General features: G+C 63.6%; 94 protein-coding genes and 4 pseudogenes (1 of these 98 cut by a window edge). 72 read left to right on the top strand and 26 right to left on the bottom strand.

Going from position 1 to position 115,343, the window contains the following annotated elements; genetic code table 11:
• The 3 genes from ACFFJ7_RS07010 to ACFFJ7_RS07000 all read left to right on the top strand — a co-directional run.
• Positions 1-2,229 carry the end of an apolipoprotein A-IV repeat region-like domain-containing protein gene (locus tag ACFFJ7_RS07010; protein WP_377591431.1) on the top strand. Its footprint begins 4,611 nt before the window's first position, so the window shows 2,229 of its 6,840 coding nt (coding positions 4,612-6,840); its start codon lies beyond the left edge, outside the window; it ends in the stop codon at positions 2,227-2,229.
• Positions 2,230-2,587: 358 nt separating this feature from the next.
• Positions 2,588-2,998: an NADH:ubiquinone oxidoreductase subunit NDUFA12 gene (locus ACFFJ7_RS07005; RefSeq protein ID WP_166948307.1), complete on the top strand. Its 411-nt coding sequence runs from the start codon at positions 2,588-2,590 to the stop codon at positions 2,996-2,998.
• 14 nt (positions 2,999-3,012) lie between these two features.
• A complete protein-coding gene (locus ACFFJ7_RS07000; RefSeq protein ID WP_377591428.1) occupies positions 3,013-3,645 on the top strand; it encodes a DUF2155 domain-containing protein in 633 nt (210 codons plus the stop codon).
• 61 nt (positions 3,646-3,706) lie between these two features.
• Here the strand turns inward: ACFFJ7_RS07000 and aat are convergent, their stop codons facing one another.
• Together aat and ACFFJ7_RS06990 are read right to left on the bottom strand one after the other, a co-directional pair.
• Positions 3,707-4,399, bottom strand: coding sequence for a leucyl/phenylalanyl-tRNA--protein transferase (aat, locus tag ACFFJ7_RS06995; RefSeq protein WP_377591426.1), 693 nt, complete (start codon positions 4,397-4,399; stop codon positions 3,707-3,709).
• 171 nt (positions 4,400-4,570) lie between these two features.
• On the bottom strand, positions 4,571-5,575 hold the full coding sequence (locus ACFFJ7_RS06990) for a DMT family transporter (protein WP_377591424.1): 1,005 nt from the start codon (positions 5,573-5,575) through the stop codon (positions 4,571-4,573).
• Positions 5,576-5,942: 367 nt separating this feature from the next.
• On the opposite strand from ACFFJ7_RS06990, the gene ACFFJ7_RS06985 reads away from it, so the two are divergent.
• The 7 genes from ACFFJ7_RS06985 to msrB all read left to right on the top strand — a co-directional run bounded on the left by ACFFJ7_RS06985 (position 5,943) and on the right by msrB (position 12,309).
• Positions 5,943-6,887, top strand: a complete 945-nt coding sequence (locus tag ACFFJ7_RS06985; protein WP_377592103.1) for a UDP-2,3-diacylglucosamine diphosphatase — start codon at positions 5,943-5,945, stop codon at positions 6,885-6,887.
• Complete coding sequence (locus tag ACFFJ7_RS06980; RefSeq protein ID WP_166948299.1) at positions 6,887-7,912, top strand: glycosyltransferase; 1,026 nt, start codon at positions 6,887-6,889, stop codon at positions 7,910-7,912. Before ACFFJ7_RS06985 ends, ACFFJ7_RS06980 begins: the two co-directional genes overlap by 1 nt.
• Positions 7,913-8,030: 118 nt before the next feature.
• On the top strand, positions 8,031-9,176 hold the full coding sequence (locus tag ACFFJ7_RS06975; RefSeq protein ID WP_166948297.1) for an MlaE family ABC transporter permease: 1,146 nt from the start codon (positions 8,031-8,033) through the stop codon (positions 9,174-9,176).
• Positions 9,177-9,312: 136 nt separating this feature from the next.
• Complete coding sequence (locus ACFFJ7_RS06970; RefSeq protein ID WP_377592102.1) at positions 9,313-10,038, top strand: ABC transporter ATP-binding protein; 726 nt, start codon at positions 9,313-9,315, stop codon at positions 10,036-10,038.
• A 48-nt stretch (positions 10,039-10,086) separates the two neighbouring features.
• Positions 10,087-11,202 (top strand): MlaD family protein, encoded by a 1,116-nt coding sequence (locus tag ACFFJ7_RS06965; protein WP_166948293.1) that lies wholly within the window; start codon positions 10,087-10,089, stop codon positions 11,200-11,202.
• A gap of 62 nt (positions 11,203-11,264) precedes the next feature.
• Entirely contained in the window at positions 11,265-11,831 is a 567-nt protein-coding gene (locus tag ACFFJ7_RS06960; protein ID WP_377591420.1) for an ABC-type transport auxiliary lipoprotein family protein, read from the top strand.
• 76 nt (positions 11,832-11,907) lie between these two features.
• Positions 11,908-12,309 (top strand): peptide-methionine (R)-S-oxide reductase MsrB, encoded by a 402-nt coding sequence (msrB, locus tag ACFFJ7_RS06955; protein WP_166948289.1) that lies wholly within the window; start codon positions 11,908-11,910, stop codon positions 12,307-12,309.
• On the opposite strand, the gene ACFFJ7_RS06950 is transcribed toward msrB, so the two are convergent.
• Positions 12,275-12,763 (bottom strand): DUF1284 domain-containing protein, encoded by a 489-nt coding sequence (locus tag ACFFJ7_RS06950; protein WP_377591417.1) that lies wholly within the window; start codon positions 12,761-12,763, stop codon positions 12,275-12,277. The two genes, msrB and ACFFJ7_RS06950, sit on opposite strands and share 35 nt — an antisense overlap.
• Positions 12,760-13,356, bottom strand: a complete 597-nt coding sequence (locus tag ACFFJ7_RS06945; protein WP_166948284.1) for a biotin transporter BioY — start codon at positions 13,354-13,356, stop codon at positions 12,760-12,762. Before ACFFJ7_RS06945 ends, ACFFJ7_RS06950 begins: the two co-directional genes overlap by 4 nt.
• 181 nt (positions 13,357-13,537) lie before the next feature.
• On the opposite strand from ACFFJ7_RS06945, the gene ACFFJ7_RS06940 reads away from it, so the two are divergent.
• A complete protein-coding gene (locus ACFFJ7_RS06940; protein ID WP_166948282.1) occupies positions 13,538-13,861 on the top strand; it encodes a YnfA family protein in 324 nt (107 codons plus the stop codon).
• A 12-nt stretch (positions 13,862-13,873) separates the two neighbouring features.
• Here ACFFJ7_RS06940 and argE read toward each other — a convergent pair whose 3' ends face one another.
• Positions 13,874-15,034 (bottom strand): acetylornithine deacetylase, encoded by a 1,161-nt coding sequence (gene argE, locus ACFFJ7_RS06935; protein ID WP_377591414.1) that lies wholly within the window; start codon positions 15,032-15,034, stop codon positions 13,874-13,876.
• A gap of 266 nt (positions 15,035-15,300) precedes the next feature.
• On the opposite strand from argE, the gene ACFFJ7_RS06930 reads away from it, so the two are divergent.
• Positions 15,301-16,410: a 2'-deoxycytidine 5'-triphosphate deaminase gene (locus ACFFJ7_RS06930; RefSeq protein WP_166948278.1), complete on the top strand. Its 1,110-nt coding sequence runs from the start codon at positions 15,301-15,303 to the stop codon at positions 16,408-16,410.
• Positions 16,411-16,549: 139 nt separating this feature from the next.
• Entirely contained in the window at positions 16,550-17,563 is a 1,014-nt protein-coding gene (cysP, locus tag ACFFJ7_RS06925; RefSeq protein ID WP_377591412.1) for a thiosulfate ABC transporter substrate-binding protein CysP, read from the top strand.
• Between the two features lie 121 nt (positions 17,564-17,684).
• Here cysP and ACFFJ7_RS06920 read toward each other — a convergent pair whose 3' ends face one another.
• Together ACFFJ7_RS06920 and ACFFJ7_RS06915 are read right to left on the bottom strand one after the other, a co-directional pair.
• On the bottom strand, positions 17,685-19,145 hold the full coding sequence (locus ACFFJ7_RS06920) for a hypothetical protein (RefSeq protein WP_377591410.1): 1,461 nt from the start codon (positions 19,143-19,145) through the stop codon (positions 17,685-17,687).
• A gap of 142 nt (positions 19,146-19,287) precedes the next feature.
• Positions 19,288-20,706: a DEAD/DEAH box helicase gene (locus ACFFJ7_RS06915; RefSeq protein WP_166948929.1), complete on the bottom strand. Its 1,419-nt coding sequence runs from the start codon at positions 20,704-20,706 to the stop codon at positions 19,288-19,290.
• Positions 20,707-21,085: 379 nt separating this feature from the next.
• On the opposite strand from ACFFJ7_RS06915, the gene ACFFJ7_RS06910 reads away from it, so the two are divergent.
• Positions 21,086-21,676 carry an HdeD family acid-resistance protein gene (locus ACFFJ7_RS06910; protein WP_166948272.1) on the top strand — a complete coding sequence of 197 codons (591 nt, stop codon included), beginning with the start codon at positions 21,086-21,088 and terminating at the stop codon, positions 21,674-21,676.
• 3 nt (positions 21,677-21,679) lie between these two features.
• On the opposite strand, the gene ACFFJ7_RS06905 is transcribed toward ACFFJ7_RS06910, so the two are convergent.
• The 8 genes from ACFFJ7_RS06905 to ACFFJ7_RS06870 form a co-directional block, all read right to left on the bottom strand.
• Positions 21,680-22,843, bottom strand: coding sequence for an ABC transporter permease (locus tag ACFFJ7_RS06905; protein ID WP_166948270.1), 1,164 nt, complete (start codon positions 22,841-22,843; stop codon positions 21,680-21,682).
• A gap of 3 nt (positions 22,844-22,846) precedes the next feature.
• On the bottom strand, positions 22,847-23,866 hold the full coding sequence (locus ACFFJ7_RS06900; RefSeq protein ID WP_166948268.1) for an ABC transporter permease: 1,020 nt from the start codon (positions 23,864-23,866) through the stop codon (positions 22,847-22,849).
• Positions 23,863-25,767, bottom strand: a complete 1,905-nt coding sequence (locus tag ACFFJ7_RS06895) for an ABC transporter substrate-binding protein (protein WP_377591407.1) — start codon at positions 25,765-25,767, stop codon at positions 23,863-23,865. Before ACFFJ7_RS06895 ends, ACFFJ7_RS06900 begins: the two co-directional genes overlap by 4 nt.
• Positions 25,764-27,677 (bottom strand): ABC transporter ATP-binding protein, encoded by a 1,914-nt coding sequence (locus ACFFJ7_RS06890; protein ID WP_377591405.1) that lies wholly within the window; start codon positions 27,675-27,677, stop codon positions 25,764-25,766. The genes ACFFJ7_RS06895 and ACFFJ7_RS06890 overlap by 4 nt, the downstream gene beginning before the upstream one ends.
• 85 nt (positions 27,678-27,762) lie before the next feature.
• Positions 27,763-29,703: a glycosyltransferase gene (locus tag ACFFJ7_RS06885; RefSeq protein WP_377591403.1), complete on the bottom strand. Its 1,941-nt coding sequence runs from the start codon at positions 29,701-29,703 to the stop codon at positions 27,763-27,765.
• Positions 29,700-30,911: a glycosyltransferase family 4 protein gene (locus tag ACFFJ7_RS06880; protein WP_377591401.1), complete on the bottom strand. Its 1,212-nt coding sequence runs from the start codon at positions 30,909-30,911 to the stop codon at positions 29,700-29,702. The genes ACFFJ7_RS06885 and ACFFJ7_RS06880 overlap by 4 nt, the downstream gene beginning before the upstream one ends.
• Complete coding sequence (locus ACFFJ7_RS06875) at positions 30,908-32,218, bottom strand: glycosyltransferase family 4 protein (RefSeq protein ID WP_208394041.1); 1,311 nt, start codon at positions 32,216-32,218, stop codon at positions 30,908-30,910. The genes ACFFJ7_RS06880 and ACFFJ7_RS06875 overlap by 4 nt, the downstream gene beginning before the upstream one ends.
• The gene (locus ACFFJ7_RS06870) at positions 32,215-33,498 is read right to left on the bottom strand and encodes a glycosyltransferase family protein (RefSeq protein ID WP_246224979.1); all 1,284 of its coding nucleotides are present in this window, start codon (positions 33,496-33,498) and stop codon (positions 32,215-32,217) included. Before ACFFJ7_RS06870 ends, ACFFJ7_RS06875 begins: the two co-directional genes overlap by 4 nt.
• A gap of 275 nt (positions 33,499-33,773) precedes the next feature.
• On the opposite strand from ACFFJ7_RS06870, the gene ACFFJ7_RS06865 reads away from it, so the two are divergent.
• Both ACFFJ7_RS06865 and ACFFJ7_RS06860 read left to right on the top strand, forming a co-directional pair.
• Positions 33,774-36,491: an ABC transporter transmembrane domain-containing protein gene (locus ACFFJ7_RS06865; RefSeq protein ID WP_377591397.1), complete on the top strand. Its 2,718-nt coding sequence runs from the start codon at positions 33,774-33,776 to the stop codon at positions 36,489-36,491.
• A 124-nt stretch (positions 36,492-36,615) separates the two neighbouring features.
• Positions 36,616-37,086, top strand: a complete 471-nt coding sequence (locus tag ACFFJ7_RS06860; protein ID WP_166948258.1) for a cyclic nucleotide-binding domain-containing protein — start codon at positions 36,616-36,618, stop codon at positions 37,084-37,086.
• Positions 37,087-37,233: 147 nt separating this feature from the next.
• Here ACFFJ7_RS06860 and ACFFJ7_RS06855 read toward each other — a convergent pair whose 3' ends face one another.
• The 5 genes from ACFFJ7_RS06855 to ACFFJ7_RS06835 all read right to left on the bottom strand — a co-directional run bounded on the left by ACFFJ7_RS06855 (position 37,234) and on the right by ACFFJ7_RS06835 (position 43,551).
• Entirely contained in the window at positions 37,234-38,424 is a 1,191-nt protein-coding gene (locus ACFFJ7_RS06855; protein ID WP_446686872.1) for a porin, read from the bottom strand.
• Positions 38,425-39,007: 583 nt separating this feature from the next.
• The gene (locus tag ACFFJ7_RS06850) at positions 39,008-40,666 is read right to left on the bottom strand and encodes an arylsulfatase (protein ID WP_377591393.1); all 1,659 of its coding nucleotides are present in this window, start codon (positions 40,664-40,666) and stop codon (positions 39,008-39,010) included.
• A 41-nt stretch (positions 40,667-40,707) separates the two neighbouring features.
• The gene (locus tag ACFFJ7_RS06845; protein ID WP_377591391.1) at positions 40,708-41,697 is read right to left on the bottom strand and encodes a formylglycine-generating enzyme family protein; all 990 of its coding nucleotides are present in this window, start codon (positions 41,695-41,697) and stop codon (positions 40,708-40,710) included.
• Between the two features lie 681 nt (positions 41,698-42,378).
• Positions 42,379-43,356, bottom strand: a complete 978-nt coding sequence (locus tag ACFFJ7_RS06840; RefSeq protein ID WP_377591389.1) for a helix-turn-helix transcriptional regulator — start codon at positions 43,354-43,356, stop codon at positions 42,379-42,381.
• Positions 43,357-43,410: 54 nt separating this feature from the next.
• Positions 43,411-43,551: a hypothetical protein gene (locus ACFFJ7_RS06835; protein ID WP_166948250.1), complete on the bottom strand. Its 141-nt coding sequence runs from the start codon at positions 43,549-43,551 to the stop codon at positions 43,411-43,413.
• 341 nt (positions 43,552-43,892) lie between these two features.
• Here ACFFJ7_RS06835 and ACFFJ7_RS06830 point away from each other — a divergent pair, with 341 nt between their 5' ends.
• The 11 genes and pseudogenes from ACFFJ7_RS06830 to ACFFJ7_RS21005 all read left to right on the top strand — a co-directional run bounded on the left by ACFFJ7_RS06830 (position 43,893) and on the right by ACFFJ7_RS21005 (position 55,055).
• Positions 43,893-44,885 carry an oxidoreductase gene (locus ACFFJ7_RS06830; RefSeq protein WP_377591387.1) on the top strand — a complete coding sequence of 331 codons (993 nt, stop codon included), beginning with the start codon at positions 43,893-43,895 and terminating at the stop codon, positions 44,883-44,885.
• A gap of 42 nt (positions 44,886-44,927) precedes the next feature.
• Positions 44,928-45,743 carry a hydroxyethylthiazole kinase gene (thiM, locus tag ACFFJ7_RS06825; protein ID WP_166948246.1) on the top strand — a complete coding sequence of 272 codons (816 nt, stop codon included), beginning with the start codon at positions 44,928-44,930 and terminating at the stop codon, positions 45,741-45,743.
• Positions 45,730-46,620 (top strand): methyltransferase domain-containing protein, encoded by an 891-nt coding sequence (locus tag ACFFJ7_RS06820; RefSeq protein WP_208394038.1) that lies wholly within the window; start codon positions 45,730-45,732, stop codon positions 46,618-46,620. The genes thiM and ACFFJ7_RS06820 overlap by 14 nt, the downstream gene beginning before the upstream one ends.
• Positions 46,617-48,467, top strand: a complete 1,851-nt coding sequence (locus ACFFJ7_RS06815; RefSeq protein ID WP_377591384.1) for a TRAP transporter large permease — start codon at positions 46,617-46,619, stop codon at positions 48,465-48,467. The genes ACFFJ7_RS06820 and ACFFJ7_RS06815 overlap by 4 nt, the downstream gene beginning before the upstream one ends.
• Positions 48,468-48,502: 35 nt before the next feature.
• A complete protein-coding gene (locus tag ACFFJ7_RS06810; RefSeq protein WP_166948244.1) occupies positions 48,503-49,498 on the top strand; it encodes a TRAP transporter substrate-binding protein in 996 nt (331 codons plus the stop codon).
• Positions 49,499-50,002: 504 nt separating this feature from the next.
• Complete coding sequence (locus ACFFJ7_RS06805; RefSeq protein ID WP_377591381.1) at positions 50,003-50,812, top strand: ABC transporter permease; 810 nt, start codon at positions 50,003-50,005, stop codon at positions 50,810-50,812.
• Complete coding sequence (locus ACFFJ7_RS06800) at positions 50,809-51,585, top strand: ABC transporter ATP-binding protein (RefSeq protein ID WP_377591379.1); 777 nt, start codon at positions 50,809-50,811, stop codon at positions 51,583-51,585. The genes ACFFJ7_RS06805 and ACFFJ7_RS06800 overlap by 4 nt, the downstream gene beginning before the upstream one ends.
• A 13-nt stretch (positions 51,586-51,598) precedes the next feature.
• Positions 51,599-52,543, top strand: coding sequence for an ABC transporter substrate-binding protein (locus ACFFJ7_RS06795; protein WP_377591376.1), 945 nt, complete (start codon positions 51,599-51,601; stop codon positions 52,541-52,543).
• A 21-nt stretch (positions 52,544-52,564) separates the two neighbouring features.
• Positions 52,565-53,458 carry a sulfurtransferase gene (locus tag ACFFJ7_RS06790; RefSeq protein ID WP_377591374.1) on the top strand — a complete coding sequence of 298 codons (894 nt, stop codon included), beginning with the start codon at positions 52,565-52,567 and terminating at the stop codon, positions 53,456-53,458.
• A 1-nt stretch (position 53,459) separates the two neighbouring features.
• Positions 53,460-54,464, top strand: a pseudogene (locus ACFFJ7_RS21010) (FAD-dependent monooxygenase); the annotation flags it as partial.
• A gap of 12 nt (positions 54,465-54,476) precedes the next feature.
• Positions 54,477-55,055, top strand: a complete 579-nt coding sequence (locus ACFFJ7_RS21005; protein WP_512700667.1) for a hypothetical protein — start codon at positions 54,477-54,479, stop codon at positions 55,053-55,055.
• A gap of 169 nt (positions 55,056-55,224) precedes the next feature.
• Here the strand turns inward: ACFFJ7_RS21005 and ACFFJ7_RS06780 are convergent, their stop codons facing one another.
• On the bottom strand, positions 55,225-56,151 hold the full coding sequence (locus tag ACFFJ7_RS06780; RefSeq protein WP_377591370.1) for a LysR family transcriptional regulator: 927 nt from the start codon (positions 56,149-56,151) through the stop codon (positions 55,225-55,227).
• Positions 56,152-56,295: 144 nt separating this feature from the next.
• Between ACFFJ7_RS06780 and ACFFJ7_RS06775 the strand changes: the two genes are divergently transcribed.
• The 5 genes from ACFFJ7_RS06775 (at position 56,296) to ACFFJ7_RS06755 (ending at position 62,593) form a co-directional block, all read left to right on the top strand.
• On the top strand, positions 56,296-57,894 hold the full coding sequence (locus ACFFJ7_RS06775; protein WP_377591368.1) for a phytoene desaturase family protein: 1,599 nt from the start codon (positions 56,296-56,298) through the stop codon (positions 57,892-57,894).
• Positions 57,891-58,655, top strand: a complete 765-nt coding sequence (locus tag ACFFJ7_RS06770) for an SDR family NAD(P)-dependent oxidoreductase (RefSeq protein ID WP_377591366.1) — start codon at positions 57,891-57,893, stop codon at positions 58,653-58,655. The genes ACFFJ7_RS06775 and ACFFJ7_RS06770 overlap by 4 nt, the downstream gene beginning before the upstream one ends.
• 14 nt (positions 58,656-58,669) lie before the next feature.
• Complete coding sequence (locus tag ACFFJ7_RS06765) at positions 58,670-59,650, top strand: substrate-binding domain-containing protein (protein ID WP_377591364.1); 981 nt, start codon at positions 58,670-58,672, stop codon at positions 59,648-59,650.
• 107 nt (positions 59,651-59,757) lie between these two features.
• Complete coding sequence (locus ACFFJ7_RS06760; protein WP_377591362.1) at positions 59,758-60,951, top strand: ABC transporter substrate-binding protein; 1,194 nt, start codon at positions 59,758-59,760, stop codon at positions 60,949-60,951.
• A gap of 160 nt (positions 60,952-61,111) precedes the next feature.
• A complete protein-coding gene (locus ACFFJ7_RS06755; protein ID WP_377591360.1) occupies positions 61,112-62,593 on the top strand; it encodes an aldehyde dehydrogenase family protein in 1,482 nt (493 codons plus the stop codon).
• 188 nt (positions 62,594-62,781) lie between these two features.
• Here the strand turns inward: ACFFJ7_RS06755 and ACFFJ7_RS06750 are convergent, their stop codons facing one another.
• Positions 62,782-63,252 carry a MarR family winged helix-turn-helix transcriptional regulator gene (locus ACFFJ7_RS06750; RefSeq protein ID WP_166948220.1) on the bottom strand — a complete coding sequence of 157 codons (471 nt, stop codon included), beginning with the start codon at positions 63,250-63,252 and terminating at the stop codon, positions 62,782-62,784.
• 130 nt (positions 63,253-63,382) lie between these two features.
• Between ACFFJ7_RS06750 and ACFFJ7_RS06745 the strand changes: the two genes are divergently transcribed.
• The 23 genes and pseudogenes from ACFFJ7_RS06745 to ACFFJ7_RS06635 form a co-directional block, all read left to right on the top strand.
• Entirely contained in the window at positions 63,383-64,474 is a 1,092-nt protein-coding gene (locus ACFFJ7_RS06745; RefSeq protein WP_166948218.1) for a cupin domain-containing protein, read from the top strand.
• A 41-nt stretch (positions 64,475-64,515) separates the two neighbouring features.
• The gene (locus ACFFJ7_RS06740) at positions 64,516-65,094 is read left to right on the top strand and encodes a maleylpyruvate isomerase N-terminal domain-containing protein (RefSeq protein ID WP_377591357.1); all 579 of its coding nucleotides are present in this window, start codon (positions 64,516-64,518) and stop codon (positions 65,092-65,094) included.
• 3 nt (positions 65,095-65,097) lie between these two features.
• Positions 65,098-65,796, top strand: a complete 699-nt coding sequence (locus ACFFJ7_RS06735) for a fumarylacetoacetate hydrolase family protein (RefSeq protein WP_166948214.1) — start codon at positions 65,098-65,100, stop codon at positions 65,794-65,796.
• Positions 65,796-66,431, top strand: coding sequence for a maleylacetoacetate isomerase (maiA, locus tag ACFFJ7_RS06730; RefSeq protein ID WP_166948915.1), 636 nt, complete (start codon positions 65,796-65,798; stop codon positions 66,429-66,431). The genes ACFFJ7_RS06735 and maiA overlap by 1 nt, the downstream gene beginning before the upstream one ends.
• A 49-nt stretch (positions 66,432-66,480) precedes the next feature.
• Positions 66,481-67,170, top strand: a complete 690-nt coding sequence (locus ACFFJ7_RS06725) for a fumarylacetoacetate hydrolase family protein (RefSeq protein WP_377591355.1) — start codon at positions 66,481-66,483, stop codon at positions 67,168-67,170.
• A gap of 233 nt (positions 67,171-67,403) precedes the next feature.
• On the top strand, positions 67,404-68,630 hold the full coding sequence (locus ACFFJ7_RS06720; protein WP_377591353.1) for a 3-hydroxybenzoate 6-monooxygenase: 1,227 nt from the start codon (positions 67,404-67,406) through the stop codon (positions 68,628-68,630).
• 82 nt (positions 68,631-68,712) lie between these two features.
• Positions 68,713-69,879: an ABC transporter substrate-binding protein gene (locus ACFFJ7_RS06715; protein ID WP_166948208.1), complete on the top strand. Its 1,167-nt coding sequence runs from the start codon at positions 68,713-68,715 to the stop codon at positions 69,877-69,879.
• Positions 69,880-70,000: 121 nt separating this feature from the next.
• On the top strand, positions 70,001-70,873 hold the full coding sequence (locus ACFFJ7_RS06710) for a branched-chain amino acid ABC transporter permease (protein WP_377591351.1): 873 nt from the start codon (positions 70,001-70,003) through the stop codon (positions 70,871-70,873).
• A complete protein-coding gene (locus ACFFJ7_RS06705; RefSeq protein WP_377591349.1) occupies positions 70,866-71,921 on the top strand; it encodes a branched-chain amino acid ABC transporter permease in 1,056 nt (351 codons plus the stop codon). Before ACFFJ7_RS06710 ends, ACFFJ7_RS06705 begins: the two co-directional genes overlap by 8 nt.
• Positions 71,918-72,670: an ABC transporter ATP-binding protein gene (locus ACFFJ7_RS06700; RefSeq protein WP_166948201.1), complete on the top strand. Its 753-nt coding sequence runs from the start codon at positions 71,918-71,920 to the stop codon at positions 72,668-72,670. The genes ACFFJ7_RS06705 and ACFFJ7_RS06700 overlap by 4 nt, the downstream gene beginning before the upstream one ends.
• A gap of 20 nt (positions 72,671-72,690) precedes the next feature.
• Complete coding sequence (locus tag ACFFJ7_RS06695) at positions 72,691-73,392, top strand: ABC transporter ATP-binding protein (protein WP_166948199.1); 702 nt, start codon at positions 72,691-72,693, stop codon at positions 73,390-73,392.
• Between the two features lie 1,094 nt (positions 73,393-74,486).
• Entirely contained in the window at positions 74,487-76,646 is a 2,160-nt protein-coding gene (locus tag ACFFJ7_RS06690; RefSeq protein WP_377591346.1) for a DNA/RNA non-specific endonuclease, read from the top strand.
• A 48-nt stretch (positions 76,647-76,694) separates the two neighbouring features.
• Positions 76,695-77,843, top strand: a complete 1,149-nt coding sequence (locus ACFFJ7_RS06685) for a trypsin-like peptidase domain-containing protein (protein WP_377591344.1) — start codon at positions 76,695-76,697, stop codon at positions 77,841-77,843.
• Between the two features lie 32 nt (positions 77,844-77,875).
• Positions 77,876-79,201: a trypsin-like serine peptidase gene (locus ACFFJ7_RS06680; RefSeq protein ID WP_377591342.1), complete on the top strand. Its 1,326-nt coding sequence runs from the start codon at positions 77,876-77,878 to the stop codon at positions 79,199-79,201.
• Between the two features lie 93 nt (positions 79,202-79,294).
• Positions 79,295-80,371, top strand: a complete 1,077-nt coding sequence (locus ACFFJ7_RS06675) for a hypothetical protein (protein WP_377591340.1) — start codon at positions 79,295-79,297, stop codon at positions 80,369-80,371.
• The gene (locus tag ACFFJ7_RS06670) at positions 80,368-80,736 is read left to right on the top strand and encodes a hypothetical protein (RefSeq protein WP_377591338.1); all 369 of its coding nucleotides are present in this window, start codon (positions 80,368-80,370) and stop codon (positions 80,734-80,736) included. The genes ACFFJ7_RS06675 and ACFFJ7_RS06670 overlap by 4 nt, the downstream gene beginning before the upstream one ends.
• Positions 80,737-80,848: 112 nt before the next feature.
• The gene (locus ACFFJ7_RS06665; protein WP_377591336.1) at positions 80,849-81,310 is read left to right on the top strand and encodes a hypothetical protein; all 462 of its coding nucleotides are present in this window, start codon (positions 80,849-80,851) and stop codon (positions 81,308-81,310) included.
• A gap of 270 nt (positions 81,311-81,580) precedes the next feature.
• Positions 81,581-81,871: a hypothetical protein gene (locus ACFFJ7_RS06660; protein ID WP_377591334.1), complete on the top strand. Its 291-nt coding sequence runs from the start codon at positions 81,581-81,583 to the stop codon at positions 81,869-81,871.
• A gap of 24 nt (positions 81,872-81,895) precedes the next feature.
• Positions 81,896-82,706: pseudogene (locus tag ACFFJ7_RS06655) on the top strand (IS5 family transposase).
• A gap of 81 nt (positions 82,707-82,787) precedes the next feature.
• Positions 82,788-84,389 (top strand): exonuclease domain-containing protein, encoded by a 1,602-nt coding sequence (locus ACFFJ7_RS06650; RefSeq protein ID WP_377591332.1) that lies wholly within the window; start codon positions 82,788-82,790, stop codon positions 84,387-84,389.
• A 19-nt stretch (positions 84,390-84,408) separates the two neighbouring features.
• A pseudogene (locus ACFFJ7_RS06645) lies at positions 84,409-84,829 on the top strand (IS3 family transposase); the annotation flags it as partial.
• A gap of 154 nt (positions 84,830-84,983) precedes the next feature.
• Positions 84,984-90,938: an anti-phage protein ProA gene (gene proA, locus ACFFJ7_RS06640; protein ID WP_377591330.1), complete on the top strand. Its 5,955-nt coding sequence runs from the start codon at positions 84,984-84,986 to the stop codon at positions 90,936-90,938.
• A 209-nt stretch (positions 90,939-91,147) separates the two neighbouring features.
• Positions 91,148-91,282: pseudogene (locus ACFFJ7_RS06635) on the top strand (IS5/IS1182 family transposase); the annotation flags it as partial.
• On the opposite strand, the gene ACFFJ7_RS06630 reads toward ACFFJ7_RS06635, so the two are convergent.
• Entirely contained in the window at positions 91,279-93,852 is a 2,574-nt protein-coding gene (locus ACFFJ7_RS06630) for a S1C family serine protease (protein WP_377591328.1), read from the bottom strand. The pseudogene ACFFJ7_RS06635 and the gene ACFFJ7_RS06630 overlap by 4 nt on opposite strands.
• Before the next feature lie 298 nt (positions 93,853-94,150).
• Here ACFFJ7_RS06630 and ACFFJ7_RS06625 point away from each other — a divergent pair, with 298 nt between their 5' ends.
• The 4 genes from ACFFJ7_RS06625 to ACFFJ7_RS06610 all read left to right on the top strand — a co-directional run bounded on the left by ACFFJ7_RS06625 (position 94,151) and on the right by ACFFJ7_RS06610 (position 96,491).
• The gene (locus ACFFJ7_RS06625; protein ID WP_377591326.1) at positions 94,151-94,453 is read left to right on the top strand and encodes a type II toxin-antitoxin system Phd/YefM family antitoxin; all 303 of its coding nucleotides are present in this window, start codon (positions 94,151-94,153) and stop codon (positions 94,451-94,453) included.
• Positions 94,450-94,923, top strand: coding sequence for a type II toxin-antitoxin system VapC family toxin (locus ACFFJ7_RS06620; RefSeq protein WP_377591324.1), 474 nt, complete (start codon positions 94,450-94,452; stop codon positions 94,921-94,923). The genes ACFFJ7_RS06625 and ACFFJ7_RS06620 overlap by 4 nt, the downstream gene beginning before the upstream one ends.
• Before the next feature lie 29 nt (positions 94,924-94,952).
• The gene (locus ACFFJ7_RS06615) at positions 94,953-95,651 is read left to right on the top strand and encodes a hypothetical protein (RefSeq protein WP_377591322.1); all 699 of its coding nucleotides are present in this window, start codon (positions 94,953-94,955) and stop codon (positions 95,649-95,651) included.
• Between the two features lie 267 nt (positions 95,652-95,918).
• A complete protein-coding gene (locus ACFFJ7_RS06610) occupies positions 95,919-96,491 on the top strand; it encodes a hypothetical protein (RefSeq protein WP_377591320.1) in 573 nt (190 codons plus the stop codon).
• A 501-nt stretch (positions 96,492-96,992) separates the two neighbouring features.
• Here the strand turns inward: ACFFJ7_RS06610 and ACFFJ7_RS06605 are convergent.
• Entirely contained in the window at positions 96,993-97,880 is an 888-nt protein-coding gene (locus ACFFJ7_RS06605; RefSeq protein WP_377591318.1) for a hypothetical protein, read from the bottom strand.
• Between the two features lie 546 nt (positions 97,881-98,426).
• Here ACFFJ7_RS06605 and ACFFJ7_RS06600 point away from each other — a divergent pair.
• From ACFFJ7_RS06600 to terL, 4 genes are read left to right on the top strand one after another with little or no spacing between them, the layout of a single operon-like run.
• Positions 98,427-99,065: a hypothetical protein gene (locus ACFFJ7_RS06600; protein WP_377591316.1), complete on the top strand. Its 639-nt coding sequence runs from the start codon at positions 98,427-98,429 to the stop codon at positions 99,063-99,065.
• A gap of 16 nt (positions 99,066-99,081) precedes the next feature.
• Positions 99,082-100,494: a site-specific DNA-methyltransferase gene (locus tag ACFFJ7_RS06595; RefSeq protein ID WP_377591314.1), complete on the top strand. Its 1,413-nt coding sequence runs from the start codon at positions 99,082-99,084 to the stop codon at positions 100,492-100,494.
• Positions 100,487-100,939 (top strand): DUF5681 domain-containing protein, encoded by a 453-nt coding sequence (locus ACFFJ7_RS06590; protein ID WP_377591312.1) that lies wholly within the window; start codon positions 100,487-100,489, stop codon positions 100,937-100,939. Before ACFFJ7_RS06595 ends, ACFFJ7_RS06590 begins: the two co-directional genes overlap by 8 nt.
• 59 nt (positions 100,940-100,998) lie before the next feature.
• Positions 100,999-102,369 carry a phage terminase large subunit gene (gene terL, locus ACFFJ7_RS06585; RefSeq protein WP_377591310.1) on the top strand — a complete coding sequence of 457 codons (1,371 nt, stop codon included), beginning with the start codon at positions 100,999-101,001 and terminating at the stop codon, positions 102,367-102,369.
• A gap of 376 nt (positions 102,370-102,745) precedes the next feature.
• On the opposite strand, the gene ACFFJ7_RS06580 is transcribed toward terL, so the two are convergent.
• Both ACFFJ7_RS06580 and ACFFJ7_RS06575 read right to left on the bottom strand, forming a co-directional pair.
• A complete protein-coding gene (locus tag ACFFJ7_RS06580; RefSeq protein ID WP_377591308.1) occupies positions 102,746-103,411 on the bottom strand; it encodes a hypothetical protein in 666 nt (221 codons plus the stop codon).
• A 288-nt stretch (positions 103,412-103,699) separates the two neighbouring features.
• A complete protein-coding gene (locus ACFFJ7_RS06575) occupies positions 103,700-104,851 on the bottom strand; it encodes a hypothetical protein (RefSeq protein ID WP_377592101.1) in 1,152 nt (383 codons plus the stop codon).
• An 893-nt stretch (positions 104,852-105,744) separates the two neighbouring features.
• On the opposite strand from ACFFJ7_RS06575, the gene ACFFJ7_RS06570 reads away from it, so the two are divergent.
• The 9 genes from ACFFJ7_RS06570 (at position 105,745) to ACFFJ7_RS06530 (ending at position 114,741) form a co-directional block, all read left to right on the top strand.
• Positions 105,745-106,086, top strand: a complete 342-nt coding sequence (locus ACFFJ7_RS06570) for a hypothetical protein (protein ID WP_377591306.1) — start codon at positions 105,745-105,747, stop codon at positions 106,084-106,086.
• A 203-nt stretch (positions 106,087-106,289) separates the two neighbouring features.
• Complete coding sequence (gene lpxD / locus ACFFJ7_RS06565) at positions 106,290-107,357, top strand: UDP-3-O-(3-hydroxymyristoyl)glucosamine N-acyltransferase (protein WP_377591304.1); 1,068 nt, start codon at positions 106,290-106,292, stop codon at positions 107,355-107,357.
• 157 nt (positions 107,358-107,514) lie between these two features.
• Positions 107,515-108,261, top strand: coding sequence for a response regulator (locus ACFFJ7_RS06560; protein ID WP_377591302.1), 747 nt, complete (start codon positions 107,515-107,517; stop codon positions 108,259-108,261).
• Between the two features lie 713 nt (positions 108,262-108,974).
• Positions 108,975-109,892, top strand: coding sequence for a DUF3313 domain-containing protein (locus ACFFJ7_RS06555; protein WP_377591300.1), 918 nt, complete (start codon positions 108,975-108,977; stop codon positions 109,890-109,892).
• Positions 109,892-110,227, top strand: coding sequence for a hypothetical protein (locus ACFFJ7_RS06550; RefSeq protein WP_377591298.1), 336 nt, complete (start codon positions 109,892-109,894; stop codon positions 110,225-110,227). The genes ACFFJ7_RS06555 and ACFFJ7_RS06550 overlap by 1 nt, the downstream gene beginning before the upstream one ends.
• Before the next feature lies 1 nt (position 110,228).
• Positions 110,229-111,425, top strand: a complete 1,197-nt coding sequence (locus tag ACFFJ7_RS06545) for an HlyD family efflux transporter periplasmic adaptor subunit (protein WP_377591296.1) — start codon at positions 110,229-110,231, stop codon at positions 111,423-111,425.
• Positions 111,422-112,606 carry an ABC transporter permease DevC gene (devC, locus tag ACFFJ7_RS06540; protein ID WP_377591294.1) on the top strand — a complete coding sequence of 395 codons (1,185 nt, stop codon included), beginning with the start codon at positions 111,422-111,424 and terminating at the stop codon, positions 112,604-112,606. The genes ACFFJ7_RS06545 and devC overlap by 4 nt, the downstream gene beginning before the upstream one ends.
• Positions 112,606-113,298 carry an ATP-binding cassette domain-containing protein gene (locus ACFFJ7_RS06535; RefSeq protein WP_377591292.1) on the top strand — a complete coding sequence of 231 codons (693 nt, stop codon included), beginning with the start codon at positions 112,606-112,608 and terminating at the stop codon, positions 113,296-113,298. Before devC ends, ACFFJ7_RS06535 begins: the two co-directional genes overlap by 1 nt.
• Before the next feature lie 48 nt (positions 113,299-113,346).
• Positions 113,347-114,741 carry an ATP-binding protein gene (locus ACFFJ7_RS06530; protein WP_377591290.1) on the top strand — a complete coding sequence of 465 codons (1,395 nt, stop codon included), beginning with the start codon at positions 113,347-113,349 and terminating at the stop codon, positions 114,739-114,741.
• Positions 114,742-115,343 lie beyond the last annotated feature (602 nt).

The raw sequence follows: 115,343 nt of genomic DNA, 5'->3' as shown, positions 1-115,343 counted from the left end.
GACACGCGCATCGACGCCCGCGCCGCCGCCCTCAACGAGGCGCTCGTCAGCCGCACGACCGAGCTGGCGCGCACGCTCGCCGACGGCGGGCGCGCCGCCGCCGAGGCGTTGGAAACGAAGGTGGCAGCCATCGGCACCGCCGTGTCCGAGAGCGGCGAGGCGGTCGCGCAGCGCATCGCCGAACAGGTCTCGTTCGTGGACACGACCCTCGGCGAGCGCACGCGCACGATTGCCGACACGCTCGATACCGGCGTATCGCAGTTCGAGCAGCGGATCGTCGGCCGGCTGGAGACGCTGGGTACGCGCCTGACCGACCGCGGCAACGCGCTCGACGAAAGCCTCGCACAGCGCGCGCAGGCTATCGACGCGACGCTCGGCAACCGCACGCAGGAACTCACCGCCTTGTTCGACGGCCGCAGCGCCGATCTCGTCTCGGCGCTGAGCGAGCGCGGCGACGCGATCGCAACCGAGATGGCGTCCGTCGGCGAGGCCGTGGTGCGCACCATAGAGGCACGCGGCGGCTCCATGGTGGACGCGCTGCGCGAACGCAGCGAGGGCATGGCCGACCTGTTCATCCGCTCCAGCGAGACGCTGCAGAAGGCCATCGACGAAGGCACCGCCCGCTCCATCGATGCGCTGGTGGGCGCCAACGAGCGCATCCGCGGCGAGCTATCGGACGTCATCCACCGCATTTCGGAGGCCAACACGGCGCTGGAGCGGCTGGCGAGCACGGCGGGCAGCAACCTGTCCGAGGTCGAGAGCGGCCTTTCCGAGCGCGTTGCATCGCTGCGGGACGTGGTGCAGGCGCTGTCGCAGGAAAGCGAACGGGCGACCCACGGCGTGCGCGAGCAGGTGGAAGCGCTGCAGGCCGTCGCCACGCGCACCATCGCGGAAACGGCGTCCGTCGCCAGCAACCTCGCGGAGCAGGGCGCCGACGTATCGCGGATCACGCATGAGCATGTCACGGCGCTGGCAGGCGCGGCGAAGGCGCTCGCCGCCGTCGAGGGCAAGCTCGGCGACGCCGTGGAGAGCCGCCGCACCGCGCTGGAGGCGGTCGTTGCCTCGGTCAACGCCCGCACGGACGAGCTTGCGGCGATCACCCGCAACTTCGACACGGCGCTGACGCAATCGCTGGACGCGGTCGAGGAAAAGGCGCAGCGCATCGGCGCGACCCTGTCCGGGAGCAGCGAGGCGACGAGCGCCCATGTCGCCGCGCAGCTGGCCCAGCTCGATGCGCTGGCCACCGACCAGCGCGAGCGCACGGTCACGGCCCTGCGCCAGTCCTATGAGGCGGTCATCGCGGCGCTGCGCGCCGATCTTGACCGCGCCACGGAGAACTTCCACGAGGTGGCGCACAGCATGCAGGCCACCACCAGCGTCATCCAGCGCGAACTCGCCGACACCCGCGCCGTGCTGCACGCCGGTCTGGAGGCACTGCCCCGCGAGACGCAGGAAAGCACCGCCGCCATGCGCAAGGTGGTCACGGACCAGATCAGGGCGCTGAACGAACTGACGGATATCGTCACGCAGGCCGGCAACGCCAGCCAGCTCTCCCGCGCGGTGGCAGCGCCTCGCGAGGCAATTGGACAGGCCGTCACCCCGGCCGAGCCAGCCGGCGGCGCGGTTGCCACCGCCTCCAGCCAGGACGCGCTGGCGGCCATCCGCGCCGCAACGCTGATCGCGGCGCCCATCCCGGCGCCCGCCCGCTGGCCGGCTCCGGCGCCGCAGCCCGCCACGGCGGAACCGGTGGCCGAGACCGTCGTGCACACGCCCGTCGCCGGAACGCCCGTCGCGAGCACCGGCAGCTGGCTGAAGGACCTGCTGGTGCGTGCCTCCGACGACAATGAGCCCGTCGCGACCGGCCGGGAGGGCCGCAGCCAGCGCAACACGCTCGCGGTGCTCGACGCCATCTCCGGCGACATCGCCCGCATGATCGATCACGATGCGGCCGTGGAGCTGTGGGAGCGCTACCGCGGCGGAGAGCGCAACGTGTTCACCCGCCGGCTCTACACGCTGCAGGGCCAGCAGGTCTTCGACGAAATCGGCCGCAAGTACCGGCAGGAGTCCGAATTCCGGGACACGGTGGACCGCTACATCGGCGAGTTCGAACACCTGCTGGCGGAAGTAGCGCGCAAGGATCAGGATCAGGTGCTGACGCGCACCTATCTCACGTCGGAGACCGGCAAGGTCTACACGATGCTTTCGCACGCGACCGGGCGCTTCGACTAAACGTTGGAGTACTTCTGTTTTTAACAGAAGTACTCCAACGTTTGACTCTGGCGGAAAAGATTCGCTTTTCAAATGCTCAAGCACCGCGCTGGCTCAGGAGCTGTTCGGCTTTCTGATTCAATCGAAATGCGGAAAACTCCAGAATCGTTCGGGAATGGAGGCGGTCCGGCGCTTGCGCGGACAGCTGAACCGCCCGGGCGCCCCCTCCCCCCGCGGGGTCCGGTTCCGCCGAAATTCCGGCGGCGATCTGGACATCGCGCGGGGGAAGCGTCATAAGGATGCGGACGGATTTCATCTGCTTCTGGCGTCGCCCGCCGGCGCCTGATCGGCTGCAGTATGCGGTAACCGGGACCAGTTCATGAAAGATTTCCTGCTGCGCGTCTTCACCTGGTGGAACGGCCCCACCTTCGGTACCCTGCGCACGACGCGCCTTTACGGCGAGCTGGTCGGTGAGGACCAGTTCGGCAACCGTTATTACCGCACGCGCAACGGCAAGAAGGACCCGGCGTTGGGCATCGAGCGCCGCTGGGTGATCTACAACGGCTACGCCGAGGCGTCGAACGTTCCGCCCGGCTGGAACGGCTGGCTTCACCACACGGTGGACGTGCCGCCCAGCAAGGAAGAATACGTGCCGAAAGAATGGGAACTCCCCCATCAGCCCAATCTGACCGGCACGCCCGATGCCTGGCGCCCGAGGGGCTCGACGCTGTCGACCGGACACCGCCCGCCCGCAACAGGCGACTACGAGGCGTGGGTTCCCGGGAATTGAGCGGGAAGCCGTTGATGCCCATCGTCAGGAAGTGGTCAGGGTTCCGGCGCGGCGCGCGGGGTGTCGTGCCGGCATTCGTGGCAGCGCTGGCGTCGTTCGCGCCGCCAGCCGCGTACGCCGACGCGATTCCCAATCCGGTCGCCGTCTTTAATGGCCTCGACAAGATCACCGGCCGTATCGTGGCTTTCGAGGTCGGCATCAACGAAACGGTTCAATTCGGTTCGTTGCAGCTGACGCCGCGCATCTGCAACACGCGCCCGCCGACGGAAGCGCCCAACACGAACGCTTTTCTGGAAGTCGACGAAGTGGGCGCGGGCGGCAAGGTCGAGCGCCTGTTCACGGGCTGGGTCTTCGCATCGAGCCCCGGCCTGCACGGCATTGAACACCCGGTCTACGACATCTGGCTGACGGACTGCCGCGGTGGTACCAACGGCAACGGGACGGCCGCAGGCGCGCCGGAAGCAACGCCGCCGGAAGCCGATGGCGCCGGGATCGACCCCAACGCACCGCCGCCGCCGCCTCCCCGTCGCCTGCTGGGCGGCGATGCGGATGCACCGGTGGACGCTCCGCCCCCTCCGGAAGAGGAAGCTCCTCCCGGCGAAGAAATGATTCCCGCAGATCCGCTGTTCGCGCCCATCAGGCAGTAGGGCCGTGCGGGCTGCGGGGCCGTGTGGGCATCCGCACCGCGCCCGCCCGCCTCTGGCCGCATCACTGCCCCTGACCGGAGGCGGCCCTATTGCCGGCGCACGGCTCCAGCGCTGCCAGCACCTCGGCGCCGCTGACGACAGCGCCGCGCGGCCACACCCACCAGTCCGCGTGCAGCGGCAGCGCCTTCGCCAGGCGCTGCATGTAGTTGCGCCGTCCGATGGCGACGGCGCCGAAGCGAGCGAGATGCGGCGTCACGAACTGCGTATCGAGCAGCCGGAAGCGGCCCAGCCGCAGGCGCGCCACGAGATGCGCAAGCGCCACCTTCGAGGCGTCGCGGTCGCGGTGGAACATGCTCTCGCCGAAGAATGCGCCGCCGAGTTCCAGACCATAGAGGCCGCCAACCAGCTGTCCGTCGCGCCAAGCCTCTACGGTGTGGACCTGATCGCGATCGAACAGTTCGCCGTAAAGAACGCGAATGCGGTGGTTGATCCACGTCTCCTCGCGGCCGAGGGCGGGCGTGGCACAGCCGTCGATCACCGCCTCGAAATCCGTGTCGACGCGGATTTCAAACCGGTCGCCGGCGATGGTGCGCGCCAGGCGCGACGGCACATGAAACGTATCGAGCGGAATGATGCCGCGCTCGCGCGGTTCGACCCAGAACAGGCCGGGGTCGTCGGCGCTTTCCGCCATGGGAAACAGGCCCGCCGCATAGGCGCGCAGCAATATCTCCGGCGTGATCAGGTCGTCAGACAAACGAATCGCATCCCCCTTGCACGCCGGTCCGCTCCGTCTCTTTGATGTATGCACCGGATCCGTCCGGGAAAGGGGTTCCGTTTCCCGATTCGATGCGGAGGAGACCGTGGGCAGACATATTTCCCGCTCGGGAGCGTCCGATCAACCGGTTTCGGCAACCGCGCTATCCGGTCACACGGCGCGCGGAGGCGTGGTGGGATTGACCGCTACGGCGATAGGCGCCACCTGATGTTCGTCCGCAGAGGGCGTATGTGTCAGCGCGGTGTAGGTCAGCGTCGAATGGGCGAGTGCGTGGCGCTGGGTCTCCACACGCTCGCGCCACACGATGAACAGCCCCGAGGCGATGACGATGGCCGCGCCGACGAACACCGCGGGAAGCGGCCAGTCGGAGAAGATCAGCCAGCCGAAGAGGCAGGCCCACAGCATCGTCGTATAGTCGAACGGCGCCAGCAGCGACGCATCGCCATAGCGGAAGCTCATGGTGAGCAGAATCTGCCCGACGCCGCCGACGATGCCGATCGCGATCAATACGGCCATCTCTTCGGCCGTGGGCACGACCCAGCCGCCGAGAATGGTGACGAAGCCCAGCGCCGATGTCATCACCGACATGTAGAAGATGATGGCGCCCGTCGTCTCGGTGTCCACCAGGCGGCGGACCTGGATCAGCGCGCCGGCCGTCAGGATGGCGCCGGCGAGCGCGATCATCACGCCGACGGAAGCCGCGCCGCCCGCCAGCAGGGTGCCGCCGCCGAGATGCGGCGCCAGCATCACGATCACGCCGGCGAAGCCGATGCCCGTGCCTATCCACCGGTAGGCCTGCACATTTTCCCGCAGCACCACGGCCGCGAGCACGACCACGATCAGCGGCGCCGTATAGCCAAGCGCGACAACGTCCGTCAGCGGCAGGTAGGACAGCGCGAGGAAGTTGAGGAACATGCTCGAACTCGACATGATCCCGCGCCGGAAGTGCCCCATGACATTGCGCGTGCGCAGCGCCGCCATCACCTGCCCCTGCCAGGCGAGCCAGACGAGGAGCGGCAGCAGCATGAAGAACGAGCGGAAGAACACGATCTCGCCCACGGGAATGCGGTCGCTGACATACTTGATGCTGGCGCTCATGACGGTGAAGACGAGCGCCGAAAGCACCTTCAGGACGATGGCAAGGGGGGGATTCACGGCGTGACACCACGGAAAAGCCGTCGCTGGGGTATTCCAGCTCCGGCGTTGCGTGTGGTTATATGTCGCAACACCCTTCAATTGAAGGGCCGGCCGGGCAAGGCAGTCATGCGCCCGCCGTCGGTCTCTCTCGATTCGTGCCTAACGAATCGTGTATGCGCCCGCCACCGGCCCGGGCCCCCGCTGGCACCGCAGCCTTGCGCGCGGCGCGGAAGCCTTTGTCACGAGCGGGTTACGCACCTCATGCGCCGAAAAAATCCGCTCGTCATCAAACTGCAATGGTAATAAGGTTCCGATAGCGAACCTTAACGACAAGTGATGGATAGATCCGGTGTCGACAGAGCCAGAAGTCATCCGCGTCAGAAGCCTGTTTCTGTCTGATGTTCATCTCGGTACAAAAGGGTGTCAGGCGGACCTTCTGATCGACTTCCTGCGCCACTACGATGCCGATACGGTCTATCTCGTCGGCGACATCGTGGACGGCTGGCGGCTGAAGTCCGGCTGGTACTGGCCGCAGAATCACAACGACGTGGTGCAGAAGCTGCTGCGCAAGGTGCGCAAGGGCACGCACATCGTCTATGTGCCCGGTAACCACGATGAATTCCTGCGCGACTACGTCGGCAGCTCCTTTGGCGGCATCGAACTCGTCGATCACGCCATTCACGAGGGGGCGGACGGCAAGCGCTATCTCGTCATCCACGGCGACCAGTTCGACATGGTGGTGCGCCACGCGCGCTGGCTCGCCTTCCTGGGGGACTGGGCCTACGGCGCGGCGCTCGCCACCAACACCTACGTCAACATCGTCCGCCGCCGCCTGGGGCTGACCTACTGGTCGCTGTCCGCCTGGGCGAAGCTGAAGGTGAAGAACGCCGTCAATTTCATCGGCCGCTTCGAGGAGCTTCTGTCGTCGGAGGCGCAGCGCTATGAAGTGCACGGCGTGATCTGCGGCCACATCCACCATGCCGCGATGCACGACAAGTTCGGCGTGCGCTACATCAACACCGGCGACTGGGTCGAGTCCTGCTCGGCCGTGGTCGAGCACTACGACGGCAATTTCGAAATCCTGCGCTGGACTGACCGGCAGGTGCAGGTGTCGGCCGAGCGCCGCGCCACGCGCAAGCGCACCCGCGGCCAGGCGGCGCTGCCCGCTCCGTCGCCGCTGCCGCCCGTCATGCACGACGACGATGGTGACCACGCCGCCGCGCTGCCGGTGGCCGATACGCTGAAGGCGGCGCTCGGCCTGACGTCGTCCGAAAGGCCGGCGGCCGAAGGCTCCCGTTCCAAAGGCCCTGACAACAAGCGTGCAGCCTGATGCGTGTGCTGATCGCAACGGACGCATGGCGTCCACAGGTCAACGGCGTGGTACGTTCCCTGGAGCATCTGGCGCAGGAAGCGCCGGCGCTCGGTGCCTCCATCGCGTTTCTCACGCCCGATGCCTTCCGCACGGTGCCGATGCCCACCTACCGGGAGATCCGGCTGGCCTTTGCCATGCCCTGGGCGGTGCGCCGCGTCGTGGACGAGGTGAAGCCCGACTTCATCCACATCGCCACGGAAGGGCCGATCGGACTGAGCATGCGCTACGTCTGCCTGTCCGACGGGCACACGTTCACCACGAGCTATCACACGCGCTTCCCAGAATATCTCTCCGCCCGCATGCCCGTGCCGGAGCGCTGGTGCTATGCCGCCGTGCGCCGCTTCCACAACGCGGGCGCGGCGACGATGGTGAGTTCGCCCACGCTGGAGCGCGATCTCGCCGAGCGCGGCTTCCGCAATCTGGTGCGCTGGTCGCGCGGCGTGAACGCGGACCTGTTCTGCCCGCGGGAGGAACGGCCGCTTTCCTTCCCTGGCCCGGTGTTCCTCTATGTCGGGCGCGTGTCGGTGGAGAAGAACGTCGAGGCGTTCCTGGCGCTCGATCTGCCGGGCACCAAGGTCGTGGTGGGTGACGGGCCCGCCCGCGCGGCGCTTGAGGCGCGCTATCCCGAAGCCCGGTTCCTGGGCGTGAAAACCGGGCAGGAACTGGCGGATGTCTACGCCTCGGCGGATGTTTTCGTCTTCCCCAGCGTTACCGACACGTTCGGGATCGTGCTGCTGGAGGCGCTCGCCAGCGGCCTGCCCATCGCCGCCTTCCCCGTCATGGGGCCGCTCGACGTGGTCGGCGACAGCGGCACGGGCGTGCTCGACAACGACCTGCGCGCTGCGGCGCTGGCGGCGCTCGACATTCCGTCCGAGATCTGCCGGGCGCATGCGCTGACCTTCAACTGGCAGGCCAGCGCACGGCAATTCCTCGACAATATCCGCCGCGTGCAGACGAGCCCGCAGACGGACCTCGCTGCCTGACCAGCGGCCGGGATATCCCCCGCCCTCGACAGCGCCATATGTTGCCTGCTATTGAAGGCGGCAATGGCGCGCTCGCGCCCCCTGACGATATCCAGCGCGACGGTTTGAAAAACGCTTCATGACGACGGACCCGAACGTTGCGATAGACGAGTCGAGCGGTGCGACCAGGCTGGTCGTGACAGGCGACTGGGTGTCGACGCAGGCGACGGCCGTCGAGGAACAGGCGGCGCTCCTCGCCAGGCAATTGGCCGGCGACGGAAGCCGCACGCAGGATGTCGCCATCGACCTCGGCGAAATCGGACGCCTCGACACCGTCGGCGCATGGGTGCTCGACAGGGCGCGGCAGGAAGGCGCTGCAGACGGCCGCAAGGCGCCGTTCGTCAACACCCGCCCCGACCATCTGCTCCTGCTCGAAAAGGTGCATTACCGGGAGGTCGAACGCCCGCCGGCGGCCGGGCACTGGCGGTTGATCGACTTTCTGGCGAGCGTGGGCGAGAGCGTGGTCGATTTCGGCCGCGAGATGGGGCGTGGCGTCAGCTTTCTCGGCGAGGTAGTGGCCGGGCTCGCGCGCCTTGTCGTGCATCCGGGGCGCTTCCGGTTTCCCGCCTTCGTCAACCAGATGGAGCAGACGGCGTTCCGCAGCGTGCCGATCGTCACGTTGATCTCCTTCCTGGTCGGCTGCATCGTGGCGCAGCAGGGCATCTTCCAGATGCAGCGCTTCGGCGCGGCGATGTTCGTGGTCGATCTGACCGGCATCCTCGTGCTGCGCGAACTCGGCGTGCTGCTGACCTCGATCATGATCGCCGGCCGTTCCGGCAGCGCGTTCACGGCGGAACTCGGTTCGATGAAGATGCGCGAGGAGATCGACGCGCTGCGGGTGATGGGGCTCGATCCCGTCGAGGTGCTGATCGTGCCGCGCGTGCTGGCGCTGCTCGTCGGCCTGCCGATGCTCACCTTCCTCGCCTCGATGGCGGCGCTGCTCGGCGGCGGGCTCGTGGCGTGGATCTACGGCGGCATCACGCCCGACATCTTCCTGGCGCGCCTCAAGGCCGCTATCGACTTTTCGACCTTCATGGTCGGGCTGGTCAAAGCGCCGTTCATGGCGCTGGTGATCGGCATCATCGCCTCGCATGAGGGCATGGCGGTGGGCGGCTCGGCCGAATCGCTCGGCCGGCAGGTGACGGCGTCGGTCGTGAAGGCCATCTTCATGGTCATCGTCATGGACGGGCTGTTCGCCGTGTTCTTCGCCGCGATCAATTTTTGAGGCCATTATGCAACAGCCGGCCGAAAAGGTGACTACCCCCCAGCAGCCGGAAACGCCGGCGCGGACCGGGCATGCGGAGCGCGAGGTTCTCATCGGCGTGCGCGGTCTGGAGGTCGGCTTCGGCCCGAAAACCATTATGAAGGGGCTCGATCTCGACATATACCGGGGCGAGATTCTCGGCTTCGTCGGCGGCTCGGGCACCGGCAAATCGGTGCTGACGCGCACGATCCTGGGGCTCATCCGGAAGCGGGCCGGCACCATCACCGTTTTCGGCAAGGACATCGACAGGATATCGGAGGCCGAGCACCGGTTGCTGGAGCGGCGCTGGGGTGTGCTTTTCCAGCACGGCGCGCTGTTTTCCGCGCTCACGGTGAAGCAGAACGTGCAGATGCCGATGCGCGAGTACCTGCACATGTCCGAGGAGTTGCTGGACGAGATCGCCATGATGAAGATCGAGATGGCGGGCCTGAACCCGGACGCGGCGGACAAATTTCCCTCCGATCTGTCGGGCGGCATGATCAAGCGGGCGGCGTTGGCGCGCGCCCTGGCGCTCGATCCCGAAATCGTGTTTCTCGACGAGCCGACCTCGGGCCTCGATCCTATCGGCGCCGCGGAGTTCGACGACCTGATCGCCACATTGCAGAAAACTTTGGGGCTGACGGTTTTCATGGTAACCCATGACATGGACAGCCTTTATTCCGTCTGTGACCGGATCGCGGCGCTTGGCGAGGGCCGGATTCTCGCGGAAGGCCCGATTGCCACCATGCTGGCGTCGGATCATCCGTGGATCAGGGCCTACTTCCACGGCAAGCGCTCCCGCGCCGCGGCGGGCGAAGCCGTGCGCGCGGGCGAAGAGGAATGAGGGCGATGCGAAGAGGCACACCTCGCGAGAGGGCCGACGGATAGAGAGATGGAAACACGCGCCAATTACGCCCTCATCGGCCTGTTCACGCTCGCCGTTATCTTCGCCGGTTTCTTCTTCGTCTACTGGTTCTCCGGCGCCAACACCGCGAACACGCGCGAGCTTTACCGAATCATTTTCTCCGGCTCGGTGGCGGGACTGTCGCGCGGCTCGCTCGTGCTGTTCAACGGCCTGCGCGTCGGCGAGGTGGTGAGTGTCGAGCTGCTGCCGGAGGACCCGCGCCACGTTGTCGCCATCGCCTCGATCGACCGATCGACGCCGATCAAGCAGGATACGCGCGCGCAGCTCGAATTCCAGGTGGTGACCGGCATCGCGTCCGTGCAGCTTTCGGGCGGCGCGCCGGACGCGCCGCAGCTCGAAGCCGGCCCCGGCCAGCCGCTGCCGACGCTTTACGGCGAGCGTTCCGACTTCCAGGACATGCTCGACACGATCCAGAGGCTCGCGACGCGCGCCACCGCCATGATCGACCAGTTGAGCGGCGTCGTCGAGCAATCGCGCGAGCCGATCACCAACACGGTGCGCAATGTCGAGAAGTTCTCGAAGGCGCTGGGCGACAACTCGGACAAGGTGAGCGCACTGCTCGCCAATTCCGGCGAACTCGCCTCGCAGCTTACCGGGCTGACCTCCAATCTCGACGCACTGGTGAAGTCCATCGAGCCGCAGCGGGTGGACCGCATCGTCGACAATATCGAGAAGTTCACGACCTCGCTCGGGAATTCGAGCGGCGACGTCGAGACCGTCGCGGCCAACGCCGCCGAACTCACGGCGAAGCTCAACAAGGCGGCCGAAGGGATCACCGGCCTGATGGACAGCATCTCGAACTTCGTATCCTCGACGGGGGGCAACGGCGCGTTCGATCAGGTCGCCGAGGCGGCGCGTTCCATCCGCACGCTGGCCGACAACCTCGACAAGCGGACGGCCCAGATCACCTCCGGTATCAACAGTTTCGCGGGCCCGGGCCTGCGCGAGTATCAGGCACTGGCGGTGAAGGGCCAGCAGGCGCTCGCGCAGCTCACGCGCCTGCTGCAGGACGTGCAGCGCAATCCGCAGCAGTTCCTGTTCGGCAACCGCCCGCCCTTGCCGCAGTATCAGGGGCAGCGTTGAGCCGTGTCAGTTGACCACGACACCGAACCCATGACCGAAAGGGGGCGACCTTGGCGACCCGGATGACGAAACTGGCCGCGCTGTCGCTCGGTCTCGCGGTTGCGGCCTGCGCTTCGCCGCCGGTCACCACGTTCGACCTCGCGGCCTCGTCCGCCGCCCGCAGCAGGGGCAGCGGCGCGCGCGCCGGCGAGGCGCTGACCGTGACCGAGCCCGTCGCCTTGCAGTCGCTCGATGGCAACACCATCGTGGTGCGCGGGCGCGGGGGCGAACTCACGATGCTCAGCGATGCGCAGTGGGCGGACCGCCTGCCCCGCCTCGTGCAGGCGCAACTCCTGCGCGCCTTCGAGGACGCAGGGCGGCTCGGCCGCGTCACGCGCCCCAATGACGGTGTCGTCACGGTCCGTCAGCTCAACACGGAGCTGCGCCAGTTCAATATCGACAGTGCCACCGGCGAGGCGGTGGTGGAGATTTCCGCCCGTGTCGTCGACACGCTTTCCGGCAACGTGTTGCGCGCGCGCGTGTTCACCGGCCGGGTGCCGGTGCCCGGCACTGTCAATGGCCCTTCGGCGGCAGCGACGCTCGACGCCGCTCTCGCAAAAGTGCTCGCGGAAGTCGTCGGCTGGGCTTAACGTCCGCGAGAAACGTTCCTACCTGTAAGCGATCCACGGGAGGCCCCCTCCCGCCTGCCGATCGACGGAGGTCATCATGGCGCAACCGATTCAGGGATTTTGCGGCGTTCTGTCGCCGGAGCAATTTGCCGTCCTGCGTGAGCACGGCACGGAACGGCCGTTCACGAGCCCGCTGAACGATGAGAAGCGCACAGGCACGTTTCACTGTGCCGATTGCGGGCAGGCGCTGTTCGAATCAACGACGAAGTATGAAAGCGGCTCAGGCTGGCCGAGCTTCTGGACGCCGATTCCGGGCGCCATCGGCACGAGCGAGGACGATTCCTACGGCATGCGCCGCATCGAGGTGCATTGCAGCCAGTGCCAGGGCCACCTCGGCCATGTGTTTCCGGATGGGCCCCAGCCCACGGGCCTGCGTTACTGCATCAACGGCCTCGCGCTGACCTTCACGCCCGCGCAGGCCGATTCCGCGGAAGCCTGACCCGGCCGGTCATGCGCACCAACGCGCCGTCATAGCCGCGCTCCGCGATGCCGGTGCACAGAGCGGCCCAGTCGCAGCCGGCACAGGCGCGGCGCAGCCCGGCTCTCGCCATGTCGGCAGGAACTGCCCGGGAGAATGCCTCCCGCAGGTTGGTGAGGGTGGCGGGCGTCAGGCACAGTCGCGCGCCGATCCGCAATTGCAGCTCCAGCTGACGGCCAGCGGTGGCCAGCGCCGTCCTGTCACGCCGCGAGGCGCTTTCACCGAAGCAATGCGTATCGTCCTCGGCAAGCAAGGGCGCGCAGATATCGTCCGGCCCGTCGACGAGGAGGATGTCCTCCCCCTCGGACAGACGGGCCGCGATGGCGTTGAAGTTAGCGGTGAACGCGGGCGTATATCCCCTGCCGACATAGGTAAGCATGCACAACAGATGATGCCCGCGCAGCCGGACGGTCACACCCGGCGATTTCCGGCCTGCACGCGGTTGAGGCCCGCGAGCGTCGTGGCCGACAGGCCGGCCTTGAGCACGCCGCCGACGATGAACGGCAGCACGCCAGCCGCGATTGCCTTCTCCGCGCCGATCAGCGTGGCGAGCCATGTCGCGCCGATCGCGAGGCACAGCGCGTTGGCGGCGAGCGCCGCAGCGAAGGCAAGCCAGGGGCGCCGGCCGTTCCAGCCGCGTTCGGCGAGCCAGCCGGTCAGCGCGGCGGCAACCGGGAAGGCGGCGAGATAACCGGCCGTCGGACCGACGAAGGCCGCGAGGCCGACCTTGCCTTCCGCGAGCACGGGAAAGCCCACCGCCGCCTCGAACAGCCAGGCCGCGACCGTCACCGCGCCGAGACGCCAGCCATAGAGCGCGCCGATCAGGGTGACGGCGAAGGTCTGCATCGTCACCGGCACGGGATACATCGGCACCGTGATGTAGGAAGAGGCCGCCAGAAATGCCGTGCCGAGCACGACGGCGGCGATCTGCAGCACGAGGGTGCGTTCCTGCAGCCGCAGCGGGCTGAAAGACGGCTTGCTAAGCTGAGCCGAAACGGTTCCTGACATGGGCGTCCTTTCCGCTGGCGCGTCCCGCGCCGAGCTTTGTCATGTTTCTCGCCGAGGACCCATTTATGGACGGCGAAACGATTTATTGAAATTGTGTTATATCAGGTTCGTGCACCACGCCAGCCCCTGCTTGCGCCGATGCATTTTCCTTTTGCCTCTCCATTCTATCCGGCGATTCCCGATGTTCAAGACAGCGCTGATCTATCCCCTCGCGGCGCTTGCCGAAATCGCCGGTTGCTTCGCCTTCTGGGCGTGGCTGCGTCTCGGCAAGCCGGTCTGGTGGCTCGGGCCGGGCATGCTGTCGCTCGCGGCCTTCGCCTGGCTGCTGACGCAGGTCGACAGCGACGCGGCCGGGCGTGCCTTCGCGGCCTATGGTGGTGTCTACATCGCGGCTTCGCTGGTATGGCTCTGGGGGATCGAAGGTGTGCGCCCGGACAGGTGGGACGTGGCGGGCGCAACGATCTGCCTTGCCGGCGTCGCCGTCATTCTCGCCGGCCCCCGGTAAACGCAGCGCCGCTCAGGCCAGTTCGTCGATGAGCCGGCGCAGGAAGGCCTCGCCCGCCGCCAGTTCGTCGAGGGTGATGTACTCGTCCGCCTTGTGTGCCCTATCGATGGAGCCTGGCCCGCAGACGACGGTCGGGATGCCCGCGTTGTGGAAATGCCCGGCCTCGGTGCCGAACGGCACGGTGCGTGTGCTGTTGCGCCCGGCGAGCTTCAGCGCCAGCGTTTCCGCCCGCGAACCCGGCGAGGAGCCGAGCGCCGGCACGATGCCGTCGAGAACGGTCTCCACCCGGAAGCCGGCGAAGGTGGCGCCGAAACGGGGCAGCACCTCCGCCTCCGCGAAGCGGGAGAGCCGGCTCGGGATCTCGTCGAGGTCGAGGTCCGGCAGCCCTCGCACCTCCCACTGGATCGCCGCGTCGCGGGCGAGGATGTTGCGCGCCGTCCCGCCGCTGATGCGGCCGATGTGGACCGTGCTGCACGGCGGGTCGAAGCGCCCCGAGGCATCGCCACGCGCGGCGTACTCCAGCGACAGGCGATCAATCTCCGCGCCGATCAGCACGGCCCCGTGCACGGCGCTCGCCCCCAGCTCCGGCTTCGAGGAGTGGGCCTCCGCGCCGAAAACCGTGGTGGTGAACATGGAGATGCTCTTGTGCCCGTCCACCACCTCAAGGTCTGTCGGCTCGCCGACGATCACCGCCACCGGGCGCGGCAGATCGGCGCCGAATCGCGCGATGCCGTCGACGGCGCCGAGGCACGAGACCTCCTCGTCGTAGGAGAGGAAGAGATGCACCGGCGTCGCCAGCGGGCGGGCGAGGAATTCCGGCGCCAGAGACAGCGCCAGCGCACAGAACCCTTTCATGTCGACCGCCCCGCGCCCATAGGCCCGGCCCTGCTCGATGCGCAGCGCGAACGGATCGCTCGTCCACCTCTGTCCCTCGACGGGAACGACGTCGGTGTGGCCGGAGAGCACGACGCCGCCACGGTCCGCCGGGCCGAGTGTGGCAAACAGCGCCGCCTTCCTGCCCGTGGCGTCCGGAATGCGCACGGAAGCGACGCCCCAGCCGCGCAGGTAGTCCTCGACGAAGGCGATCAGGTCGAGATTCGATTCGGAGCTGACCGTGTTGAACGCCACCAGGCGGGCCAGCATGTCGACGGGGGTCAGGTGTTGGCCGGTCATGGTCGCTCCGTTGTCGTCGGTGTTCGGGCGCGGCGCGGTTGCCCCGCGAAAAGAAGTGCGGCGGTGCCGGTCAAGATCGTTTATGGATTCTGTCCGCTCTGCATGATAGGCGGCAGTGCGGACAGAATCCATAAGCAGGACCAGCGCTTGTATTTCATGGCAGAATGAACGCAGCGCAACAGTCTTCCGAAAGACAGCACTTTCACGCACCGGATTTTTCGCAAGAACCGGACCCTTCGCAGCGAACCGATCTTCCCGAGGCAATCATGACCGCCCTTCTCCCCGGAATCCAGTCCGCCCAATCCATCAGGGAACTGGCGGCGGCTGGCGTTATCAACAGCCCCCTCCCCTTCGTGGCGGGGCAGGTGCAGCCGGCAAGCCTCGACCTGCGGCTCGGCGCACGGGCGTGGCGCGTGCGGGCAAGCTTCCTGCCGGGGCAGGGCAGCGCCGTCGCCCGCCGCCTCGGCGACCTCGCGCTGCATGAGATCGACCTGACGCGCGGCGCGGTACTGGAGACGGGCTGCGTCTACATCGCCGAAATCGCGGAGACGCTGGCGCTGCCGGAGGGCCTTTCCGCCTCCGCCAACCCCAAAAGCTCGACGGGCCGGCTCGACGTGTTCACCCGCGTCATCACCGACGGCGCGCGCGAGTTCGACGCCGTGGAGGAAGGTTACGCAGGGGCGCTGTTCGCGGAAATCTCGCCGCGCACCTTCCCGGTGCTGGTGCGCACCGGCTCCCGCCTGTCGCAAATCCGGTTCCGCACCGGCGAAAGCCGCCTCAGCGACGCGGAACTCCTGCTGCTGCAGGAGCGGGAGACCATCGTCGCGAGCGCCGGCGCCTCCATCCAGGGTGGCGTGGCCGTCAGCGTCGACCTCGCGGGGTTCACAGCCGGCAGCGGACAGACGCTCATCGGCTACCGCGCCAAGCGCTACACGGGCCTTGTCGATGTCGACCGCGTCAACGCCTATGCGGTGCGCGACTTCTGGGAGCCGCTCGATGCCGACGGGCGTGGCCAGCTCATCCTCGATCCCGGCCAGTTCTATATCCTTGCCTCGAAGGAATCGGTACACGTGCCGCCGGACTACGCCGCCGAGATGGTGCCCTTCGATCCGCTGGTAGGCGAGTTCCGGGTCCATTACGCGGGCTTCTTCGACCCCGGCTTCGGCCATGCGGGCGCTGGCGGCGCCGGCGCCCGCGCCGTGCTGGAAGTGCGCTCGCACGACGTGCCCTTCCTGATCGAGGACGGGCAGATCGTCGGCCGGCTGATCTTCGAGCGCATGGCGCAGCGGCCGGAAACGCTCTACGGCGCCGAAGCCGGCTCCAACTATCAGGCGCAGGGCCTCAAGCTGTCGAAGCACTTCATGGCGCCCGGATGAGATAAATCACATGAAAATTATGTGATAATTTTTATTCACCGCCACAATGGCGATTAAAGTTGACCTTTCCGACAATCTGTCGTGAATTAAGCGGCGACATCAATGGCGCCGCTCGCGGCTTTTCGGAAGGGGCAATCGTATGAGGTGGTTAGGAGGGGCAACCGTTGCAGCGCTGCTGGTGCTGTCGGGGCAGGCGGGAGCGCAGGAGGCGAAGCAGCCGGTCGAGCTGCTCAATGCGTCCTATGACATCGCGCGGGAACTGTTCGCCGAGATCAATCCCGTCTTCATCGAGGAATGGAAGGCGAAGACTGGAGAGACGATCTCCATCAAGCAGTCGCACGCGGGCTCTTCCGCGCAGGCGCGCGCCATTCTGGAGGGCCTGAAGGCGGATGTCGTCACCTTCAACCAGGTCACCGACGTGCAGGTGCTGCACGACCGCGGCGGGCTGGTGAGCGCGGACTGGCAGAAGCGCCTGCCCAACAATGCCTCGCCCTATTACTCCTTCCCCGCGTTCCTCGTGCGCACCGGCAACCCCAAGGGCGTCAAGGACTGGTCGGACCTCGCGCGCGAAGGCGTGCAGCCGATCTTCCCCAACCCCAAGACTTCCGGCAACGCGCGCTACACGTACCTCGCGGCCTATGCCTCGCTGCTCGAAACCCACAAGGGCGACGCCGCGAAGGTAGAAGCCGACATCAAGCGCATCTTCGCCAACGTCCCGGTTTTCGACACGGGCGGACGCGGCGCGACCACGTCCTTCGTCGAGCGTGGGCTGGGTGATGTCCTCATCACCTTCGAGTCGGAGGTTAACGGCGTGCGCCGCGAATACGGCGACAAGGGCTTCGAGGTCGTGGTGCCGCCGACGAGCATCCTTGCCGAGTTTCCGGTGAGCGTGGTCGACAAGGTCGCGGAGGCCAAGGGCACGACACGGGAGGCGACGGCCTATCTCGAATTCCTCTACAGCGAGAAGGGGCAGGAGCTGCTGGCCAAGAACTTCTACCGCGTTCACAACCCGACGGTAGCCGAGCGTTACAAGGATGCCTTCCCGCCGGTTCGCCTGCTCAAGGTGGAGGACGTCTTCGGCGGCTGGAAGAAGGTCGCCGAAGAGCATTTCGCCAGCGGCGCAACCCTCGACAAGCTGTTCGCGCGCAACTGACATCGCTGGCCGCCGGGCCTGACCCGGCGGTCACGCCAAGGGGCGCTCCGCTCCGATCCGATGGAATCATCCGATCGATAGGAAACCGCCCGAAAATAACGAGTAGGTGTGCGAATACCCGTCACGGGCAGCGGAGAGCCTTCCAGCCGAAATAAGCTTTCCAGAAGTCGGCGATGCTGCCTGGCGGCGTGATGGCGATCAGGCCGTCGGGATCGACAGCCGCCCGGATCGCCGCTGCGTCCTGCGGCGGGGCCGAGGTGCAGGCGAGCCGGTCGGCGCGCTCCCACACCTGATGGATGCGCCGCATGTCCCGTGCCTTGCCGGCATTGTAGATGGAGGTCAGCGCCGCCATGACGCCGAGCAGAACGCAGCAGATCGCCAGCGCCTGACGCGCGGTCGCGCGGCCCAGCGGATGCCGGCAGGCAAAGGCCACAGCGCAGGCAACAGCGACCGTCACCGCCAGATAGGAGATGCGGCTGTCGAGGTAGGCGCACGATCCCCTGTCCATGCAGGCGGCCTGATACTTCGTGCTGATGGCGACCGGCAGAGTGACCCACGCCGCGAGCAGCAGCGTGGCGAGGCCGGTGGCAGCGGGCGCGGCGAGGCGCAGCAGCCCGCCTGCGGCAGTGAAAAGCGCGGCGGCCACGGCGACGCCGGTCGCGGCCGCGACCAGGAGTTCCCACGCCTCCGCCGACGACAGGCCGCCACCCAGACGCGGAAAGGCCGTGCCGTCGCGGACATGGCCGAGGATGGTGCCCGCGACCTTGAGCGGATGCGCGATGCCGCCCGCCGAGTTGCCGTCGTAAACGCCCGGATTCCACCAGCGGAACAGAAGATAGGGCCCGACGGCCGCGAGCACGGCGAGACCGTCCGCATGCACGAAGCGGCGTGCCAAGGCGAGCTGGAGCGCCTGCCGCCAGCCCCGCCCCTCCTGCCGGGCCACGCCGGCGCGGGCCGCGTATTCCGCCAGCAGCAGCGCCGTGCCGAACGCCACCGCGAATTCACTGACCAGCATGCCGAGTGCGAAGACGGCCTGCGCGGGCAGTTCCGCTACCGCGCGCAATGCATGCCGCTGCCGCAAGCGGACGATCGCGATGCGCGCACCAAGGATGGCGATGAGGGGAACGGTGTTCTGCAGCGGATAGGCGTTCGGCGGCATGAAGGCGAAGGCCAGCGGATGCAGCGCCACCAGCAGCACGAACAGGAAGACACGTAGGTCCGTTTGCAGGACCGTGCTGACGAAGACCGCGAAAAGCAGCAGCTGCGCGACATAGAGCGCCACGAAAACCGCCCGCCAGACGGGATCGCCCGACAGATAGGCGCCGAGCACGTTGAGCGGCAGCATCAGCAACTGGCCGACGCGCCCCTGCTCGATGGCCGCGTGCATGGCATTGTCCGCCACCGCCTCGCTACCTTCGATGGCGAGTTGCAGAAACCAGATGTCATCGCCAGACAGACGATAGCCGGCGAGATACGGCAGCATGGCCATGAGCGTGACCGCCGCGACCATGGTCGCCAGCGCAAGCATGGGCGGGCCCGGCCGCCGCGACGCACTCATACGGATGGGCGCGGTGCTGTCCATGCAGTTCTTCCGTTGCGGTTGCGGCGCGACGCCGGCGCCACGCAAGCCTTGATTCAGAGCGCCCGATGTTCTGATCGATCAGACGATTTCATCCGGTCGGAAAGCGCTCTGAAGGAGCGCCCGGCGGGCGCTCCTGCGGCATTCAGCGACCGCGCGCGGGCTTCATGAACGACATGTCGCCGATGCGCTCGCCGCCACGGTTGTCGCGCCGGGCGTTGTGGCCGCCGCGGGCGCGCTGCTCGCCCGCGTGCGGGCGATCGTGGCGCTCGCCACCGGCTTCCGTGCGCGGCTTCGCGCGCTGGCCTTCACCGGGCTTGCCGGGGCGTGCCTGCCCCCGGCCGGGTGCGGCGGGGCGCCCGCCATTACCGCCGGGCCTGCCGGCACGGCCAGGCTTCGGCGCGGGACGGGCGCTCTCCTCCGCCTCGGCGGCGCCGGGCAGGCGGCGATCCTCGCTCGGGATGCTCTGGCGCGTCAGCCGTTCGATGTCGCGCAGGTATGCGCGCTCCTCGGCGTCGCAGAACGAGATGGCAGAGCCCTCCGCCCCCGCACGCGCCGTGCGGCCGATGCGATGCACGTAGGATTCCGGCACGTTCGGCAGGTCGAAGTTCACCACATGCGTGACGCCCTCGACATCGATGCCGCGTGCGGCGATATCGGTCGCCACCAGAATTTTGCGCTTGCCGGAGCGGAAGTCGGCGAGCGCGCGCTCACGCTGGCTCTGGCTCTTGTTGCCGTGGATGGCGGAGGCGGGAATGCTCGCTTCCTCCAGATGGCGCACGATGCGGTCCGCCCCGTGCTTGGTGCGGCTGAACACCAGCGTGCGGCCCATGTCGTCGTCCCGCAGGATATCGACCAGCAGGTTGCGCTTGCGCGCCGTCTCGATGAACAGCACCTTCTGCGCGATACGCTCGGCAGTGGTGGCGACGGGCGTCACCGACACCTGGACCGGGTCACGCAGCAGGTCCGCCGCGAGCGCGCCGATCTCCTTCGGCATCGTGGCCGAGAAGAACAGGTTCTGGCGCACCTTCGGCAGCAGCGGCACGAGGCGGCGGATGGCGTGGATGAAGCCCATGTCGAGCATCTGGTCGGCCTCGTCGAGCACGAACACCTCAACATGGCTGAGGTTCACGGCGCGCCCGTCGAGATGGTCGATGAGGCGGCCGGGGGTGGCGACGAGGATGTCGACGCCGCGCGCCAGCTCCTGCGCCTGCGGGCGGGCGGAGACGCCGCCGAACACGACGGCCACGCGCAGCTTCAGATGCCGGCCGTAGGAGCGGATGCTTTCCGCGATCTGGCTCGCGAGTTCGCGCGTCGGGCTCAGCACCAGCGCGCGGCAGCCGTGGCGGGGCGCCGGCTTCCTGTCGCGCGACAGGCGGTCGAGAATCGGCAGCGAGAAGGCTGCCGTCTTGCCGGTACCGGTCTGGGCGATGCCGAGCAGGTCCCTGCCCTGCAGCAGATGGGGGATGGCCTGGGCCTGGATGGGCGTGGGCTTCTCATAGCCCTCTTCAGCCAGCGCCGACAGGAGGGGAGCGGCCAGACCAAGTTCCTGAAAGGAAGTCAATTCGATAATCTTTCGCATGAAGCGACATCTCCGCCCCGGCGGAAACCGACGGGCAGAGCGATCGCGGGGTGGTGGACGCCCCGCGTGATCCGGGCTGTTCCTGAAAATAACCGTGTCCGGCAGGACGATCCGCACGAGGGGACCGCTCACGCGACCTGAACACAAAAGCGCCCGACCGGGCGCATGGCAGCCATATGGGCTTTTCTTCGCCATAAGTCAAGCGCCGATGCACGGACCGCCGCCGCCGGGCGGCGCGGAATGCAGCATAAATATATTGTAAAAATTCGCGAATTGACCTTGCTGCTATGCAATACGGCCGAATGATACTAGAGTGCCGCAAGTAACGTCCACCCGGACAAAGCATAAGGAAAGGGCTGCCATGCCTACATCCGTTCAGCACAATCACGAACCGGCCATCAACGCCATTGCGGAAGAAGTGCGCTCCAAGTGGGTGTGGTTCCTGCTGCTCGGCATCATCCTGCTCGTCCTCGGCGGCATCGCGCTCGGCAACCTGCTGGTGGCCACGCTGGCGACCGTCTACTACATCGGCGCGCTCATCCTCATCGGCGGCGTGCTGCAGATCGCGCATGCCTTCCAGGTCAAGGAATGGGGCAACTTCCTCGTCTGGCTGCTGAGCGGCGCATTCTATGCGCTCGCGGGCTTCTTCGCCTTCTACAACCCGCAGCTCGCGTCGGTGGCGTTCACGCTGGTGCTGGCGGTCTCGCTCATCGCCTCGGGCGTGCTGCGCATCTGGACGGGCTTCGCCGCCCGCCCGCGCGAGGGCTGGGGCTGGCTCGTGGCGGCGGGCGTGGCGGCGCTTGTCGTCGGCATCGTCATCGCCGCGCGCTGGCCCGTGAACTCGCTCTACCTGATCGGGCTCATCCTCGCCATCGAACTCATCTTCGAGGGCTGGTCCTTCATCGCCGTGGCGCTTGCGCTGCGGGCGCGGAAGGGCAAGCCGCTCGTCTGAACATCATTCGTGATAGGGGTCGGCCGCGTCGCGCAGGCCGTCCCCCACGAAGTTGAAGGCCAGCACCACGAGCACCACCGGCACGATCGGCCACAGCAGCCACGGCTGCAGGCTGACGGCGGCGAGGTTCTGCGCCTCATTGAGCAGCACGCCCCAGCTCGTCACCGGCGGACGCAGCCCAAGCCCCAGGAACGACAGCGCCGTCTCGCCGAGAATCATCGACGGGATGGACAGCGTGGCCGAGGCGATCAGGTGGCTCATGAAGTTGGGGATGAGATGGCGCGCGATGATGCGCGTCCGCGAGGCGCCCATCAACTCCGCCGCCTTGACGAAGTCTTCCTCCCGCAGCGCCAGCAGCTTCGAACGGACGGCCCGCGCCAGCCCCGGCCAGTCGAGCAGGCCCAGAATGATGGTGATGCCGAAGAACACGGCGACGGGCGACCAGTTCGCCGGCAGCGCGGCGGAAAGCGCGAGCCACAGCGGCAGCTCCGGCAGCGAGCGGAGGATCTCGATCAGCCGCTGGATGGCGCTGTCCACCCAGCCGCCGAGATAGCCCGCGACGCCGCCGAAGAACAGCCCGAGCGCGAACGACACGCCGATTCCCACCAGCCCGATGACGAGCGAGATGCGCGCACCATAGATGATGCGCGACAGCAGATCGCGGCCGAGCCTGTCCGTGCCCATGAGGAAGAACGTACCCCCCTCCGGCGGGCAGACGAGGCGGAAGCGCATCTCCACGAGCCCCCAGAAGCGGTAGGGCGAGCCCTGGCAGAAGAAGCGCAGCCGCTGCGGCGCCGTGCGGTCCACGACATAATCGCGCGTGAACGTCTCCTTGTTGAAGGTGAAGCTGTAGGGATAGACAAACGGCCCGACGAACTCACCGTCGTGGAACAGGTGCACGGGCTGGGGCGGCGCGTAGAGGAAATCGCCGTTGCGCTCCGACTGCCCATAGGGCGCGATCACCTCGACGAAGGGCACCATGGCGTAGAAGAACAGCAGCACGAAGGCCGAGACGACCGCGAGCCGGTTACGGCGGAACTTCCACCAGATCAGCGCCAGCGACGAGGCACGGTAGAAGCGCTCGTCTTCGTGCCGTCCGGGATCGGAAACGCCCGGATCGAACGGCTGCGCATCGACGAAATGGGGCGTCGCGAGCTGTTCCCTCATGCCTCAGCGCCCCCCGAGCCGGATGCGCGGATCGAGCCACGCGAGCAGGATGTCCGAGATCAGCATGCCGACCACCGTCAGCACCGCCACGAACATCAGGATAAAGCCGGCGAGGTACTGGTCCTGCGCCTTCAGCGCCGCGAGCAGGATGGGCCCCACCGTCGGCAGGCTCATCACCAGCGACACCAGCACCGAGCCGGAGACGAGTTGCGGCAGCAGATTGCCGATGTCTGAAATGAACGGGTTGAGCGCCATGCGGAACGGATATTTCAGCAGCGCCTTGCCCGGCGGCAGCCCCTTGGCGCGGGCGGTGACGTAGTACTGCTTGCCCAGTTCATCGAGCAGGTTGGCGCGCATGCGCCGGATCATCGCCGCCGTGCCGCCGAGCCCGATGACGATGGTCGGCACGATGAGATGCTCCGCGAGCGAGCGCACCTTCTCCGCCGTCCACGGCGCGCCGGCGAATTGCGGGTCGTAGAGCCCGCCGATGGAGATGCCGAACCAGCGGTTCATGTAATAGAGCAGGATCAGCGCGAGCAGGAAGCTCGGCGTCGCGAGCCCCAGATAGCCGAACAGCGTCACCACATAGTCGCCGATCGAATACTGGCGCCGGGCGGAATAGATCGCGATGGGGATCGCCACCACATGCACGAAGATCACCGTGGTGAGGTTGAGCAGCAGCGTCAGCCACAGCGCGTCTCCCACCACCTCCCGCACCGGACGGTCGTATTCGAAGGACCAGCCCCAGTTGCCCTGCAGCAGGCCGGCATGATCGCCGCCGGGTCCGGGCCACACGCCCACCCAGGCGAGATACTGCTCCCACGCGGGCCGGTCGAGGCCGTATTGCGCCACGAGGAATTCCGCCCGCGCCGCTGCCGAGGCATCGCCCTGCGCACGCAGTTCCGCGATCTGATTGGTGAGGAAATCGCCGGGCGGCAACTTGATGATGATGAAGATCAGGGCGCTGATGATCAGCAGCGTCACCAGCATGGTCGCGAGGCGGCGGGCGAGATAGCGGATCATGACGGCGCCTGCCCGCGCCTGCCCGCGTCGTCCCAGAACAGCGCATCGATGCGGTAGACGCCGATCATCGCCGTCGGCTCCCAGCTATAGACCGCGTCCTCCGGCAGATTGCGCAGGCCGTCCCGCAGCACGATGGGCTGCAACGCACCCGCCACGGTGCCGATGATCCACTGCTCGTCGGCGTGCATTTCGAGCATCTGGTGCCAGATGCCGGTCTTGACGACGTCCCTGCTTTCCTCCAGCCATTCGCCGTAGAGCGCGAGCAGCCGGCGCGGCACCTCCATGTCGCAGGCCTCGCCGACCTTGCCGCCGGTCTCCATGTACTGCCCCCATTTCGGCCAGGCGTAGTTGTCCTGATACACGGGCGCGAGCCCCGTCGGCGGCATGATCTCGGTCGGCATGGCGTTGTCGAGACCGGGTGCGGCGATCATCACCGGCAGGCCGGAATAGGAGCGGTTGCGCAGCACGGTGCGGTCCTGCGGCTTGATGAACAGCTTGACGCCGATATCGCGCCAGAACTCGGTGATGAGCTGCAGCGCATCGACCGCCACCGCCGCGTCGCCCTCCACCTCGACCACGATCTCCAGGATGCGCCCGTCCGGCAGCAGGCGCACGTCGCCCGGCCCGCGCGCGGCGAGCCCCGCCTCGTCCAGCAGCGCGTTGGCGGCCGCTGGATCGTATTGCGCGAAGCGGCTGCGGTACTCGGGCCGGAACAGGCGAGACCCCTCGCGCACCGTGTTGTTGCCCTCGGTGCCCAGCCCGAAGAACAGCGCGTTGTTGAGGGTGTTGCGGTCGATGCCGAGCGACAGCGCCCGACGGAAGCGCACGTCCCGGTTCAGCGCCCGCCATACCGGATCGGCCGCCGTGAGGTTGGGATAGAGCGCCACTTCCGAGCCGCGCGCGATGGGCCACATCAGCGTGCGGTAGCCATGCGCCTTCTCGCCCTGCTTCAGCACGGGGATATCCGCCATGTTGAGCCCGCGCGACATCAGGTCCACCTCGCCGGCGTTGGCCTTGGCGGCGAAGAGGCCCGGCGAGGCGAGATCGACGACGATCTCGTCCACGTAGGGCAGTTGCTGCCCCGTCGGATCCACGCGGTGGTAATAGGGGTTGCGCCGGAAGACGAACCGGCTCGCCGGCCCGGCATTCGTCACCCGCCACGGATAGACGGTGGGCATGTCCGGGTCGGCCTCGTCGCCCATGGCGTCGTAGCGGTTGTGGAGCGCCGCCCAGGAGCGCACGTTCGCCGACGCCACCCGCCGCGCCAGTTCCGCGTCTCCCGCATAGCGGCTGTGGAACTGCCGCAGGTAATGGGCGGGCGAATAGATCAGCGCATCGCGCGGCCCGGCCAGCGCCGGCAGGAAACGCGGGTTGGGAACCTCCCACGTGTAGCGCACGGTCAGCGCGTCGAGCACCTCGAAGCGGGGCGGCTCGCCCGCCGCCAGCATGAACATGGGCGGCCCGGCCGGGTTGAGGTCCCGATGGAGCGCCACATCCTCCCACCAGTAGCGGAAGTCCTCCGCGGTGAACGGCGCGCCGTCCGACCAGCGGTGGCCCTTGCGCAGGTGCAGCGTGAACACGCGCCCGCCCTCGCTGTCGACGGCGCGCAGCAGGTCGGGCGTGAGATCGAGGTTGCGGTCGTAGCCGACGAGGCGGGTGTAGGCCATCGTTGACAGATAGCGAATGTCGCGCGCTCGCGGCACGAGCGTGACGATGCGCCCGCCGCGTACGCCGATCCTGCCGCCTTCCGCGCGCGGGTCGTAGACCAGCGGCTCCTCCGGCGGGCTGCCCGTCTCGCGCGTCTGCGTCACGTCCTGGGCCGCACCGGCATCGACGCCGAGCAGCGCGGCGGTGGACAGGCCGCCCAGTCCGAGGAGTATCTGCCGGCGATCGATCGTCATGCTGCCTCCTCGACTGTGTGCACGCCGATGCGCACGCGGTGGCCGTTGCCGAGGTCCTGCATCGTCCCGATGTGTCCGGGCTGCAGGCGGAACGGCATCGGCCATTGCGCGGGGTCGGAGAAACTGCCGGAGCGCAGGGCGGCGAAATCGAGCGGATGGTCGAGATCGGGGCTCGGCACCGCCGCGAGCAGCGCCCGCGTGTAGGGGTGATGCGGATTGGAGAACAGCACCTGCTTCGGCGCCTGCTCGACGATATAACCCCGGCACATCACGGCGATCTCGTCGGCGATGTAGTCGACCACCGCGAGGTTGTGCGAGACGAACAGGTACGACAGTCCCATCGCCGTCTGCAGGTCCTTCAGCAGGTTGAGCACTTGCGCCTGCACCGAAACGTCAAGCGCCGAGACCGGCTCGTCGCACAGCAACAGGCGGGGACGCAGCGCGAGCGCGCGGGCGATGCCGAGCCGCTGCCGCTGGCCACCGGAAAACGAATGCGGGTAGCGGCGCAGATGGCGGCGTTCCAGCCCGACGCGCTCCACGAGTTCGACGGCCCGCTGGTAATGCGCGTCGCTGTCGCCCACGCCGTGGATGACGAGCGGCTCGGTCAGCAGTTCGTAAACCGTCATGCGCGGATTGAGCGACGAGAACGGGTCCTGAAACACGAACTGCACATCGCGGCGGAACGCCATCAGGTCGTCGCCCGTGAGCGTGGCGATGTCGCGCGGCCCCGTGTTCGCGCCTTTGCCGTCATCGAACAGCACACGCCCGCCGCTGGCCGGGATGGCGCGCATGACGATCTTCGACAGAGTCGTCTTCCCGCAGCCCGATTCCCCCACCAGTCCCAGCGTGCGGCCCGGCGGCAGCGACAGGCTGACATGCGAGACGGCGCGCACCTCCCCCACGTTCTTCCGGAAAAGACCGGCGCGGCGCGTGTAGGTTTTCGACACGTCGTCGATGATCAGGATCGGCCCCCGGGTGGCGGCGGGCCGCTCCGCCGCCGCGACCGGCGCAATCGCCACGGCCTCGCGGATGGGCGTCAGGCGTTCGCCGGGCTGCATGCCGAAGCGCGGCACGGCCTTCAGCAGCGCCTTGAGATAGGGATGGCGCGGATCGCGGAACAGCGCATCGCGCGCGCCCGATTCCACGATCCGGCCGCGATACATCACGGCCATGGTGTCGGCCATGTTGGCGACAACGCCGAGATCATGCGTGATCAGCAGGATGGCCATGCCGGTTTCGGCCTGCAGGTCGCGCATCAGGTCGAGAATCTGCGCCTGTGTGGTCACGTCGAGCGCAGTCGTCGGTTCGTCGGCGATGAGCAGCGCCGGGCGGCAGATCAGCGCCATCGCTATCATCGCCCGCTGGCGCATGCCGCCCGACAGCTCGAACGGATAGGTGTCGAACACGCGCGCGGGATCGGCGAAGCCGACGCGGGCGAACACCGCCTCCGCCTCCCGGCGCGCCTCCTTCGCGGTGATGTCCCGATGCAGCGTCACCGCTTCCGCCACCTGGTCGCCGACCGTGTGCAGGGGTGACAGCGAGGTCATCGGTTCCTGAAAGATCATGGCGATGCGCCCGCCGCGCAGCCGGCGCATGGGCTTGCCGTCCGCATCCAGCCGGGCGATGTCGATGCGCTTGCCGCCTGCCGGATCGGCGAAGACGAGCGAGCCGCCGGTGATGGCCGCCGATCGCGGCAGGATGCGCAGGATCGCCTGCGCCGTCACCGATTTTCCGGAACCCGATTCGCCGACCAGCGCCAGCGTGCGCGCGGCCGGAATGTCGAAGGAAACGCCGTGCAGCGCCCGGAACGGCGTGCCCCCGCCGGCGAAATCGATCACCAGATCGCGCACCGTGAGCACGGGCGACGCCTGAGACGCTGTATTAGGGAACCGACGCTCGTCCTCCGCCACGCCGCATCACTCCAGCCCGACAATTGCAACCTAGTCTAGCACCGCCTGATCCAGTGAATACCGATTTTTGCATGACGTCCTCATGTCACGCGGCACACCAGGCTTCCTCCTCGCCCGCTTCCCGGAACAACCGCCGCGCGTCCGCGCGCACCACCGCCGGATGATCGAGGAGGAAGGCCAGCAGATCGTCGCAGAACGCCCAGGTCGCCTCGTCCTGCGCCAGATGGTGGGTCAGCAGCCCGAGCACGATCTCGCCGCCCGCCGCCGCCCGAGCGCGCACCGCGAGCGCCGCACGGTCGTCGATCTGTGCCAGCGGCAGCAGGCCGCCGCCGCCATGCCAGTCGATGGGGTCGATGTGCGTGTGGGCGATGGCGAGGCCCCGAGCCCGTCGCGCGTCGGGTCGGGCAGCCTTGCCCGCCGCCGAAAGGCCGGCGAAGCCGCAGGCGGCGAGTTGCACGGCAAGGTCGTCGCTGACACGGTTCCACGGCGGCACGAAGACCGGCAGCAGCCGCGCGCCGAATGTCTCGCCGGCACGGCGCAAGCCCTCGGCGGCGTCCTTGCACAGCGCGGCGAGCGGCCGGTGCGGGCCGAACTCGGCTTTCTTTTTCCCTTCCGGCGCGTGGTTTGCGTGCGACAGCCCGTGCACGAGCACACTGGCCAGCGGCTCACCCGCGAGCCGGTCCGCCAGCGCTTGCGTCGCGTGGGCGGGAATGGCGGCGATCGCCACGGGCAGGGCATGTTTCGCGGCGAGCGCCAGCAGGCGGTCGAGCGCCGGCGTCGGCGCCACCGCATCGTCGTCCCGCCACCACAGCGCCACGCTGCCGCCGCCAGCGGCCACTTCGTCGAGCGCTCGCGACAACGCCGGAAAGCGCCGGCACCGCGCCTGCGCGAAGCGCGCGACGAGAGCGACGCTCGCCGCCACGCCGTCCCGGTCGATGGCAGCCTCCGGCGGCAGCGGGCGCGCCAACGTCTGCGTCACAGCCTGCGCCAGCGCCTGTGCCGAAAGCCCGGCCTCCGGCACCACGGCGAACGGCCACACGCCCGCCTCGGCGAGACTTTCCGCGCGCAGGCGCTGTTCCGTCTCGCGCCCGGCCTCGAACGGCACCACGACCGCACGCACGCGCGCGCGCACGATGTCGATAACGGTGTTGTATCCCGCCTGGCTGACCGATAACGCCGCCCGCGCCAGCAGCGCCGGAAAATCGGCCCGCGCCCGTTCGACCGTCATATGGGCGGGCGCCTCCCCGGCCAGCGCGGCGAACGCTTCCTCCGGGACGCCGCGCCCCACGAGCAAGCGCCAGCGGTGCCCGGCAACGGACCGCGCCGCCCCGAGCGCGGCGCGGAACAACGGCAGCGAGGCCGCGCTGCCGCCGCCGGAGACGACGATCTCGCCAGCGCCGTCGGCACCCTCGCCGGCCGGCGTGACGGGACGGTCATCGATGTAGCCGGTGTAGTGCAGCAGCGGCGCGATCTCCGCCGCGACAGGCCACGACCGCTCCAGCGGCAGCACGGCGGCGTCGCCATGCACCAGCACGCCGTCATAAAGCGCCAGAAGCCGCGCATGCGCTTCCTCCAGCCGCCCCGGCTTGGACGGCGCGACCAGCACGTCGCGGACGGAAGACAGGATGGCCGCACGCGGCACCAGCGCGCGCGCCGCTCCCGCCAACGCCAGAAACTCGTCCGCCAGCACCCGCCGGCCGAAGGGAAACAGTTCGGTGATCACGACATCAGGCCGCAGGCCCGCCACGGCCTCCATCATCAGCCGCCGCCGTTCCTCCATGATGGTGTCGCCCGCCGGCGCGCCGTCCGATCCGAGCAGCGCGGAAAAGGCCGTGCCGACGATATGCACCGGCGGGAGCTGCACCAGCCTCACCCCATCCATGGCGACAAGCGGCGCGGGCGCGCCGCCGGAAATAAGCGTCACCTCGTTCCCCGCCGCCGCGAGGCCGCGCGCGAGCGCCGCCGCCCGTGCCAGATGACCGACGCCCAGCAGATGGGTGACGGCGATGAGCACCCTCGATGTCATACACCTTCCCTCCCGGAGCTTTTTCCGATTTCAGGAAGTCGGAAAAAGCTCCGCGATTCTTTGTCTGGAATGAATGCTGATCGATCAGCATTCATTCCAGGCAGCGGCGACAGCGCGGCGCGCAGCGTATCGGCGGCATGATCAAGCGTGCGCGATCGCGCCACCAGCGCAAGGGCGCCACCGCCAAGAACCGCCCGGCGGGCGGGATTTTCGATCAGCGCCGCGAGCGCCTGCGCGAAAGCTTCGACGTCGCCAGGCGGCGTAAGCACGCCCGTTTCCCCGTCGATCACGACGCTCGCCACACCGCCCCATGCACCGGCGAGCGACGGACAGCCCTGCGCCGCCGCCTCCAGGAAAATCATGCCGTAGGCTTCGTTGACGGCCGGCCAGACCAGCAGATCCGCCCCCGCGTAGAGCGCGGCGAGTGCCGCCGCGTCGTCGACAAGGCCGAGGAAGACGACCTCGCCGGCAAGCCCCGCGAACAGCGCCTCTACCTCCGCGCGTGCCTCGCCGTCGCCCGCGACGGTCAGCCGCCACGGCTTGGCCACCCGCGCGAGGGCGCGCGCCAGCAGGCGGAAGCTTTCCAGCTTGTCGCCCCGGCGCATCATCGCCACCGTCAGCAGCTCGGCGACCGGCCGCGGCGGGCGCGGCTCCCGGCGCCCCGGGACGGCATCGATAAAAGGCGGCAGGTCGACGAGCCGCTGTCCGCCGGCGTGCAGCCGCTCCAGCATCGCGCGGTCCTGCGCCGTCATGACGAACAGCACGTCCGCCGCCCGCAGCGCCGCTTCGTTCGCCGCATGGGCCCGCGCGAAGGCGCCGGCCGCGCGGCGCGGCGCGTGCGACGCCTCGGCGATGCAATAGGGAATCGACAGCGCCCGTGCCACCGCCGGGCCGACACGGTCCACCGCCTTGTAATAGCTGTGATAGGTGAACCACAGGGCGGGCCGCGCGCCCGGCTCCCGCGCATAGAGCGTCAGCAGCCGCGCCGCCTCCGCCTCCGCCGCCTCGGCCAGCGCGTCCTGCGCGCCGTCCGCGCCTGTGGGTTCATAGGCGCGCAGCCGGCTTTCCAGGCGCGGCCGGAAACCCGCGTGCGACAGCGCGGCGAAGAGCAGCCGCGCCATGCGCCTGTCGCCCGACGCCACCGGATGGTCCGGCGCCTTCATCGGCGCATAGTAGGCAACCGCCCTACCCCCGCCGGCTGCCGTCACGTGACGGGGTCCCGCTGCCCATGCGCGAAGGAGACGGCAACGCCCAGCGCAGCCCGCAGCCGCGCCTCGATGGTGTCGATACCCGCGTCCAGCGAGAAATCCTCACGCAGGCGATCGGCCGCGGCGAAGCCGAGCACCTCGCGCCGGGCGGGATCGCGCGCCAGCAGGTTGATGGCGTTGGCGAGCAAGTCCCAACGCGCCGGGGGAACGAGCACGCCCTCGCGCCCGTCACGGATAAACTCCGGAATGCCGGCAAAATCGGTCGCCACGATGGCGAGCCCCTGGCTCGCCGCCTCCATGATCACGTTCGGCAGGCCGTCGCGGTCGCCGGCTTCGCCCGGCTTGGAAGGCAGCACGAACAGGTCCGCCTCCCGGATAAGGGCTATCACGTCCGGCTGCGCGCGCGGCCCCAGGAACGCAACCTTGTCGGCGATGCCCTCGCGCAGCGCCTGCGCCTTCAACTCGTCGAGCAGCGGGCCGCCGCCGAGGTGGGCGAAACGCCAGTGCAGCCCCTCCGGCAACGCAGCCAGCGCCGCGAGCAGGTCGTCGAATCCCTTCTTCGCCACCGCCCGCCCGACGGACACGATCCGCACCGGATCGGCGGGATCGGAGCCATCCCGGTGCGAGGGCTCGGGCGGCGCCGGGAAGCGGCACAGATCGAGCCCGTGATAGGCGAGCGCCACATGGTCGCGATGCGGCGCAAGCGCGTTCAGATGCTCGCGGCCCGTGCGCGTGCAGGTGACGCCCCACAGCGCATCGGCCAGCTTCTCGCGCTTTTCCCACTCCGGCGTGGTCCAGATGTCCTTGGCGTGGGCCGAGAAGCTCCAGCTTATGCCGCGCAGCAGCGCCGTGTAGCGGGCGACGGATGCCGGCGTGTGCAGGAAATGGACGTGCAGGTGGCCGATGTCGCCGGGCAGCTCCCGCGCCATGACGAACGCCTGCCCCAACCTGCGGATGCGGCTGATGGTGCCATCGCGCGCGAAATCACGCCAGAACTGGCGCAGCACCGCGCCGAACCCCGGCAGGCGCGCGCTGGCGAGAAAGCCGCGCAGCACCCGCAACGGCGCATTGTGCAGATATTCCGGCAGGTAGGTGACCGGCGCATGGATCGCCTTGTGCATGGGATGCACGGCCTTGTCGGTGGGATAGCGCAGCGACCAGATCTCGAACGGCAGATCGCGCTGCTGCAGGGCGAGCAGCTCCTGCGCGACGAACGTCTCGGAAAGGCGCGGGTAGCCCTTCACCACCATGGCGATTCGTCTGTGAGGCGCTTCCCGGCGCCGGATGGTCGATAGGGCCTCGGTCATTCAGCCGCCTGAGTGGGTACGGATTGCAGATGGTGCGCCTCCTTGAGGAAGGATGCAAGCCGTGTCTTGATGACCTCCAGCCCGTCGAGCAGTCCCGGCACCACGACGTCGGAGGGGCGCGGCTGCTGCTGCAGCATCCTGATCGCCGACGCCATGCGCGCCGGATCGCGCCCGCTGCCATCCTCGCAGAGCATACGCGCCAGCCCGAGCTTCTCGGCCTGCACGGCGCGGATGTACTGCTCCAGCCGCGGGCGCGTGCGCGGCACGATGAGCGCCCGCTTGTCGAAAGACAGCAGTTCGCAGAACGTGTTGTAGCCGCCCATGGCCACGACGCCGGCGGCGCGGTCCATCAGCACCTCCAGCTTGGCGTCGAAGCCGAGCGCGTCGAGCTGCGGAATGCGGGCGATGCGCGCCATGAAGCCGTCGCGCCGCTCCCGGTTGAGAAACGGCCCGAACACGATCAGCGCGGGGATGTCCGGCGCATCCTGCGTTTCATAGGCGGAGATCACCCAGTCGATCACGTCCTCGCCGTCGCCGCCGCCGCCCGTCGTCACCAGCACGAAGCGGTCGTGCGTGAGTTCGGGATAGCGCGCGAGCCGCGATTCGCGCGGCACCTCGCGGCGCAGGTAGCCGGTGTAGATGATTCGCCGCCTGACCTCCTCCGACAGGCCCAGCGCCTCCAGCGGCTCGTGGATCTGCGGCAGGCCATAAATCCAGATCTCGTCGTAACAGGCGGCGAGCGCCTCTGTCGCGCCCTTGCGCGTCCATTCCGGCACCAGCAGCGCCGGCTCGTCGAGAATGTCGCGGATACCCAGCACGAGCCTCGCGCCGCGCGCGCGCAGCAGCTCCAGCGCCGGCATCACCTCGCCGCGAAAGCCGGTCGGCTCCTTGTCGACGATGAACAGGCCCGGGCGGAAGGATTCCGCCGTGCGCGCGATGATGGCGGCGCGCAACGCGACCGCCTCATCGATGCTCATGTTGAGATTGAGGCTGCGGTAGCCTCCGTCCGGCTGCTTCACCACGCCGGGGATGCGCACATAATCGACGCCCGGATCGAACTCATAGTTGCCGATCACCGGCGAGCCGGAGACGATCAGCACCGACACCGCCGGGTTATGCGCCACGATGGCGTTGGCGATCGCGCACGCGCGGCGCAGGTGGCCGAGGCCGAACGTGTCGTGGCTGTAAATCATGACCCGGTCGGCCAATGGCCATGCTTCCCCGGCGCCTACGCCATTGGACCGTCCCGGCCCCGACACCATATCATTGACCGCTGCCATCACGGACAGCCTCCCGTAACCATGATGACAATAGCTCGCGCCCTGAACGGACAGGGTACCAGCATGAACGGAATCCCGCCGGCAGGCAATCGCCCGAATGTCGCGCCGGCGCAAGAAAATCGGACCGCCGGCACACAGCTTATCGGGCGTTCCGCGCAGCTTGTCCACAGCGGCGCCATTCGCCCGCAAGCGCAGCCGGAGCCCTTGCGCCGCACGCCGCAGGTCGCATACTGCTGTCGGCGCGGGACATCGCGGGATGGCAACGTCGCGGGGAAATGCTCTTGGACAGGTCGTTGTTCCGATACATATGGCGGTATTCGAAGCGCGACCAGATCGCGATATTCATCGTCGTCATCGCGTCGCTGCCGTTCTATTTCCTGTCGCTCGACCTGCCGAAGCAGATCGTCAACGACGCCATCGTGGGGCAGGCGTTCCGCGACGGCGTCACGCACACCACGTTTCTCGATCTCGGCTTCGACCTGCCCGCCTTTCTCGGCGGCGGCACGGTGACGCTCTTTCCCGGCATCTCCGTCAACCAGATCGGCCTTCTGCTGGGGCTCTCCTTCCTCTTCCTCGCCTTCGTCTGCATCAATGGCGCCTTCAAGTACTGGATCAACATCGCCAAGGGCGCGCTGGGCGAACGCATGCTGCGGCGGCTGCGCTTCGATCTCTTCTCCACCGTCGTGCGCTTCACGCCGGATACGCTGCGGGCCGTGCGGCCCTCGGAAACCGCGACCATCATCAAGGACGAGGTCGAGCCCATCGGCGGCTTCATCGGCGATGCCTTCGTGCAGCCGCTGCTGCTCGCGAGTCAGGCGGCGACGGCGATGACCTTCATCATGATGCAGAGTGTGCAGCTCGGTCTCGTCGTGCTCTTCATCGTCGGCATCCAGTTCACCGTCATCCCGCGCCTTCGCCGCATCCAGTTGCGGCTCGGCAAGGAGCGCCAGCTCGCCTCCCGGCTGCTGGCGGGGAGAATCGGCGAGGTGGTGGAAGGCATGGACGCCGTCCACGCCCACGGCACCGGCCGCTGGGAAAAGGCCGAGATCGGCGAGCGCCTCTACCGGCTGTTCGACCTGCGCTTCCGCATCTTCAAGTGGAAGTTCATGGTCAAGTTCCTGAACAATTTCCTGTCGCAGCTCACGCCGTTTTTCTTCTATTCCGTCGGCGGCTATTTCGCGCTCACCGGCCGCCTCGATATCGGCCAGCTCGTCGCCGTCATCGCCGCCTACCGCGACCTGCCCCCTCCCCTCAAGGAGTTGATTGACTGGGACCAGCAGCGCCTCGACGTGCAGATCAAGTACGACCAGATCATCCAGCAGTTCGTGCCGGAGCATCTGCTGCCGGAGGAGCCCGGCATTTCCGCCGGCATCAACACGACGCGGCTCGCAGGCCCCGTCAGCATCGAGAAGCTGCGCGTGCTGGACAGTAACGGCGCTACGCTTGTCGACGACATTTCCGTCTCCTGGGAATATCCGGCGAGCGTCGCGCTCGTCGGCAACCCAAGTCCGGCGCCACACGCCATCGCCGACGTGCTGGCGCGCCGCATCATCCCCGCCGCCGGCACCGTCACCATCGCCGGGCAGGACTTCCTGCGCCTGCCGGAGGAGGTCACCGGCCGCCGCATCGCCTGCGCGGGCGCGCAGCCGCGTCTCTTCCCCGGCAGCCTGCGCCACAACCTGCTCTACGGCCTGCAACACAAGGTGACCCCGGCCGATTCCCGCCTGCCGGACACCGCCGACGCGGCCGAATACATCCGCATCAGGGAGGCGCTGCGCACCGGCAACCCGCTGGACAGCCCCGACGACGACTGGCTCGACCACGCCACCATCGGCATGCTCTCGGACAAGGAAATCGACGACATGCTGCTGGAAAATCTCGCGCTCGTGGGCATGGGCGACGACGTCTTCAACTTCGGCATCAACGGTTGGGTCGACACCGCGCGCTATCCCGCGCTCGCGGACAAGATCGTCGAGGCGCGCAACCACCTGCGCGCGCGGCTCGCCCAGTGCGACATGAGCGAACTGATCGAGACCTTCGACGAAAGCCGCTATGCGAACCTCGCCAGCATCGGCGAGAATCTGCTGTTCGGCGCCTCGCGCGATCCGCTGTTCAACGGGCGCGGGCGGGCGCGCAATCCGCTGCTGCTGCGCGTGCTGGACGCGGAGGGGCTGACCGGCGACCTCGTCGGCATAGGCGCGCGAATCGCCTCGACCATGATGGAGATCTTCGCCGACCTGCCTCCGGATCATCCCCTGGTGACGCAGTTCTCGTTCCTGGCATCGAACGAAATGGACGACTACGAGCGCGCGCTCTCCCGCTGGTCGCAGCAGGGCCTGCGCGGCCTGGGCCCGGAAGACCGCGAGCGGTTGCTGGCCCCCTCCTTCGATTATATCGAGCCGCGACACCGTCTCAGCCTGCTGGACGACGCCCTGCGCGCGCGCATCCTGAAAGCGCGGCGGCACGTGCGCGACGAGATAGTGCGCACGGACGGCCAGTGGAATCTTGAGCCCTACGACCCCGACAAGCTCTGTCACAATGCGATGTTGCGGGACAACCTGCTCTTCGGCCGCGTCGACCTGCGCATCGCCAACGCGCGGGCGCGGGTCACGAAGGTGGTCGTCGATGTCGTCAACGATCTCGAACTGCGGCCGGCGATCAGCGCCGTCGGCCTCGATTTCGAGGTCGGGCCGGGCGGCCGCATGCTCACCGCCCGCCAGCGGGGGGGCGCCGATCTCGTGCGCTGCATCGTCAAGAAACCCGATATCCTCGTCATCGACGGCGCGCTGTCCGCCTTTTCCGATACGGATGCCGACGCCATTCTCGAATGCCTGCACACCCTGTTCAGCGACCGCTGCCTCGTCATGATCGGCCGGGACGAAACCGGCCTCAGCGGGTTCGACACCGTGATCACCTTCAACGACGAGGGCTCGTTCTCGCAGCGGGAGGATGCGGCGGGGGCGCCGCCGCGCCGGCAATCGGCACTGACCTGAAGGCGGCCGGGAGGGCGCGTCCGATTCGGACGCTTTATTTGTTCGCCCGACCGCCTTATCGTTCCGGCATTGTCGCGGGCGGATGGATCGGGCGTGGCGGGGAACGGTCACCGGAGGGCGGACCATGACTCTTGAAACGGAAGTGCAGGTGCTGCGGCGGGTTCCCATGTTCCGTGGCCTCGACAAGGGACGCCTCAAGCTCCTCGCCTTCACCAGCGAGCGCGTGAGCTTTCCGGGTGGCCAGATCCTGTTCAACCGGGGCGACACGTCGGACGCCGCCTACGTCATTCTCGACGGCCGCGCCGATGCGCTGCTGGACACGCCCGCGGGTGCGTTCAAGGTGGCCGAGTTCGGCGCCCATGACATCGTCGGCGAGATGGGCGTGCTGGCGGATACGCCGCGTACCGCGACAGTGCGCGCCGCGACGGACCTGCTGGTGCTGCGCATCGACAAGCAGGTGTTTCTGGAACTGCTCAACCAGTTCCCGCAAATTTCCATCGCCGTCATGCGCGAACTCGCCCACCGGCTGGAGCGCACCACGATTCGCCTTGCCGAAACGGCGCCGGCGGACGGTGCCTCCCCGTCGCACGATTGAGGCATCGGCACAAAGCGAAAGCCCGCCGGTGCGGACCGGCGGGCTTTCGCTTTTTCATGCCCTGCGTCGTCATGCCCTGCATCTTCGCAAGGCCCTGTCCCATCCTGCCGCAGCGCCGGCAGCACGAGGCGGCCGGCGCAACCGCAATCAGAAGTCGCGCTGCAGGCGCAGGCGGGTCTGGATCGAGTCTTCCGAACGCTTCACGTAGATCGGCGCGTTGTAGTCCACGACGTCAAAGCGGTTGCGCTCCAGACGGCCGTAGAGGACCTCGACACCGATGTCGAACTTGGACACCGGCGACCAGATGAGGGCCGAGCCGACCTGCCAGACATTGAAGTCGCGGAACAGCGCGTTATCGAGCTTGACCGGCGAATCGTAGGACACGTTCGTGTAGGAGCCCCAGAGGGTCGAACGCACGGACGGCGTCCAGTAGTGAACACCCGCGGCGGTGATGTTCCAGCCGGCGGTGGTCTTGATATCGCCGTTGACGATATAGCCGTCCGCAATGGTGTTGACGACCTTGCCCGTCGTGTTGTTACCGGTGATGCCGAGGTAGCTGAGGGCACCGTCCGCATAAGCAGCCTGCAGCCACAGTACGTCACCCGCGCCGAGCTGCGGGAGCTTGAACTTCACGCCGCCCTGAACGGCCCAGCCGTAGGCCGTGTCGACGCGCGTACCCCAGCTGCCGCCCCACGGATTATAGATCGTGCCGGAGTTGAGCTGATGCAGGGCGCCTGACAGCTGGGCGGAGCCCCAGTCCTGATCGACGCGCAGGTTGGCGACGACGTCCGGCAAGCGCTGGCCGGCAACATCGTAATAGTTCGCATTGATCTGGCGGTTGCCGCGGTCTTCGAGCGAGATGGTGGCCGAGAAGCCCGAACCGAACGTGGCGGTGTAGGCCAGCAGGTTGGTGGAGGCATCAGAACCGGCATTGCCGCCGAAGCTGCCCCAGTTCAGGTCATCGGCGTAGAAGTCGAAGAACGACTGTGCCTGACCGGCGGTAATGCCGGCCCACTGGATATAGGCCTTGTCGACCAGCGCGCCGCTGCCGGTGCCCTGGTTGCCGGTGTTCTTGTCGATCTGGAAGCGCAGATAGGCGCGCAGCGTGCCGAAGTCGGTCGGCGTGCGGACATCGACGTTCAGACGGGCGCGGGCCTTGATGCCGGTGGCATCCTTGTAGCGACCGTTGCCTACGCCATAGGCGTCGGTCCGGCCGTTCTTCGGTTCGGCATAGACATAATCGGCGCGCATGCGGCCCGACAGCTGGATGCAGCTATCCGTGCCGGGAACGTACCAGAAGCCAGCCCCGTATGTGGAGCAAACACGAACATATTCCACGGGCGCAGCCTTGGTTGCAGGCAGATCGGCAGCCTGCGCACCCGAGAAAGCAAAGAGTCCGGCTGCGGAACCAAGAAGAAGGCCTTTTGCGATCTTCATAATCATCAATCTCCCAAATGTCATATCTTGCGGCTTCATATGGAAGCCAAAAACCGCAAGCCGAGGCTCGCCGGAACGTATCCGATCCCGCCGCCATATCCGGCTTCGGACTGGGCAAACACGATCCATGTCCGCAACCTGTTTCATAACGCGCGACAAGACAATACCACTTTCCGCAAATATGTCGCAATTCGAACCATTCTTGCCTGATGTTGCACAAATGACGCTTCATATGTCGTTATGCATGGGGAATATGTCACGGATGTCGGCGCGACATGGAAACCGCGACGGAAACGGCGTAGGGAACGCGACATCCGAACAGGCAGCCCGCCGGCGCGGGGGAGGCAGCCCGGATATTGCGTGAACGCGGCCGAGGGGGGGCAGCAAAGCAGGCCGATACGCCATCGATATGAGTCGCGGTGAGCGGGATCCGGCGGAGGAAGAGGAGCCCCGGAAGGCCCCTCTTCCTTGTCCAACGCGCGACTTATCGTGCCGGAGTCAGCCGTTCGACATCCTGCAGGCGCTTCAACGCTGCCTGCTGGCGCAACATGCCGTAGTTGATGCCGCCGGCGTTCAGCGAGCTGCCTTCCTGATAGGGGAACTTGTCGAAATCGGTGAAGAACTCCTTGATCTTCCCCTGAATGGGAACGAGCAGCCACATGTTCCGGGCCAGGAACTCGGTGGCGCCGCCGCCTTCCCTCATTCCGCGCTCATAGGGATCCATCCGCAGGTTGGTGATCAGCGCCCAGGCCGGGGTCTCTCGCGTCGCAGTCGCGATGTTGCCCTCGCCGGCGATGGCGAAGCTCAGCTTCCAGTCGTTCCAGCGGATGGCATTCAGGTTGCCGCCCTGATCGAAGTAATACATCGCATCGCGAGGTGGCGTCTTGGCCTCTCCCTTCAGCAGGGAGGTGAGATCGTAGCCGTCGAGATGGACCTTGAACGTCTTCGTGCCGGAGGTGAAACCCGTCTTCAATGTCTCCTTCAAATCCGGAATGCCTGCCGCCGCCGCGAAGGTGGGCATCCAGTCCATGAGCGTGACGATGTCGTTGATCTGCGAACCCGGCTTCACCACACCGGGCCAGCGCACCAGCATGGGAATGCGCATGCCCCCCTCCCAGGTGGTGCCCTTCTCGCCGTGGAACGGCGTCATGGCGCCATCCGGCCACAGGGCCAGTTCCGCGCCGTTGTCCGTGGTGTAGAGGACGATGGTGTTGTCGGCGATGCCGAGGTCGTCCAGTTGCTTGAGGAGCTGGCCGATATGTCCGTCGTGCTCCACCATGCCGTCCGCCTCGATGCCCTTGCCGGTCTTGCCGTCGCTCTCGGGCTTCAGGTGGGTGAAGACATGCATGCGGGTCGAATTGAACCACACGAAGAACGGCTTTTCGGCCTTGTGCTGCCGGTCGATGAAGTCTTTCGCGGCGGTGAGGAACTCTTCATCCACCGTTTCCATGCGCTTCTTGTTGAGAGGGCCGGTATCCTCGATCCGCCCGTCCGCATGGGAATGGATGACGCCGCGTGGGCCGTACTTCTTCCGGAACTCGGGATCCTTCGGATAGAAATAGCCCTCCGGCTCCTCCTCGGCATTCAGATGGTACAGATTGCCGAAGAATTCATCGAAGCCGTGATTGGTCGGCAGGTGCTGGTCCTGGTCGCCCAGATGGTTCTTGCCGAACTGGCCCGTGGCATAGCCCCTGGTCTTCAGGACATCGGCGATGGTCGGCATCCAGTCGGTGATGCCGTGGGGATCGCCGGGCATGCCGATGGTGAGCAGGCCGGTGCGGAACGGCTCCTGCCCCAGGATGAAGGAGGCGCGCCCTGCAGTACAGCTCTGCTGGCCGTAGGAATCGGTGAAGATCGCACCCTCGGCGGCGATGCGGTCGATATTCGGCGTGCGATAGCCCATCAGGCCCATGGTGTAGGCGCTGATCTGCGATACGCCGATGTCGTCGCCGAAGATGACGAGGATGTTCGGCGGCTTGCCGCCGGCGCCGGACGCCGGAGCGGCGTTCGGAGAGGACTGGGCAGCGGCCCGCGATCTGGACCCGAGCGTCGCCGCCGCGGCAACGAGCGCGGTCGAGCCCGCAAGAAGCGAGCGGCGCGACCAGGCGCCGGGTTCCGGAGAATTGTTCTGATCCTTCGACATGGATTTTCCTTTCTCATGGATGACGTCTTGCATCGCGGCTGTCAGCTTTCTTCACGGTGCCGTTCGCGCCGCACGCATCGGAAGCCGACATGGCTCATGGCGCTGTCGATCGGCTGAGCATGCCGGGCAGCCGGGCGATATCGGCGGCAATAGTTGGGCGCACACAGGTGCGAGCCACCTTTGACCACCTTTCTGGGAATGCGGATGGTCGGAAGCGCGGGATCGAAGCTCGCCTCTTCATTGCCGCCACGGGGGTTCTGGGGAATGCAGCAAGCCTTCCCTGCATCTTCCGGATGATGGGTGGACCAGAAATCGGCGGTCCATTCCCAGACATTGCCGATCATGTCGTAAAGGCCATAGCCGTTTGCCGGGAAGGACTTCACGGGCGACGTCCGCTCGAAGCCGTCGAGCGCGAGGTTCTGGAACGGGAACTCGCCTTGCCATGTGTTCGCCATCTGGCGGCCGTCGGGGTTTAATTCGTCGCCCCATGCGAATTCGGCGCCGTCAAGGCCGCCGCGCGCCGCGAACTCCCACTCCGCTTCCGTCGGAAGTTCCTTGCCGGCCCAGCGGGCGTAGGCTTCCGCATCCGTATACGCGACATGCACCACCGGGTGATCGTCCAGCCCCCTGATGGACGAGCCGAGACCATACGGGCGTCGCCAGCTCGCGCGGGAGCGAAACTCCCACCATCGGCTCCAGTCGCGCAGGTCCACCCGCCCGTCGGGCGGCGAGAACACCAGCGAGGCGGCCCTCAGCATCTCGGGACGCGCGCCCGGATAATCCTTCGGATCCGGCGCGACTTCCGCGACGGTGACATATCCGGTCGCCTCGACGAAGGCACGAAACTGGATGTTGGTCACCGGCGCGGCGTCTATGAAGAAGCTGTCGACCGTCACCCGATGGACCGGCCGCTCCTCCGGATAATGCCGGTCAGAGCCCATGCGGAACGTGCCGCCGGCGATGAAAACCATTTCGGAGGGAGGGTCGGCAACAGGTTCGGATAAACCTGCGCGGCGGACCGTATGGCTCATTTCGTCACCATCAGAGAACGGGAGGCGGCAGGAAACCGACGCTCCGGCCGGCCCGGAACTACACGCAGGCATGCCGCCACAGGGCGACCGCGCACGCCGCGGAGCCAGGCTCCCAAGCACGGCTTCGCGTTCCGGCAGCCGGTACAGGAGCTGCGGGAGCGCCGAGAACACGACACTCATTCGCGCGCTCGACCAGCCCGGGCTTCAGCTGTCGGTCAGCTCAGGGTAATGGATAATGTGTGAAACGATCGTCGCGATGCGTAACGCTTTTTCGCGCACAGCGGAGTTCAAGCTCCGCCACGCTGTTGGTTTTTCAAGTGCAGATGCCACTTTTAGGTTTATACCCAACTTTTAATATTATAGTCGACAACTAATGACGGGGTCAATACAGCTCCCGCCAAACCGCTCACATCCCTTGAATTCGCCAGCGACGAAACTCGAAACCAATTGAATTCAACAATCTCTGCTGAACCCGGACAGAGTGTACCAATATACCGTCGCCGTGCTACTCAATAAGCGGAACGGACTGGCCGGATCCTGCAAGGAAAGCGGCTGCCGGCCTTAAAGGCCGTTAGAGCAGCTAGAATCTGTCCTGTTTCAACGTAAACAGGACAGATTCCAGATTCCTTGTTTTGAGCGAATTCTGATCGATCAGACGATTCCATCTGATCGGAACGCGCTCTAGCGATGGCGTTTCAGCGTCTCGGACGGCTTCTCACCGTAAGCCTCGTAGTATCGCCGCGCGAAATGTCCCATGTTGCCGAAGCCGCAAAGCAACCCGACGGAGGTGACGCTGGTATCCTCCGCCGGGGCGCTGAGCAGCGCATGCGCGTATCGCAGCCTGACGCGGCTCACATAGGTCATTGGCGAGATCCCGTAAGTTCGCCGGAAAAGATGGAACAGGCTCCGGGCCGTCGTCTGTGTTTCCTCGACTATCGCCTCGATGGTGATGGCACGGTTCCAGTTCGCCTCGATATAGTCGACAGCGCGGCGTATCTGCCAGGGCGCCGCCGCACGCGGCGTGCCTTCCAGCCAGTGGCTGTAATTGTGCTGATTGCCGTAGAGAAAGTGCACGATGATCGCCTGCTCGATTTCCTCCACGACGAGGGGTGGCAGGAGCGCATCGCTGCGGTCGAGTTCCCGCGTGAGGTAGTCGATCAGCCGGACCTGCGATGCGGAGTGCCGGGGATTGCCGGTCGGACCGCCGATGAGCTGGAGGGGTGGATCAATCGATTGGCCGACCAATGCGGCAAGCTTGCGCGTCAGCGCGGCGGCCCCCATCCGCAAGACGATATGGGCGAAATCTTCGCCGTACGTCAGTCTTCCTCCGGCCCCCGGGCCGCCGACGACCCCGATCGCCCCGTCTACCGTCACCGTGTGGTGATTCCAGTCAACTTCTCCAGCCCCTCTCAGGGGAAAGCCCTGAACGAAGCAGTCAAGCTGCAGAACGCTCGCCCGCAGCGGCGCTCCGTAGCTCATGTACGCAAGGCCGATCGAGCCCAGTGCGCAATGGTTCACGACGCTGTCGAACGCTCGTCCTCTGGCGGGAATGTCAATGGAACGCACGGAAAAGATCGGGCTGAGCCATTGCCGCAGTTCATCCGGGTCCCGCGTGCGCAGGCCAGGATGCGTATGGAGCGGTGGCATTGCAGATACCAAGCCTCGATCCTCCAGTTAGCCTTTCAGCGAAAACCAATATACAAACTGGACAACTTATAACCAACCGGCGGTGCCGGCGATGAGGCCAACCCGGCCGGTTCGGACGCCGACCGGATCAAGGGCAGCGCGTACCGCGATGTCTTCGCGTTCGAAGCCTGCGGCGAAGCGTATCACCGGGCGCGTGAGCTTGCGCACCCAGTTGCCTCCTGATCCGGCATCGCGCAACAGACCACGTGATCACGGATATAACCCGGCAGAGACGGAGAACCTAGAGAAGACATAAACAGGATAGAATAGCCCCGCCAAGGCCATCCTGACGGAGACTGCCCCCGCCGGGAGGGCATCACCGCCTCTTCCCTCGTCCAGCAGGACGGCACTCTGATAAATATTTTTATTCAATATGATAGCCGCCTGTGACACGAGCAGCACCGCCGTTGTCGACGGCGCCGGGAGAGGCCTTATTCGTTTGACATCACACAATTCTCTAGTAAGTTCATCGACAAAATCATCAATGACTCAGGTCGAGTATCGTCGGAATGGTCGCCCATCCCAGTTTCGCAGTGCCGTTGTTCAACTCATTCAGGTTTGGCGGACGCATTCTCCGGAATCGTTTTGTCATGCCGGCGATGACTCGGCGCTTCTCCACGAGAGGTGTGCCGGGGAGTGATGTCGGCGCCTACTACAAGCGGCGCGCGGAGGGAGGCACCGGCCTCATCATCACCGAGGGCGGATACATCGACACCGAGGGGCCGCTGTCACAGCCGGATGTTCCCGTCTTCTTCGGCGAGGCGGCGCTGGCCGCGTGGCGTGACATCGTCCATGCGGTGCATGACGCCGGCGCGGGGATCGCGCCCCAGATCTGGCATGCCCACCTGAAGCCGGATCCGGACACGGGGTCGATCCCGCCGGAAAGCGTTGCGCAACTTCTACACACATATGTAGCGGCCGGCGCGGAAATCGCCCGCGCCGGCTTCGATGGCGTGGAGATTCAGGGCGGAGGCAAGCATACCGCCGACCTGTTCACCACGACGGGTGACGGAGAGCCGTTGGTGACAGCAGTCGTCCGCAGTGTCCGCAGGGAGGTGGGGGATGATTTTCCGATCATCCTGCGCGTGAGCGAGTGGCGCCGTTCCGACGGCAGGACGCCGCTCGCGCAAAGCGACGCGGAACTCTCGGCCCTGCTGCGCCCCTGCGCCGATGCCGGTGTGTCCATCTTCCACCTCGATACGGCGGCGTTCGACGTCTTGCCCTACGGTGGCGCATTCGCCGGCGATCGTCCGCTTGCCTCCCGTGTCCGGGAGCTGACGGGCCGGCCCGTCATCGCGGTCGGAGGCATTGCCGTGGCGGATCCCGCCATGACGCTCGGGAATCTGGAAACGCTGGCGCGCGCCGTGGAACGTGAGAAGATCGACATGGTGGCTCTGGGAAGGGCCCACCTGGCCGATCCCGCATGGGTGGAAAAATTCCGGACGGGCCGTCTCGCAGAAGCGCGGCCATACGACGAGAGCCTCCGCGGGACACTGCACTAGAGGCCGTCAGTGACGATGGATCGAGGCCTGGATGAGGTCATCATGAACGCGACAAGCGACACCTCGTGCGCCTGGAAAGCCTGGCCAGACCCGGACATCGTGGCGAATTTGCGCCGCATGCGTGAGGCCGCGCCGCTCGTCCACGGCCTGACGAACTCCATCGCCGCCATGTTCATGGCCAATGCCGCCCTCGCGACGGGCGCATCCCCGGCGATGATCGCCGCCGGACAGGAGGTGACGCAATTCGCCGCGATCGCGGATGCGATCGTGATCGATCTGGCCTCCATCACGGAGCAGAAGGCCGCGACGATGCTGGATTCGGCGACAGCCGCGCACAGGACCGGCAAACCATGGCTGCTCGATCCCGCCGCCATCGGCCGCCTCACCTTCAGGACGCAATTCGCGCGTCGGCTGCTCGATCTCCAGCCCACTGTCATCAAGGCCAATGCGTCGGAAACACTGACGCTGGCCGGCATCGACGGCGGCGGCAAGGGGGCGGACACGACAGTCGACTCCGCCGCTGCCGTCGATGCCGCACGCGCTCTCGCCCGCCGGACGGGCGGGGTCGTCGCCGTCACGGGGGCGACGGATTTCATCACCGACGGGCACGTCCTCCGCGCGGTCGGCGGCGGACATCCGCTCATGGCCCGAGTCACGGGAACGGGCTGCGCGCTCGGGATCATCATCGGCGCCTTCCTCGGCGCCGGTATCGCACCGCTGGAAGCCGCCACCTCCGCCGTTGCCGTCTTCGCCGCCGCCGGAGAGCGGGCCGGTCGCGAGGCCGGCGGTCCCGGCACCTTCGCTCCCCTGCTGCTCGATCATCTTTTCCGACTGGATACACACGATGGCGCTCGATAACAGACTTCTGTCCCTCTTGGCCGACCCGCAGGATCACGAACCGCTCGTGCTGTCCGATGCCGCCGACGCGCTCGAGAATCGCGGGGCGCTACGCAGCTATCCGGTCCGGGACGGCATCCCCCTGCTCCTCGCCGCGGAGGCGACGCCCCTCTCCCCAACGGCGCCGCAGCCGACGCAGCTACGCCCGGTTTCCCAGTTCGAGGGCCTGTCCGGGTGGTATGATGACGCCATGAGCGCGCCCGGCGAGCGTGGCGCGCTGGCGACCGCCGGCTACGGCATACTCGCCGACCTGCTCGGAAAGGGTGACGGGATCGCTATCGATATCGGCTGTGGCACCGGGCAATCGGCGGGTGTCGTTCGGGAACTCGGCTACGAGCCGGTCGGCGTCGACCTGTCGATCGACCAGCTTCGCATCGCCGCACGTCGGCTTGCCGTGGCGCAGGCAACGGCGCACGCCCTCCCCCTGCGCTCGGGCTCGGTCGCAACGGCCTATACGACCTTCACCACCGCGTCCTGGGGCGACCTCGACCGCTCCCTGAGCGAGATATACCGCGTGCTGGCCCCCGGCGGGCGCATCGTCAACATCGGCGTCCATCCCTGCTTCAACGGCGGCTATTCGCTGGCGGAGGAGGACGGCTCGGTGCGCCTGAAGCCGGGATACCGCAAGGGCGGCTGGCTCGAACCCTCGCATTTCCCGCAGACGCGCATCCGCAGCCGCACCGGAGGCTGGCACTGGCCGCTGGCGGACCTGCTCAACGCCTTCGCCCGCGCCGGCCTTTTGATCGCGCAAGTCGTCGAGGGCGGGCCGGGGGACGGCGACGCCGTGCCGATCATTCTGGCCCTCGCCGCAGTCAAGCCCGTCGAACTGCGGCTGTGAGCGCCGACGCGGCGTCTCCCGGCGCCATCTCCCGTTCCTCTATGCGCGCGGCCGCCGTCCTGGGCATCCTGGAGCAGTCTCTGGCGGCCGTCGGCGGTGTCCTGCTGGCCATCCTGCTGGCGATGGTGCTGGTCGCGGTCGCCCTGCGCTATTCGGGAACGGGCGGCATCAGCGGCTCGGACGAGCTGGCGACCTGGCTCTACATCGCGCTGATCTTCGTCGGTTATCCGCTGGTGGCCGGCAGCGCGCTCGCCATGCGCTTCGATCTCATCTCATCCCGCCTGCAAGGATATCCGCGCGACGTGTGCGAGATGGTCAGCCACGGCATCGTGATCCATGCCTCGCTGCTGCTTGTCGCGAGCGGTCTCGCGCTCATCGGCGAGACCGGCGGCGTTTCCCCGGTGCTGGGCTGGCCCGAATGGTGGCGCTACGGGCTGGCGCCCGCGGCGGGGCTCCTAGGCGGCGCGGTCGTCCTGCTACGCCTTGTCGCCGAAGGTCGCCACCCGCGGCTCATTGCCGGCAGCCTGGCGGTCGGCATCGCGCTGTTCCTTTTCAGCGAGCAGCGTGAGGTCGCCTCTTTCGCCATGCCGAGCCTCGTCGCGGGGCTTGCGGGCTTCCTGGGGCTGCTGCTCGGCGCCCCCCTGCCCCATGCCCTGCTGTCGGCATTGTCGCTCGTGGTGCCGCTGGGCAGCCTCCTGCCACAGACGGGAGTTCTCCAGACTGCGGTATCGGGCGTCAGCTCCTTTCTGCTCCTTGCAATTCCCTTCTTCCTGCTCGCCGGGACACTCATGCTCGTGGGCGGGCTCGCAGGCAGACTCGTCGCGCTGGCGGATGCTCTCGTCGGTCACAGGCGCGGCGGATTGGCGCAAACCACGTTGCTCACCAACGTCTTTTTCTCGGGCATCTCGGGCTCCTCCCTGGCGGACGCGGCCTTCGGCGCGAAGGTTCTCGCCCCCGGCCTCGTGGCGCGCGGCTATCGGCCGGAACTCGCCGCGGCGATCGTCGCCACCACGGCGGTCCTCCCGAACATCCTGCCGCCATCGGTCGCGTTCCTGATGCTCGCCGTGGCGACGAATCTTTCCATCGGCTCGCTTTTCGTCGGCGGCCTTGTGGGAGGGCTCTTCATCGCGCTCGTGCTTGCGCTGACACTGCGCCTCGTCGCGCCGGAGACGGCAAGCGGCGTTGCCGCCTCAGGGCAGCAGCGCTGGAGTGCGCTCGCAAGCGCGTCGCCGGTGCTGGGCCTCGGCGTCATCATCCTGCTCGGCATTCGCCTCGGCGTCGTCACGACGACGGAGGCGAGCGCGCTTGCGGCCGGCTACGCCCTGCTTCTGGCTTCGTTCTACATCCACCGCTCCAAGGGTGTCGCGGCGGCGCTGGCGGGCGCCTTCACGCAGGCAGCAAGGGAAGCCGCTGCCGTTGGCCTGCTCATCGCCTCAACGGCGCCCTTCACTTTCCTGCTGGCGGTGGATCAGATACCGGCGGCACTGGATGCCACGCTGCAGAGCGTGAGCGGCGATCCTTTTACCTTCCTGCTCGCCGCCAATATCCTCCTTCTGATCGTGGGATGCCCGCTGGAGATCGGCGTGGCGATCCTGCTGTTAGGGCCACTCCTGCTTCCGGCGGCGGTGTCGGCCGGCATCGATCCCATCCACTTCGGCGTGATCATCGTCGTCAATCTCATGATCGGGAGCCTGACGCCGCCGGTGGGGTCGCTGGTGTTCATCGCCGCGGGTATCGCCGGCCTGCCCGCCGGCAAGGTGTTCCGCGCGGTCCTGCCGCTTGTCGGTGCGCTCATACTCGGCTTGCTGGCCATGTCGATCGCGGCCGGCTTATGGGCAATCGTCTAGTTCCATCAGATATTTGCTCCAGAAAGGACCATTACATGAGTTCCATTACGAGACGTCAGGCAACGGCCTTCATCGGCACCGGCGTGGCGGCGGCGTTCGGACTGCCCCGCGGCGCGCAGGCGGCCGGGCGCACGGTGACGATTGCCTCCCTGCTCGGCAACGACAAGCCTGAGACGCTGGTTTGGCATCGCATTCGCGACATCGTGGAGAACAAGCTTCCCGGTCGCTTCCAGTTCCGTATCGTGCCGAACGGGGCGCTGGGCGGCGGCGAGAAGGAAGTCGCCGAAGGCATCCGGCTGGGCTCGATCCAGGGCAGCGTGTCAACGACCTCGGTTTTCGCCGGCTGGGTGCCGCAGGCGCAGATCCTGGACCTGCCCTTCCTGTTCCGGGATCGCGAACACCTGCAACGCGTCCTCGATGGACAGGTGGGGCAGGACCTCAAGTCCGCCATCGCCGAGCAGGGGTTCGTCGCCCTCGGCTACATCAACTACGGCGCCCGCCACCTGCTGGCGAAGGAAGCCATTCTCACGCCGGAGGGCCTCGCCGGCAAGCGCGTGCGGGCGGTTCCGAACCCCGTCCACACGGAACTCTGGAAGGCGCTCAAGGCGCAGCCGATCGCCCTGCCCATCGCGGAGACCTACAACGCTCTAAAAACGGGTGTCGCCGACGCGATGGACCTGACGAAATCGGCATATGCCGGATTGAAGCTGTATGAGGTCGTGCCCTTCCTCATCGAGACGGCGCACATCTGGGCGAGCGGAACGGTATATCTCTCGGCGAAGTTCTGGAACTCCCTCAACGACGAGGAAAAGCAGGCGTTTTCGGAAGCCGCCGCCGAAGGCGCCACCTATTTCAACGAACTCATCATCAAGGACGAGGACGTCTCCGTCGCGCAGTCGAAGAGTGCGGGCGGCCAGATTCTGGCGGTGACGGACAGGACTGCCTGGGAGAATGCCGCGCAGCAAGTCTGGACGCTCTTCGCGCCGAAGCTCGGTGGCATCGAATTCGTCAACGCGGTCCACGCCTCCTGACGCGATATCCACGCCGGACGTCCCGGTTCAGGCAGGAATTCCGGATCTGCTACGCTTGTCCCAGCGCGACTGCCTGTTCATCCGCCATGATCTTGCCGTTGTGCCAGCTTTCGACTGTCTGTCCCAGTCCTCCGGCCCGGCAAAGCCGTGGAGGCTGGCCGCGCGGTCCAAGAGCTATCAGCGTCCACGCATTGCGTAGCCAATACCTGTCGTATTGGCTACGCAATTCTCCTTGTATCCGATCAGTTTTATCTCGGCCATATCCTATCTATGTCCAATAACAGCCGCTAGAAACAGCATAAATCGCAATCGTAAAAATAACCAATACTACTCCGCTGCAGCAGAGAGCTGAATGGCTGGATAGCGACAGGCGCGCCCTTTTTGTTGACAAAAGCTATTGATTATGTGATTATATCGACGATTCGCAGATATCGAATGAACTGAACCTGATAGCTCTACGTTCCTGCGTCTCTGTTAGAAACTCACTTACGGCCCTTATCTGCGATGTCGTTCAAGAACAGGCTTGCCGGCGCGGTATCGGACACAACCGTCATCTGGCGATCGATACCGCTGATCTTCCTTCTCGGCCTTTGGCAATATCTCGTTCAGGTATATCGGTTCGGCGACGGGTTCATCCCCTCTCCGGTCGAGGTCGTGCAAGCGATGACCGAGTGGGTTTTCGGCGACGGCGGACGCTATTCCGGCACTTGGGCTGCTTCGTTGCGCGACAGTGCCGGAAGGGTCATCTGTGGTTTTCTGGTAGCGTTGGCCATCGGCGCTCCCTTGGGCATCCTGATGGGATCCTACAGGGTCGCGGCCAATCTGGTGGACCCCGTCCTGCAATTGATCCGGCCGATTCCGACCGTAGCGTGGATCCCCTTCTGCCTGATCTTTTTCGGCATCGGCAACTCGGCAGCCATTGCGTTGGTGGCTGTCGGCGCGTTTTTCCCCATCGTCCTGAATGCCATGGCGGGCGCGCGGCAGGTTTCTCCCCTGCACCTGCGCAGCGCGCTCATGCTTGGCGCGACTCGCTTCCAGATACTCAGCCGTGTCGTCGTTCCTTCAGCGTTGCCATCGCTGCTGGTGGGAGCGCGGGTTGCCATCGGGCTGGCGTGGATGCTGGTCGTGATCTCCGAGATGGTGGCCGTGAAATCGGGACTGGGCTACGAATTGTGGGACGCCTATTACTACAACCGGATGGACGTCGTCGTCGCGGCGATGGCGACGGTCGGCCTGTTCGGCTTCCTGTCCGACCTCATCGTGCAGCGCGTGGTCAGGCGCTATCTGTTCTGGCATCAGGGGACGTTCCGATGAACGCTCCTTTCGGGCACGCTCCGTCCGCGGCACGGATTGACGTCCACGGCCTCGCCAAAACCTACCCGGGTCCGGGTGGCGGCGTCCTCGCCATCAAGAACGTGGATATCTTCGTCGAGGCCGGGGAGTTCGTCACGATTCTCGGCCCGTCCGGCTGTGGGAAAAGCTCACTGCTGAACATTCTGGCCGGTTTTGAACAGGCTACGGGCGGCACCGCACTGATCGGCGGAAGAGAGATCCACGGCCCCCGGCACGGTCAGGGCGTCGTGTTTCAGGATACAGCCGCCCTGTTTCCCTGGCTGTCGGTGCACGATAACGTCGCCTTCGGGCTGATGAACACGCGGCTTACGCGACGCGAGCGCGACGCGAAGGTGCGCGCGGCGCTGGCCACGGTGGGGCTTGAGCAGTTCAGCGGCAGCTGGCCGCACCAGCTTTCCGGCGGCATGCGCCAGCTGGCTTCCATCGCGCGCGTCCTCGTGACCGAAAGCCGCGTGCTGCTGATGGACGAGCCCTTCGCCGCGCTGGATGCCCTGACCCGACAGCAGATGCAGCAGAAGCTGCTCCATATCTGGCAGGCGACAGGCGTTTCCATCGTGCTGATCACCCACAGCGTCGACGAGGCGATCTATCTCGGCAACCGTGTCTACATCCTGACGCGCCGACCGGCCGAGGTCGCCGCCGAACTGTCCGTCGATCTGCCCTATCCGCGCGAAGTCACCGACAGCGCCTTCAACCGGCTCAAATCGATCGCACTGAAAACACTCGGGCTATAGCAAACAGGAGTTCATGATGAAGTTTCATGTCATTGCCGCGCTGGCGCTCGCAATATCGGGTGTCGCGACGGGCCTGCGCCCGGCCGAGGCCGCCGACAAGCCGACAGTCAAGGTGGGTTATTTCTCCCAGCTGCATGACGCGGCCATCCTCGATCTTCCCTTTGGCGATCTCAAGGACAAGGTCAATTTCGAGTACGTCAAGTTTCAGCGCTATGCAGACGCGGCTATCGCGCTGGTCCGCGGCGACATCGACATCTCGTCGCTGGGTTACGCCAATCTGATCACCGAGGCGGCGAAGAATACCGATCCGAACTTCAAATTCATCACCGGTCTGGCGCGCGGTGCAATCAACCTGGTCTGCAGCAACGACGTCAAGATCGCGGATTGGCCGGACCTCAAGGGCAAGACGGTCGGCGTCGTCTCCGGATTTCCCGAGATCTTCATCGACGATGCGTTGAGGACCCACGGCCAGAGCGAAAAAGACATCACGAAGGTCAACTTCGCCGTGGCGGGTCCTCCCGTGTTGCAGGCACTGAAGGATAAGACGGTCGAATGCGTGTCGGTTTTCGAGCCCTTCGGAGCGACCGCCGTCGGCGGCAAGTATGCCTATTATCCGCCCACCAACATCGGCGACAATTCCTTCAAGGGGCTGAACAACGGCATCGCCGCCAGCACGGCCTTCATCGAGAAGCACGGCGACCTGGTGGGAGACATCCGGAACGCCGCCAACAAATCGACGGCCAAGTTCCGTGAGGATGAAGGAAAGTGGGTCGATTTCATCATTTCATCGCAGGGTTTCCCGAAAGATATCGTGGAAATCGGCGTCAAGCGCGTCACGCTCGACTCGACGCTCTACCCTGCCGAAGCCGTGACCCTGTCGGCCAACATGGCAGCCTTGGGACTCCTGAAGGCGAAGCCTTCGACCGAACAGCTCCAGCGTTTCTTCCTCCAGCAGTAACAGCCTGAACCGGGTGCCGTCATGTCCCAGAACAGTCCCACGCTTCCCGGCCCGGTCGTGACCGTCGACTGGCTTGCGCAAAATCTGCACCGTGATGATGTCGTCGTTTTCGACAGCAGCACGAGCATCATCAGCGAAGCCGGTGTCGAACGCATCGTCCCCGGGATCGCCGCCTACGAGGAAGCGCACATTCCGGGTGCGCGCTTCATTGATCTCCAGCGGGACCTGTCCGATCCCGACAGCAGCTATCCGTTCACCGTGCCTTCCAAAGAGGCCTTCGCGGAAGGGTTGCAAAAACTGGGCGTGAAGCAGCATGACACGCTCGTGGTCTACAGCACCGCCAGTCCGTGGTGGGCGACACGCATATGGTGGCTTTTCCAGCTTCATGGGCTGAAGAACATTGCCGTTCTCGATGGCGGGCTGAAAGAATGGCGCAGGCGCGGGCATCCCGTCGAAACAGGCCCCGCCCCCGTTCCGCCGCCCGGCGACATCGTCGTCGCGACGCGGCTCGACCGCGTCATCGACGCCGACACGCTCCGGGAACGGCTCGGCGCCCCGGACCTGCTGCTGGTCAACGCGCTTTCTCCCGACAGGTTTTCAGGAGAAACCCCCGTCCACGGCGGCCGGCCAGGGCATATCCCCGGCAGCCTGAACCTGCCGGCAGCCTCGCTGATCGACCCGCAAACCAACCTTTTCCTCGACAGGGAGCGCATCATCGGCCTTTTGCGCGACAAAGGCCTGCTGACCCATGAAGGCGATATCGTCGCCTATTGCGGCGGCGGCATCTCCGCGACGTTGGTGCTGTTCGCCCTCGCCCTGGCCGGGCGGGAAGACACGACCCTGTACGACGCGTCGCTGTACGAATGGGGCCATCGCGAAGACCTTCCCATCGAAACCGGACCCGGGACAAGGTAACGTGACACAGACTTATGACGTCGTCGTCGTGGGAACCGGCCCCTCCGGCCTGACCCTGGCGAACATATTGGGCAGGCTTGCTGTCAGGGTCCTGGTACTGGAAAAGGACCCCGCCCTGTCGCCGCTGCCCAAGGCGCTCAACATCGATGACGAGTTCTTCCGCCTGCTCAGCACTCTTGGTCTGGGCAAGGCCGTGGCGGAACACGCGAAATATCCCATTTCCTACGACTACGTTTCGCCGCTCGGACTGACGCTCGCGCATGTCGACGGACGGCTGACGGAACACAACTTCCCCAACCGCGCCGCCATCTTCCAGCCGCGCTTCGAGGAAATCCTGTATGAGGGGGCGCTCGCGACCGGGTATGTGGATGTCCGGTTCGGCACCGAGGTCACCGGCTTCACACAAGACGGCGACGGCGTGCATGTCACCAGCACGCATGCGGACGGCAGCGTCACGCATGACACCGGACGCTTTCTGGTCGGCGCGGACGGCGCGCACAGCGTTTGCCGGAAGCAGCTCGGCATCCCGCTGGATGAGGTCGATGGCTTCAACATACGCCATGTCGTCATCGACGTTCTCGACGACATCGATGACAGCCCCCTCGCCCTGACCAGGATGGGCTGGCGACGCAACTTCTTCAGCATGCCGGCGCCGAACGGCCGGCGGTTCGAATTTTCTCTGCGTCCCGAGGAAACCGCCGATCAGCTGCTTGATGACACGACCTTACGGAAGCTGTTCAAACCCTATCGCGACTACGACAGCCTGAAGATCATCCGCAAGGTCGTCCACACGTTCCGTTCGCTTCTCGCGGCGCGCCTGGGCAAGGGACGCGCCTTCCTGATCGGCGATGCCGCCCATCTTATGCCGGTGTTCGGCTCGCAAGGTATGAACAGCGGCGCGCGTGACGCCGGCAACCTGGGCTGGAAACTGGCGCGCGTCATTCGCGGCGGGGCGCCCCCTGCATTGCTCGACACCTATCACGACGAGCGGTGGGAAGCCGTGCGCAGAACCATTCGCATGGCGACGGTGAACGGCAAGCTGCAAGCCGTTCATTCACCGGTCGTCTCTCTGCTGCGGGATCTGTTCTTCGGGCTGCTGAGGCTCGTCCCGCCCGCGCGGCGCTACATCGCCAACATGAAATACGTCCCCAAGCCCTTTCTGCGCTCGCGCCTGATCGAGCAGGGCGCGGAAACCGGGGCCGATCATGAAGTCGTCGGACGCCTGCTGCCCAATCCGACCATCCGGACGCAGGACGGGGAACGGAAGCTCGATGACGTGATCGGCCTGCGCTTCGCAATCGTGGGCGTCGATACAAGCCAGGTTCCGCCGGATATCCTTTCATTCGCAAGGACGCTCGACGCCCGCGTCGTCAGCGTTAGCCCGCGGGAGGCGACGCCGTCGGTAAAAAACGCTTCCGAACCGGATGCCGGGGCCGTTACCGTTAATGTCGTCGATGACCGGCTCGACGCGATATTGGCCGGCTATCACGGGCAATGGCTGTTGGTCAGGCCGGACAGAATCGTCAGCACCGCCGGAACGGCAGAGCAGTTCACCAGCCGAGCCGGAACTATCGTCGCCGCCGTCGGTACGACATAAACCGAACTGTACTGGTTATGACCTGGACCCCTTAACTTCCTCCAGATTTTGGTAGAGTCCGTTGTATTAGAGCGAGGCTCTGGCGCATGCTGCCGAGCGCGAGCGACAGGCCCTCGACGCTTCCCCTGTCGCCGCCCTTGCCCGAACGGCTATGATGGTCGGTTCAATCTTACAGAGTCAGCGTGTACCATGACGGCTCAAGGCTTTTTTGTTTTTCACGAATGAGCTTGCGGCTGATGGAGATCAGTTGCCGCTCTGCTTTAGAGAGTTCGCGGTCTCGCGTATGAACCATGGATAAGGGACGGACGATATCCGGCTCGATAATTGGGCGGACATCGAAGTCGCCCATCACACGCAGTCGCTTGATCAGCGCGGCAGGCAGAATGGTCGCTCCGTAACGTCGAGCGACAAAGTCGATGGCAGTATGAATTGATTGCATCTCGAAAAGAATGTTGAGCGTCAGCCCCAAGCTCGATGCCGCTCGGTCGATGGCCTGACGCACTGAGTCACTGCCACCTGGCAATATCATGTTGCCCGATGCGATCTCCGAAAGTGTAATCGAGCGGTAGTTTGGTGCGTCGCCACTTGCCGCCACGTAGCAAAGCCGCTCATTCAGAAGTATCTGCGCATCGAATGTTTTATGCCTGACTGTGCCAAATACGAAAGCCAGGTCAATACGGTTGAGGTCAAGCCATTCGAGTGTAACGGCGCTCGAATTCTCCACGAACTTTAGCTTGACATCAGGCATAGCCGCCGATGCGACCGTGATAAGATCCATCGCGAGAAGGAGGCTGGCGCTTGGCGACATCCCGACCCGGATAGTGCCATGAGGCCGTTCGGCCATGTCCATGACCTCGATCCGCACACGGTCTGTGAGCGAGAGGATCTCCTTCGCACGTGAGGCAAGATGACGGCCGGCGGTGCTGAGGTGTACGCCGCGTGAGTGGCGTTCAAGCAGCTTGACGCCCAGCGCTTCCTCAAGCGCGCTAAGCTGCATGCCGAGGGCTGGCTGCGAGATGCCAAGCTGCTCTGCGGCGCGGGTAATATTGCTCCACCGCTCCACGGCGATCAGTGCCCGCAGCTGTTTCAGCTCCAACCCACTCTCCAGTCAAAAGGAAAACTTATTGCTAGTCTAATGCCTTTGATTTGGACAGGCAATGCCGGGGGCTTTATGAATGATGTCAATCGGCGGCGTGTTGGCGCGCAGGTCGCTGCAACGAGAGGCGTGAGGGAGGTGTGCATGCAGTTTGACGCGGTCATTATCGGTGCTGGTCACCATGGCCTTATCCTTGGCACTTACATGGCCAAGGCCGGCCTCAGGGTATTATTGACGGAACGGCGCCTCATGTACGGTGGCGGGCTAAACACGAGCGAAGTCACGCTGCCCGGATTTTACCATAACCTCCATTCCATCAATCATTTTCATATCTCGCACACACCATGGTACCAGGACCTGCAACTCAACGAGAGCGTACCCTACATCACGCCGCGCTATGAATTCGGCCAAGCGCATTCGGATGGCAGCGCGCTGGTTTTCGGGCGGGATCTTGAGGAGACGCTCGCCAACATCGCGCGCTTCTCGAAAAAGGATGCCGGGACGTTCCGCGAGTGGAACCGCAAGGCTGAACTGATCACGGAACGGATTTTCCTGCCCGAACGTTATGCCGAGCCACTCACCCACGCAGAGCGGGAAGAGCTTCTGTCGGCAAGTGCGCTGGGGCGCGATTTCCTTGCGGTATGCTCGCGGCAGCCATTCGAACTCGTCAACGAGCTATTCGAATGCGAACAGGTCAAATTGCTCTTCCTGTTCAAGGTCTCCCTGTTCGGGACCTGGCTAACCGATACGCTCAACAAAACAAGCCCGATGGGTTCAGTGATCCGTGCTTTCGACCTGCAGTCGGGATACCAACTGTGCAAGGGTGGTAGCTTCAACCTGGCGCGTGGCCTGATGGAGCGCTTCATCCAAGCCGGCGGCACTTTCTGGAACCAGTGCGAAACGGACAGGATCATCATCGAGAACGGACGTGCGGTCGGCGTCGACTTTACCGACGGCCGCAGCGCCAGAGCCACGAGCTTCGTTGCCTCGACGCTCGACGTGCATCAGACTTTCGAAAAGTTCATCGGGCGCGATCAACTTCCGCAGCGGATGGCGGAAAAGATGGACGGATTCAAGTATACAGGATGGACACTGTTCGGCCTCCACCTTGCACTCGAAGAGACGCCCCGCTTCTCGGCAGCCGCATTCGATCCAAACATTCAACTTTCACAAAAATGGAGCATCGGTGCCGAGACGCTCTCGGATCTCACCAGTGCGTTCGATGATGTGAAGAACAACCGCGTTCCCGAGATCATCCAGTTCGGATCGGGGCCGCTCTCGGCGCTTGATCCGACGCTGGCGCCTCCGGGCAAACACAATACGTATGCATGGCATGTGATGCCGCTCAATCCAGATATCGGCGGAAAGGACTACTCCGAGTGGAAGGAGGAGTTCGCAGACCGGATCATGGAAACCTGGGCAAAATACTGCCCGAATATGAGAAATTCCAATGTTTTGGGCCGCAGTATCTACACAGCCAAGGAGTATACTAAGGAGCTTGTCAATATGCGCCACGGCGACATCTTTATGGGAGCGCTTAGCGCCGATCAGGTGATGGACCGTCATTTCGGCTACCGCACTGGCATCGAAGGGCTCTACATGGTCGGCTCCCCCGCCCATCCCGGCGGGGCGATCTCTGGCGGCGCCGGCTATATCGGTGCCGGTGTTATTGCCGAAGACATCGGCCTCAAGCCTTGGTGGAACCGCGGCGACCTTCGCGCCAAGCTCAGGTCATTCGCATGAAAGAGCTGGATCTTGAAGGACGGGTCGTCCTTGTCACCGGGGCAGCGCAGGGAATCGGCCGGACGCTCTCGGCTGCTTTCACCGATGCGGGAGCGGCCGTGGCCGTCGCCGATATCAATCTGGAGAAGGCGCAGAAAGCTGCAGAGGAACTGGTTTCGGCCGGCGGGCGCGCGCGCGCGATCAAAGTGGATGTCGGCGATGCCTCATCAGTCGATGCGATGGTGGCGGAAATTGAACACGTGCTCGGCCATGTCGACATTCTGATCAACAACGCCGCGATCTTCTCCACGTTGAAGATGCAGCCCTTCGAGGACATACCGCTCGATGTCTGGGAGCGTGTCCAGCGTGTCAACGTTACTGGCCCGTTCCTGTGCGCGAGGGCAGTCATGCCGGCAATGCGGCGGCGAGGTTTCGGCCGCATCGTCAATATCTCATCGGGCGCGGTAACGCTCGGTCGCCCAAACTACCTGCACTACACCACCTCCAAGGCCGCGCTGATCGGGATGACGCGCTCGATGGCGCGTGAGGTGGGCGCGCACGGGATCACCGTGAACGCGGTGCTGCCTGGGTCCGTCGAGACGGAAATCGACCGCGAGACGGTCACGAGCGCATCCGGGCAGCGGATCGTGGAAATGCAGTGCATCCCCCGCAGGCAGGTCCCCGATGACCTGGTTGGGGTGATGCTCTTCCTCGCCAGCCGAAGGTCGGACTTCATCACCGGCCAGTCGATCACGGTTGATGGTGGGGCAACACATCCTTGAGGAGCCAATTGTCGATGACCCTTCCTCTGACTATTGCATGTGGCGAATACGATCGCACCCGGGCTCTCTTCGAAGGCAGTGTGGCGATTGAGGGTTGCGCGGCGAACTTTATTCCCTTGGCGCCCGAGGAGATCTTCTATCGCGCCTTCACCGGCGGGGAGTTTGACGTCGCCGAACTATCCCTGAGCACATACCTTATCCAGACGGCGCGCGGCGAATGCGAATATATCGGCATCCCGGCCTTTGTGTCCCGCTCGTTCCGCCATTCCGCATTCTACGTCCGCTCCGACCGCGTCGGCTCACCGTCGGATCTCGTGCAGGCCCGGGTCGGCGTGCCGGAATATCAGGTTACAGCGGCGGTATGGGCACGCGGTATTCTGGAGGACGAATATGGCGTAAAGCCGCGCGATATCAACTGGGTGACTGGCGGCGTGGAAGATCTCGGCCGGCATGAAAAGGTACCGATAGAGCTGCCTCCGGAGATACGGGTCAAGACCGCGCCGCGTCCACTAGCGCAAATGCTTGCCGATGGGGAAATCGACGCCATTCTCGCGCCGCGTGCACCCTCGTGCTTCATAAACCGCGTGCCGAACGTAAAGCGGTTGTTCGAGGATTATCGTGCCGTCGAGGCGGATTACTTCCGCAAAACCGGCATCTTCCCGATCATGCATCTGATCGGCGTGAGGAAGAGCGCGGTGGGGGTAAATCCCTGGCTGCCGGGCAGTCTTCTCAAGGCATTCGAACACGCGCGCCGCGCGTCGCTGCCGACGCTCAGCGACGCCACCGCGCTTCACGTCTCACTGCCGTGGTTGATTGCGGAGGCCGAGTGGACACGTTCCGTCATGGGACCTGAACCGTGGCCTTACGGCGTCGAGGCAAATCGGCGGACGATCGATGTTCTGTTGCGCTACCACTTCGATCAGGGCCTGTCCTGCCGCCTGCTGACGGTCGAGGACATATTCGCGGAAGGCACCCATGACCATTTCCGGATCTGACACCGAGAGGGCCGGGCGGCATCGTCCGGTCAGCGTCGTAGCCAGGGCTGTGTAACCGCGAGCAGTAAAAAGGGGTGAACGCTCCGAACACCGAGTCTGAACTAACGATGGCGGGGAAAAAAATGAAACGGCTAATGTTATCCTTTGCGGTCGCGGCCGCTGTGTCGACCGGAGCCTCGGCTCAGGACCCTATCAAAATCGGCTTTATTTCCACGTTCTCCGGCCCAAGCGGCCAGTTGGGCCACGAATTGCTCGACGGCTTCAATCTTGGCCTCAAGAGCGTCGGCGGCAAGCTTGCCGGGCGTCCGGTCGATGTCATCCAAGGTGACGACCAAGCCAAGCCGGACATCGGCCGGCAACTGGCCGACAGGATGATTGAGCGTGACGGCGCCCAACTGATCACCGGCATCAACTTCTCGAACGTCATGCTCGCGATAGCAAAGCCGGTGCTCGACGCTGGCGCGTTCATCGTCAGCGTGAACGCCGGACCCTCCCAATATGCCGGAAAGCTGTGCCACCCCCGGTTTTTCGTGGCCTCGTTTCAGACTGATACGGCATCCGAGACGATGGGCATCTATCTGCAGAAGCAAGGGGTGCAGCGCGTGTACCTGATGGCTCCGAACTATCCGGCCGGAAGGGACATGCTCACTGGCTTCAAACGCTACTTCAAGGGCGAGATCGCCGGAGAGGTCTACACCACCTTCGGCCAACTCGACTACGCCGCGGAAATTGCCCAGTTGCGGGCGGCTCGACCCGATGCCGTGTTCTTCTTCTACCCCGGCGGCATGGGGATCAACTTCGTGAAGCAGTATGCGCAGGCTGGCCTGGCGCAGCAGATCCCACTCTACGCCCCGTCATTCTCGCTCGATCAGACAGTCCTGCCCGGCATCGGTGATGCGGCGATCGGCGCCTTCGCATCAACCTTCTGGCCCGAGGATTTCGATAATCCCGCCAGCAAGAAATTCAGGGACGATTTCGAGGCGGCCTACGGCCGCATCCCGTCGCCGAATGCGGCCAATGCCTACGACACGGTGAGAATGCTGGATGCCGCGCTGAAGACGATCGACGGCAAGATCGAGGACAAACCCGCATTCCAGAAGGCTCTGGGGGCTGTATCCTTCGAGTCGATCCGCGGCAACTTCAGGTTCGGGGCGAACAACATGCCGATCATCGACTACTATCTGGCAGAGGTAGCGAAGGACGGGAAGGGCCGTGCGCTTCTGTCGAAGCGCGACCTGATCGTATCCAGCCACACTGATTCCTATTCGCAGGACTGCGACATGAAGGCCGCGGGCAACTGAAGCTTCGCAGAATCTGCGAAAGGCAAGAGATGCAATGACGTTCGCATGTTCTGCACCCGCAGTCATGTCGACAGGTACTAGTGAACGGCACTTCGGCCAAAGAGAAAGCAGCAGGGAGAGCCCGGCCCCAACCGCCGGGCGTCCCCATCCGGAGCCTACCATGATCAATCGCCTGCAGCCCTCGGTAACCGAGCGTCTTCGTCTTCCGATAAACAGGGGCCTCTACTACGGTGGCTCGTGGCACGAGCCGGAAGACGGTGTTTACGTCGAGACGAGAAGTCCCGCCTCCGGCGAGAGCCTCGGCGAAACGGCCTGGGCTGATTCTGTCGATGTCGACCACGCAGTGGAGGCGGCCCGCGAGGGGTTTCGGGTCTGGAGGGAGACCACGCCTGTCGCCCGCGGCGCACTTCTGCGGGAGGCCGCGCGACTGGTGCGCCAGCACGCGGAAGAACTCGCGCTGCTCGATGCGGCCGATTGCGGCAATCCGATCAGGGAGATGATCAAGGATGCCGAAATCGGAGCGACCGCCCTTGAGTATTTCGCCGGCCTCGCCACCGAGGTGAAGGGTTACACCGTCCCCTTGGGGCCGGACCACCTCAATTTCACGATCCGCGAGCCGCTTGGTGTCATCGCCCGCATCAACGCCTACAATCATCCTTTCATGTTCGCCGTAAGCCGCGCCGGCGCCCCGCTCGCAGCCGGAAACGCGCTGATCATCAAGTCGCCGGAGCAGGCTCCACTCTCCAGCCTGCGGCTGGCGGAGCTTATCGGCCCGCTGTTCCCTCCGGGGGTCTTCAACGTCGTTTCCGGAGGGCGGACTTGTGGCGAGGCACTGGTGGCCCATCCCCACATCGCCAAGGTCGGCCTGATAGGATCGGTTCCGACCGGTAAGGCGATCCTGCGCGGGGCAGTAGACAGCATGAAGAAGGTGACGCTCGAACTCGGCGGCAAAAATGCCCTGATCGCCTATCCCGACGCAGATCCCGACAAGGTGGCGGTCGGGGCAGTCCGCGGTATGAACTTCAGCTGGTGTGGCCAGTCCTGCGGATCGACGTCGCGCGTGTTCCTGCACGACAGCATTCACGACGCCGTGCTCGACGCGATCGTCGAGCAGGTGAAGGCATTCGTGCCGGGCATTCCGACCGATCCAGCCACCACGATGGGATCGCTGGTGAGCGAGGCCCAGTTCAACAAGGTAATGAGGTTCATCACGCTGGGCCAGAGTGAGGGCGCCCGGCTCGTCACTGGCGGAAATTCGGCGGACGATCCGCATCTCGGCAATGGCTATTTCATTAAGCCAACCGTTTTCGCCGACGTGACACCGGCCATGCGTCTTGCACGCGAGGAAATATTTGGCCCGGTTCTGTCAGTGTTCAAATGGAGTGACGAGGTGGAGATGTTGCGGGCCGTCAATGATGTCGACTACGGGCTTACTGCCTCAATCTGGACCCAGGATATCAATAAGGCGCTTCGGACCGCCACACAGGTCGAGGCTGGTTATATATGGATTAATGGCTCGGGTAAGCATTTTGTTGGCACACCCTTCGGCGGCTGCAAACAATCGGGCCTCGGTCGCGAGGAATCGATCGAGGAGCTGCTCGACTGCACCCAGCTCAAGAACGTGAACATTTCGCTAGAATAGGTCCGGGAACTGCCTTCGGCGATGACGGTGAAGATAACCGGAAAGGTGCGCGCGAGATTGCCTAACTCCTTTTGGCGCCCAATGCCTAAAGAGGTGACACGCCAGCCGAACTGCGTGTCGCTATAGCCGCCCCATATGCCGCTTCGCTCACAATTATGAGCCGACAGATGCCGCCCTTGGTGTGATGATCAATCGTCCGCCACTGCCGTGCCCTCGCGCTGCGGCAGACGCAGCGGTGCCCGTGCCCGCTTGTTGCCGGCGGCGGTGGCCTTGTCCATCAGCGCGAGGAACGTCGCGCGCTCGGCCGGTGTCAGAGGGGCGAGGATGTCCTCCTGCGCCCGGCGGACGGCGGGCAATACCGTGGTCACCAGCGCACGTCCCTTTTCGGTCAGGCTCAGGGCGCGCGCGCGCCGGTCCACCCGGCTGACCTCGCGCCGCAGATAGCCCCGCCGCTCAAGCCTTTCCACCACCCCGCCGAGAGTCGCCCTGTCGTGCGCGATAAGGCCGGCGAGCGTGTTCTGGTCGACATCGGGATGGCCGGCGAGCGCGCTGAGAGCCGCATACTGCACCGGCGTCAGGTCGAAACCCGAATGCGCCATCTCCTCCGCGAAGATCGAGGTCGAAATCTGGTGCAGCCGTCGGATCAGGTGTCCGGGCATGTCGAGGAAATCCATCATAAGGCCGCGATACCCGCAGACACGTGGGATTGCAAGATGGGTATTGATATGCATACTTATCTTCATTATACTGCGCAAAAGCTTCGATCACAGAAGCACCCAGGAGGACGCCATGGATACCTTGTCGCACAACGCGATGCAGCCCGCAGACACGCCCGCGCTTCGCCAGCTCTATGCGGATTTCAAGACCAATCATCTCAACCCGCTGTGGACCCAGATCGGTGATCTGATGCCGCGCCACCCGAAGCCCCGGGCGGTTCCGCACGTGTGGCAGTGGGCGACGTTGGGAAAGCTTGCTGCGGCGTCCGGTGAGCTGGTGCCGGTCGGACGGGGCGGTGAGCGCCGGGCCATCGGCCTTGCCAACCCCGGCCTCGGCGGCGAGGCTTATATTTCGCCGACGCTGTGGTGCGCCATTCAGTATCTTGGCCCGCGCGAGACCGCGCCGGAGCATCGCCATTCGCAGAACGCCTTCCGCTTCGTGGTCGAGGGCGAGGGCGTCTGGACGGTCGTCAACGGCGATCCCGTGCGCATGAGCCGTGGCGATTTTCTGCTGACCCCGGGCTGGTGTTTCCACGGTCATCACAACCAGACCGATGCGCCAATGATGTGGATCGACGGCCTCGACATTCCCTTCAGTTTCATGAACGACGTCGGCTTCTTCGAATTCGGCGCGGATCGGGTGACCGACTATTCCACGCCGAACTTCTCGCGGGGCGAGCGCCTGTGGAGCCATCCGGGCTTGCGTCCGCTCTCGGGACTGCAGAACACGGTCTCCTCGCCCATCGGCGCATACCGCTGGGAGCACACGGATCGCGCTCTCACCGAGCAGCTGCTGCTGGAGGAAGAGGGCGTTCCCGCGACGGTCGGCCAGGGTCACGCGGCAGTGCGCTATATCAATCCGACGACGGGCGGCGACGTCATGCCGACCATCCGGGCGGAGTTTCACCGCCTGCGTGCAGGCGTGCAGACGCCCGTCCGGCGTGAGGTCGGGTCGACCGTTTTCCAGGTCTTCTCCGGTCGCGGCGCAGTCGTGCTCGGCGGCATTACCCACAAGCTCGATAAGGGCGACATCTTCGTTGCCCCAAGCTGGGTGTCGTGGTCGCTGCAGGCTGAGACGCCGTTCGACCTGTTCCGCTTTTCCGATGCGCCGATCATGGAGCGTCTGCACTTCGATCGTACGATGATCGACGGGGTCGAGTCATGAACGGGGAACGCGATGCTGCACCCCGCCCCGGTCCGGCCGGCATGGCTATGGGTACGGCTCCGGGCGCGGACGAGTTGGCGGGAGCGCGCGTCGCCCTGCGCGCACGTCAAGGGAGCGGCGCGCGCTACGATGCGTCGGCCGCGCCGGCCCGGGAGCTTTATTGGGCGCGGCTTGGAACAGCCTATTTTGCCCGCCAGCTCAACGAGCTGAGCGATGCCGCGCTGTGGGCCGCGTCATCGCGCTCTGGCTGGACGCGGCGGCGCGTGATCGCGGCGGTCGGGCTTGAGGGGCGCGCCATCGCACAGGCGATCGCCCTGGCGACGAGCGGTCCGAGCGAGGAATTCGCCGACGTCGGTGCTGGCGCTCTCGACCTCGCCGAAACGCTGCCAGCTACCGCGCTGCGCCATCTCGTCACGCATGCCGCCATCCATCTCGACGTGACTTGGCGCGACCTGACCGATGAGCAGTGGGATCTGCCGATCGAGGGCGTATCCTGCACGATCGCCCGGGAGAGCGTGTTCGCGCGTGCCCGCTCACTGTGGGCCAGCGCGCTTGATCTGCGCGCGAGCGGGCGCCTTGCCGACGCACCGCCCGACTTCGTTGCGGCGCTGGAAGTCTGAGCGATGCAGGAACTGGTGTTTCCCCCGCCTGTCGCCCCGACCCTGCCCGTGCGCGGGCTGAGCGCGCGGCTGCCCGTCCGCCGCATTTTCTGCGCCGGGCGCAACTACGCCGCCCATGCACTCGAACTCGGCGCGGAGGCCGGGCGTTCGGCTCCCTTTTTCTTCACCAAATCGCCGAGCGCGCTCGCGCAATCGGGCGAGACTATCCCCTATCCGCCCGGGACGCGGAACTACCAGTACGAACTCGAACTCGTGCTGTGTCTGGGCTCCCATGCGTTCCGGGTTTCGGAGAGCGAAGCGGTCGCGGCCGTCTACGGCTATGCCTGCGGGCTCGACATGACGCGGCGCGACCTCCAGCGCGCTTTGCGCGCGGCGGGACAGCCATGGGATCTCGGCAAGGACGTCGAGGCATCAGCTGTCGTCGCCGAAATCACGCCCGCAGCCGATTTCGGTGTGCCGGATGGTCAACGCATCTGGCTCAGCGTCGACGACGAGCTGCGCCAGGATGCACACCTGTCGGACATGCTCTGCTCGCCGATGGCGCTCATCGCCGAGCTGTCGAAATTCTATCATCTGGCGCCTGGCGACCTGATCTTCACCGGCACGCCGGCGGGCGTGGCGCCGCTCGCCCCCGGCGCGCGGATCCGCGGTCAGATCGAGGGGCTCACGCCTGTGGAAGTCACTATCGGGGAGCCGGAATGATGCGCTTTCATGGATTTTTTCGTTCAAGTTCTTCTTACCGTTGTCGTATTGCCTTCAATCTGAAGAGGCTGAGCTACGCATTCGTCTCGACCCCTCTGCGCGAGGGGGCGCACAGGACGGCAGCCTTCCGCGCCCTGAACCCGCAGGCGTTGGTTCCGGCGCTAGAGGATGGCGGAGAGGTTTTCACCCAGTCGCTCGCTATCATCGAATGGCTGGACGAGACCCATCCGACGCCTCCGCTGCTGCCGGCCGATCCGGCGACAAGGGCCCACGTGCGTGCCTTCGCCCAGGTGATCGCCTGCGAGGTTCATCCGCTGCAGAATCTGCGCGTGCTCGACTATCTGCGCCAGGAGCTTGGTCAGGACGACGCCGGCGTGAACCGCTGGCTGACGCGCTGGATCGGCGAGGGGCTGGCAGCCTGCGAGGCCCTGCTGTCCCGCCGCCCGGAGAGCCCCTTCTGCTTCGGCGAGGCACCGGGTCTCGCGGACATCTGCCTCGTGCCGCAGATGTTCTCGGCCGACCGCTTCGGTATCGATACCGCGGCTTTCCCGCGCTTGCGGGCCGTCAGGATTGCCTGCGAGGCGCTGCCTGCCTTCGCGGAGGCAGCGCCCGGCCGCCAGCCAGACGCTGCCTGACACCTTTTCCGGCAACCCGCCTGCAAGCAGGCCACATGGACAACCGCTCATGACCGCTTACGTTTTCCCTCCGCCGCCCCAGCCCTCGCTTGCCGTCGCCGGTGACAGCGCACGCTTTCCCATCCGCCGCATTTTCTGCGTCGGCCGCAACTATGCGGCGCACGCGCGCGAGATGGGCAGGGACCCGGATCGCGAGCCGCCGTTCTTCTTCATGAAGCCGGCCGATGTCGCCCTCGATACTCCGACGCAGATTCCCTATCCTCCGGATACCGGCAACCTCCATTACGAGATCGAGCTGGTCGTCGCGATCGGCAAGGGCGGCACCGACATCCCGCTCGACGAGGCGCGCGATCACGTCTGGGGCTATGGCGTTGGTATCGACCTGACCCGGCGCGACCTTCAGCTGGCGGCGCGCGACGCCGGCCGTCCCTGGTCCTGGGGCAAGTCGTTCGACCGGTCGGCGCCGATCGCGCCCCTGCGTCCCGCGGCCGATGTCGGCCACCCGGCGAGCGGGCGCATCTGGCTCGCGGTCAATGGCACGGTGAAGCAGGATCAGGATATTGCCGATCTGATCTGGAGCGTGCCGGAAATCATCTCGATCATCTCGCGATCCATCGAGTTGCGGCCGGGGGATCTCATCATGACCGGCACACCCGCCGGTGTTGGCCCTATCGTTGCCGGCGACAACGTGACCGGCGGCGTCGAGGGTGTGGGCGAAATCGAAGTGACGATCACCTAGAGCGCTTTCCGATCAGAATTCGCTCAATGAAAGAATCGCAGAGCATTTGGCGATCATGAGTGATCGAAAAATGCTCTAGCGCGACGCTCCGGGATGACGGACGTCCTGGATCGGGCACGCGCGGCAAAGAACGCATAGGAGCAGGGACGCGCTTCAGACACGCGGTTCCTTGTTCCCTGACAAGTGCTTCAGGGACAACGCTTCCGCGCAGAAGACCGCGAGGAGGAAACATAATGGCTCAGGACAGTTTATCCGCTCCGTTTTTGATCGTGGGCGGCGGCATCGGGGGGCTGGCGGCGGCGCTGGCGCTGGTGCAGCGCGGCTTTCGCGTCACGATCTTCGAGCAGGCCCCGCAGATCGGCGAGATCGGCGCGGGCATTCAGCTCGGCCCCAACGCCTTCAATGCGTGCGATGCGCTGGGCGTTGGTGAGAAGATGCGCCGGCGCGCGGTCTACACCGAAGCACTGGTGATGCACGACGCCATCGACGCCTCGCTCGTCGGCCGCATCGAGACGGGCGAAGCCTTCCGCCAGCGCTTCGGCAATCCTTATGCGGTCATTCATCGCGTCGATCTGCACTTGTCGCTGCTGGAGGGCGTACGCGATAGCGGCAATGCCCGTTTCGTCACCGCAACGCGGATCGTGCGCGTGGAGCAGGACGAGACCGGCGTCACCGTCTACGATCAGCACGGCGAGGCGCATCGCGGCATCGGCCTGATCGCCGCGGATGGCGGCAAGTCCGTGGTGCGGGAGCAGTATGTCGGCGATCCGCCGATGGTGACCGGGCACGTCGTCTATCGGGCAGTCGTCGACAAGCAGGACTTTCCCGCCGACCTGCAATGGAACGCCGCCTCTATCTGGGTCGGCCCCCATTGTCACCTCGTCCACTATCCGCTGCGCGGAGGCGAGCAATACAACGTCGTCGTCACCTTCCACAGCCGCGACAAGGAGGAGTGGAGCGTGCGGGACGGCTCGAAAGAGGAAGTGGAAAGCTATTTCACGGAGGTCTGCCACAAGGCGCGGCGCCTCATCGAGCTGCCCAAGAGCTGGAAGCGCTGGGCAACCGCCGATCGAGAGCCCATCGGCCAATGGACGTTCGGCCGTGTGACGCTGCTGGGCGACGCCGCGCATCCGACCACGCAATACATGGCGCAGGGCGCCTGCATGGCGATGGAGGATGCGGTCACGCTCGGCCAGTCGCTGCGTGTCTGCGACAACGACATTCCGCGCGCCTTCGATCTCTATCAGCGCTCGCGCGTGACGCGCACGGCACGCATCGTGCTGTCGGCCCGCGAGATGGGGCGCATCTACCACGCCAAGGACGTGGAGCGCCTGGTGCGCAACTCGCTCTGGAAGGGGCAGAGCCAGCAGCGCTTCTACGATGCGATCGAGTGGCTCTACGGCTGGAACGTCGGCAACTGTCTGGCCGAGGACGCTGTCGTTCCCGGCGTTGCATCGTGAGGCCACCGGGGCCGCGATGCCGGTCGGGATCAGTGAACAATGAGAAAGCGCAGGTAGCAGCGCGATGATGGGAGGAATAGTGATGAAGAAAGTCGCATTGATGTTCGCCGCGAGCCTGCTGGCCGCAAGCGCGCATGCCGAGGAGCCGATCAAGATCGGCTTCATCTCCACCTTCTCCGGTCCGCAGGGCGTGCTGGGCAGGGAGTTGCTAGAAGGTTTCAAGCTCGGCCTAGAGAGTTCCGGCGGCAAGCTGGGCGGGCGAGCGGTTGAACTGATCCAGGCGGATGATCAGGGCAAGCCGGATGCCGGGCGCCAGGCCGCCGACAAGCTGGTCGAGCGCGACGGCGTCCAGATCGTCACCGGCATCAACTTTTCCAACGTCATGCTGGCTGTCGCGAAACCCGTGCTCGATGCCGGCGTCTTCGTCTACAGCATCAATGCCGGGCCGTCGCAGTATGCCGGGCAGTTGTGCAATCCGAACTACTTCAACGTCTCGTTCCAGAACGACACGCCGTCCGAGGCGATGGGCATCTACCTGACCCAGAAAGGCGTGAAGCGTGTTTATCTGATGGCGCCGAACTATCCGGCGGGCAAGGACTTCCTGGCGGGCTTCAAGCGCACGTTCAAGGGCGACGTCATCGGCGAGGTCTACACGGCGTTCGGTCAGCTCGACTATGCCGCCGAAATCGCCCAGCTGCGCGCGGCCAAACCCGATGCGGTGTTCTTCTTCTATCCGGGCGGCATGGGCATCAACTTCGTCAAGCAGTATTCCCAGGCCGGCCTCAAGGCGGAAATCCCGCTCTACGGGCCGCCCTTCTCGCTCGACCAGACAGTTCTGCCGGCCATGGGCGACGCAGCCGTTGGTGCCTTCGCCTCCACGTTCTGGAGCGAGAGCTTCGACAATCCGGCGAGCAAGAAGTTCGTGACCGACTTCGAGGCGGCGTATAACCGCATCCCGTCGCCTTCCGCCGCGCAGGCTTATGATGGCGCCCGGCTGCTCGATGCGGCACTGACCAGCATCGGCGGCAAGATCGAGGACAAGGATGCCTTCCGCAAGGCCCTGCAGACCGTCAGCTTCGATTCTGTGCGCCCCGGTTTCCGGCTCAACACCAACCACCATCCGATCCAGGACTTCTACCTGACGCAGATCGAGAACGACGACAGGGGCCGCCCGATCATGGCGCTGCGCGAGGTAATCGTGAAGCAGCATCCCGACTCCTTCGTCGAGAAGTGCAAGCTGCCCCTCTGACGGGCATGGGGGCGGCCGCGCGACCCGTGCCGCCGCCTTTCATCGTCTATCAATATAGGACATGCCGACGGCGGGCCCTCATCCCGGTCCGCATCGGCCGCTTTCAGGATGCGAGGCGACGATGGGCCTTCCTCTTCTGCTCGAACAAGCGATCAACGGTGTACAGTTCGGCGTGATGCTGTTCCTCATGTCCGCGGGACTGACGCTTGTCTTCGGTATCATGAACCTGATCAACCTCGCTCATGGCTCGCTCTACATGATCGGGGCCTATCTGGCGGCGACCCTTTACCAGATGACGGGGCAGTTCGTGCTGTCGTTTCTTGCCGCGATGCTGCTGACGGCGCTCGTCGGCGCGGTGCTGGAGCGGGTCCTGTTGCGGCGCTTCTACGACCGGTCGCATCTCGACCAGGTGCTCGTGACTTTCGGCCTCATCCTCGTCTTCAACGACCTCGTGCGCATGCTGTGGGGGCCCGTCTCGGTGCCGCTGCCGCTGCCGTCCCTGCTTGCGGGCTCCGTCCAGCTGATGCCCGGCCTGCAGTATCCCACCTTCCGCCTGGCGATCCTGGCGGTCGGCGTTCTCGTCGCCGGCGGGCTCTACGTGCTGATCTCCCATACCCGGGTCGGCATGTGGGTGCGTGCGGGCGCGAGCGACAGGCCGATGGCGTCCGCCATGGGCGTGAATGTCGAGACGATCTTCGTCCTGGTGTTCGCGCTGGGGGCGGCGCTCGCGGGCCTCGCCGGTATGATGGCCGGGCCGATCACCGCCGTGCAGATCGGCATGGGCGAGCCGGTGCTCATCCTTGCCCTGGTCGTCACGGTGATCGGCGGCATCGGCTCGGTGCGCGGCGCCTTCGTGGCGGCGCTGCTGATCGGCGTCGTCGACACGCTCGGCCGCATCCTGCTCCCGCCGGCGCTGGGCAGCATGGTCATCTTCATTCTCATGGCGACCATCCTGGCGTGGCGCCCCAAAGGATTGTTTTCCGTCCATGGCTGACCTCTCGCTCATCAATCCGGATCGGCAGTCGCGGCTGCTTGCCTCCGCGCAGCGGTTCGTGCCCGCCCTCGTCCTGGTCGTGGCGCTCGTGGGGATCCTCGCCTATGCCCAAAGCGCCGGCGACACCTTTCTGATCCGCGTCTTCACACGCATCATGATCTTCGGCATCGTCGCGGTGGCGCTGAATTTCGTGCTTGGTTTCGGCGGCATGGTCAGCCTGATGCATGCCTCGTTCATCGGCGTGGGCGGCTATGTCGTCGCCATCCTCGCCTATCACGACGCCAATCTCGAACCGCTGATGATAGGCCCGTTCGCCTTCACGGGCACGTCGGATCTCGCGATCCTGCTGCCGCTGGCCATCGTTGTGACCGTACCGTTCGCGGCGCTGACCGGCCTCATCTCGCTGCGCACCAGCGGTACCTACTTCATCATGATCACCCTGGCCTTCAACCAGATGGCCTATTACTTCTTCGTCGCCCTTCAGGCCTACGGGGGCGAGGACGGCCTCCAGATCATCAATCCGATCACCTTCGGCGGACTGGATCTGTCGCAGCGCTCGACCTTCTACCTCTTCACCCTCTCCGTCCTTGCGCTGACGCTCGTGCTCGTGACGCTGCTCGTCGACAGCAAGTTCGGCATCGTGCTGCGGGCGGCCGCGCAGAACGAGCGGCGACTTTCGGCGATCGGCATAGCGCCGCTTCGCTACAAGCTTCTCGCCTTCGTCATCTCGGGCACGCTGACAGGCATGGCCGGCGTGCTGCTGGCGACCGGCCAGCAGTTCATCAGCCCGGCAGACATGTCCTGGTCGCGCTCCGGCGAACTGGTGGTGATGGTGGTGATGGGCGGACTTGGCAGCGTCAGCGGTCCGCTTGTCGGCGCCGCCGTCTATCTCGGCCTCGAACTCATTCTCGAATCGTGGACGGAATACTGGCACCTCGCCTTCGGATTGCTGATCGTAGCCATGGTGACGCTTCTGCGTGGCGGTATCGCCGATCTCGGGGCGCTGGTTCCCTGGCTTGGCCGCAACGTGTCGGGAGGGAAGAATTGAGCAAGCCGTTCCTCGAGGTGCGTAACCTCGTCAAGCGCTTCGGCGGCCTGGCGGCCACCAACAACTGCAGCCTGGAGGTCATGCGCGGCGAGACGCATGCCCTGATCGGCCCCAACGGCGCCGGCAAGACTACGTTGATCTCGCAGCTTCAGGGACAGATCAGGCCCGACGAAGGCCACATCTTTCTTGATGGACAGGACATCACCGAGACCTCCATGGAGCGTCGCGCGCTCTCCGGAATGGCGCGCTCGTTCCAGATCTCGTCGGTGTTCCCGAAGTTCACGGCCATCGCCAATGCGGCGCTGGCCGTGCAGGCGCGCAAGGGGGATTCCTTTCGCTTCCTGGGGGCTGCATGGCTCGACCGGGCGATGATGGACGAGGCGCGGGAGGCTATCGAACTCGTCGGCCTGGGCGATCGCGCCGAGGTGCTCGCGCAGGATCTGTCCCACGGCGAACGGCGCCAGCTCGAACTGGCGATGGTGCTCGCCATGCGCCCGTCGCTGCTGCTCCTCGACGAGCCGATGGCGGGAATGGGCAAGCAGGATTCGGCGCGCATGACCCGGCTGCTCGCCGATCTGAAGAAGAACTACACCATCCTGCTTGTCGAGCACGACATGAACGCCGTCTTCGCGCTTGCCGACCGGGTCAGCGTCCTCGTGGCCGGGCGCACCATCGCCACCGGCTCGCCGGCGGACATCCGCGCCAACGACGACGTCAAGGCCGCGTATCTGGGCCACAGGCAACACTAAAGCTGAGAGGAGCGGCCATCATGCTGGAAGTCGAGAATGTGGAGGCCTCCTACGGAAGCAGTCAGGTTCTTTTCGGAATGAGCTTTCACGTCAACCCCGGCGAGGTCGTGACCCTGATGGGCCGCAACGGCATGGGCAAGACGACGACCATCAGTTCCGTCATGGGCCTGCTGAAGCTGAAAGCAGGAACCGTCAGGCTGAACGGCGAGGTCGTCTCCGGCCTGCCGCCGCATCGCATCGCCCGTCTCGGTGTCGGCATCGTACCGGAAGGGCGGCGCATCTTCCCGAACCTCACCGTCCGGGAGAACCTGCTCATGGCGGCAGCCAATCATCGAAAGGTAAGGGAGCCGTGGACGCTCAACCGCGTCATCGACTTTTTCCCGCGCCTGGGCGAGCGCCTCCACAATGGCGGCAACCAGCTCTCGGGTGGCGAGCAGCAGATGCTGGCGATCGGCCGTGCGCTGATGACCAATCCGCAGTTGCTCGTCCTGGACGAGGCCATGGAAGGGCTCGCCCCGATCGTTCGCGACGAGATCTGGGCGCGGCTGCACGAGTTGAAGAAGACCGGGCTCACGCTCATTCTGGTCGACAAGGAAGTGGAGAGCCTCGCGGGCTTCGCGGATCGCCACTACATCGTCGAGAAGGGCGAAGTGGTATGGGAAGGCGACACCCCGCGGTTGCTGTCAGACGAAGAATCGCGCATGCGCTATCTCAGTGTGTAGCAGATATAGAATATATTATATTCAATATCTTACCGGCTACCTGCGGTAGCACCGTTTGGGCATCCCGCAAATGATTGACGTGCAGCTAGTCGCGCTTGAAGGTCTTCACGAGCGCCTCGGACATGCCGTCCGAACTCGGGACTTTTCACCGGCGTGACGCGGGGAACGAGGTTGGGCGACCGGCGACCGGCACAGGGGGAAGTGCTTCAGGTTCATTTTTGGTCTGGGTGATGATGGTTTGGAGATAGGCGAGGTTGAGATTTGCCTATTCTCGCCTGACCTTGAGCCTAGAATCTGTCCTGTTTACGTTGAAACAGGACAGATTTCAGATTCTTTATTTTGAGCGAATTCTGATCAATCAGATGATTCCATCTGATCGGAACGCGCTCTAAGGAAGTCTTTTGCACCTCTGATGAGGTTCATTGCCAAGTGTTAGACGACGACCATGTATTTTGGACCAAAACGATTCGCAAGCGTGCGAGATCGTCGTGGAATACGAAATCGGGCACGCGGTGGGAGCGATTTTCGATTCCCCAGTAGGCGCGGACGGCAGCAGCGAAGATTTTGGCGTCGAGCTTTGCGGATGATAGATAGTCGCGCCGCTCGCACTCGATTCTGCCGTTGCGCTCGGTCCGGCTATCGAAGACCCAGCAAGAGCGGGGTGCTTGGTGGAGCGCGTAGTCCTGCGAGTACCTGTCTCTGTGTTGAATTTCCCTGCTTTCCGCTAAAAACAGGGAAATTTCGATGGAATCGGCTTCCCTATGCCATTTCCAATGAGAATTACCCAGCAAGTTTCACGGGTTATAATGAGATTCCCTACGCATTAGAATAGGGAATTTTTTCGTGCCAGCAGGGAAGCAGCCAGAGAGAACAGGAAAGGATTTCGTTTGACTATTCGCGGGCAGTATAGGCGCCAGATTCGCTTGGGACCGTCGGACATCCGACACTTCCACGACGCCATAGTGACGCCCGATGATAAGCTGTGACGCGGCTTTGCAGAGATGCCGATTGAACCGGCGGCGCGGTTGTGCTTTGTTATCAGTCGTGTGTGCGGGCCCAAGTTCACTGTTGCAATTGTCATAGTGAGGTCACAGATGTCACCCACCAAAACCTCCCTACATCGTCTGCGTGACTTCAACCTTTCCCTTGCGGCCGAAGACCCTAAATTGGCCGAGGAGATCGCCGAGCATGGCGTGGTCACCGAGGCCTTCACGGCTAAAACCGAAGGCGCCGAGTTCGAAGCGGAACTCGCAGAGGAGAGTATCGTCCTCCGTCGTTTCCGCCCGGTGCTCCGAATCCTCGACAACACGACTGAACTCATCTTCCGAGAGGAGGAGGATAGCGCGCTCTGGCGGGCCCGCCTCAAAGCCGTGCGCGAGCCGCTCGACCGCGCGATCCGGAGCGTCGGGCGCATCAATCTCGAGGGCGATGGGGCACCGTTCGACTGGGCGGGTACTGGCTGGCTAGTGCGCGAGAATATCTTGGTCACGAACCGTCACGTCGCCGAACTCTTCGTGCAGAGCAAAGGTACGGGCTTAACGTTCATGACCGACGGGGGCGACATCCTGCCCGAGATCGACTTTCTGCAAGAGTTCGATAGCACGCAAGTCCGCGCCTTCAGCCTTGTGCGCCCGCTCTATGTGGTGCCGCATCCCGGCCCCGACATCGCCTTCTTCGAGGTCGAGCTTGAGCGCGGCGACGACCGGCTCTCCGTCCCGATCACCCTGGCCAGCAAGCCGCGCAAGACCGGGACGGCGGCAGTCATCGGCTACCCCGCCTATGATAGTCGCATCCCCGACGTCGCGCTCATGGAGCAGATCTACGGCCGGGAGTACAATAAGAAGCGGCTCGCCCCCGGCGCCGTCACCGGGATCGATGACGTCCGGCTGCTCCACAACTGCACCACGCTCGGCGGCAACTCGGGTTCGTCGGTGCTCGACCTCGAGAGCGGCGAGGCGCTGGGCCTGCATTTCAGCGGCGCGTTCCTGCGCTCCAACTACGCGGTGCGCGCGGACGTGGTGCGCCGCGCGCTCGACGAAGCGCTCGCCGGCCGCCGGCCCTATGCAGCGGGTGCCCGGCTGCCCGACGCCCACGCCGCCGTGGGGTATCATCGGCCCGCCGCCGACGGCGGCGCCACGGCCCAGGGCCGTCCGCTCGCCCCGGCGCACGGGGGGCCCGTCGCGGCGGGCGGCGGCGTGACCCTCACCGTGCCGCTCCACATTACCGTGAGCCTCGGCGCGCCCGTGGCCGGCGGCGCGGGTGCAGTGCCCACGGGAGCCAGCGCGGGGACCGCTCGGCGACCGGCGGATGATCCCGCGCCCATCAGCGCGCCGGCGCTTCTCATGGGCGGGGACGATGACGAGATCGACCTCGCCGACGAGAGCCGGCCGGAGGACTACCGCGACCGCGACGGCTACGATCACGCGTTCATCGGCGACACGGACGATCTGCGCTGTCCGCTGCCCCGGATCGTGCGCGACACGGACGATGTGCTTGCTTTCGATTTCGACGGCGAGACACTCACCGAGCTTCGTTACGAGCACTTCTCGGTCGTCATGAAGCCGAGCCGCCGCCTTCTCTACTTCAGCGCCGTTAACATCGACGGTTCGCGTCCGGTCGTGACCTCGCGCCCCGGTTGGCGGCTCGACCCGCGCATCCCGCAGGAGAGCCAGATCATCAAGGAGTGCTACGGCAATCCGCCCCGCTTCAGCCGTGGTCACATGACCCGGCGCAAGGACCCCGCCTGGGGCGGTCAGGCCGAGGGGCGGCGCGCGAACGCCGACACGATGCACGTGACGAATGCCGCGCCGCAGATGCAGGCCTTCAACTCTCCGATCTGGCTCGAACTCGAGGACTACGCGCTGGAAAACGCCATTGCCGACGACATGCGTATTTCAGTCTTCACGGGTCCGTTCTTCCGGGCGGACGACCCGGTCTTTTTCGGCGTCCAGGTCCCCGTCTCGTTCTGGAAGGTGATCGCCTTCGTGCACGACCGCACCCGCCGGCTCTCGGCGACGGGCTACCGGATGAACCAGCGCCGCTCGCTGCCGACGGAGGAGGAGTTCGTCTTCGGCGCGTTCACGTCGTCGCATCTGAGGATCGCGGCGCAAGTCTCGATCCGCTCGATCGAGGAAGAAGCGGGGCTCGACTTCGGCGGCCTCGCCGATCTCGACCCGCTCGGCCAGGAGGAGAGCGCGGGCGGCCCCGCCCCTGCCCACTCCATCATCGCCCGGAGCCAGATCCGCTACTTTTGAAGCCCACGGTAGCGTGGCCGCACGCCGCCCACTGCAATCGGAGAGCGCATGGCCTACCTGACAGAGGAAGAGATTTTCGAGCTCGTCGCGCTCGCGGCCCGGACGGGGCTCTTCAATCAGCGCGATGAGCTCCTGGGCGGCCTTGAACCGGGCTTTCTCGCGAGCCTACGCACCTATCCCTCGCCGCAGAGCCAGATCCTGCAAGACCTCCGCACCCTCTCCCGCACGCCCGTCATCCAGGGCGGCGTGGTGCCGCTCTTCGAATGGCTGCGCACGGCGGCCGCGCTGACGGCTTGGCGGGTCGAGGAACCGAAGCATCTGATGGCGCTGGCCGAGCGGGTGGCCGACGCGGCGGAAGACCCGCGCAAGGCGGCGATGGACGACGGCCTACGCAGCGCGGTGGAGGATTTCGCGGAGCAGGAAGAGAAGATCATCCTGCAAAACGACCTGCTGCCCTTCAGCTTCCTCGCGGGCGCCGTGAGGACGGGCAAGTCGGTCCTGCATCTGTCGGTCCCGCGCATCGAGGGAGGGGCCGCGCGGTCGAATCCGCACACCGGCAAGCCGATCGTCTATCACGGCACGGGCTGGCTCATCGGGCGGCGCCACATCATCACCAACCATCACGTCATCAACGCGCGCAGCCCCGGCGAGGCGGCGGCAGGCGAGACGGACTTTCGCGCGCAAGCGGGCCGCGCGGTCGGGCGGCTCGATTTCGACACGCCCGACGCCGCGGGGCGCCAGCTCGATGGCCTCAAACTCATCGCCGCGAGCGTCCCGCTCGACTACGCGATCCTCGAACTGCCCGACGCGCCCGGCCCCGACCCGCTGCCGCTGTGGTCCGGCCCGCTCACGCTGCCGAGCGACGGCGCGCTGCCGCTCAACATCGTCCAGCATCCCGGAGGGGCGGCGAAGCAGATCTGCCTGCGCAACAACGCGGCCTACCGCCTGAGGGAGCCGGAGATCAGCTACTTCACCGATACCGATGTCGGCTCCTCGGGTTCGCCCGTCTGCAACGATCTCTGGGCCGTCGTGGCGCTGCACCGGGCGAGCACCCGGGCCACCGGCGGCGTGCTGTATCAGGGCCGCAAGACCGCCTGGATCAACGTGGGCACCCGGATCGACCTGCTGATCGCCGACGTGCGGGAGGCGCATGCCGGTCTCTGGTCGGCGATCGAACCCGCGTTCGCGACGACATGATCTGCCGCGAAGGCGAAGAGAGGGCCTGATCCATGGCCATTATCCTTGCGAACATGCGTCCGAGCTTCCTGGTGGCCGACGACAGGGTAGCGGGCCTTCCCGCCACGGATGAGCCCTGGGCCGAGCTCGCCGAGGCCGAGGCGATCCTGACACCCGCCATCCGCGCGACCGGCCGGCTCGAGAGCCAGTCGCCGCATATTCCTTTCCTCGGCACGGCGTTCCTCGTCGCCCCCCGGCTCGCCGCGACCGCCCGCAGCGTCGCCGAGACGATTCGCACGAAGGACACGCCCGGACAGGAGCGGGTGCCCGCCTTCGAAGTCTCGATCGATTTCGCGCGCGAGCACGGCAGCGCCGCGGAGCGGCGTGTTCCCGTCGAGCGGATCGAACAGACCCACCCTTACTGGGATTTCGCCCTCCTTCGCCTCGCCGACGACCCCCCGGGCGTGGAGCCCCTGAGGCTCTCGGACCGGGAGCCGGCGTTCGATGATGCCGAGGGCTTACGGGTCTGCGCGATCGGCTACCCGGCCTTCGATCCGCGAAATGACCCGGAATTGCAGAAGATGCTCTTTGGCGACATGCTTGGGGTGAAGCGCGTGATGCCGGGACGGCTGCTGCCAGAAAACGGGGAGATCATGTCGTGGGGGCACCTGCTCAGCGCCCTCGCCCACGACTGCACCACCATGGGCGGCATGGGCGGCGCGCCCCTGATCGACATCGAGACGGGCCTCGTCCAAGGCATCAACTTCGCCGGCCGGGCATTCGTCGCGAACTACGCCACCCCCGCATTCGAGCTCGCGCGAGACCCTTATGTCCGTCTCGCGGGCTGCACCTTCGCGGGTGGCGGGCTGCCCGACTGGCTCGGCGCCTGGGACGGGATCGCTGACCGGAGCGTGCCGTCATCCCCGGCACGCCGGCTGAAGCCGGCCGAGGTCATCGCCGCGGAAGCAGGGGGGCCGCAGCCGCCCGCCCCTAGCGCCTCCGCGGCGCCGCCGACACTGGCGGCGCCGGTACAGATCTTCGCCGACGACCGGATCTACGCGCTCCACGACCTCCTGATCGACGCCGGCCTCGCGCAGAACCACCAGATCGCGCTTCTGTTCGGCGCGCTCTCGGTCGACTATATCTCGTACTTGCCCAGTGAGGGCAGCGGCAGCGAGGTCCTGCTCGCGCGGCTGCGCGAGATCAACCGGCACACCTTCCTTATCAGCGGGCGCGTGCCCATGTATCATGTGCTCAGATCCGCGCGGCAGCTGATCCGTATCAATCCGCCCTGGCTGGCCAGACTCGACCCGATCATCGCGGAGGTGGTCGAATTCGAGCGTGGACTTGACGTTACCGATGACAGAAGGCAAGTATGAATAAGGCGGTTGCCGGGGACTGATCGCACGCAGCCATCACGCCTGCCGTGGCGTCCCTGTGACCGGGCCGGGAACAGCGAGCGGACTTGGCACGTGATCGACCAGATACTTGAGCTCCTTCCCTCTCAATGCACCTTCGCCCAGGCGCAGGACTTCTTGCGCGCGCACGGCTTGCCCCATTCGGCGCCGAACTGGCGCTCGCTGATCGAGGAGCGCTTCCGCCCCGCCGTCGCCACGGAAGGCGGCGTCTCGGAAGCGGAGCTCCTCGCGTTCCTGCGTGAGATGGAGGAGCATGGCGGCCAGCACGTCCTTCTTTACGAGATGACGAATGCGACGCTCCTCCGTCGGCTCTTCCGGAGCAAGTTCGTCGAGACCCGCTTCGCGGGGCTTAATGGCATCCCCGCGCTCGGCGCGGTCGTGTTTCCGGAGGCGCATGAGAAGCCCCGGATCTTCGACATCCGGCGCGACCGGCGCGGCGCGCATGCGACGCTCGTCCTCAAACTGGCGCTGATGCGCGAGCGGCACGTCTTTATCGGCAACGAGGAACGCGGCGGCGGCCGCTACGCGCGCGTCTTCGAGAAACAGCCGTATCGGGCGGTCAACGTGGTGCGCTTCTGCGAGAGCGGCCTCTGCGAAGTGCGCATCCGCGCGCACGAGCGGAATTTCGGCTATGAGCACGAGGCGAATGCGATGCTCAGCCTCATTGGCGGGCTCGCGCCCCGCGAGGCGCTGTCCGAGCTCTCGCTCACGGGACTGAAGGACATGATCTTCGACAGCCATCTTCGCGAGGACTTCGACGGCGAGGTGATGCTCAAGACCTCGAAACACTCGGTGCCGGACGGGCCGGTGATGGCGCTCAGCATCGGTTCCGCCGAGAGCCATCTCCTCGAGCATCAGAACGCGATCGACGGCCTGCGCGCTTTCCGGACTGGCCATTCCGACGTGCGCGCCGACCGTGTCGGCTTCTGGGTTGTCCAAAGGATCGAGCCCGCCGACGATGAGGAACAGGAGGAACGCCGTTTTCTGAAGGTCGAGTTGGCAGATTCCCTCAATGAGTTTATACTGTCACAAAATATCGATCGCGCTGCCTACGAATCCATCTTCGCCGTGATCGCGGAGAATGCGCGCAAGGCAGTTGATAAGGCACGAACAGGACGTCACACCTCATGATTTCCGAGGCCCGGCAGAAGGATTGGCACCAAGATCTCGACCGGCTCATCTCACGTCTCGCGGCAACACGGCCGGGGCGCAACGTCGACTTGCGCTACTTCTACGACAAGCTCGCCCCGCCGTCCAAGCGCGCGCTCATGGAAGCATTGATGATGCACGTGCTCGAGGGCGACATGCGCGTCTGCTGGCGTGTGCTCGACCCCGAGACCGGCGACAACCTCGGGGAGTTCGACAGCTTCGAGAATGTTCCCGAGACGATTCAGGACCATTTCGGCCATTCCGTGGTGGTCGATCCCATGACCAACTTGCAGGAACTCTACCAGCCTGTGACCCGAAGCCCGGAGCTGTCTGGCACGGGAGGCTGAACTGGGCGGAAACGACGCGGAGGAAGCGCCGCGCGGGCTGGACGCCCTGGAGCAATTCGCCAGGAAACTTGCCGCCGATCTCCTGCTTGAGCCACCCGAGCGGCGCCTCGCCATGGCGCGTGCGCGTGTCAGCCACTTGCCCGAGCGGGAGCGGGCGGTCGTCGTCTCACTCATGCTGCTTGGCCAGCAGCTAGAAGGGGCTGAGCCGCCCGCCCCTCCGCCTGTCGCGGCGACGGCCCGTCTGCTCGGGGACGGGGAGATCGTGCAGCTCGCCAATCTCTTCGTCGAGGCGGGCTTCGGGCAGGATGGCATGGTCGACCTCCCCTTCGACGCGCTACCGCAAGGAATAGCCGCGACGCTGCCGGATGGACCGAGTCCGACGGTGAAGATCCTGAAACGGCTCCGCGCCCTCAATAACCCGGCCATCGTGGCCGACGACGGTACCGCGCTCGCGGCCGTGCTACGGAGCGCCTACCAAATAATCGCGAGCGGCATCGTCACCAGCCGGGCGCCTGCCGCCACGATCTGGACATTCCTCGAGAAGGTCGAGGCGGGGCCCAGGTGGTCAGCCTGATCGGTCACAGGAGGTGATGGTAGACGAGATCGCCAAGGTGCCGAAGTGTGCCAACGTCGACACTCGATCGAATGTCCACCCCGCCAAACCTAATCCTTACGGGGTCCAGTCCGCACCCATCCACCTGGAGCCCATATCAGACGTGACACAAGGGAGGCCGCACCGCGCTAATCTTTAGAGGCAGTTGGGGGCATTGACTTTCCTCCGGCCGACGGGACTATGCCCTTGGTTTGACTGACTCCTTCGGTGGTCAAGTTGATAGGATTGAAGATGGCCGAGCTGTCCGCTGTTGTCAGACTGCGCCCTGCCCGTATTGCCCTTCTGGTAAGTCCGAGGGACAAGGCAGCAATCATCAAGTTCATGCGTATCAGTGCCTGCATGTGGGGCGACAAATACAACCCAATCATCCCGGTTTTCCGCAAGCGGCCAAAGGCTTGGGCAGCGGAGTTCCCCGGGGACGTCACCGGACTGGAAATCGCAAGAGGCTATATCCAATTTTTCGAGCCTGATGCTTTCGTTGAGGCTCAGCCCGGACTAGTAGAGGCTGTTAGGGATCTGTAAACTAAGATTTCCGAGGCTTGCGAAATGATGACAGCTCGCAAACCTTACCCTTCTGATGTTTCGGATGAAGAATGGGCGCTGGTAGCGCCCTATCTGACGCTTTTGCCGGAAGATGCCGGCCAGCGGCGGTCATTCGCTGCGCGAAGTATTCAACGGCCTGCGCTATATCGTGAAGACGGGTGCGCCGTGGCGCTGGATGCCCAATGATCTGCCGCCGTGGGAGATCGTTTATCAGCAGGCGCAACGCTGGTTGCGTGCCAGCTGTTTCGAGGCGCTGGCCGAGGACCTGCGCATGCTTCTGCGGCTTGCCGCCGGCCGACCGGACCAGCCCACAGCCGCGATCATCGACAGCCGCACCCTGCGCTCGACGCCGGAAAGCGGAGCCCGAGCAGGCTATGACGGCGCCAAGCGCAAGAAGGGATCCAAGCTGCATATGGCTGTGGACACGCTCGGCCATATGCTTGCCATGCACGTCACCCCTGCCGATGTCGGAGACAGGGCCGAAGTTGGCCGCATGGCCGAAGCGATCCAAGCTGCCACCGACCAGAGTGTGGAGATTGCCTTTGTCGATCAGGGTTATACGGGCGAAAAACCCGAAAAGGCGGCAGCCGAACACGGTATTCAGCTCGAGGTCGTCAAGCTGCCGGAGGCCAAGCTCGGCTTTGTCCTTGTGCCCAGAAGATGGGTTGTCGAGCGATCCTTCGCCTGGGCGACACGCTTTCGACGCCTCGTCAAGGACTATGAACGATGCGCCCAGACCCTCGCCGATCTTCATCTCGTTGCCTTCACCTGTATCATGCTGAAAAACATCGCTACACTTGCCGCCAGTTCATAACAGCCTCTAGTTCCTCGGAGTGCGCCCTTGAAAGCTTATTGAGCGCTGCCAGCTGATGTTGACGTGGTCTGGAGTTCCACTATGCGATTTATGCCTGAAGACCTGCTTTCCGCCCTCCTTGAAGCCGCGCCGCGCCCAACCGCCGAGGCGCCACGGAATGCTCGCGGCCTCTATGGCCTTGTCGACCATTTTGGCGAGCTTCGCTACATCGGCTCGACCAGCTCGACAGATCAAACCTTCTACGAGCGGATCCACCAGCGGCATCGCACCGGCTCCGAAGGCATGAGCCATTACTTCTCGCAGATGTACAACACAGGCAGGATGTGGCGTGACCGAAACGATCCGACGACCAGGGCCGACGGCGACATCGCCAAGAAACTGCGCAATGAGTTTGTCGTCGACCATTGCCGCGCTGTGTGGATTACCCTGCCTGATGCGACGGATATCGCGCATCTGGAAAAGGAGGTGCTTGCCATCGCACCTGACCACGCCATCGCCTGGAACCGGCGCAGGATGGATGTCTATGACGAGCCTTCGGATCTCGTCGATACCACGCTTCGGCGTCTATCCTGGGACGCGCAGGAACTGGCGGCCATCGAGCGGCAGCGCCAGCGATTCATGGGCGCGGCGGTTAGCGCCGCCGGGACGGTTATCCGGCGGCCTGCACCCATTCCGCAGACACGCGTGACGCCCTTCCCCGAGGGGCCGTTCCGCTTTTTCGCGCTGGACGTTGAAACCGCGAACAACGACCGCGGAAGCATCTGCCAGATCGGTGTCGCCTGCGTGCGCCTCGACAATTCCATCGAGACTTGGGTGACCTATGTCGATCCGCGGACGGACGTCTGGATCTGGAGCGACCTGCACGGGATCACCGCACACACAGTGCGTGGCGCCCCGACATTCGCGGAGGTGCTACCGGTGCTGCATGATGCGTTGGTAGGTGGCACTGTCTATCAGCACTCGGGCTTCGATCGCAGCGCAATCGCCGCCGCCTGTAGCAATTCAAACCTGCTCATCCCGCTGTGGGACTGGCGCGACAGCGTCCATGTCGCTCGCACGGCCTGGCCCGAGTTGCGCGGGAACGGTGGCCATGGCCTCGCCAGCCTCAAGCGACACCTCGGGCTCGTATTCGATCACCACGATGCGGGCGAGGACGCCCGTGCGGCCGCAGAAGTGGTCTTGCGGGCAGAGGGCTTCCAGCCCGTCAGCCTGCAGCACCCGGTACAGCTGAGCGGGATTGGGTCAGCCAATCCGGGGGATTTTGATCTGATCGAAGATTACGGGGAAACCGCCCCTGACACGTCTGGAATTACGTCCGCGCTAACGATCACGCCTCAGCCTGCTACAAACCAGTATGCGCCACGCCCTATTGGCACGACGGAAATCACGCAGGGCAACATCGACAACGACCATATCTATCTCAGGAGCTTCTTCGAGAAGTTCCCGGCGGATGCAATTGGCGGATCAAACCGCGCCTCGGCGGCCCAGCGTGAGATTGCCGTCGATTGGGGTGGTGGGACCGTCGTCATGACAGACCTCGACGGTGTAAAGCGGTTCTTCCGCAAGCGCGGCTGGATCCGGGAGTTCTTCGAGCGGAACGGCGCAAGGGCGGGGGATATGGTTTCGGTAGAGGAGACTGCCCCCTACAGCTATCGCGTTGCCGTCCAACGTTGCCCTCGATAATAGGCCGCTAACGAACGGGGCAACCTATTATGAGAACGTTGCCAAGCACCTGGACGTGGACTGCCTGTCGATCCGCGCCCGCAGCGACATCGCCTTGAAGATCGGGATAAGCCGTGTCTTCGAAGAGAACTTCCGCGTCTACGGCGTGCGCGAGATCTGGCAGCAATTGAAGCGGGAAGGCTTCGACGTCGCCCGATGCACCTTCGCTTAGCTCATGAGAATGACGGGACTCAGGGTATCATCCGGGGCAAGTCGATCCGCCCCGCGTTCCCGGACAAGATGGTTACGAGCCAGCGTGATCGGGTGAACCACCAAGCTCAGGGCGTCTGCACCGAACAGGCTCCGGGTTTCAGATTTCGCGTATGTGACCACCTGGCAGGACTTCGTTTCCGTGGCTTTCGTCATCGACGCATTCGCCCACCCCATTTGTCGGCTGGCGAATGAAGCTGCTGGATCGAAGCCATCTTCGCCGGGCTGCGTTCAAGTTTCTGAGCCTCCCTCCCGTTGCCGCCATAGGTTCTGCTTCCCTCAGGCTTGGGTAACACGGTATGCAGTGTAACTTGTCGGCCAGCGGATGTGGTGATGGAACGCGATATGCGGGAAACAGAAGATGTTCTTGGTAGCACAGCTGCTGTGCACGTTAGCGAGAACGCACCATCGATTTCTGTCATTGCCGATATCGCCTCGGCCTTCACTTACGCTTCCTTCCAGAACGCGATACCCGTCATCCGCTCCCTGGCGATCGACAGCCCGACCAGCGACACGCTCAACAACTGCGTGCTGGAACTGTCATCGAGCCCACCCTTTTTGCGCCCTAAGCGGTGGGTCATCGACCGGATCGCGCCCTCGGAACAATTGCCTCTGGCGGACAGGAAAGTGGACCTCGACGCAGACTATCTCGCCGGCCTGAATGAGGCGGAACGGGGCACTCTGTCACTGGTCCTGAGCCGCGAGGGCAAGCAACTCGCCGAGAAGCAGTTGCCCGTCCGCCTGCTGGCGCGGGACGAATGGGGCGGAGTCGCGGACATGGCACAGCTGCTGCCGGCTTTCGTGCTGCCCAACGACCCCGGCGTACCGCCCGTCCTGCGTAGCGCCGCCGAGATCCTGGCTCGACATGGGCATCCCTCCGCTCTCAACGGTTATCAAACCATGGAGCCGCAACGGGCGTTCTTGCTGCTCGCCGCGGTCTATTCAGCAATCACCGGGCTTGGACTGTTCTACGCGGAGCCGCCAGCGAGTTTCGAGCAAAGAGGCCAGAAGGTCAGGCGTCCTGTGACGATCATCAATGACAGCCTGGCCACCTGCCTCGACATTAGTCTGCTGTTTGCCGCCTGCCTTGAGACGGCGGGCCTCAATCCCGTCATCCTGATGTTCGACGGCCATGCCGCCGTGGGTGTATGGATGGTGGACCGCACATTACCGCGCGCGGTAGAAACCGACCCGATCGAGATCAGGAAAGCGATTGCTGCGCGGGAACTCATCGTTTTCGAGACAACCGGTGTCACCCACCGTCCCGCGCTCGATCTGACGCAGGCTTGCACCGTCATCGCACAGCGCCTCGACGAGACGCAGGATCACGCGTTCGTCGCGGCCATCGATATCCGCCGTTCGCGCAGCGGCGGCATCACCCCGCTCGCCTCCCACACGCCGGCCAAATCCGACGTCGATATTGCACCGGAGCCGGCCACCGCCATATCCATGCCGAAGCCGCCAGCATGGGCCGAACTGCCGGTGGAAGAAGTCGAGCAGAAGCCGACCACAGCGCAGGGAAGGATCGACCGCTGGCAGCAGAAGCTGCTGGATCTTTCGTTGCGCAATCGCCTGCTGAACTTCGCCGAGACGAAAAAAGCCGTACCATTCCTGTGCCCGGATATCGGCAGTCTGGAAGACAGGCTGGCAGCCGGCAGCGCCGTGCGTCTCATCTCCCTGCCGGAACAGAATCCGCTGAACGGCCGCGATGCCGCTCTATTCCGGGAAACGCGCGGACGCGACATCCACCGGACCTTTGCCGCAGAGGCCCTGCAGCGGGATGAACTGCCCTCCCCGCTCGACAAGCAAGAGCTGGAGGCGAGGCTGACGGCGCTCTACCGGCAGGTCCGCAACGACCTGGCGGAAGGCGGCACCAACACGCTCTATCTGGCCGTCGGCTTCCTGCGCTGGAAGAAGAAACCGACCGACGATCGATCCTACCGTGCGCCTCTTTTGCTCGTTCCCGTCAAGCTCGAACGCCGCAGCGCCACCTCACGGTTTTCCCTCGCTCAGCACGAGGATGAGATCCGCTTCAACGCCACCTTGCTGCAATTCCTGCAACGTGACTTCGACCTTGCCGTCCCGGCTCTGCAAGGCGACCTGCCCCAGGATGCAAACGGCGTGGACGTTCCGCTCGTGTTGGAGATCATGCGCAGGGCGATACGCGACGCACCGGGCTTCGAGGTGGTCGACGAGGCCGCCCTCTCGACCTTCTCGTTCGCCAAATTCCTCATGTGGAAGGATCTGGTTGACCGGACCGACGCCCTACGCCAGAACCGCGTCGTCCGCCATCTGATCGACAATCCCGAGCAGCCCTTCGATACGCAGGGCGTGGGATTCCGCGACGAAGGGGAGATCGACCGTCATTATTCCCCGGCGGAGATTGTCCTGCCGCTGCCGGCCGATTCATCCCAGATCGCCGCTTGCATCGCCGCGGCGGAAGGCAAGGATTTCGTCATCATCGGCCCGCCTGGCACCGGCAAGAGCCAGACGATCGCCAACATGATTGCCAATTGCCTCGCCGCTGGGAAGACTGTCCTCTTCGTTGCCGAGAAGACGGCAGCGCTCGACGTGGTCTATCGCCGACTGCGCGAGAACGGACTTGGCGACCATTGCCTCGAACTCCATTCGAACAAAGCCGACAGGCGTCATTTCCTGCAGCAGCTCAAGGCGTCGTGGGAGCACGATGCAAGCAGCAATGAAAACGAATGGATCAGCATCAATGAGAAGCTGCGTCTCCGCCGTGACGAACTGAATGCCTACGTCGCCGCGCTGCACAAGCCGGGCAGCAACGGCTTCACGCCCTATCTCGCCATGGGCATCGCCCTGCACGGCAAGGACAAGTACGCGCCCACGCTTTCATGGCCCAGCAATGACGCGCACGATGAAACAGCTTTCCGGTCGCTGGAGGCACTTGCACGCGAACTTGGACATACGTTCGCTTCCATCGAGCACCGGCCCGTTCTCGGCCTTGTGAATGTCGCCGACTGGTCGGCAGCATGGCAGGAGAAACTGCTGGCATGTAGCATTGCCCTGCAAAAGGCCGCCGCCGACATGCAGTCGGCGCTTGCCGGATTCCGCTTGCAGACGGGCCTGTCGGACGACGCTGACACCAGCTTCGACGGATTGCGCTATCTGGCGCAGTTCGCCGAATCCGTTCAGCAGTGCGACGTCGGTAACTACACGGTCATTTTCGATGCCGACTTCGGCCAGTTAAAAGACGCTATCGGCGGCCTGGAGGGGGCCATCGCCGCATTCAGGCGCGACGAAGCGGCGCTGTCGGCACTTTATGATCGAGACGAACTGCTCCGCATTCCGATAGACGATATCGAGAACCAATGGCGCCAAGCCAATGCCGATATCTGGCCGAAGTCCGCCATTGGCAAACGTCGAGTCCGGAAACTGTTGCAACAATGGGCGCGCGCGGGATCGCCCGAGCCCGATCCTGCCATCGACCTGCCGCTCATCCGGAAATTGCAGACAGCTCACGGCCACATCTCCGCCAGCCCCTTGTCGGGAAAGGCAGTTCCCTTCGCCGGCCTTGAGACGGACATGGGCAGGATTGCCGCACATCTCGAGACAGCCGCCAACTTGCGCGGATCGCTGCTGCAACTGGCGCAATTTGCGGGAGAAGTCCAGAATATCGCGCGGGCTATCGCGCCGGCTATCAGCGAAACCAGCGCCCATCGCAGCCTGAGCAACAGCGCCATGATCTACCTGCAAGCCTACGCGCAGTTGAAACAGGCTGTCGAAGCGTATTCCAGTATAGCCGGCATCTCCATTCCGCTTGAGGGCGGCACGCTCGTGCTGAACACGATCCGCGAACAAATGGGTGCTCTCGTCGAGGCGCGCCCCTTGCTACGCAACTGGTCGAGCTGGTGTTCCGTACGCGAACGCGCAGTCGCGCATGGATTGCAGCCGCTCGTCGATGTTATCGAGAACGGCGCGATTGCCGCCCCCGATATCGGCGAGGCGTTCAGCCTCGCTTACACCCGCTGGTGGCTGCCTCTCGCAATCGACGCCGATCCCGTGTTGCGCGGCTTTCGTACGTTTCAGCAGGAGCAGTCGATCGAGGATTTTCGCACGCTGGACGACCTTGCCCGTCGCCACGCCGCCACACGCATTGCCCGGGCCATCGCTCACGGGCTTCCCTCACCTCAAGGCGTGCCGCGCAACTCGGAACTGGGCCTGTTGCGCCACCAGATGGAACTGCAACGGCCGAGCCGGTCGATCCGCGAGATGATCGGGCGCATGCCGCAAACTTTCTCCAGGCTGGCGCCCTGCGTGCTGATGTCGCCGCTGTCCATCGCCCAGTACCTGCCGTCCGATCAGGCATTGTTCGATGTCGTGATCTTCGACGAGGCCTCTCAGATCACGACATGGGATGCCGTTGGCGCGATCGCGCGCGGCCGGCAGACCATCATCGTGGGCGATCCGAAGCAGCTTCCGCCGACGAACTTTTTCGGCCGCTCGGAAGGTGGCGAGGATGAGGAAGTCGATGACTTCGAACGCGATCTCGAAAGCATCCTGGACGAGACGCGAGCATCGGGCCTGCCGGTGCGCTATCTGCGCTGGCACTACCGCAGTCGCCACGAATCCCTGATCGTATTTTCCAACTCGTATTATTACCAGAACAGGCTGATCACCTTTCCCTCCCCCGTCACTGAAGACAGGGCTGTTTCACTGCGGGCGGTCTCCGATGGCGTATACGACCGCGGCAAGAACCGGACGAACCGTGTGGAGGCACAAGCGATCGTCCGCGAAGTCGTCGAGCGGCTGCATCGTTGGCTGAATCTGCCGGTGACAGAGCGCCCGACAATCGGCGTCATCACCTTCAACGTCCAACAACAGAGCCTCATCCTCGATCTGCTTGATGGAGAGCGGCAAGCCTGCCCTGATATCGAGTGGTTCTTCTCCGACGACCGGATCGAGCCCGTCATCGTCAAGAACCTTGAGAACGTTCAGGGCGACGAGCGCGACGTCATGCTGTTCTCAATTACCTTCGCCAAGGATGCAGCAGGCAAGCTGACCATGGATTTCGGCGCTGTCAACCGCGATGGCGGCGAGCGGCGCCTCAATGTGGCCATCACCCGCGCGCGACAGGAACTCATCGTATTTTCCGGCATTACCGCGGACGATATCAACGCCACCGGCAAGAAGCTCGGCATACAGCATCTGAAGGCATTCCTCGACTATGCCGCGCGCGGCCCGATCGCCCTGCCCGCTCAGGATATCGGCTCGCAAGGCGGCTTCGAATCCCCGTTCGAGGAAGCTGTAGCAGCGGAACTCACCCGGCGTGGATGGCAGGTGATACCTCAGGTCGGCGTATCCGGCTTCCGCGTCGATATAGGCGTCAGGCACCCGGACAAGGCTGGCAGCTATCTCGCCGGCGTCGAATGCGACGGCGCGACGTATCATCGGTCGGCAACAGCGCGCGACCGGGACAAGGTACGCGAACAGGTGCTGCGCGGCCTCGGCTGGGAGATTATCCGTGTCTGGTCGACCGACTGGTGGTTCGATGCCGGAAAGGCCGCGGATGTTCTGCATCACCGTCTGGACGACTTGCTCATCGCCAGCCGCAGCAAACCCGCGGAGCTGGCGTCCGTCGAAACCGCAGAGGTTCCGCCGGAGACTGCGGGCGCCGATCAGGCGAGCGTCTTCCCCATCGCAGACATGGTAGCGGCGCTGGAAAATGCCCCGCCACCGGATGCCGGTAACGATCTCGCTGAACCCCAGATATCCAGCAACCCGGCGTCTGCCGACGTCTTGCGGGAGCCACGGACGTCGGCAGTGGACAAAATCTACAGTGCCACCGATCTCTCGGGCTTTCCCGTGGATGCGGAAGCATTCTACACCCCATCATACAGCGTCGTCCTGACCGGGATGATCGACGCGATACTGAATAACGAATCCCCCCTGCGGGAAGACACGTTCATGCAGCGCATCTCGCGCACGCACGGATGGCAACGTACAGGCCGGCGCATCCGGGACCATATTGCGGACCATCTTCATGAAGTGGAGTATACGGGGGAAAGTAGTGGCAATTTCATCTGGCGGAAGGGTGAAGTAGTGGCTCGGCTGCCTTTCAGGAAGTCCGTTAGCGACGAAGACGCACGAGACATACCGGAAATTCCGCTGGCGGAGCTGGTGGACGCCGTCCTCAACGCGCCAGCGGTCATCAAGCATGACGACCCGGCCCTCTCGCTCGCTCGCCATCTCGGCGTCCGGCGCCTGTCGGCGGTGTCCCGGGCGCGGCTGGATGAAGCGATCTCCGCAGCTATGCAGCAAGCCGAACAATAAGCAGACGGCAAATTGTGGAGCCTCGTGCCCACCTATATGGACAAGCTCAGGATTTCAAGAGACTTTACGTCTTGTTGCACTGTCGTCAGCCGGTTCCGAAACATCGTGGCTGGCTCGGTGAAAGAGGGATAGAGGCTGTCATCCTTGGACGCGCAAGCCTCGACGGCTTCTATCCGCTCAACCGAGCCGCCTATCGACGTTGAGACATCATCGAGCGTATGTTCGGAAAGTTCAAGAACTGGAAACGCATCGCAACCAGATACGGCCGCCTCGCCGTCAACTATCTCGCAGCAATCGCCCTCGTCGCTCATGCAACTCGATGGCTCAAATCTGCCCCTATCTAGTGCTGACATACAACCAGAGCTGAGAATAACTTCGCGCGATCAGCGATATCTGGTGGCTTGAGTGCCGGGACGCCGGGCTCACCGATCTTGAGCTTGACGCCCTGTGCTTCGAGAAAGCCCTGCACCACGCTCGCCTTGATCGCAAAATTCACATTTTGCGCAAGGTCTTCTGTCGCGGCAGCAACCTTTAACGCGTTGAGCTTCGCGACCACCACACCGACAACATGGCCGTTTTCATCAAGCAGCGGACCGCCGCTATTGCCAGGCTGCACGGGCGCAGAAATCTGCAGCATACGGGTGTCGTCTTTCAATCCCGCGAGCGCTGTCACGCTGCCTTGTGTGAAGTTGCCACCGGAGGTCAGCAGACCAGTCAGTGGATAGCCGAACACCGCGGCGTACTCACCCATTCTAACGCCCGGCCGGAACGCCGCGACTGCAGGAGCAGGCTTATCGGTAGCCAACAAGGCAAGATCATTTATCTTATCGCGGGCTACGATCCGAGCCTCTCTCGGGGGATCCTGTGCGTAACGCACGGTCGTCTGCACGCACGAGTCCACGACGTGGGCATTGGTGACCAACTGGCCCTCTTCCGAGACATAGAAACCCGTGCCGGTGAATGTCTGCCCGATCGAAGGAGCAGGAGCTGGCACTCTTGGCGCAGGCGTGGGAGCTGGAACAGGCGACGGTATCGGCGCAACTGGCGCCATGGCAGCGATGGTCGGTGGGACGGGAGGGGCCCGATGTTGCCCCAGTTCCACATTCGCGCGGAATAAATCCGACATTAGTGTCGATAAGCGGTCGCCGTGGAATGCGCTCGAGTTCCAGCTAATCGTAAAGCCAACGATCTCACCGTTAAGGGAAGCCATTCGCACATAGGTAGAGCGGTCACCCTCGGAAAAGCTCACGACGAAGAAGGTCGGCCGGAGAACCTTGAAATTGACCGTCGCAGGCGGTTGAACGCTCCCGACGACGGTATTGAAAAACGGTTGCAGCGCGGTGCTCGGATGGAAGCTGGTGACGATCTCCAATGATCCGTCATTCGCCTCATAGGCCATCCCGTTCGAGATCGGTCTCTGATTGAGTCCCAGACCCCGAGGTATCCAAAACGGCGTATTCGTCTGAAAAAGAATCGTGCTCGACAGCCCCCATCTTCTCAGTACATCAGCCGCGCGTTCACGTAGCTCCGCCAACTCCGGCTGCGTGAGAATTCCGTTCTGTGGTGCACCGATTTCGGATTGGAATGCCTGAACTGCCTGGAACAGGCGCTTACCGAATTGCTCGTTGCTCACCGCTGGCCAATGACCAGTTGCTATCATCATCATCTGGATATCGAGGCGGAGATTGATGGGGAGTGCTTCGAACGACCGTCTGGCGTCCTCGAATGAAGCCGTCGACTGATCGGTCGTCCCGCCAATGTAACCATTCTTGATCAGATGCGCCTTGAGCGTCTCCGGAAACGGAACGACCCGTTGCGCGCCATCCGGACATTTGTCGATCGGCCGGTTGAGTGTGCAGACCTTCTGCGCGAAATGCGAGTTCGGATCATAAAGCTGCAGCATTCGCGTCCAGGCTTCGTCGAACTCGCCGACCTGCGCTTTCACTGCAACCCACCCGCCAAGAAACCCATTGCCTCGCCAGACAGAGGGCTCCTCGCTGGCATTGCGCTCCATCCATGCCAGCCGCTGGCGCAAATACCGCTGGTATCGAGGCTCCCTGGTTACATCCTGGAGGCTCGTCCCGACCAGCCGTTCGATCCGCGGCGGTGCTGATGAACCGGCATATGAATCGAACGCGTAAAGAAAGCTGTTATCGATGCTGAGGAACTCAACGTTCCCATCACCATCGACGTCCTCGATAGCGTAGCCGTCTCCATCGAGCGTTTGACCACGAGCGATCTGCCACCGGCCGCCGTTGAACGAGAGCACTTGCGTGACGGTGCAGCAATGCGCTCCGCCCCAGTAGTAATCGAACACGATCAGCGGCATCTGACTGCCGCTCCCGCCACGGATCACACGCACGGTCGACTGTACTCTCTCGCTCGCGCCCTCCGAAATGACGGCTTGCACCGTTGGTACTCCACCACCCTGCACGGTAAGGCGCGCTGCCTTCATGCCATCGCGCTGCGGAACGGCATCCAGAGTGAGTGTTAGTTGCTGGTGTCGGAGAACGGTCGGCGCTTCGCCGTCATATTTCTCGAAGGCGAGAAGAGGTGCAGGTGGTGCCTTCCAGAGGATCTCGACGAACCGCTCGCCGCGCGTGGCGAAGGCATCTGATGGCGCCCCGATCGAGCTGCTCAGACTATCCTTGATTGCCTGGACCTTCGCAGCAGCCAGGGGGCCCACCACAACCGCAAAGCGTCCATTCGCGGCCTTGATGACCTGGACACCGCTCAGGCGCTGAGCATATGGCCTTGCTGCGCCAATCGCTTCTTCCAGGTCGAGCCGCGAGGCCAAGACCAGCCATCGATCCGCCGGCGGCAGGAGAAGAGACTGGGCAGAAGACGAGCCGGCTGCGAAGACGCCAATATTCCACAGCCACAGCACAGCAATAAAACGCCATCCGAAACGCACAGCACGCCCCCCGAAAAACCCGTTTAATTGTCGTCGAATCCAGTCGGTTCGACAAGGGTTGCGAGGCCTTCAGGGGAAATCAAGCTTAAGTTCCGTGGATTCTTCACCATAAACCTGCCCGCTAGGCTCCCTTCGGGGACCAGCTTTATCATGCAGCTCCTATCCCTGTTTCATCAAACACCCGGTTACTGAGTGATGACCGAGATCCCTTCCTTTCCTGCCCTGTTTTCAGCAAGGCGCGCTGGCGCTACCGCGAGGTGCGTGCTATATAACTGACTATCTGACCAGGTGCAAAACAATGGGCAAACAGACGGAACTGACGAAAGCAAAACGGGCTGGAACCCGGCCGGTAACGGGGCGGTGGAAGCTCGAGGACGCGAAGGCGCGCTTCAGCGAGGTGGTGCGGCATGCCCGCGAGGAGGGGCCGCAGCGCGTGAGTGTAAGGGGCCATGATGCGGTTGTGGTGATGAGCGTCGAGGAATTTGAGCGCCTCGTGCCAGAGAAGCCTCGGGTGCCCTTCGTCCAGTTCATGGAAAGCTTGCATCTCGATGGGCTCGATCTCGAACGCGAGGCCGATCGCGGGCGGGATGTCGAACTGTGAGGGGCTGGCTGCTCGACACCAATGTCGTGGCTGCCCTGATCAATCCGCGGGGGGCGCCATCAGTGAAGCGCTGGGCCGAGGAACAGGACGAGGAAACCTTCCACATCAGTGTTCTCACCCTGGCCGAATACGACAAGGGCATTCACAATCTGCCAGATCAAGACGCGGACCGGTCGCGCTACATGGCAGCCCGCGATGCGCTGGCGGAACGGTTCGGCAACCGCATGCTTTCGCTCAGCGACGAGATCGTCCGGCGGTGGGGGCAGATGTCCGGAGAGGGCAAACGCTCAAGTGGCCATGCGCCGCCGGTGATCGACACGATGCTCGCAGCAACGGCGATCGAATATGACCTCTATCTGGTCACGCGCAACGTGAAGGACACACGGCCGTCAGGAGCAATCGTGTTCGATCCTTGGAACGACGACGCACAGAAATTTCTGCTGGGGTCGCGCAGTAAACGACCGAGATAGCGATATGACAAACGGTGCTTCACGCGTGAATGCCTGTCGTCGCCGTCGAAGTGGATTGCCGCAAGGGAGACGATTCAGTCATTTTGTGCCCCTTGCTATTCGTCAAAATTGGACATCATCAGTGCCGTGATCAAAGTTCGCTGCATCTCTCTCGATTAAGCTTGGCATTGAACGACCCTCTCCATTATAGCGCATTGCACTTGGGGGTAGAAATGGGTGTCAATCTGCCGAAGGGCATAACCTTGGCCGGGTTTCGACTGACACAGGTCAAGCAGGCATTGAAGGTGTATGCGCAAACTGACCAAGAGGAGAACTTCTTCGAGGTAGAGTCATTCGCGTCCTCGCGGCTGGAGGCAGCCGCGCTTTACGAGGAGTTGCTCGAGCGAAAGCTTATCGACCCAAAGGCCATATCGCACGAACAGCATTTGACTGAGGACGGGCTCGCGATTGCGGGAGGGAAAGCGCGCCGTAGCCCGCTGCGCACGGCCCACCGGATCCTGGATGATCTACTGGCGCGTATTGAGCATATGAACGAGGAGGCTGCGCCGCTCAACCTTGTGGAGCGGGTCTGGCTATTCGGATCGGTCATGTGTGGGCAGGAAACAGTCGGTGATATCGACCTCGCAATCGAAACCGTACATAATCCGGCATTTGGAGACGACGCATCGCGCTCGACTCGACTTCGTGAGTTGGTTAACCAAGCATCGGATCATCTCCTCTATTTTTAAAAGCTCAACTGGCATGAGGAGCGAAGCATCTTTGGCAAACGTCGGCATCCGCTCCTCGCCGGCGCGCACATCGATTCGAGCGAACTCCGGCGACTGGGGGTGCCTTGTAAGCTGATCTTTGACCGAAGCAGGGGTGGCAGGGTTAACGACGAAGTAATCCCCCGGCATCCAGACTCTCCCGGACGTAGCAACGAGATGGGCGCTCCACGGGAATTGCCCGATCTCGCGCCACTTTCCTCTGTACCTCGACCGATGGATGCTCGTTGGATGTCCGCACACAAGGTGGATGGGCGCATCTCTCCCCATCGACTATCTACTGAGCCGCGGACAGTTCCGGGTTCGGGCTCCTACGTGATGACGGATGGCACCGAGCTCCGCTGGCACGACTGGTGCCCGCCCTCGTTGAAGGCCAGCGGCTATGACGGAGTGTCGAAAGTTCTTTTAAAGTATCACGATACCTGGTCAGACCGGAAGGGGCGAGATGCGGCGTCGATGGTGCTACGAAGGGAAATTCGGGACCACGAAACGAAGATCGAACTGCATGTCGAGCTTTCTGATTTTGAGCGCTCGCGTCGGCTGAAGCCAAGACTAGATCATCCATTTTTTCAGCTTTGTGGGATGGCGGCTATGCTTGTATTCGGTGACATCCATCGCCAGACTATGCGTTTGAGCGAATGCCAAGTGCACAAGATGATCTCTATCGATATTGATACCAGCGGACTACCCGACGAGCTCGGAGAGACCGCACCGATCTGGATCGAAAGTCTGCTCAAGGAATTGGCACCTCCGGCAGGCTACTGCCAAGACCGACCTTATGTCGACCGAGCGGGTATCCCTTAGGAGAAAGCCTGTTCCCAAGCCACTTCCAGTAGCTTCGCATCCATTTTCTCCGCTCAAGGCACTTGCGGCCATGCCTCAGCGGGAACGCAATCGTGGATTGCCCGATCAAATCCGGGCCATCACCGGGAAGACGCAGACCCACCTGTGCGCCAAGTTCCGCCGTCTGGCCGCGCCGGCAAGCACGCGGCGAAGATCGTAGCGGTGATCGTACGTGAGTTGGCGGGCTTCATCCAGGACATTGCCGGCTATACGCCGGCGGACAGTCTCAAGGCAGGTCTAACGCTCGCTGGAGTGAGCCGCCCACTGAGAGGACGAACGGACAATAGGAAATCGGATCGTTGACTCACGGTCTGGCTAGCCTGCTGCGCGCCCTGATTGACGCGGACAATCCCAAACAGGGGGCAGCCAGCAACGCACTGGATAGTGATCGTCCGGATAAGCTTAGATCTCAGCCTTGCGCCCGAAGCAGGCTCTTACGCCAGTTCGTCGCGCTGTCGACGATCATTGGCTGTCACCGTAGAATAGGCGTTTCTCCAAATCGATCTGCGTGGGCACAATTCCCTCATCAATCATCCGAATGAGAGCGTTTCGCAGGATAACAAAACTCTGCACCAAAACAGCAACCTCCGCATCTTGGGCCGAATGTGCTGCCTTCGAGCGCGCGTTGTATAGGTCAGCGACGGTTTTGAATAGTTCGAGTCGCTTTGGCCCCGCTGCTTCAAGGTATGCAGCGATGTGGGCGGATACCCGGAAACGAAGTTCGGCTCGCGACGGCGCGAATAGTTCTTCCAGCGCACCCCACACTGTCAGCAGCGCCGAGGCCGGTCTTCCTCTGACCGTACAAGCATCCGCCGCCCGAAGCGCCATGTTCAAGGGGGAGCATGTCCTCAGCAATTCCGCTGTGCGAGGCCAGACGGACTTCACCCACGACAGATCTTCAATTTTGAGGCTCGACAGTTCCTTCTTTCCCGCAGAAAGGATACGAGGTTCGATCTCGAATGGTCGGAGCAATGGTTCCTGCTTCGACGTTGCGGCGGAGTCAAATGGGACATCAGAGATGACCGGAACCATGAGATACGCATACTTCACCAGCCTCAGTAATGCAGCGATCAGCCACACGACATCCTCGCCACTCAGTCCTCCCGGCAGCCTCTGTCCTGTGGGGACCGCCAGTTCGACTTCAAAGTCGTAACTAAACCCGCCTCGCGCGGCGCGCCAAGGTAAAGAGTGAGGATTCTCCTCTGTCGTTTTAGCGAATGCCATCATGTTAGCGGCGAAAAGACGAGCATAGGCCGCTCTCAGCACGATACCATGGCCTAGTTCAAACGAATCGCCATCGTAGGTGACATGAGACAACCCCGCGTATATTTTCGGCTGCGATTCGATCATTACTAGTCTTTCAAGGTATGCTGAACCAATATGAAACTCGCCAAGAACGCTAGACTTTAGCATAGAATCGGCGATTTACCATGTTGCTAGCTGAGTGTGGAGAGCGGCGAGAATAGTTGGCTATCGGCAATAAATGGAGAGGCATGCGAGATTCGAACGTCACCTTCCTGCAAGATAGTTACTGTATTCGTATTTGTCGCAAATGATCGCATCTTACCCTTGCGTTCGCAAGCTAACGGACCTTACGGCCCGGTATCGCTAGGTTATTCCCTGCCGCTGCTTCATCACATTGATATCCTGCAGCGAATCGATCGCACGGATGCTTGCGCCGAGCGCCTTTCTCGACAAGGCACGCCGCAAGCCAATGCCGAGGGCATTCACAGCGAGCGCCGGAGTGTCCGACTGCCCTAATGCCCTGAATATTCGCTATAAAACCATCGCTGAGCCATGTCAGGGCTAACGACACAATCACTCTTAATTAGTGACGTTGTATGGCGACATGAAATAATCCATCTTGCTCCCAGACGAATAAGGTGGATTGACGCAATGACGATTCCCGGGAAACGTGGCCGCCCAATGGGCACGGCCCCGAACCGCAAACACGACGAACGCCTGCTCCAGCAGGCAGCGCGGAACCTGCTCTTTGGGCTGTCCCCTAACGCGACGGCAGCCTTCCGCTCGCTGCTTGACGAAGATGATCCCCAATTTCCCGCGGTGCTTCGCCGTCTGCAGCGCCAGTGGCAACAGCACGGCGACCGCTATCTGGAAGAGACACGCCGTAACGCCTTTGCGCAGCGATGGCGGTTCGACGCCGATCGGCTTGAGAAGGCTTCGCCCGAATTCTCGCAGGTCGTCGACACCTTCGCCGCCTCTTCGGTCGGCCAGGCCGTTCTCCGTAAATATGGCCAGAATGGCATCCCTGCCGATCCCCTGTCGTTAGGCATCGTCACACTCTGGGACGAGATCGTCCGTAACAGCGCGATTGGCCCACTGCGCGCCGAGGAGCTGTTCAAACAGGTCCATGCCGATTGGTCGGCGACCGGGCTGGAACCGGACGAGGCATTTCTCAGGCGGTTCGCCGAGCTTTGCCTTGCCCAGGCCGACAGGCTGAAGGCGCATGTCGGCGCGGGCACCGGCGACGGCAACGCCGGCCGCGAGCATGACCATGACGACGGTGCCCTTTAAGCGGAGGGCGACGACGATGGACGCTGAGCAGCTACTGAGTAAGCGTATCCGGGACCTCACGCCTTATCCCCGCAATGCGCGTACCCATTCGAAAAAGCAGATCCGCCAGATCGCCGACAGCATCAAACGGTTCGGCTTCACCAATCCCGTGCTGATCGACGAGCATGACCGCATCCTGGCGGGGCACGGCCGCGTCGAGGCGGCGAGACTCCTCGGCATGGATCAGGTGCCCTGCCGGTTGATCGCATCGCTATCGGAGGCGGAAAAGCGCGCCTATATCGTGGCGGACAACAAGCTTGCCCTCAATGCCGGCTGGGATGAGGAAATTCTGGCCATCGAGCTGCAGTTCCTCATCGAGCAGGCGCCAGAGATCGACATCGGCCTAACCGGCTTCTCGGTGTCCGAAATCGACGATCTCGTCGACATCGGCGGTACCCGCAACGACACCGATCCGCGGGATGATCGTGTGCCGGCCATCGACATCGGCACCGCAGCCACGACCGAGGCGGGCGATGTCTGGCTGCTCGGTGATCACCGGCTTGTCTGCGGTGATGCGCGGGAGGCCGACAACTACCGGCTTCTGATGACGGCAGGCGACCGGATCGAGCAGGCGCAGATGGTATTCACCGATCCGCCCTACAACGTCCTGATCGACGGCCATGTCGGCGGGTCGGGAAAAATTCGCCACCGCGAGTTCGCCATGGCCTCGGGGGAGATGTCGCGGGACGGCTTCACCGCCTTCCTGTCCACGGTCATCGGCCATCTGGTCGCCTTCAGCGCGGACGGCTCGATCCATTTCCTTTGTATCGACTGGCGCCATCTCACCGAAATGCAGCAGGCGGGCGAGGCACATTATTTCGAGCTCAAGAACCTGATCGTGTGGGTGAAGGACAACGGCGGCATGGGGAGCTTTTATCGCTCCCGGCATGAGCTGATCTTTGCCTGGAAGGCAGGGACCGCGCCGCATATAAACTCCTTCGAGCTCGGCCAGAAAGGCCGCTACCGGACGAATGTCTGGAATTATCGCGGCATCAGCTCGGGCGGCAGAACCGCGAGGAAGGAGCTTGCCCTGCACCCCACGGTTAAGCCGGTCGCTATGGTGGTCGATGCGATGAAGGACTGCTCGAGCCGGGGCGGCATCGTGCTCGACCCCTTCTGCGGCTCCGGCACGATCCTGATCGCCGCGCAAAAAGTCGGGCGCCGCGCGCGGACGATGGAGATCGATCCCCTTTATTGCGATACGGCGATCCTTCGCTGGCAACAGTTTGCGAAGGACGACGCCGTGCTGACGGCGACGGGCGAGACGTTTACGGCCGTGCGCGCCCGGCGCGCAGCGGAGCGGTCTCAGCATCGGGCTTCCGACGAATTGCCGGATACGATAGCCCCGACACCGGGCTCGAATGACAAGAGGCTCGTTTCTCATGAATGATCACCCTGTGGATGACAATGCCGAAGGGCCGGCGGGAGAAACGACCGCATCGGCGCCGGCCTATGAGGTGGGCTACGGCAGCCCGCCGAAACATAGCCGTTTCAAGCTAGGCCAATCCGGAAACCCTAAAGGTCGTAAGAAGGGTACCAAGAACACGGGCACGCTCTTGCAGGAAATTCTGGACGAGAAGATCATCGTCCGGGAAGGAGACCGGGAGAAGAAGATCACCCGGAAGGAGGCCTGGTTTCGTCAACTGACCAACAAGGCCCTCAAGGGTGATGCCAAGGCAACAACGGCACTTTTCGGTATGCTGAGGAACCTCGGCCATATAGAGCCGCAACCGAACGGCTCGAATAACGACGCCCGCAGGCAGCTCAACGAATCGGATCAAGCAATCTTCAAGCGACTGTTCCCGAACGGCATGATTCCGGAGGACAGCGAATGAGGTCAGCGCATTTGCAAGTCGCGGGTGAGCCGCCGGAACTCACCTATCACGATATGCAGGTGATCCAGCGGCAGAACCTGGGCGCCTTCATCGAAAAATCGTTCCGGGAGCTTTATTCCGCCCTGCCCTATCTGCATAACTGGCACATCGATGCCTTTGCTTGGCATCTGTCGGAGGTAATGCACGGGCGCATCAAGCGCTTGCTGATCACAGTTCCGCCCCGCAGCCTGAAGTCGCATTCCGCATCCGTCGCCTTTCCGGCCTGGGTTCTGGGCCGTGAGCCTCACCGACGGATCATCACAGTAAGCTACGGCAATGATCTCGCGGTCGAGCACGCCAATGCCTTCCGCAAACTGATGAAGGCAGACTGGTATCGGGATCTGTTTCCGTTCACCCGGGTCGACCCCGGGAAGGACCGGGAGCGCGAGGTCCGCACCACGGACGGCGGTTACCGGCTGACCACGACGGTGGGCGGGCCGCTCACGGGACGCGGCGGCGGCATTATCATCATCGACGACCCGATGAAAGCGGTGGACGCGGAGTCGCAGGCGGCCCGTGATTCCGTCAAACGCTGGTTCGACGAAACGCTGCTGACCCGGCTCGACGACCGCAGAAGCGACGCCATCATCCTGATCATGCAGCGGCTGCACGTCGACGATCTCGCCGGTCATGTGCTCACCAAGGGCGGCTGGGTTCACCTCAATCTCCCCGCTATTGCCGAAGAAGAACGCCGTATCCCGATCGGGTACGGGCGCTTCCACCTGATCAAGCCCGGAGATGTCCTCCACCCCGGCCGCGACACCGTTACCGATCTCGACCGACTGAAGCGCGAGATGGGTTCGGCCGCCTTCTCTGCGCAATATCAGCAATCGCCGGTGCCGGCCGGCGGCAACATGATCAAATGGGCCTGGTTCGGTCAATACGGCGCCATGCCCGAGGCGAAGTGGCCGGCGATGATCGCGCAGAGCTGGGACACGGCCTCGAAGGCGGGTGAGCTCAACGATTACTCGGTGGGCATTACCGCCCTTGTCGTGCAGGACACGGTCTACATCGTCGATGTCATCCGGGCTCGGCTCGACTATCCGAGCCTCAAGAACCGCATCTTGCAGGCCAAACAGCGCTGGAAGGCGCAAATCATTCTGATCGAGGACAAGGGCAGCGGCACGAGCCTGATTCAGGACCTCAAGCGTGACGGTTGTCACACGATTGCGGTCAAGGCGGAATCCGACAAGGTCGTCAGGATGTCGGCCTGCTCGGCCCGCATCGAGGCCGGCGCGGTGCTGTTGCCGTCGACCGCTTCCTGGCTCGATAACTTCCGGGACGAGATTCTTGCTTTCCCTGACGGCCGTCATGACGATCAGGCCGATGCCTTGTCGCAGCTCCTCAATTGGCGGCGGCATGGGTATTATACGCTCGATGGTGTGAGGTAAGGTGATGGCGTCGACGCGATCTGCAGAATACCAAGGGCCTAAAAATATAAGGCGTTGATTGTGCAAATATCTATGTAACCGACTGAATTTTTCCACATTTTAACCGGACGCCCAACGTAAACGGGAAGGCTCAAGGACACCCTTGAAGACAGGCGTATGTCGGAGGACTATCAGCGTATCGAGGTGATCGCGGGCGTCGCTCGCGATCACCTCCGCCTCAAGCCCGAGATGGATTTTATTTGTTAATTAATATTTTGTACCAGAGGCAGGAAGAAGCCAAAGTAAACAGTGGGTCTCGAAAATCAGTACGGCGACAGAAGAAATTGAAACTAAGAGAGCGGATGTCGAAACCAACAGGGTGCTCACAAGGCGTATTTCAGCGCCACTCTTCTCTTGTGACTTGTACAACAGGCCAGAAAATCTGCTCCTGGGTTCCAGCGCCCATTTCACCCATGATTTCAACACCGGCATAGCCGGCCACATAGGCCAGCCAGACCATACCGCCTATGACAACAGCGTGCATGCACAGATGGACTGCCGCTTCGGACTTCAGGTGTCGCCCCATTGTCTTCCACAGTTTTACCGCGCTCTCCACCAACCGACCCGGACGGAGCCCGCGAGGCGGCAGCGGGTCTATCACTTCCCGTAAGTCGGCCGCCTGGCTGTGAACAGGATGGAACGCTGTCCGGCCGCGTACCTGCCAGCCCGGTAACGGACCGCGCGACCCGTGCAAGCTCGCACAGGCAGGAAGATCGCCATCTATTCCGAAGACGTATTGTCCTGCCATGCACGAGAAACGGTTAAAGCAAATGAGCGTTTTGTGCTCACCGCTGCCGATGTGGACGCTCGCCTTCCCCACGAGATTCGCAAAGACAGCGAAACGATTTGTATCGATCAGTTCCGTTTGAACCGTCCACCCTCGATCCGTCCACATCGCCTCATTTGCCTGCATCCGCATGGGCATGGGCATGTTGAGCGCGCCTGCGACCTTGAAGACCGGGATGGTTCGCGACATGGAGAAATAGAGAGAAGAACGTGACATTGGAAGGAACTCCGCGATACTAACACTGAAGCAAGGGTGTTGGCGTTTACCGAATACTTTCCAGAGCAGTTCGTGCAATATTCCCCAATTACACATTGAAATTAATGTCATTGTTTCAATATATACTATTATATTCTCACAATGTTATTTATTAATATCGTTATAATTAATTCTAAAATTTGTATTTTCTATTTTAAATTAACAATTGGAATGTCATTATAAGCAGATAATTTCACTTTATCATGTGCATGATATGCAGTATGTACATAATATTATATTCAGATTAGTTTATAGACTCGGCAAATTTGTACATGAGAAATCGGCGAAGGAAGCCGCCGGAAGTGGGCCGGCAGTCAGGAGGATGAAATCAAAAGGCGCACGGACATCCGCACCCAGTACATACTGTCGATGTATCCGCAAAAGGTCGCTCCTGATATTCCGATAGCGTTCGGGAAAAAGCATATGCTTTATGCGGATACTGATGATGCGCGGTTGAACCACCTCGGCATGGCCAGTAAGTTTCGTGACGCAGGATTTGTAGAAATGTATGGCGTCCGTCCGACACTGGACTTCGAACCACACTATTCCTTTCGCCCGTGCGATTGCTCCGACCCTCCTCCGCAGCGCAACAGCGCGGCGAAGCAACGCAACCTGCAGGATCGCCCCTCCGAGCGTTACAAAGATAACGCGCTTTCCTTCGAAAAGCTGCGGTTCCCTCTCCAACAGCATACCAATCACGTGGACTGCGATGCTGGAACCCATGCTGTGGGAACTGATCACATACTCGTCAGCCTCCTCGGCAAGAGCCTTCCGCACCAAGGCCATGCGGTCCTCAAGCCACCGGTTGAGACGGTCTTCGTCCAGACTGGCCAGCGATACGGCCAGTTCCCAGTCGGAAAAAAGATGCAAGGTGTACAAATTTTTCGACCATGGAATAAATATATGAAGAAAGAAAGCAATAGCGCATATGATACTCAAAATATAATGAACCGGGTGCATGTCAAAAAAGTATGGATATGCGGTAAACCCAATACTAATTGCAATAGCTAAAACAACGAGGATGAATGGGAATATAAAAAACAGGCCGAAGCGCCACGCATGGATGAAATAGGCGGTGGCGCCGCCCTGAAAGACAACACTCAACGCGCTGCGAAAGCCTGAGAGCAGTCGCTTATAGAGCGGCCTGCTCTCGAGGTGCGCAACAAGATCGCTGTGGTCGAAAACGTGAACACGACTTACCGTCTGCCACTCGGACCCTCTGCTATAGGTGGCGAAGCAGTTTGAATGCCCCGCTGACTGTAGCGAACCGACCATTATTCCGATATTCCATAACTTTCCGGTCTGCTGAGCGGAGCGCTCATAGCGTGCATGATGTGCACAGGCGTCCAAAGCTTCAAAGCCGGGAAAATGCAGCACGATGCGCTTCTTGACCGCTTTCATTGTAGTCGCTTCGCTCATCTTGAATCCTCGAAAAGCATAAAATTGGATCTCGCCGTTCGCGGCAAGACATGCGGCCTCACCCGTTGGGGGTCCTGGTTACTTTCCCACCACGCGCCAAGAGCAGCAGAATTGAACGGACGCGGCTAGGCATGGTGTGAAGGGCAGTCCGTCGACCGCCGCGCCTGGATCCTCTCCTCAGAGCGGAGCACGGGGACATCCGGCACGGTTGGCGAACACCAACCGATCATCGCGTCCGTAACGCTGCCCCCATACTTCAACCCACGCCGACGTCACCCGATGAACCTGGGGGTAGAGAAGCCCCGCCCGACGCGCCTGCAGCATGGCGTCCTCCGGCTCACACACATCTCTGCCCGGGAGTCGCGGTTTCCTGATTTCCTGTGGAAATAGTGTGTCGTCAGAAGCGAGGAGAAGCGCGCAAGACTCCCACCGGCCCACACCCGTCAGATCCAACGGCGTTCCTTCGGAAGCCGACTGCTGGCTGTCAGATGGACACGGCCGCGCGATGTCCGGTGAGGAATGGGCGGCCGTGGCGCCGACAAAGGCCAACAGGATCGCAGCCATGATTCTCGTGATAAAACTCATAGTGTTCCAACTCACGCGACCTACCGCTTCGAGAAAACGGGAATCTGATTCATTTAAAGTCTTCAGTATCGAATATATCCATCACGGCTTTTCGATAGTGTTTCGAGATGTTAAAAAATATTGCAGTGTTGATTTTCTTTGAGGACACATGCATATCGGCGTCCGTCGCAAATTGTGGGAGAGCCACCCGGGCCACATAACGTCGAAACAAAACTTAACAAAACAGAACGTCAATTCACCCAAACCTGGTTACCAAGGAATCGAAGTCACCAAGAATGAGGACGACTGCAATGCGCATGACCGCTCCTGTGCACGAACAGGTGCTGATCTGTTTGCCGGGCGAACAGGAAGCCTTGGCGTTTCTGAATGACGTGCTGACAAGCTCGGGCTTTTCGGTAACCAGCACAGCCTCCCTGCCCGAGTTCGAAGACGCAATTCAAACTGGTGGCCATTGCGCGGTCATCACTGTCGCAGCGATGACCGGCCCCATCCGGGCGATATCGGATCTGCCGCTCGTCGACATCCATCTCTTCAGCCGCGGGTGGCAAAGATCCGGGACAAGGCCGCGTCACGAGCTTTTCGACAGGGAAGCGTTCCTGAAAAGCGTCCGCTTCATCGCCAGGGGATGTTGACGAGGGATATCGAGATTGAGCTGCTCTCTTGTGCCGAACTAAGGGAGCTGGACATTTTCGCGCCATTCGGCTGTGGAAAGGAAAGAACCATGCTCTCTCTCGTCAGGGTGCATCGCTCGACGGAGGTTCTGGCGGATTTGTGACTCCGCCCATCCCGATAGGTCGTCTTTCAGTTTCGTTATCACCGGAATCGGATACAAGTCATGCCAATCCACGAAGAGTGCGCACTGCCGACAGGCCCCTCTATATCGTTACGCGACGTCGCGCGTCATTTCGGTATCGCGCTTGCCGACGGGGCCAACCTCGACTTTCACCTGTCCGGCGCTGCTGCGCTCCGCAACGCGACAGCAACCGATTTCGCCTATATGGATCATGCGCGCTATGTTGAGGAGCTTCGACAGACCCATGCTGGGGCCTGTTTCGTCAGCGAGCGCTTCAAGGATCAGGTGCCGAGGGGAACGGTGGCCCTGCTGGTTCCCCAACCTTATGTGGCCTTTGCCCGGCTTCTCGCTCAGCTGTATCCTGACGAACTGCGGCCCCAGGCCATTCACGCCGAGGGCGAAATCTCCTCCCGCGCGACTGTCCACGCGACCGCCAGTCTGGGCGCGAGTGTCGTCATCGACCCTGGCGTCGTCATCGGCAAGGGGGCCCGTATCGGGGCCGGAAGCACGATCGCCGCGAATGCCGTGATCGGAGCGGGCGTGGTCATTGGCGAGAATGCCTCCATCGGTCCTCACGTTTCGATCACTCATGCCGTTGTCGGCACGGGCGTCATCGTCCATCCGGGTGTTCAGATCGGGCAGGACGGCTTCGGGTTTGCCCCGACCGAGCGCGGGCATATCAAGGTCGTCCAGTTGGGAAAGGTTATCATCGGGGATGACGTCGAGATCGGGGCGAACGCCACCATCGACCGCGGCAGCAGCCGCGACACGGTGATTGGCAACGGGACGAAAATCGATAACCTCGTCCAGATCGCCCATAACGTCGAGATTGGGCGTCATTGCCTGATCGCCGCGCAAGCCGGCATTGCCGGATCCACAACCATTGAGGATTTCGTCGCGATCGGAGGCCAGAGCGCAATCGCTGGCCATCTCCACATCGGCCGGGGCGCACAACTGGCGGCGGCATCGGGCGTCATGCGCGACGTGCCAGCCGGCGAACGTTGGGGCGGATGCCCTGCGAAGCCGATCAGAACCTTCTTTCGCGAGCAGACCATGGTCAAGAGGCTGGCGGCGCGGGACGCGGGCCCCATTCCCACATTTCACTTTTGATGAAATTGAGGCGCCAGCTGGCGTTGTTTTTACAAATGAAATCAACGCCATGGTTCACTCGCTTCGATCTTCTAGACTTGTGCCTCGCTGCTTTGTAGTCGACGAGGTATGGTAGTAATGTCCGGATGTTATGCATGATGGAGTTTGGTAGGCAACAATGCAGGGCGCGCTTGCAACGCATAAGACGGCCGCTTCGACCACGGCGCATATCCTCGTCATCGAGGACGATGGAGATATCGCCAACATGCTGGTCGAACTGATCACCGAAGGAGGTTTTCAGGCCACTGCGGTCAAGTCGGGTACGGAGATGGACCGCTTTATGCGCCGTCACGGCGTCGACCTGATCGTACTGGATGCGATGCTGCCTGGCGAAGACGGCTTCAGCATTTGCCGGCGGCTGCGCGCCTCCACGATCACACCCATCCTGATGCTGACGGCTCTGGGAGAGGACATCGACCGAATTCTCGGCCTGGAACTTGGTGCAGACGATTACGTCACCAAGCCCTTCAACTCGCGCGAGCTTCTGGCGCGTATCAAAAGCCTGTTACGCAGGGCTTCCTATGGCAATCGCACCAGCGACCGGCCGACCGCCATGACCTTCGCAGGCTGGCGGATCGATCCCGTGAGCCGCAAGCTCCACGATCCGCAAGGCGTGGAGATCTTTATGACGACAGCGGAGTTCGATATTCTACTGGCGTTCTGTGCCAACCCCGGAGAAGTCATGACGCGCGAGCACCTGCTCTCGCTGACTCATGCCGGCACGGCCGGACCCGTCCAGCGCAGTGTAGATGTCCATGTCAGCCGCGTGCGCCAGAAGATCGAGCCAAACGCAAAGGAGCCGTCGCTCATCAAGACGGTCCGCCTCGGCGGCTATCTGTTCACGCCCACCGTCGAGAAAGCATGATGCTCCGGCGTTCCGGGCTGGTGTCTGAACTGAGATCCTCAAAATCGACGATGCTGGCAAAGGCCCCAGCTTGAAAACGTTGAAGGACATCGACGCCTGACTCGGCAACTGCATGGCGTCGAACAAAAGAGATCCTGATACGCGAAGCGTTCCGATCCTTTCGATCCGCTTCGTGCAACAACAATTCCTTAGAAATCTCACTTAGGGCTTGAAGCAAGATGTCTCAGGACTCCAATCTATAATACGCCATCAGCTTGTTTCTACGATATGACAATGTTCATTTGACCTGCGTTTGGTCGATCGGCCACGACCTCAATCGGAATCAAGCCAAGTAGCTTAGGTGAAGATCCGCATCAGGGAACAGTGGCGCTCGTGGCCGACTGCTGCATAGTTCATGCAATTGCACTTTCGTACACAAATCTCGAAATTGCTTTAATGCGACAGTGTCTCTGAGCTAGTGTAACAATTCTTAACACGAGAAAATCCAATCCAACACCAAAATGAGGATTAATGCTTCTGGATACTCTCAAATAAGGATTGGACCATGAAATCCAAAAATCTACAAATTCGATCTACATCTTGGGCAATCAGGATTTTTATCGTAAGATTTATTCGCAGAATACTACTTCGCGACCGGTGAACATTTCAATGCCTCGTGAGAACAGCAGGCTGAGGCAATAGCCCCGCCCTCTATCATCCAACAGGAAAACGAAATGTCACATTCCCGCATCGGTCCTGCAGACGTTCGGCCGCGTCATCATCTGATTAAATCAGCTCTCCTCTCATCATCGCTTTTGTCAGTCGTTGGTGGCTGCGCCTCGGTGCCGCTGGAACAGGCGAACTCATTGAAATCCTACGAGGGTTTGACGCCAGGCGAAGGGCAATTGACGAAAGCGAAATACAAGGTCGTTTCCGAAGATCTCACGTCGACCAAAACCATCTATATCGAACCAACGACGATATCAGCCGTTGCCGCGCAATCCATCAAGAAATCCTCCGATCAAGCCCTGGTGGCAAATGTGATCAGCCGCGCCCTCTGCATTGGCGTCAGCGATCGTTTCGTCGTCGTAGACAAAAAAGAAAATGCCGATCTCGTCGTTCGCGCAACCGTTACCCGGATCGTACCAACCGACCCTGCAGTCGCTGGTTTGTCGTTTGCGATATCGCAAGGGGCGTCATTCGTGGTTCCCGTGCCTGTCCCGAGACTGCCGATGGGACTTGGAGGGCTTTCCGTAGAGGCCGAAGCCACCACAAGGGACGGGAAGCAGTTGGGTGCCATGGTATGGGCCAAGGGCGCTAACGTCCTGACCACGAGTCCGCGCGTTTCGCAGATTGGGGACGCCTATTCGCTTGCGGCCAGCTTCGGCGATGACTTCTCCAAGATGCTGGTTGCGGGCAACACACCGTTCAAGGGCCTCCCAAAGCTTCCGTCCTCCCAGAAGCTGCAATCCAACCTTGGCGGCAAACACAAATATCAGGCTTGCGAAAGGTTCGGTCGAGCGCCCGGACTGAAGGACCTGGCAGCGTCGCAACTCGGCATGCCGCCGTCCTGGACCGACAAGCCAGCTCCAGAGCAGAACCAGCAGAGCCCGCGGCAGACATCGCTCAACGATCGCACGAGGGGCCGGTGATGCCGATGTCCGATAACGCGATTCAGGAAGTGACGAAGTCCACACCCTATAAGACGCTCATTGCCGGCAAGCTTGCTTTCTTACAATTTACAGCGACCGTCCATTACATGATTATTGCATTGGCCAACGCAATAATCATGCAGGGACCGTTTGGCGGCATTCCCGGATCGGCGATCCTTCCTGTCGCCATTGATCTTTTGCGATCCGACTTGTGCGGTCGCGTGGCGCGTGTAATCCGGGCGGCTTTCGCCTCCGGCCAGATATCGGGTCTCCATGCGGGACTCTGTCTGTCGAACCGCTGGGCGTGGCAAAGGAAAAGTCACGCCGATGATTGAAATGGTCAAGAACGGCGTCGCATTGCCACTCGAAGACTCGGGGAAAGCGGATGCACGGGCGTCTTCCAGCCGGACGGGCCAACGCGGATCATGGTGGCGAAAACTGCTGCTGGCCGGATCGTCGCTTGGCCTGGGCGCGGTTGCCGGCATGTATTTGCAGCAATCTGCCCTGCTCACCATCCTTGAGCTTGCAGGGCTTGATCCTGTCCAACCCTCAACCGTGGCGGTCCTGAAGCACGAGGAGAGCCAACCAACGATCGACGCGTCAGCGCGCGATGTCGTCGCGCTCGGCCGCCTTGTGCCGGAAGGCGGCATTCTGGCGGTGGCGCTTCCCAATGGCGCGGGCGACGCGCGCATCGCGCGGCTGATGGTGTCCGAAGGCCAACAGGTGGAAGAGGGAGAAATCATTGCGGAACTGGACAACATGGCGGCACTTCTCGCCGCAAAGGTCTCGGCAGAGTCCAACCTCGCCGTCCAGCAGGCCGCACTGGAACAGGTTCGCGCAACGATGCTGACGAGCCTTGCGGAGTCCCGAGCCAATCATCTGGCGGCCGAAGCGACGCTGACACTCGCGAACCAGGAGCTCGAGCGGCAGAACAGGCTTGCCACCCGCAGTTCCACGACCCAGGTGCTGATCGAGCAGGCGCGAGCGAACGCCGTCAAGGCGCGGGCCGAGTTCGACCGGAGCGGCGCCCTTGTCGAGCGTTTCAGCGGAGCCGAGACAGGCAGCCAGTCCGACATCGTGCTGGCGGCGCGCAACCTCGATCTGGCCCGCGCCAACCTGGCCCGCGCCAACGAAGATCTCACCTCCGCACGGGTCGTCGCGCCGCGAGCGGGAACCGTGCTGGAACTCCACGCCCGCGTAAGCGAGAAGCCATCGGACATCGGCGTCATGACGATCGGCGACATCTCGCAGATGACGGCGGAACTGGAAGTCTATCAGACCGACGTGAAAGAGGTCGCACTCGGCCAGATCGTCAGCATGACGGCACAGGCGCTGCCGGCCCCCCTGACGGGCAAGGTCACGCAGATCAGGCAGATCGTCGGGCGCCAGTCGGTGATGTCGTCGGAGCCCGCCGCCAACGCGGATGCGCGCGTCGTGCGGGTGACTGTCTCTCTCGATGCCGAATCCTCGGCCCGCGCCCGTTCCTACACCAATCTCGAGGTCATCGGCAGGATAAGGATGGAAGCCGAATGACGCGGCTGTTGCACCTCCTGCTCCGGCGCACGCCCATCGGCTGGCTGCAACTCACCCACAACCGCATGCGGCTGGTGGCGGCCGTGGCGGGAATAGCCTTCGCCAATCTCCTTGTCTTCGTCCAGCTTGGTGTGGTGGCGTCGATGACCAGCGTCATCCACCTGACCTATACGCCCTTCCGCGCCGATATCATCATCTCGCCGCCGGGTGCGCAACTCTTCAGCGCCGCGCTCTTGCCGCGGCGGGTCATGTACATGGCCCTTGCCGACCCGGGCGTGGCCGATGCCACCCCGCTTTATCTCGACAACATGGAGTGGAAGCGGCCGGATGGCATTTCCAAGGCGCTGATCGTCTATGGCATGGCGACTGATACGAGCGCCTTCGCGGGTGAGACGATCGGGCATCAACTGGCAATGCTTTCGCTGCCCAACCGCGTGCTGCTCGACGGCACGTTCCAGAATATCGATCAGAATGCGGACGCCGTGGGCATCGGGCAGGTATCGCCCGAAACGCCGCTGACATTCGAGATCAATGGGCGTGCCGTTTCGGCGGTGGGCAGTTTCAAACTCGGCAGCGGCTTCGGCTACGATGGCGCGCTCTTCATGTCGGACCAGACATTCCAGCGGCTCGTCCCCCAGCGGACGTCCGGCACGCCGAGCCATGTCCTCGTCCGTGTGAAGCCGGGTCAGGACACGGCAGCCGTGGTCGGCCGGCTGAAGCAGCGCCTCGCCTCGGAGCATGTCCAGGTCCGCACGACCGCGCAGGTGATCGCCGACGACCTGAACTATATGAATACCGAGGCGCCCATGGGCATCATATTCGGGATCGGCGTTCTTATCGGCATTTTTGTCGGTCTGGTCATCGTCTATCAGGTTCTCGCGACAGATGTCGCCGCTCATATGAAGGAATATGCCACGTTCAAGGCCATGGGCTATCCGCACCGCTTCCTTCTCGGCATCGTCTTCGAGGAAGCGCTGATCATTGCCTTCCTGGGCTTCGTGCCCGGCGTCGTGCTCGGAAGCGGGATCTATGAGGTGATGGCGATGGCAACCGACCTGCCGCTCGGCATGACGCCGGGCCGGGCCCTGGCGGTCCTTGCGGGCACGTTCGTCGCCTGTGCGCTGTCGGGCTGGCTCGCGACCCTTCGCCTCAGGCGGGCGGAACCGGCGGAGTTGTTCTGATGATGAACCCTGGCGAACCACCCATCCAGCTTCAAGGCGTCAATCATTGGTTCGGCGCTGGCGAAACCCGGATTCAGGCGATCTTCGACGTGTCGCTGTCGATCGAACGCGGCACCTTGACCATCCTGCGCGGCCCCTCCGGCTCGGGCAAGACGACCTTGCTGACTCTCATGGGGTGCCTGCGCAACGTGCAGGACGGTTCGATCCGTCTGTTGGGTCAGGAGACGCGTGGCACAAGCCAGGCCAGCCAGGAGGTATTGCGTCGCCGGCTCGGCTTCATCTTCCAGGCCCATAACCTGCACGAAAGCCTGACCGCCCGGCAGAACATACTGATGGGGCTACAGGTACATGGCCCGGGCGGCGACATGGCCAAGCAAAACGCCGCGGCGGTTCACATTCTGGAATCGCTCGGTCTGGGAGAGCGTATCGACTACCTGCCCGAAAAACTCTCCGGCGGGCAGAAGCAGCGCGTGGCCATCGCCCGCGCCCTTGTATCCAACCCGGAAATCGTCTTCGCCGACGAACCGACCGCCGCGCTGGACAAGGATGCGGGACTCTATGTGGTGCAGATGCTCAAGGTGCTTGGGGAGACGCGTGGCACGTCGACGGTGATGGTAACGCACGACACGCGCATTATCGATCTTGCCGACAGGATTATCACCTTTGAGGATGGACGCCTGGTATCGGACTGAAGACGCTTTAAGAGGCTGCATGTTGACCCCGAAAGTCGAGGTTTTCTGATGTTTACACCCTTACGGCTTGGATCGATCCGCCGACAAATCACGGCTTTGGCCATTGGCCCCGTCATCGGCCTCGTCATCCTGGGTTCCCTTGCCGAACTCGTACTGCGCGATGATTTTGAAAGTGTTTCCTATGCCCGGACGACGGCCTTGAAAATTGAGATGGTCATCGACCAGATCCGGGCTTCCGTTTCAGCGGAGCAGGAGGCCGCGATCCTGGACGCCATGTCCAGAACCTGGCTTCAAGTCGAGGCTGTGTCGGCAGCGGAACTTGTGCAGAAGGTCGAGGCGGAAATCCCCGCTGACGATGTTCGTCGGCACGTCCGGGATAACTTGCCTGCAACATTCACAATGGCTTTCCGTGCGGAAACCTCCTCCGGGGAATTGCACAATGTGCTTCTCGTCGGGTTCAGCGATGATCGGGCCTTGGCGTTTCTACCCTCGCCGGCTCCTCCTGATACATGGATTACCGACCGTCAAGTCAGTTTTGCACTACAGGTGATGAGCGTTGTCTTGCCGGTGGTTCTGCTTTCTCTGTATGCGGCAAGCATGATTACGGCTCCCCTGCTTGAATTCGCTAAAGCTGCGGAAACATTGAAGCCCGACGAAGGGCCAGACCGACCTTTCGACGAGGGTGGGATCACCGAAATTCGAACGCTGGCCAAATCACTGAATGACATGCGCAGCCGCGTGCGACACATGATCGATGATCGCACGCGTATGTTGCGCGCCGTAAGCCACGACCTCCGTACACCGCTGACGCGTTTACGTCTGCGCGCGGAGCGCTCGACTCAGCCGGAGTTGAAAGCGGCGCTTTTGAAAGATATTTCCGCTCTCAGCGGCATGCTCAACGATACGCTCGCTTATTTCAGCAAGGAAATGGCAACCGAGAAGCCCGTCAACGCTGACTTGCCCAGCCTGCTGACAACCGTATGTTCCGACTTTGCCGACGTAGGTTTCAATGTGAAGTACGCCGGACCGGAACGCTTTTCCTACCGCTGCAAACCACGATCGCTTGCACGTGCGATCAGTAACCTTGTCGAGAACAGCACCAAGTTTGCCCAGGAGATTTCGGTAGAGCTGTCGGCCGTCGAAAAGGGGACCGTGCGAATATGCGTTGTTGATGACGGCCCGGGCCTTCCCGACGATTTACGTACCCGCGTGCTCGAACCCTTTTTCAAGGTCGATGCAGCACGAACATCGGCCGGCCGCAGTGGATTCGGACTGGGACTCTCGATTGTCGATGACATCGTGCGGGCACATGGCGGTACGATCGAACTCCTGAACAAAGCACCGCATGGCCTCATGGCGCAGATGGATTTTCCTGCCGAAATACTTGCAGCGGGAGGTGCAATACGGACCAGATCGGCAGACAACGTCGCCGGCATTAGCTGATGCGCAACCGCACAGACCCGTCGCGTGCGCAAATCACCTGACAAGGGCGCTGTCATCTCATTCTAATCATGAAACACACATACGTCTTGCAATTATAGAAATTAAATATATGCAATATCAAAACAAAATATTTTATTATAAAAACTCAATTATATTGATATATAAACAAATATATTTTGAAAGAAAAACTTGAAAACACGACTTCAAAAGAGAGAATGTATTTGGTAAATATGAAATAAAATATTATAAATGATAAATTTTATTTCTATACTTCGGTGATAAACGAAGCAAAGATAGCATTGACAGTAAAGGGAGATCGCCCAATCGCCTTCCCTCTGCTGAGACTCACAGTCAGCCCGGATCGCGGGCTTTCGTCAGTACAGGCGCCGGTTGGTCCGGTAGCTGAACCGACGGAGAGCAAATATGACATTGATCGATATCATCAGGTCCGCCCCTGCTAGCAGAGAGGACGCCGTTGCGGATGACGGACAGGCGTTGCAGAAACAAGCAGGAGCAAGCCAGGAAGCCGGGAACGAAAGCAGCCCGGAGGCCGCGCATCCGTAGCGGGAAAGTCGGCTACCAGAAAGCCCAAGCCTGAGAAG

This window comes from Pseudochelatococcus lubricantis (assembly GCF_042432495.1).
In the GTDB taxonomy this organism is placed as follows: Bacteria; Pseudomonadota; Alphaproteobacteria; order Rhizobiales; family Beijerinckiaceae; genus Pseudochelatococcus; species Pseudochelatococcus lubricantis.
Note: the sequence above shows the minus strand (reverse complement) of the source record. Positions and strands in the feature narration are given on the sequence as shown.

What these genes read in the sequence shown, in the direction of transcription:
- ACFFJ7_RS06615 (WP_377591322.1), top strand. Translation starts at nt 94,953, where the DNA reads ATGCCTGTCGTCGCCGTCGAAGTGGATTGCCGCAAGGGAGACGATTCA.
- ACFFJ7_RS06715 (WP_166948208.1), top strand. Translation starts at nt 68,713, where the DNA reads ATGAAGAAAGTCGCATTGATGTTCGCCGCGAGCCTGCTGGCCGCAAGC.
- ACFFJ7_RS06870 (WP_246224979.1), bottom strand. Translation starts at nt 33,498, where the DNA reads ATGGCAGCGGTCAATGATATGGTGTCGGGGCCGGGACGGTCCAATGGC.
- ACFFJ7_RS06865 (WP_377591397.1), top strand. Translation starts at nt 33,774, where the DNA reads ATGCTCTTGGACAGGTCGTTGTTCCGATACATATGGCGGTATTCGAAG.
- ACFFJ7_RS06945 (WP_166948284.1), bottom strand. Translation starts at nt 13,356, where the DNA reads ATGTCAGGAACCGTTTCGGCTCAGCTTAGCAAGCCGTCTTTCAGCCCG.
- ACFFJ7_RS06695 (WP_166948199.1), top strand. Translation starts at nt 72,691, where the DNA reads ATGCTGGAAGTCGAGAATGTGGAGGCCTCCTACGGAAGCAGTCAGGTT.
- ACFFJ7_RS06875 (WP_208394041.1), bottom strand. Translation starts at nt 32,218, where the DNA reads ATGACCGAGGCCCTATCGACCATCCGGCGCCGGGAAGCGCCTCACAGA.
- ACFFJ7_RS06885 (WP_377591403.1), bottom strand. Translation starts at nt 29,703, where the DNA reads ATGACATCGAGGGTGCTCATCGCCGTCACCCATCTGCTGGGCGTCGGT.
- ACFFJ7_RS06800 (WP_377591379.1), top strand. Translation starts at nt 50,809, where the DNA reads ATGAACGCTCCTTTCGGGCACGCTCCGTCCGCGGCACGGATTGACGTC.
- ACFFJ7_RS06600 (WP_377591316.1), top strand. Translation starts at nt 98,427, where the DNA reads ATGACGATTCCCGGGAAACGTGGCCGCCCAATGGGCACGGCCCCGAAC.
- ACFFJ7_RS06850 (WP_377591393.1), bottom strand. Translation starts at nt 40,666, where the DNA reads ATGTCGAAGGATCAGAACAATTCTCCGGAACCCGGCGCCTGGTCGCGC.
- ACFFJ7_RS06680 (WP_377591342.1), top strand. Translation starts at nt 77,876, where the DNA reads ATGGCCATTATCCTTGCGAACATGCGTCCGAGCTTCCTGGTGGCCGAC.
- ACFFJ7_RS06530 (WP_377591290.1), top strand. Translation starts at nt 113,347, where the DNA reads ATGTTTACACCCTTACGGCTTGGATCGATCCGCCGACAAATCACGGCT.
- ACFFJ7_RS06605 (WP_377591318.1), bottom strand. Translation starts at nt 97,880, where the DNA reads ATGATCGAATCGCAGCCGAAAATATACGCGGGGTTGTCTCATGTCACC.
- msrB (WP_166948289.1), top strand. Translation starts at nt 11,908, where the DNA reads ATGGCGCAACCGATTCAGGGATTTTGCGGCGTTCTGTCGCCGGAGCAA.
- ACFFJ7_RS06810 (WP_166948244.1), top strand. Translation starts at nt 48,503, where the DNA reads ATGAGTTCCATTACGAGACGTCAGGCAACGGCCTTCATCGGCACCGGC.
- ACFFJ7_RS06545 (WP_377591296.1), top strand. Translation starts at nt 110,229, where the DNA reads ATGGTCAAGAACGGCGTCGCATTGCCACTCGAAGACTCGGGGAAAGCG.
- ACFFJ7_RS06860 (WP_166948258.1), top strand. Translation starts at nt 36,616, where the DNA reads ATGACTCTTGAAACGGAAGTGCAGGTGCTGCGGCGGGTTCCCATGTTC.
- ACFFJ7_RS21005 (WP_512700667.1), top strand. Translation starts at nt 54,477, where the DNA reads ATGGCGACGGTGAACGGCAAGCTGCAAGCCGTTCATTCACCGGTCGTC.
- ACFFJ7_RS06770 (WP_377591366.1), top strand. Translation starts at nt 57,891, where the DNA reads ATGAAAGAGCTGGATCTTGAAGGACGGGTCGTCCTTGTCACCGGGGCA.
- ACFFJ7_RS06650 (WP_377591332.1), top strand. Translation starts at nt 82,788, where the DNA reads ATGCGATTTATGCCTGAAGACCTGCTTTCCGCCCTCCTTGAAGCCGCG.
- ACFFJ7_RS06750 (WP_166948220.1), bottom strand. Translation starts at nt 63,252, where the DNA reads ATGCCCGGACACCTGATCCGACGGCTGCACCAGATTTCGACCTCGATC.
- ACFFJ7_RS06975 (WP_166948297.1), top strand. Translation starts at nt 8,031, where the DNA reads ATGACGACGGACCCGAACGTTGCGATAGACGAGTCGAGCGGTGCGACC.
- ACFFJ7_RS07005 (WP_166948307.1), top strand. Translation starts at nt 2,588, where the DNA reads ATGAAAGATTTCCTGCTGCGCGTCTTCACCTGGTGGAACGGCCCCACC.
- ACFFJ7_RS06805 (WP_377591381.1), top strand. Translation starts at nt 50,003, where the DNA reads ATGTCGTTCAAGAACAGGCTTGCCGGCGCGGTATCGGACACAACCGTC.
- ACFFJ7_RS06660 (WP_377591334.1), top strand. Translation starts at nt 81,581, where the DNA reads ATGGCCGAGCTGTCCGCTGTTGTCAGACTGCGCCCTGCCCGTATTGCC.
- ACFFJ7_RS06625 (WP_377591326.1), top strand. Translation starts at nt 94,151, where the DNA reads ATGGGCAAACAGACGGAACTGACGAAAGCAAAACGGGCTGGAACCCGG.
- ACFFJ7_RS06665 (WP_377591336.1), top strand. Translation starts at nt 80,849, where the DNA reads ATGGCGCGTGCGCGTGTCAGCCACTTGCCCGAGCGGGAGCGGGCGGTC.
- ACFFJ7_RS06760 (WP_377591362.1), top strand. Translation starts at nt 59,758, where the DNA reads ATGGCGGGGAAAAAAATGAAACGGCTAATGTTATCCTTTGCGGTCGCG.
- ACFFJ7_RS06575 (WP_377592101.1), bottom strand. Translation starts at nt 104,851, where the DNA reads ATGAAAGCGGTCAAGAAGCGCATCGTGCTGCATTTTCCCGGCTTTGAA.
- ACFFJ7_RS06685 (WP_377591344.1), top strand. Translation starts at nt 76,695, where the DNA reads ATGGCCTACCTGACAGAGGAAGAGATTTTCGAGCTCGTCGCGCTCGCG.
- ACFFJ7_RS06735 (WP_166948214.1), top strand. Translation starts at nt 65,098, where the DNA reads ATGCAGGAACTGGTGTTTCCCCCGCCTGTCGCCCCGACCCTGCCCGTG.
- ACFFJ7_RS06745 (WP_166948218.1), top strand. Translation starts at nt 63,383, where the DNA reads ATGGATACCTTGTCGCACAACGCGATGCAGCCCGCAGACACGCCCGCG.
- ACFFJ7_RS06905 (WP_166948270.1), bottom strand. Translation starts at nt 22,843, where the DNA reads ATGAGGGAACAGCTCGCGACGCCCCATTTCGTCGATGCGCAGCCGTTC.
- ACFFJ7_RS06710 (WP_377591351.1), top strand. Translation starts at nt 70,001, where the DNA reads ATGGGCCTTCCTCTTCTGCTCGAACAAGCGATCAACGGTGTACAGTTC.
- ACFFJ7_RS06965 (WP_166948293.1), top strand. Translation starts at nt 10,087, where the DNA reads ATGGAAACACGCGCCAATTACGCCCTCATCGGCCTGTTCACGCTCGCC.
- ACFFJ7_RS06555 (WP_377591300.1), top strand. Translation starts at nt 108,975, where the DNA reads ATGTCACATTCCCGCATCGGTCCTGCAGACGTTCGGCCGCGTCATCAT.
- lpxD (WP_377591304.1), top strand. Translation starts at nt 106,290, where the DNA reads ATGCCAATCCACGAAGAGTGCGCACTGCCGACAGGCCCCTCTATATCG.
- proA (WP_377591330.1), top strand. Translation starts at nt 84,984, where the DNA reads ATGCGGGAAACAGAAGATGTTCTTGGTAGCACAGCTGCTGTGCACGTT.
- ACFFJ7_RS06775 (WP_377591368.1), top strand. Translation starts at nt 56,296, where the DNA reads ATGCAGTTTGACGCGGTCATTATCGGTGCTGGTCACCATGGCCTTATC.
- ACFFJ7_RS06845 (WP_377591391.1), bottom strand. Translation starts at nt 41,697, where the DNA reads ATGAGCCATACGGTCCGCCGCGCAGGTTTATCCGAACCTGTTGCCGAC.
- ACFFJ7_RS06765 (WP_377591364.1), top strand. Translation starts at nt 58,670, where the DNA reads ATGACCCTTCCTCTGACTATTGCATGTGGCGAATACGATCGCACCCGG.
- ACFFJ7_RS06725 (WP_377591355.1), top strand. Translation starts at nt 66,481, where the DNA reads ATGACCGCTTACGTTTTCCCTCCGCCGCCCCAGCCCTCGCTTGCCGTC.
- ACFFJ7_RS06920 (WP_377591410.1), bottom strand. Translation starts at nt 19,145, where the DNA reads ATGGACAGCACCGCGCCCATCCGTATGAGTGCGTCGCGGCGGCCGGGC.
- ACFFJ7_RS06895 (WP_377591407.1), bottom strand. Translation starts at nt 25,767, where the DNA reads ATGACGATCGATCGCCGGCAGATACTCCTCGGACTGGGCGGCCTGTCC.
- ACFFJ7_RS06580 (WP_377591308.1), bottom strand. Translation starts at nt 103,411, where the DNA reads ATGTCACGTTCTTCTCTCTATTTCTCCATGTCGCGAACCATCCCGGTC.
- ACFFJ7_RS06595 (WP_377591314.1), top strand. Translation starts at nt 99,082, where the DNA reads ATGGACGCTGAGCAGCTACTGAGTAAGCGTATCCGGGACCTCACGCCT.
- ACFFJ7_RS06940 (WP_166948282.1), top strand. Translation starts at nt 13,538, where the DNA reads ATGTTCAAGACAGCGCTGATCTATCCCCTCGCGGCGCTTGCCGAAATC.
- ACFFJ7_RS06790 (WP_377591374.1), top strand. Translation starts at nt 52,565, where the DNA reads ATGTCCCAGAACAGTCCCACGCTTCCCGGCCCGGTCGTGACCGTCGAC.
- ACFFJ7_RS06820 (WP_208394038.1), top strand. Translation starts at nt 45,730, where the DNA reads ATGGCGCTCGATAACAGACTTCTGTCCCTCTTGGCCGACCCGCAGGAT.
- devC (WP_377591294.1), top strand. Translation starts at nt 111,422, where the DNA reads ATGACGCGGCTGTTGCACCTCCTGCTCCGGCGCACGCCCATCGGCTGG.
- cysP (WP_377591412.1), top strand. Translation starts at nt 16,550, where the DNA reads ATGAGGTGGTTAGGAGGGGCAACCGTTGCAGCGCTGCTGGTGCTGTCG.
- ACFFJ7_RS06960 (WP_377591420.1), top strand. Translation starts at nt 11,265, where the DNA reads ATGACGAAACTGGCCGCGCTGTCGCTCGGTCTCGCGGTTGCGGCCTGC.
- ACFFJ7_RS06795 (WP_377591376.1), top strand. Translation starts at nt 51,599, where the DNA reads ATGATGAAGTTTCATGTCATTGCCGCGCTGGCGCTCGCAATATCGGGT.
- ACFFJ7_RS06705 (WP_377591349.1), top strand. Translation starts at nt 70,866, where the DNA reads ATGGCTGACCTCTCGCTCATCAATCCGGATCGGCAGTCGCGGCTGCTT.
- ACFFJ7_RS06970 (WP_377592102.1), top strand. Translation starts at nt 9,313, where the DNA reads ATGAAGGGGCTCGATCTCGACATATACCGGGGCGAGATTCTCGGCTTC.
- ACFFJ7_RS06690 (WP_377591346.1), top strand. Translation starts at nt 74,487, where the DNA reads ATGTCACCCACCAAAACCTCCCTACATCGTCTGCGTGACTTCAACCTT.
- ACFFJ7_RS06910 (WP_166948272.1), top strand. Translation starts at nt 21,086, where the DNA reads ATGCCTACATCCGTTCAGCACAATCACGAACCGGCCATCAACGCCATT.
- ACFFJ7_RS06980 (WP_166948299.1), top strand. Translation starts at nt 6,887, where the DNA reads ATGCGTGTGCTGATCGCAACGGACGCATGGCGTCCACAGGTCAACGGC.
- ACFFJ7_RS06535 (WP_377591292.1), top strand. Translation starts at nt 112,606, where the DNA reads ATGATGAACCCTGGCGAACCACCCATCCAGCTTCAAGGCGTCAATCAT.
- maiA (WP_166948915.1), top strand. Translation starts at nt 65,796, where the DNA reads ATGCGCTTTCATGGATTTTTTCGTTCAAGTTCTTCTTACCGTTGTCGT.
- thiM (WP_166948246.1), top strand. Translation starts at nt 44,928, where the DNA reads ATGAACGCGACAAGCGACACCTCGTGCGCCTGGAAAGCCTGGCCAGAC.
- ACFFJ7_RS06740 (WP_377591357.1), top strand. Translation starts at nt 64,516, where the DNA reads ATGGCTATGGGTACGGCTCCGGGCGCGGACGAGTTGGCGGGAGCGCGC.
- ACFFJ7_RS06590 (WP_377591312.1), top strand. Translation starts at nt 100,487, where the DNA reads ATGAATGATCACCCTGTGGATGACAATGCCGAAGGGCCGGCGGGAGAA.
- ACFFJ7_RS06720 (WP_377591353.1), top strand. Translation starts at nt 67,404, where the DNA reads ATGGCTCAGGACAGTTTATCCGCTCCGTTTTTGATCGTGGGCGGCGGC.
- ACFFJ7_RS06930 (WP_166948278.1), top strand. Translation starts at nt 15,301, where the DNA reads ATGACCGCCCTTCTCCCCGGAATCCAGTCCGCCCAATCCATCAGGGAA.
- ACFFJ7_RS06550 (WP_377591298.1), top strand. Translation starts at nt 109,892, where the DNA reads ATGCCGATGTCCGATAACGCGATTCAGGAAGTGACGAAGTCCACACCC.
- ACFFJ7_RS06830 (WP_377591387.1), top strand. Translation starts at nt 43,893, where the DNA reads ATGGTCGCCCATCCCAGTTTCGCAGTGCCGTTGTTCAACTCATTCAGG.
- ACFFJ7_RS06755 (WP_377591360.1), top strand. Translation starts at nt 61,112, where the DNA reads ATGATCAATCGCCTGCAGCCCTCGGTAACCGAGCGTCTTCGTCTTCCG.
- ACFFJ7_RS06570 (WP_377591306.1), top strand. Translation starts at nt 105,745, where the DNA reads ATGCGCATGACCGCTCCTGTGCACGAACAGGTGCTGATCTGTTTGCCG.
- ACFFJ7_RS06900 (WP_166948268.1), bottom strand. Translation starts at nt 23,866, where the DNA reads ATGATCCGCTATCTCGCCCGCCGCCTCGCGACCATGCTGGTGACGCTG.
- argE (WP_377591414.1), bottom strand. Translation starts at nt 15,034, where the DNA reads ATGACCGGCCAACACCTGACCCCCGTCGACATGCTGGCCCGCCTGGTG.
- ACFFJ7_RS06610 (WP_377591320.1), top strand. Translation starts at nt 95,919, where the DNA reads ATGTCCGCACACAAGGTGGATGGGCGCATCTCTCCCCATCGACTATCT.
- ACFFJ7_RS07000 (WP_377591428.1), top strand. Translation starts at nt 3,013, where the DNA reads ATGCCCATCGTCAGGAAGTGGTCAGGGTTCCGGCGCGGCGCGCGGGGT.
- ACFFJ7_RS06560 (WP_377591302.1), top strand. Translation starts at nt 107,515, where the DNA reads ATGCAGGGCGCGCTTGCAACGCATAAGACGGCCGCTTCGACCACGGCG.
- ACFFJ7_RS06670 (WP_377591338.1), top strand. Translation starts at nt 80,368, where the DNA reads ATGATTTCCGAGGCCCGGCAGAAGGATTGGCACCAAGATCTCGACCGG.